We start from the raw sequence: 113,162 nt of genomic DNA on the forward strand, positions 1-113,162 counted from the left end.
AAATACCGGGGCCGTGGAAATCGGCATGCCCAGCCGTGCCAGCACATTGGCCAGTCCGCGCGCCTGTTCGAGCGCGGATTCAGGCTGGAAGACTGGTTCCGGTACGGCGTCTTCCGGGGTCTCCATGGCGGGCGGCGATACCGTGGTGGTATAGGCCACCGGGATGAAGCGGTACCCCTGGCGCGGTACGGTCACGATATGCCCGTCCAGGCTGACCGGACTCAGGGCCTTGCGCAGGCGGTACACCAGTTGCACCAGATAAAGCTCGTCGACCAGTGCGGCGCGTTTCCCCCAGACACCCTTTAAAAGATAATCCCGCGATTTAACCGCGGCCTTTCCCTCCACCAGCAGGCGCAGCAGTTTCTTTTGCTGTCCCGTTATCTTCGCTTCCACGCCGCCACGTAATACACGGTCCGTATCCCAATCAAAAAATACCGAGTCGCCATTCCGGATCATTTTGTCTCACCCCATGTCGTCATCGATGGACGTCAAGCGTATCGATACGCAGAAATAGCTCCCATGGAAGATATTTTCATCCGTATCTGACCCGCTCGGGTGACAGCGCATGACCGGGTGCGCCGTGAATATCGCGGATTCTCGAAACAATCGCCCGCCCGGGGTGCTCGTCATGTCTCGCGCAAATAGAAATGCCGCGCACTTTGGTCGATTGTCAGAACATCATGATTTGACGGAATTGAATACTGTCAGGCGCGGAAGGCCGTCGCATCATAACCCAATCGGGTAGTAAGCCGAATCTGACCAGACCGTCTTCACACACTGGTGGATTTGGCGCGATCCATAACCTTCCATATCGTCCATTCGCGCGGATGGATCGGCGCCATTCGATATTCGGGACCATATCGCATAAGGGAAAAACCCGACTGCCGCGATGTCCGGCCTGCCCCACCGGTGCACGCGGCGATGGACCAGATATCACCTGCGATATTCCATGACGCATCCATGTCATTGCAGCGGCGAAATCGGAAAGATGCATTCCGTTGCCGATGCGGCCATTCGCGCAAATGCGATGGCGCCGCGGCGACGCCAAATCAATCTGCAAGGACAGACGTCATGACAAAGAAAACCGGTAACAAAAGCGGGCAGCCGCTCGGCCAGGCCACCCAGGCCCGGGCGGGACTGACTTCGCGTGTCTTCCGTAGTGGCGACCCCGCCGACAACGCGCCGCCGCGCCCGGCGCGCAGCGTTTTCGCGGGCCGTCGCAAGCTGCTCCAGGCAGGACGCACCAACAGCAAGCTCGTCTATGACGGCGATCCGGGCGATCCGTCGATCCCGGCCTCGAAGGGCGCCTCGGACAAGACCTACCAGCAGAACAATTTCGACCCGGCTTCCGAGGCGGAGAAGTACTCGTACACCTCGACGCGCGTGGCCAAGCGGGTCTACAACAAGTACGGCTCCACGCAGAACAACACCGAGGTGTTCGGCTACTACACCGACTGGTCGCAGTACGACGGCCGCCTGGATGGCAATTTCGCCAATTCCGCGGCGGGCCGTGGCACGGACCTGATGCTGCTGGATGCGGCCGCGTATGACCGCCTGATCATCGGCTTCGCCGGCATCGTGGGTGACCAGGGCGAGAAGCGCTTCACGATCGACCAGGCCGCCGTGGACTTCGGCAAGAAGCTCAACGAGGGCACCTTCACCGATCCGTGGGGCGACGTGGCATCGTTCCGCAACGTGGGCTTCACGGGCTGGGTCAGCAACGACTACAAGGACCTGTTCGACCAGAAGAAGGCGCAGGGCGTTCTGGGCGGGCTGGCCAAGCTCAAGCAGCAGAACCCCAAGCTCAAGATGTCGTTCAGCCTGGGCGGCTGGACCATGAGCGGTGCCTTCCACGCCGTGGCCGCTGATGCCTCCAAGCGCCAGACGCTGATCGAGAGCCTGGCGTACATCTTCGACCGCTTCCCGATGTTCACCGAGGTGGACCTGGATTGGGAATATCCGGGCATGCCCGGCGCGGGCAACCCGCACGGCCCCGAGGATGCGTCGAACTTCCAGCTGCTGGTGCGCGGCATCAAGCAGCGCCTGCCCCATGTGCGCGTGAGCATCGCTACCGGCGCCGCCCATGCCACGCTGCTCGAGGCCGATATCCCCGGCATGCTGGCCGCCGGCGTGGAAGGCATCAACCTGATGACCTACGACTTCTTCGGCACGCCCTGGGCGCCGAAGCTGGCGCACCACACCAACCTGTATGACCTCGACATGTCGGACCCGGAAGGGTTCAGCATCGACCGCGCCGTGCAGTACCTGCTTGGCGTGGGCGTGCCGTCGAAGAACATCTTCGTGGGCTATGCCGCGTACAGCCGCAGCGCGCGCGGCGCCCTGGTCTCGTCGTGGTCGCCGCTGGCCGGCACCTACGACCGTGGCGCCGGCACCACCGTCGGCACCTATGAGTCCGGTGCCACCGAGTTCTACGACATCCTGTACAACTACCTCGACCTCGAGGCGAAATCCGGCATCAACGGCTTCAACGTCTACACCGACACGGTGGCCGACGCCGACTACCTCTACAACGCCGAAAGCGAAGTGTTCATGTCGATCGACACGCCGCGCTCGGTGCGCGAGAAGGGTCGGTACGTGCTGGAGAACAACCTCGGCGGGCTGTTCACGTGGACCATCGACATGGACAGCGGCGTGCTGCTGAACGCCGCCCGTGAAGGCCTGGGCGCCACGCCCACGCAGGAAGTGGTGGACATGGAGCCGTTCTACTTCGAAGGCATCAACGTCGAGGACGTCGACAAGCCGCCCGTTGCCGTGATCGAGGGACCGACCGAGGCGTTCATCGGCGATATGGTCAAGTTCTCGGCGCTGCGCTCGGTCGGCAGCGACCTGACGTACAAGTGGGGTGCCACGGGCCTGCAGTTCCTGGACGGCTGGACCGGCCCCGCCGCCGAGGGCGTCGCGCCGCCGCCGGAGCACACCTACACGGTCACGCTGACGGTGACGGACGGCCGCGGCCGCTCCGCCACGGCCAGCCAGACGTTCAAGGTGAAGACCAAGACCAACCAGCAGCCCACCTCGCGCATCACGGTGATGCTGGAGTCGGGCACGCCGTACGGCCTGTCGGGCGAGGCCTCGTTCGATCCGGACGGCCATGCGCTGACCTACCTGTGGGATGCCCCGGACCTGCCGTTCCACAACAGCACCGCCGAGCTGGTGGAAGGCACCGCGCCGACCGTCAGCACCGTGACCGACTACTGGGTCAAGCTGACCGTGAACGACGGCTCCGAGACCAACCAGAGCGCCATCTTCCTGACCGTCGTGCCGGGCGACGACGTGCCGGGCAACGTGGTGGCACGGATCACGGGCCGCACCCAGTACGAGGCCGGTGCGCCGATCCACCTCTCCGCCGTGGAATCGACCGGTCCCGCGCCGCTGCTGTTCGCGTGGACGGCGCCGGGCCTGTCGTTCGACGGCGCCGACGAGATCTCGGTCTCCGCCAGCGCCCCGATCGTCGACCGCGACACCACGATCCAGGTCACGCTGACCGCCACCGGCGATGCCGGCACCGGCGACAGCGATACCGCCACGGTGGAGATCCAGATCCTGGCCGGCGGCAGTTCCGGCGAGGAAGGCACGTGGCGCCCGCAATCCTACGACTCGGGCGCGGAAGTCACCAACAACTACCAGGGTCAGGGCCTGCACAGGTATCGGGCCAAGTGGTGGGTCGGTGCCGACCAGGAGCCCGGCGACCCGGCGTACACCTCGACGGTGGACGCTGGCGACTCGCGCCCGTGGCTGGACCTCGGCCCGGCCTGAACCGGTAGCGAGGATGGTTGGCCGGCGATGAGCCGGTAGCGGTTCCGGGGATGGCGACGCCAGGCAGGGCGGCGTCATCCCCGGTTTTTTCATTCCGGAACGCGCAGCGGAGGCGAGCGATGAAGATGGCTTGTTCGATGGCGGTGGCCGGCGCCGTGCTGACGGGCTGCACGGTCATCACGGTGGAAGGCAACAATAACCAGATCCGCGACGCGGGCGGCCACGGTGGCCTGGCGCTGCCCGATGTGCCGCCGGCGGGTGCGGGCCGGCATCCGGGGCGCGAGCGGCTGGAACGACTGGAACGACTGGAACATCGTCACCCGGGCAGGGCGCCGCCCGAGGCACCTGCCGGCGCGCGTTGAGAATCAGCTGTCGGCAGGCATGCGCAGGCGGCTCAGGCTGACCAGCGCCCCGGCCGTGGCGACGAGTGCGGCCACGTACAGGGCGATTCGTGCGGCGCCGGCGGCGTCGAGGCTGAACAGCAGCGCCACCACGGCGGTGCCCGTGGTCTGGCCCAGCAGCCGGGTGGTGGCCTGCGCCCCGCTGGCGCCGCCGCTGCGCGCGGGCGGCGTGGCCAGGATCATGGCGCGGTTGTTTGGTGACTGGAAGAACCCGAAGCCGATGCCGCACAGCGCAGTCCGCCAGGCGATGTCCAGGCTGGTCGCGCCCGGCCCGAGCACGGCCAGCCCGACGAGCCCCGCCGCCAGCATGGCCAGCCCCATCCCCGCCAGGATGCTGGCGGGGTAGCGGTCGGACAGCCGTCCGGCCACCGCAGCCATCACGGCCACCATCAGCGGCCACGGCGTGATCAGCAGGCCGGTCTCCTGCAGGCTGCGGCCGAGCTGGTATTCCAGATAGAAAGGCAGCGACACGAACGCGAGCATCTGGGTCATGAACGAGCAGAACGAGGTGCCCACGGCCAGCACGAATGCCCGGCTCTGGAACAGGTCAACCGGCACCAGAGGCGCCGGCCGCCCGCGCTGGCGGCGCACCAGCAGCCATCCGAGCAGCGTGGCCAGCACCAGGCTCGCCACGGCCGCCGGCTTCCACGCCGCATGTCCCAACCCGTCGAGGCCGAGGATGAACATGCCGAACACCACGGCCGACAGCACGGCGCTCGGGTAGTCGAACGGGTGGCGCTCGGCCGGCGTTTCCGGCAGCGCCCGCCTGGAAATGGCCAGCGCGAAGACCGCAACCGGCACGTTGACGGCGAACAGCCATGGCCAGCTGCCAACGGCCAGGATCAGCGCGCCGAGCGAAGGCCCGACCGCGATCGTGACGCCCACGATCAGCGCGTTCAGGCCGATACCCCGGCCGAGCTTCGTGGGCGGGTAGATGCAGCGCACCAGGGCCGTGTTGACGCTCATGATGCCCGCCCCGCCAATGCCCTGGATGACACGCGCCGCGACCAGCATCGGCAGGTTGACGGACAGCGCGCATAGCAGCGAACCGGCCAGGAATGTGGCAAGCCCGGCGCGGTAGACGCGCTTGTAGCCAAGGATATCGCCGAGCGATGAAAGCGGCAGCAGGAAAACCGTGACCGTCAGCTGGTAGGCATTGACAACCCAGATCGTCCGCGAGGGGTCGGACTGCAGTTCGCGCGAGATCGAGGGCAGCGCGATATTGGCGATCGAGCCGTCGAGCACGGCCATGATCAGGCCGCAGAATACCGTCAGGATGGCCCAGGTGCGCTGGGGCTGCGGAAGACCTTGGTAAGACGGCATGAGTCAGGCGGGCGGGGGCTGGCGAGGCGGTGGGACGACCAGCCTGCACCCGGTGACGGTTCCACGTTGCCGGGCACGGACGCTGGACGCGCGTGCGCGTCATTATCGTCCCGGAACCGTTGACTGTGCAATGATTGCCGCGGTCTTTACACCAGGGTGGCGGGGTCGGCGCCATTGCTTCTGGCCGGATTCATTGCCCCGGCGGGCGTCCCGCGTCCCGCCTCGCGGAACTGCCGGACGGCGTCCTGCATGACGAGGGCGGCGGCGTCCAGTTCGGGGGGCCAGTCGCCGGCGGTGTCATGCGCCAGCCGTTCCACCAGGCGGCACGCCCCGACGATGCCGTGCTCGGCCACCACCAGGAATGCGCCGGCGGAGCGATGCGCCCAATGCCGCAGCCCCGTCACGTCCTTCCGGACCATGATCGCGGCCAGTTCTGGCTCGTCGTGCTGCAGGTGATCGCGCAGGATGCCGCGGTAGCGCTCAAGCTCGGCCGGAGGGAAGGGCGATGCCTCGGGCGCCTCCTCCGCCGTGCCGGCGGCTTGTGCCGGAATACCGGCCAGCGCCGCACCGAGCGATGCCAGCGAAGCCGGTTTCGCCACATACCCCGTGAAGCCGCGCGCCTGCCAATCGCCAGCCTGCCCGCCGTCCGTCACCGCGCTGAACGCCAGCACCGGCAGATCGGGCCAACTGGACCGGATGGCTGCCAGCAAGGCATAGCCGTCCATGATGGGCATGTGGATGTCAGTGAGCACGGCATCGATGCGCCCCGGCTGCTGCCGCAGGACGTCCAGCGCCTGCCGTCCGTCGCCGGCCACCTGCGGACGCCAGCCCAGCGATTCCAGCTGCTCGGCAATCAGCATCTGGTTCAGCGGGTTGTCCTCGGCCACGAGGATGGTTTGCCCGGTGGGCGGGACGCCGTTCCGGGCCGTCTCGCCGCTTTCGGCCGGCTCTGGCTCCGCCGGCGCCATTGACCCGGCCCCGCCGATGTCCTCGTCATCGAGCGCGGCAATGGCCGATGCGAGCAGCGCCGTATGGGAGAACGCCGTGACTTCGTAGACGCCGTCCTGGCGCTTCACCGGGCGCTCGGGGCCCTTGAGCGTGATCCAGACCGCGTTGGCCGCGTGGATGCGGCGCAGCTCGGTCACGGTGGCCAGGTCGTATTCGCCGGTCACCATCAGGATATGCGGCCGGTTGTTGCGCAGCCACGCCTGGGCCGCCGCCGGCTGGTGGAACGTCTGCACCCGCCATCCGGCCCGTTCCAGCCACGCGCCGAGCATCGTGCCCGACTCCACCTCCTGGCACAGGATCATGGCCCGGCTGCCCTGTACCTCGGGCTCGTGGCGCGCGGGCTCGCCATCGATGGCCGGCAGCGGAATCGCGAAGCTGAACGCGGTACCCACGCCCTCCACGCTCTCCACGGCGATATGGCCGCCCATCATTTCGGTCAGCCTGGCACAGATCGACAGCCCAAGCCCGGTGCCGCCGTAGCGTGCCGAAGTGCTCGCCTCGCCCTGCACAAACGGCTGGAACACGCGCGCCACCAGCGCCGGCGGCATGCCGATGCCGGAATCGCGTACGCGGCAGACCAGCACGTTGCGGCCTTCGGTGTCCGTCGCCACCTCGGCGCTCAGCACGATCTTGCCGCATGAGGTGAACTTGACCGCATTGCTGAGCAGGTTGCTGACGATCTGCGCAATCCGGGTGCGGTCGCCCAGCAGGGCCATGTCGAGGGTGGGGGAGAGATGCACGTAGAAGCGCGTCGGACGGTCCGCCACCATTGGCGCATACGACATGGCCAGGTTTTCGAGATCGTCGATCGGCCGGAACGGCTCGTTGACGAGCTTCATCTCGCCCGCGTCGATCTTCGAGAAGTCGAGGATGTCGTTGACGATCCGCCGCAGGCCGTCGGACGCCACCTGCAGCGCGCGCAGGCGGGGCGCCTGAGCGGCCATGCCGTCGGCCCGCGCCAGCAGTTCGAGGTTGCCGAGCAGCGCGTTCAGCGGCGTGCGGATCTCGTGGCTCATCGACGCAAAGAAGTTCGAGCGGGCCCGCATCATCGCCTCGGCGGCCTCGCGCGCCTCGCGCAGCTGATGTTCGAGCTGGTGCTGCGCGGTGACGTCCTGCACGGCGCAAAACAGCACGTCCTCGTTGCGGTAGCGCACCGGGGCGTAGGTCATCGACAGGAAACGGGGCGGGTCGGCCGGCCCGGCGGGCACGGTGATCTGGGAGATCGAGCGCGGTGTCTGCATCGCCTCGGCGATATGGGCTGGCAGCGACGCGCCCTGGCTGCAGCCGAGCAGCGTGTCGGCCACCATGTTCGAGGTCAGGATCAGCCGGTCGCGTTGCCGCACGATACAGAGCCCGACCGGCGTTGCGCTGACGAGGATATGGTTGATCGTCTCGTTGTCGAGCGCGCGCGCCGCCTCGGCGTGGCTGCGGCGCAGCAGGTGGATGTCCCAGTACCGGGCTGCCAGCACGATGGCGACGATCAACAGGGCGGCAATCGCGCCGATCACCGCCAGTTCGGTCGTGATGGCGGCCAGCAGCGTGCGGTAGGAGAGGGCGTAGACCAGCGAGCCGAACTCGCCGAGCGGCTGGTTCAGGAGCATGCCGCGCGCCGTGGCATCGATCGACTCGACCGACATGCGGCGAATCTGCGCCAGGATGCGATCCGCCATGTCCGGAGCCATGGGGGGCGACACGTCGAGCGCGGTGCCATCGTGCCCGACCAGCAGCAGCGTGGCCGGGTCGCTGGGCCGTTTGAGCCCGGCCAGGAACGAAGCGACCGGCACGCTGGCCGCCATGATCGCCACCTGTCCGTCCGGTGCGGCGGCCGTGCCGGCCGTCACGATGGCGCGCTGGCCGGTGATCGGATCGGTGATCGGGCCGATCCACTGCGGCGCATCGGTGCCGCCCCGCGGACGCACGATGTCGCGCAGCCCCGCCAGCCGTTCGGCGCCAAGCAGAGCCAGCGCCGAGTCCGACAGCGGCGACGGCGACAGCACGATGGCGTAGGCCGCCTCGCTGTCGACCACGTAGGCGAGATGGTCGAGCCCGAACGCGGTCTGGGTCGTCAGCGTTGCTGTTGCGATCTGTTGCAGTTGCCAGAGACGCTCGGGCAGGTCGCGCCCCAGCGCATGGCGGGTGCTGGCCGGCATGAGGATCACGAAGCGCCGGTCGGCCGCGACCGCGACGCCGTCGCGTTGGAGATCGGCCAGCAGTACGGGGTCGGGTGAAGTTGGGGCCGAAGCCCCGAGAAAATAATGAAGCGTGAGCGCCGTGCGGCGCAGAAACGACGACTCGCCCTGCAGTTGCAGCGAAATGGCGCTGACGTATTGGGCCACATGCCCCCGCCGGACATCGAGGTGCCGCGCGGCGGCAAGCCCGGCCAGCAGCAGCGCCGACACCATGACGATTGCCACGAGCAGCGCGACCGTGACGTAGTAGAGCTTCTGCTGCCGCCGGGCATTCGCCGCCAATGTCTCGAAAGACTGTGACAGCGACTCCTGCGTCCGGTCGAGAATCTGCTGCATGGTGCCGGGTGGTCAGATCAGACCATTCTCGTACGCGTACCGGATCAGGTCCGTGTTGGTCTGCACGTTGAGCTTGCGCATGGCCACGGTTTTCTGGCTCGATATCGTGCTGACCGAGCGGCCGAGCTTGTTGGCGATCTCGTTGAGCTGGAAGCCCTGCGCGTAGAGCCGTACCACTTCCAGTTCGCGCAGCGTCAGTTCGGTGCTGGGCGCGGTCACGGTGGCCGCGTTGTCGAGCACGGAGCGGATCGACGGCGAGTAGAAATAGCCGCTGCTGACGGTAACGTGGATGCAGGCGCGCACGATCTCGTCGAGTTCGTCTTCCTTGCTGACAAAGGCCCGCGCGCCCAGCTTCATGGCCCGCGTCACGACGCCGGCGTTGTTCTGGGCGCTGACCACGACGATCCGGGTTTCCGGATACAGGCGCGTCAGCCGTCGCAGCAGATTGAAGCCGTCGAGCGAGGTATCGCCGTAGCCCATGCTGAAATCCGTCACGGCGACATCGACGGGATTCTGCGCCAGCGCGCCGACCAGCTCACTGCCATTGGTGCATTCGCAGGTCACCTGGAAGCCAGGCGTGCGTTGCAGGCAATCGCGCAGTGCGGTGACGACGAGAGGATGATCATCTGCCAGGGCGACACGGATGGTTTTTGCAGGCATGCCTCATTGTCCTTTTTTGCAGAAACGTTGCGGCGTCGTGTTCGGGAACGCTGCGTCGAAGGAGTCGTACTTTCGCAAACATAGGAAAAATACTCCACCATGGACCGAAAATCACAATTTGATGGAATATGGAATTGTGACCCGTCAGAGTTTGATGGAATTTTCCGGGAATTTCGCCGTGGCCTGATTGGCTGACGGTAAATTTAAAGAAAATACGATATGTCGAACGGCGGCGGTGGGTCAGGCAATCTTCGTGGCATGTCTCGGATGAGTAAACAATGTGCGTGTGATTCCGGTTACAGACGATTCAGTCCTGGTACCCGTAGATGATGTCGGTGACAAGCGCGTCATTTTGCTGACGGTCAACAGAATTTGAAATCGTAATTTCCTTGGATTTGGGGGATTTTGCCGGGGGGAAGTCCCTGCGGGGTGAAAGGCCGCCAAGCAGGGTCGGCGGGCCTTTCCGGGGGAGGAAGGGCAGCGCTACGCGGACGCGGGCTGCAGTACGTTCACCTGGCGCGACAGGGCGTCGGTCAGGCCGCGATACTGGGGCAGCAGCAGGCTGGCGCGCTCGATGAACGCCGCGCAGCGCTGCGACTGCACCGGCGGGCTGGTCTGCACGAGTACCGCGGCGGGATGTGCCAGGGCGGCGTGGTGCGACAACCATGGCGGCATTTCGGTCACACCGCGCAGCCGCAGCAGCATCAGCAGTTCGACCGGCATTGCCTGTTCCACCGGGTGGTCGAAATCGAACAGGGATTGATCCGTATCAAGCCTGCACTGGACCATGTGGCGCTCTGCCAACGCGTTGGCCAGCGGCAGGAACCGGGTGTCGTCGGCCTGCCACGCCTCGACGATGCTGGCGAGCAGTGCGTCGCTGCGCTGGAACGAGGTCACGGGCACACTGACGTCGAGCGCCTGGCCGGCAACGCCGACGATCATGCCCGTCATGCCGTTCAGAGGATTCTGATGGGCCAGCGCCTTCTCCACGCCAAACCACGATTGCAGCGCGAATGCCGCCAGCTCGTTCCAGCCGAGCGCGAGCAGCATGGCCACCTGCAGCGACATGTCGCGCTCGTAGGTGTGGCGGCGGCTGGGCCCGCTCCACTGGTCACGGTGCAGCGCCAGCGCATGCGTGCCGGCCAGCGATTCCACCACGCCCAGATGCAGCGATAACCAGCTGGTCTCGGGGGCACCCGTGCCGAGGTCGATGGCGCGCCACTGGCGCAGCCTGCCGAGCCAGAACATGGCACGGGCCGCGCGCGGGACCGGCACGGCGTTGGGGGCTTCCATGAAGGCGGCGAGCGTGTCGCGATACATGCCGTGCAGGGCATTGGCTTGCGCCTGGGCGGTATGGAGCAGCGTCTGACTTCGTTCGTCGGCGCCCCGCTCCTTCGAGAACTTATTGCGCATGGTCTGTCCTGTTGATAGTAGAGATGAGCTTCGACACTAAATGGATAAGCACACTTGGGCTATCGCCATGGACTTAAAAATGTGGATTTTCCGTAAATGTCGTATAGCATGCATCTTGATTGAACCCGTAAATAAAGTGCGAATGTTTTAAAGAATCTGCCAATTTAGTGGAATTACGATTTCTGCGTCGGTGCCGTTTGCTGCAGACTGGCGTTGCCTTTCAAATCGAGCCGAAATCCGTCTGGTCAAACAGAACCATCGAATGGGGGATGTCATGAAAAATAGGTCCGTGCGGACGCGCCTGTCCCTGGGCGCTGCCGCGGTGTTGGTTGGCGTGTGGGGAACGGCGATGGCCACCGGCATGGTGCCCGAGACGTCGGTCGTGCTCGTCAACGAGGCGGACGGCGAGTCGACGATGAACGTGAAGAACAGCGAAGCGTCGCCGCAACTGCTGTACACGTCGGTGAACCACATCGACGAGGACAAGGAGGAACTGGTGGTCGTCACGCCGCCGGTGGCCCGCGTCGAAGCCAACGAGACCCAGGTGGTGCGGTTCATCCTGCGCAACAAGACTCCGCTGAAGACGCAGCGGTTGGCGCGTGCGGTGTTCGAGGGCATTCCGCCGCGCACGGCACGGCCCGGCGACGCGCGCGTCACGATGACGGTGCGCCAGGACCTGCCGCTGGTGATCCACCCCAAGGGCCTGCCGATGGAGCGCGAGCCCTGGAAGAAGCTGCGCATCAGCCTGACCGGCACCGAGTTGCTGGTCGAGAATCCGAGCCCGTACGTGGTGCGGCTGTCGCAGTCGGTGCTGCTGCAGCCGGGCGGAGAGACCGCCGAGTTGCCGCGTCCCTACGTGCTGCCCGAAACGACGGTGCGCGTGCCGCTGAAGAGCGCGCCGTCCGCGCCGACCGCACTGCGGCTGGCGCCGGCCACGCTGTACGGCTTCGCGGTCGACTTCTACGACGCCCCCCTGTCGACCGCCCCGGCCACGCCGGGCAAGCCTGCCCCGTCCGCAGCCAAATGACCGGGTGGATGACGAATGCTCCGACAAGTTTGCAGGTCGCGTGCCGCGTCGGGCCCGCGTCCGGGTCCGTCGCGCGGCAGGCAGTGCTGCGGCTCACCCGCTCCATCGGAAAACCTGCCATTCCGGCGCTCCCGGCTGACCACGCTGGTGCTGGCTTCGCTGCTGGCAGGCAGCGGGGCGCTCGCCTGGGATCGCAGCCACGCTGCCACCGCGCCGGAGGGTGATGCCGAGGATGCCGGCGCGAGGCGGCTGACAGCCCCGGCGCCGCCGCCTTCCCAGTCGGATGCACCAGCGTCAACGGTGGCACCTGAATCGGTGGAGCCGGGCGCGACAGCCTCCGGCGGCAACGCTCCGGACACGCCGCCGGACCCTCCACCCGCCACGTCCGGCACCAATCCGCCAGCCGCTCCGCCTGCCGCCGCGCCCGGTGCCGGCGTGACCGACTTCGATCTCGACATGCTGAAGTCGCGCGGCATCGATCCGCGCGTGGCCGACTATTTCATGGAAGGGGCGCGGTTCTCGCCGGGGGTGACGCTGGTGTCGCTGAACGTGAACGGCAAGTCGAAGGGATCGGCCATGGTGCGTTTCGACGAGAAGGGCAAGCTGTGCTTCGACGCCCGCTTTCTCGAACGCGCGGGACTGCGCATGCCGGGCCGGAGTGTCGAGGCAAGGGCCGAGGGGACAGACGAGGCCGAGGCGGCCGACGCACTGAAGACCGACGTTTCCGCGCTGCACGCGACGCCTCCGCCGGTCGACGGATGCCTCGACTTCCGTGCGGCGTGGCCGGCCACGGTCGTGACGCTGAAGCCGAACTCCGCGACAGTGGACCTGCTGGTGCCGACCGACGCCCTGCAGATGGAGTCCGGCGCGCAGAGCGACTTCCACACCGGCGGCACGGCGGCGCTGCTCAACTACGACCTGCTCGCCACGCGCAGCCATACCGATGGGTCGACCACGCGCTATTTTTCGGCGGCCAACGAGTTCGGCTTCAATGCCGGCGACTGGATCATCCGCAACCGCAACATGTACAGCAACGACGGGAACACGTCGGATTTCTCGCATCTGTACGCGTATGCGCAGCGGACGTTCGCCCGGCAGGAAGCCGTGTTCCAGGCGGGCGAGATCAATGTCGGCAATTCGATCTTCCCGGGGCCGTCGATCGTCGGGGCGCAGTGGTTCCCGGAGATGGCGCTCAGGCGCGACACCGGCCCCGGGACCAGTATCGACGGCATTGCCCAGACGCAGGCCCGGATCGAGGTCCGGCAGGCGGGCACGGTCATCTACACGACAATGGTGCCGCCGGGGCCGTTCACGCTGACCAACGTGCCGCTGCTCAACGGCAGCAACGACGTGGAGGTGACGGTCATCGAGGCCACCGGCGATTCGCGCCGCTTCACGGTGCCGGCCGCCCAGCTCAATTCCGGATCGCTCGGGGTGACGCCGGGCTACGCGCTCGCCGTCGGCAAGCTGCGCGAACTGGGCGGCGATGCGCTGGTCAAGCCCTGGATGGCGACCGCCACGGGCACCTGGCGCGCCGCACGCAATATCGGGCTGACCGGCGGGCTGATGGTGGGCACGCAGTATCAGGGGGCGGGCTTCGGCGTCGATGCGCGGGTGTTCGCCAATACCACGAACCTGAGCCTGCGCACGCTGCTCTCGAACGCCACGCGCGAGAACCTGCGTGGCGGGCAACTGACGGCATCGGCGTCGTCGACGCTGGGCCCGATGTTCAGCATCAACGGCACCGTCACGCAGGAGACGCCCGGCTACCGCTCGCTGACGGACACGACGCTCGACACGACGGCGGACTGGATCTCGTCGCATTACCGGGGCCAGTACACGGCGGGCGTGTCGTTCAACCATCCCGCCCTGGGCGGGATGACGGTCAACTACAACCGCTCGGTGCTGTTCAGCCACGAAACCACGCAGCGCATCACGGCATCGTGGGGCAAGACGTTCAAGTACGCCACGGTGTCGCTGAGCCTGGAGAAGGGCATCGGCGGGGGCAGTTCGGATACCGGCAACTCGGTCTATTTCAGCGTCTCGATACCGCTGGGCAAGCGCAGCGTGCGCGCCTATGTCAACCGCATCAGCGGGGAGACGCGGCCGGGCGTGACCTACAACGACGCGGTCAGCGACATCTTCAACTACAGCCTCAACGCCGAGGGCCGTCCGTCGGACAACTCTGCCGCGGGCTCGGCCAATGCCTCGATCACGCCGTACTACACCCGCCTGAACCTCGGGGTGTCGCAGTATGGGTCAGACAGCACCTCGTACAACGCGTCGCTGACCGGCGGGCTGGTGGCACACCGGCACGGCGTCACATTTTCGCCATATCCGGTGGGCGATACCTTCGGCATCGCCTCGCTTGGCGACGTCTCGGGCATCAAGATCGCCACGCCGCAAGGACCGGTGTGGACCGACCCATGGGGCCAGGCGGTGATCTCGAATGCGCCGGCCTATGTGACCAGCAGCGTGGAGATCGCCACCCGGACGCTGCCGCGCAATATCGATGTGACCAACGCGTTTCGCCAGATCCGTCCGGGGCGCGGCTCGGTCAGCTTTGTCGACTTCGATGTGATCAAGGTGCGCCGGCTGTTGCTGCACACCGTGGACGACACCGGACAGCCGCTGCCGCGCAATGCCACCGTGGTGGACGCCGAAGGTACTTTCCTGACCACGGTGCTCAACGACGGCTCGATCTTCCTTTCGAATACCGCCGCGGCCGGGGGCATGCAGGTGATCCGGGCGGATGGCACCGCCTGCGCCCTCGATTTCAAGATGCCGATGACGCAGGACCTGAACGCCTATTTCGACGAGGTGAACGCTGTCTGCAAGCCCGTGGACAAGCCGGTCGCCGAACAGCCATTGAAGTGAAAACGAATCCAGATCAAAGCAAATGCCGCCGCAGCCTCCGGCCGGCCCTGGGCTGCGGCCTGTGGCTGCTGGCGCTCGGCGCCCACGGTCAGGTAACGATCGGCGCGCCGCCGCCTGCCGTGCCAGGCGAAACCTGCCAGCTGTCGCTCAGTGAACCCGATATCGACTACGGCGGCCTGACGCGCGGGCGGATGCAGGAGCACGGCGCCCAGGCCTATTCCCTCGGAAAGCGGAGGCTGATGCTGAATGTGAACTGCCGGACGCCGGTCCGGATCGGCATCCGGCTGCAGGCGCCGGCGGCCGGGCAGGACTACGCGTTCGGCTCGCTGGGCCGGGTGGGCGTACGGCTGGAACGGGCCCAACTCGACGGCCACAGCGTCATGGTGGGCACCGCCGATACGCCGGGCACGTTGCCGGCGGCCTACGGGCCGTCCGCGCCGCTGACGCCGGGCCGCGTCGTGGTACCGGTGCAGGGCGGCGGGCTCGTCACGGGATCGCGTTTTTCGGCAAATATCGAAGTCGACCCGTTCCTGCCACAGGATGCCGCACGGGTCCGGAACCGCACGCCGTTCGAAACCAACGGCACGTTCGAGGTGATCTGGGAGTAGCGGCCGGAGCAGCGCCGGCGCCGCAATAGTTGCGGTGCCGCCATGGTCTTTCGCACTGCGTCACGGTGTGGCGGAATTCGTGGCATGCTCGTGTCGCGTCGCCCTCTCGCCCGAGGGGGCGCGCCGTACAACCCCCGCATGGAGGTGTGCCATGGCAGCGCGACTTCTCCCCCAGTTTCCCGCTAACGAACAGCAGGACATCGAGGCCGTCTTCCGGCAGGTGGGTCTTGCTCCCCAGGAATTCGAGATTTCAGACGTGAACGGCACGTCGTCACGCAAGGTGACCGTGCGACGGCAGCGGACCGGCGCGGAAAGCGTCTATGACGCCGGGCCCGGCACGACCTGGGTCGAGGAGTTCGAGAGCGACCTCGAATGCGGGTTGTTCGGGCAGATTTCCGTGTGACGCGGCGGCGCGGCCGTCAGTGCCGCGCCCGCTCCGGACTCCGGCCGACGATGGCCGCCCCGGCAATCAGTTCCTTCATCAGCGCCAGCGAGGCCGCGCCCGGCATGCGGTAGGGGTCCAGTTCACCCTGCGCCGAGTACTTGAGCAGCATCGCCGCGTTGATCTTGCTGGCGTTGACGCGCCCCATCGACCACCCCGCGAATGCCCGTTCGCTGATTTCCTCGTAGTGCAGCAGCACCACGTCGTGGTGCCGCTTGTCGCGGCCGATGTTGAGGTACAGGCGCGAGACCGCTTCGCGGCTGCCTTCCAGCGCCTGCAGAAACACGTCGTTGCTGTGGCACAGCACGCCCGTGATGCCGTGGCGCGGATTCTCCGCGAGGCTGGTGTCGAGGATGGCGTCGAGCACGTCGGCCTGGAGCGGCTCGCGCGCGCGGCTGGCGTAAAGCAGGCGAACTAGCATCGGGTCCCCCGTTCAGCGGCGATTCAGGTTCAGCAAGGTGAGGAATTCGCGGCGCAGCTTGTCGTCCTTGAGGAACGAGCCGCGCATGACGCTGTTGGTCATGCGGGCGTCGGTGTCGCGCACGCCGCGCCAGTGCATGCAGAAATGCTCGGCCTCCATGACGATGGCCAGGCCGTCCGGATTCATCTTTTCCTGCAGCAGGTCTGCCACCTGGGCCACGGCTTCCTCCTGGATCTGCGGCCGGCACATGATCCACTCGGCCAGCCGCGCGTACTTGGACAGCCCGATCAGGTTCGAGTGGCGGTTGGGCATCACGCCTACCCAGAGGCTGCCGATGATCGGGCAGAGGTGGTGCGAGCAGGCACTGCGCACGCGCATGGGCCCCACGATCATCAGTTCGTTGAGCTGCTCGACGTTCGGGAATTCGGTGACCTCGGGCGGCTTGGCATAGCGGCCGGCGAAGATCTCCTTGAGGTACATCTTGGCGACGCGGCGGGCCGTCTCGCGCGTGTTGTGGTCCTGGTCGACGTCGATCACCAGCGTGCGCAGCACCTCTTCCATGCGCGCTTCGACCTCGGCCTGCAGGGCGTCCAGTTCGCCATGCTCGATATGGCGCGCGATATTGTCGTTGGCGTGGAACCGGTCGCCGGAAGCGGCGATGCGTGCCCGGATGCGGTCGGAGACCGGGGTGGGCGCGGCGTGCTTGCTGGCGTCGGGGTGGTCCTTGTGTGACATGTCTGGGCGCTGGCGGTCAGGTGGTGGAAGGCGCGGTGCGCGGTGCTTCACTATATGGCAGTTGGCGTAGGGCGACAACTTGCCCGCCCCGGCCCCTGCCTCAACGCAGTACGGCCAGCGCCGGCAGCAGCGCCAGCGGCATCACGATGGCGCCCGTCTTCAGGAACGTGCCGGCGCCGATGTTGTGCCCCTCGCGCCGCAGCGCGGTCAGCCACAGCAGCGTGGCGAGCGAGCCCGTGACAGACAGGTTCGGCCCCAGGTCCACCCCGATCAGCACGGCGGCCGTGACGGTGTCCGAAGCGTGGCCGGCGGCCAGCGCCGACGCGGCAAACAGCCCGGCCGGCAGGTTGTTGACCACGTTGGAGACGAGTCCCACCAGCACACCGGCGACTCCGGCGCCGGCCACCGCGGCTGCACCGTCGCGCGTGGACAGCTCGCGCACCCAGTACGCGAGCTGGTCGGTCAGGCCGGTCTGCGACAGGCCAGCCACCAGCACGAACAGGCCCGCCACCATCGGCAGCACGCCCCACGAGACTTCCGTGACGGCCGGGCGCAGCAGGCGGGGCTGCGTGGCGCAGACCACGGCCAGCGTGGCGGCACCGCCCAGGAACGTGGGCCAGCCCAGGTCCTTGCCGTGCAGCGACGCGGTCAGCAGCGCGGCGCCGGTCAGCACGATGCCGGCCGTGGTCAGCCAGGCCTGCAGCGAGAGCGGCGGGGTCTCCACGTCCTCGGCGATGCGCTCGGCCAGCGCCTCGCGCTGGGTCCAGTACAGCGCCAGGAAGGTCATGACGATGGCGACGATCGAGGGCAGCGTGAAACGCGCGAGCCAGCCCAGCAGCGGGGGCATGCGCTCGCCGAACAGCACCAGGTTGGCGGGGTTCGAGATCGGCAGCACGAAGCTGGCGGCGTTGGCGATGAACGCACAGGCGTAGAGGTAAGGCAGCGGATGCCGGACCCGGGCGGCGCGCGTGGCGGCCAGCACGGCCGGCGTCAGCACCACGGCCGTGGCGTCGTTCGACATGAACGCGGTGACCGCGATGCCGAAGCCATAGACCAGCACGAACAGCCGCCGCGCCGAGCCCCGGGCGCTGCGCACGGCCAGTGCGGCCACGTGGTCGAACAGGCCCGTCTTGCGCGCGAGTTCCGAGATCAGCATCATGCCGGCCAGGAACAGGTAGACGTCGTTGCCGCGCGCCACGGCGGACAGCGCGTCGCGCCACGGCAGCAGCCCGGCCACGCACAGCAGCAGCGCGCCGCCCATCGCCCAGAACGGTTCGGGCAGGCGGAACGGGCGGAACAGCACGCCGGCCGTGGCCAGCGCGGCAACGGCCCAGATCAGCGGCGTGGCATAGGCGGACATCTGCGCGGCGGCGAGCATCAGAGCGGAGCGTTGGGAGAGGGCGCGGCGGGGGTTGCGGTCGTCCCGGGCGCGCCGAGCGAGGCCGGCGTGGGCCCGGCTGCGGTGGGTACCGGACTGGCGGTATCGGGCGTCAGCGCCGGCACCGCAGGCGGAGGCGGGAAGCCGAGCGCGGCGATGCCATGCACGCCATCGGCGTTCTCGGCATAGGCCCAGTCATTGTTCAGCCGCGCCAGTTGCGGCGGGGCGGGGAAGCTGGCGTCGGGCACCCCGGCCAGGCGCCCTTCCATATAGGCGGCCCAGATCGGCAGCGCGGTAGTGGCGCCGAACTCGTGGCGGCCCAGGCTGCGGTTGTCGTCGAAGCCCATCCACGCCACGGTCACCAGTTGTCCGGCGTAGCCGGCGAACCAGCCGTCGACGGCATCGTTGGTGGTGCCGGTCTTGCCGGCCACATCGTCGCGGCGCAGGTAGCGCTTCACGCCGTTGGCGGTGCCTTCGTCCACCACGCTCTGCAGCAGGCTGTTCATCACGAACGCATTGCGCGCCGAGATCACGCGCGGCGGTTCGGCGTCATCGGCAGCGTCGGCGGAGAACAGCACGTTGCCGTCGCCATCGGTGATCTTCTCGATCAGGTACGGCTCCACCCGGTGGCCCTGATTGGCGAAAACGCCATAGGCGGCCGCCAGCCGCAGCGGCGACGTGGTGCCGGTGCCGAGCGCCATGGGCAGGTAGGGCGGCAGCCGTTTGGCCGAGAAGCCGAACTTGCCGGCAAAGTCGATCGCATAGGGAATGCCGATGGCCTGCAGCGTGCGGATGGCCGGCAGGTTGCGCGATTCGGCCAGCGCCTGGCGTACCGTGATGGGCCCCACGAAGCGGTGGTCGTCGTTCGACGGGCTCCAGCGCGGCGAATTTTCGAGCGGCGCGTCGTTGATCAGCGTGCCGGGCGAGAGGCCGCGTTCGAGCGCCGCCGAGTAGATGAACGGCTTGAAGGTGGAGCCCGGCTGGCGTTGGGCCTGCGTGGCGTGGTTGAAGCGGCTGGCGGCAAAATCAGCGCCTCCGACCATTGCCTCGATCGCGCCGGTCTGGGCGTCCAGCGAGACCAGCGCCGCCTGCGGCAGGGCGGGCGCGGCGGCCTTGCCGGCGCCGTGCCGCTTGCCGTAGCGCTCCAGCCCGGCCTGCACGGCATCGTAGGCCAGCGTCTGGTGCACCGAGGTGATCGTGGTGTAGACGTTCAGGCCGCGCGTGTAGGCATCGTCGCCAAAGCGGTCGTGCGCCAGTTGGCGCGCCAGTTCGGCCACGTACTCGGCGTGGCCTTCGAACTGGCCGTTGGCGTCGCGCACCACGTCGAGCGCAGCCGTGCGGGCCGTGCGGTACTGGTCCTGCGAGATCATGCCCAGCGCCAGCATCCGGCCCAGCACATATTCCTGGCGGCGCTTGGCGCGCGGCAGGTTGACCACCGGGTTCATCGTGGAAGGGGCCTTGGGCAGCCCGGCCAGCATGGCGGTCTCGGCCAGCGAGAGCTGCGCCAGCGGCTTGCCGAAGTAGGTCTGCGCGGCGCTGCCGAAGCCGTATGCGTGCTCGCCCAGGTAGACCTGGTTCATGTAGAGCTCGAGGATGCGGTCCTTGGGCAGCGAGCGGTCGATCTGCCAGGCCAGCAGGATCTCGTACCACTTGCGCGAGAGCGTCTTCTCGCGCGAGAGGTAGAAGTTGCGCGCCACCTGCATCGTGATGGTCGAGGCGCCCTGGGCGTAACCCTCGCCGATATTGGCCAGGGCGGCCCGCACCAGGCCGGGGATGTCCACGCCCACGTGGTGGTAGAACTGGTCGTCCTCGGCCGCCAGCAGCGCGTCGGCCATGGGCTTGGGCATCTGCTCGATCGGGATGAACTCGCGATGCTCGGTGCCGAACTCGCCGATCTGAACGTTATCGCGGGTGTAGATGCGCAGCGGCACCTGGGGGCGATAGTCGCGCAAGGCGTCGACCGGGGGCAGTTGCCGCAGGCTGACCACGGCGGCAAATCCGGCAACCAGCACGCCGGCGGCGCCCAGCGCCGCCGTCAGGCCAACCGCCCTGACTACGATTTTTTTCATGGCGCGCATTCTACCGTGCGGCAGCCAGCGGCAACGGCTCTCCAGCCTCGGTTACGTCGTCGGGCGGCACCCCGTGCACGCGTAGAAGTGGTTGATGCGGCACCTGCCGGGCAAATTCGCAGAGCGCGAGCCACGTTTCCGGCCGTTCCACGATCGTATGGTGGTCGGTGCCCGGGATGGTTTGTACTGCCACCGGGCCGGGCCAGGCGGCCATCAGCCGCTCGGAGCACTCGTGCGGTACCACGTCGTCGGTCTCGGCCAGCAGCACCTTGGTGCTCTGCACCACCTTCTTGCAGTGCGCGATCGAGTCGAAATGGTGGCGCATCAGTTGGCGCAGCGGCACCAGCGGAAACCGCTTGCGCACGATTTCGAGCAGGGAATCATAGGGCGTGATCAGCTGCAGGCTCTCGAAATCCTGCAGGTCGGCCAGTTGGATCGCCACGCCGGTACCCAACGAGCGGCCTACCACGTGCACCCGCACGCCCGGGAAGGCGCGCCGGATGTGCAGCACGAACTGGCTGGCATCGGCCACGGCGGCGGCCTCGGACGGCATGCCATCGGAGTGGCCCAGGCCCCGGTAATCAAACGTGGCAAAGCCCATGCCGGGCGGCAGCCACTTCATGAAGTGCAGGGTCTCCAGGACATCTTCCCCGCGGCCCGGCAGGTAGAACAGCAGGTCGCGCACGCCCTCGTGGTCGGCATGGTAGGTGTAGCCGCGGAACAGGCCGCCCGGCACGGGGTGCGAATAAGCCTCGATGCCTTCCGGCAGGTCGCCGGGCGGGCGGCGGCGCGCATCGAACAGCAGGCGCTCCTGGTTCAGGGCAAGGTAGGTCCAGTAACTGACAAAGCCGGCCGCCGTGACGAGCGTGGCGGCCAGGGTCCTGCGAAGAATCGACGATGACATGGGGCGAGAGTAGATCACTGGGCTGGCCTGCCCAGACTATCCGAAAATCCGGCGATGCGGCGTTGGACACCACAGGGCGGCCGCGAGTTCTTGTACGATATGCCGCATATCGGGAGGACCGTTGCATGAACGACGAACAGAAACGCGCCGAGGAGGCGCAGACCATGGAGCGCGTGGTCGCCGCCACGCGCCAGGTGCAGGTGGCTTTCACCGCGCTGCAGAGCCAGTACCCGCCCGAGGGCAGCGGCAAGCCCTCGAAGATCGCGCTGCAGACGTTCGACGCCGCCTTGCAGGCGCTCGAAGATGCGCAGGCGGCGTTCGACGAGGTGTTGAACGACTTGCTGGACGGGAACCGGTAGGCGCCGGCCCCCGTGCCAGTGCCTTATTCCAGCCGGAATCCCGCCTCCTTCACTGCCGCCGAATCGAATCCCACCTGCACGTTGAAGTCGCCCGGCTCGGCCACGTACTCCAGCTTCGCGTTGTAGAACTTCAGCATCGCCTCGTCGATCGGGAAGTCGATCGTGCGGGATTCGCCCGGCGCGAGCATGACCTTGCGGAAATCCTTGAGCTCCTTGAGCGGCCGGATCGTCGAGGCCACCACGTCCTGCAGGTAGAGCTGCACCACGGTCTCGCCGGCGCGGTCGCCGGTGTTCTTCACCGTGACGCTGGCGGTCAGCCGGCCGCCACGGGACAGCTTGTTGCCGGAGAGCCGCACGTCCGACATGCTGAATGTCGTGTAGCTCAGGCCGTAGCCGAACGGGTAGAGCGGGCCGTAGTCTTCCTCGAAATACTGCGAGGTGTAGTTCGGCGCCTTGCCGGGCGTGAACGGTCGGCCGATGCGCGGAGCGTTGTAGTACGAAGGCAGCTGGCCCAGCGAGCGCGGGAAGGTCAGCGGCAGCTTGCCGGACGGGTTTTCGTCGCCGAACAGCACGTCGGCGATGGCGTGGCCGCCTTCGGTGCCGGCGTACCAGGTTTCCAGGATCGCGTCGGCGTTTTCCTTCTCCCAGTTGATCGTCAGCGGGCGCCCGTTCATCAGCACCACCACCAGCGGCTTGCCGGTGGTCTTCAGCGCGCGCAGCAGCAGTTGCTGGCTGCCGGGCAGGCCCAGGCTGGACCGGCTCGACGCCTCGTGCGACATGCCGCGTGTCTCGCCCACGGCCACCACGATGGTGTCGGCGCCGCGCGCCACGCGCACCGCTTCCTCGATCATGTCGCCGGCCGAGCGCTTGTCCTGCACCACTTCGGGGTTGTCCCAGTTCAGGAAGTTCAGGTAGCCCACCACGCGCGGGTCGTCGGTGATATTGGCGCCGCGTGCGGTCACCACGGTGCCCTTGCCGGCCAGCGCGTCGCGCATGCCCTGCAGCAGCGTGACCGACTGCTTCGGCTTGCCGCCGGCGGACCAGCTACCCATCATGTCGATCGGGGCGTCGGCCAGCGGGCCGATCACGGCCACGGTGCCGGCCTTCTTCAGCGGCAGCGTGCGGTTGTGGTTTTCCAGCAGCACCAGCGACTTGCGGGCGATCTGGCGCGCTTCGGCGCGGTGCAGGCGGCTTTCGGCGTCCACATCGGCCGGATCGTCCGCGGCCTTGCCAATGCGGCGGAACGGGTCGGCAAACAGGCCCATGTCGTACTTGGCGCCGAGCACCTCGCGTACCGCCTCGTCCAGGATGCTCGCGGGCACCTCGCCCGATTTCACGAGCGACGGCAACTGTTCGAGATAGCGTGAGTCAGCCATGCTCATGTCCACGCCGGCCTCGATGGCCAGCTTCGCGGCCTCGCGTCCGTTGCGCGCCACGCCGTGGCGCAGCAGTTCGTCGATGGCGCCGTGGTCGCTGACGGTCACGCCCTTGAAACCCCACTCCTTGCGCAGCAGGTCGCGCAGCAGCCATTTGTTCGAGGTGGCCGGCTGGCCGTTGACCGAATTGAGCGCGATCATCACGCCGCCGGCGCCGGCTTCGAGCCCCGCGCGGTACGGCGGCAGGTAGTCCTGGTACATGCGCTGCAGGCTCATGTCCACGGTGTTGTAGTCGCGCCCGCCTTCCACGGCGCCATACAGCGCGAAATGCTTGACGAAGGCCATCACGCTGTCAGGGTTGGCCGGCGACGACCCCTGGAAGCCCCTGACGCTGGCGCGCGCGCATTGCGAGACGAGGTGCGGATCTTCGCCAAAGCCCTCCGAGGTGCGGCCCCAGCGCGGATCGCGCGAGATATCGACCATCGGCGCGAAGGTGGCATCGACGCTGTCGGCCGAGGCCTCGATGGCCGAGACACGCGCGGCCTTCTCCACCACGGCCATGTCCCAGCTCGACGCCAGCCCCAGGCTGATCGGGAACACGGTGCGGTGGCCGTGCACCACGTCGTAGGCGAAGAACATCGGGATCTTCAGGCGGCTGCGCATGGCGGCCTCCTGCAGCGGACGGTTCTCGGCGCGGTTCACCGAGTTGAAGGTGCCGCCTACGCGGCCGGCGGCCAGCTCCTGCATCAGCTGCTTCGCCGGCATTTCCGGACCGATGCTGATCAGCCGGAGCTGGCCGATCTTCTCCTCGGTCGTCATGCGCGCGACGAGGTCGTTGATGAACGCCTGCTTGTCGGCCTGCGGCGCGCCGGCAGGGGCGGGCAGGGCGGCAGTTGCGGTGGCGGCAGGAGCGGCGCCGGCAAACATGGGCGCACAGGCAAGGCTGGCGGCCAGCGCCAGCGAGGAAAGCATTCGCATTGTTCGTAGTCTCTGATGGGCAGACTGCCGATGGCTCCGGACGGATTTCCGGATGGTGGCCCGCCATGGTGCGGCAGGCGCGGTTCCCCGGCTGTCGCCGCGCGTCTGACAGGCGCGTCGGGCGAAATCGGTTATTTTTCTGAACTGCGCCGCAAGTTTACAGCCTTACGGTGCCCAGGCCGCGCCTGAAATGGCCGTCTGTTGGCTTTTTTCCCGTTTTTGCCTCGCCGAACCAAGGAGATAGATTGGTGCTTGCCGTCTTTGTCGCCCGCCGCGCCGCGTCGTTTCGTAACAGGTTGCAAATTGCCTTGCCGGGCGTCGCCCTGGCTGGCTGCCTGTTCGGCGTCGCCCCCGCCCATGCGTTTTCACTCGATGACGTGACTGCGCGCGCAAAGAAGCTGGCCGGGCAGCCGTATGCGGCGCCCGTCAGCAACCTGCCGCCGGTCTTTGCCAGGATGCAGTTTGCGGACTACATCAAGATCCAGCCGAAGATGGACCAGGTGGAATGGAAGGGCGATGCCACGCCGTTCAAGCTTGGTTTCTACCACCAGGGCATGCATTTCAGCACCCCGGTGCGCATCAGCGAGGTGGTGGACAACCGTGTGCAGGAAATCCGCTACGAGCCGGGCCGCTTCGATTTCGGCGATCTCAAGCTGGACCGCGCGGCCACCAACAAGCTCGGCTACGCGGGCTTCCGCGTGATGTACCCGGTCAACCGCGCCGACAAGCTCGACGAAGTCATGAGCGTGCTCGGCGCCAGCTACTTCCGCGTGATCGGCAAGGGGCAGGTCTACGGGCTGTCGGCCCGGGGGCTGGCGATCAATACGGGGCTGTCGGAGCCCGAGGAATTCCCGGCCTTCCGCGAGTTCTGGATCGAGCGCCCGAAGCCGCAGGACAAGCACCTGGTGTTCTACGCGCTGCTCGATTCGCAGAGCGCCACCGGCGCCTACCGCTTCGAGCTGCGTCCGGACAACAACGCCGTGCTCAAGGTGCAGGCGCGCGTGTTCATGCGCAACCCGGTCAAGAAGCTCGGCATCGCGCCGCTGACCAGCATGTTCCTGTTCGGCCCGAACCAGATGCGCGACGCCAACAACTTCCGCCCGGCGCTGCACGATTCCAACGGCCTGTCGATCCACACCGGCGACAACGAGTGGATCTGGCGGCCGCTGAACAATCCGAAGTACGTGGCGCTCAGCATGTTCCAGGTGAACAACCCGCGCGGCTTCGGCCTGATGCAGCGCGGCCGCGAGTTTGCCGCGTACGAGGACCTCAAGGACCGCTACGACCTGCGTCCGAGCGCCTGGATCGAGCCGCAGGGCGACTGGGGCCGCGGCAAGGTGGAGCTGGTGGAGATTCCCACGCCCGACGAGACCAACGACAACATCGTGTCGTTCTGGACCCCCGACCAGCTGCCGCCCAAGGGCACGCCGATCAAGGCCGACTACACCATTCACTGGACCATGGATGAGCGCGGCGCGGTCACGAAGGACCTGGCGTGGGTGAAGCAGACGCTGCGCACGGCCGGTGAGATCACGCAGGCCAACCTGATCCGGCATCTGGACGGCAGCCTCGGCTTCCTGGTGGATTTCGAAGGCGGCCCGCTGGCTGACCTGCCGCCCAACGCGCCGGTCCAGGCGTCGTTCAGCGTGGGCGACAACGCCGAGGTGATCGAGAACGTGCTGCAGCCGAACCCGGTGACCAAGGGCTACCGTGCAACGCTGCGCATCAAGGTCAAGGACCCCAATAAGGTGGTGGAAATGCGCGAGGCGCTGGTGCTCGACGGCAAGCAGGTCTCGGAGACCTGGAGCTACCAGATTCCGCCGGGCACCGCGCTGTCCACGCCGTCGCAGGCGGTCAAGTAAGGCGGCGCGCTCAGCCGCGCCGCTGCGCCCGCACCTGTGCGCGCAGCGGCGCGAGCAGGTGCGACAGGCCGTTGTGGTCCAGCTCGTGCATCAGCGCGAGCAGCCGGCCGATTTCGCCGGGCGGAAATCCCTCCCGTGCGAACCAGTTCAGGTAGTTGCCGGGCAGGTCGGCGATCAGCGTGCCCTGATGCTTGCCGAACGGCATTTCACGGGTCACGAGCAGCAGCAGGGCGTCGCCGTCGGGCAGCATGGCGGACATCTCAGGGACGGTGGAGCGCGCATTGTAGCGCCCCACCGCGCGGCATCCGTGGCGGCCCCTAGTTGCAGGCCGTGCCCGGCACCGGCTTGCCGGAGTTGGTGATGCCCTGGCAGGCGTCGCCGGCCACCAGCGGCGCGTCGCCCGACTGCGGCGGCGGCAGCCTGAGCCGGCCGGCCACGGTGCAGCACGAGCGCGGCGCGGCCTGCGGGGCCAGGTGCGTGGCCGTGGTCATCGTGGGCGGCGCCATGGCGGCCGCCGCGCGTGACGAGCCGTTCGACGATGCCGGCGTGGACGGCGCCCTGGCCGATGTGGCGCCTTCGGTGCCGCTGCCGGCGCCGGCGGCGGACGCGGCGGCGTCGGCATCGGGCGCCATGCACATGCCCATGTGGCAGATGCGCTCGCCCTTGCACTGCATGTCGAACTGGCATCCCTGGGCGGCTGCGGGCGCCGCCCACGCCAGGCCTATCGCTGCGATCAGCATTGCACTACGCCGGAACATATCGCCTCCCACACGTTGTCCGAGCGGCGTTCCGGCCCTCTGGCCATCGCGCAGACGGTACGCGGGCGCCGCATGCCTTCAGCATAGGGCGGGCGCATTTTGGGCGTTCCGGGCTCTGTGTCCTGGCCCACACGGGTGCCCTGGCGCCCGCATGGCGCCGTGGCCGACCTCGGCAGCGTTCGGCGTTTTGCTTCACAATAGCGCCTTTGCCGTACCCCTTTACGCCGTACCGAGACACGCTGGAGCCCCCGAGGCCGGACGCAAGATCCGCCCGTCAGCGCGCGGCGCAAAGTCTTGTTCGATGTCTCGCGCCCTCTCTACATGTCAGCACCCTCCGGAAATTTCGACGCTCTCCCCGACCTTGCGCTCTCCCCCGGCGACACCCCGCGCGACCGTGCCGCCGACCGCCGCGCGCTGCTGGCGCTGGGCGTCGGCAGCTTCGGCATCGGCACCGGCGAGTTCGTCATCATGGGCCTGCTGCCCGACGCCGCACGTGACCTGGCGATCACCATCCCCGAAGCGGGCCACCTGATCAGCGCCTACGCGCTGGGCGTGGTGGTCGGGGCGCCGCTGCTGGCCGTGCTTGGCGCCCGCTGGCCGCGCCGCAACCTGCTGATCGCGCTGATGGCGTTCTTCGCGCTCGGCAACTTCGCCAGCGCGCTGGCGCCCGATTACCTGTCGATGGCGGCCGTGCGGCTGCTGACCGGCTTTCCGCACGGCACGTACTTTGGCGTGGCCGCGCTGGTGGCCGCCAGCCTCGTGGCGCGCGAGCGCCGCGCGCAGGCGGTGGGGCTGGTGATGCTCGGGCTGACCACGGCCACGCTGGTCGGGGTGCCGATTGCCGCCGGTATCGGCACATGGCTCGGCTGGCGCTGGGCATTCGTGATCGTCGGGGCCATCGGCGCGCTGACCGTGCTGCTGGTGTGGCGCTGGGTGCCGTTCGTGCCGGCCGACCGCCACGCCAGCCCGCTGCGCGAGCTGTCGGCGCTGGCGCGCAAGCAGGTGTGGTTCACGCTCGGCATCGGCGCCATCGGCTTTGGCGGCATGTTCGCCGTGTTCAGCTACGTCAAGCCGACCATGCTCGAAGTGGCGCACATGCCCGCCAGCGGTATCCCGATCGTGCTGGCGCTGTTCGGCGTGGGCATGGTGGCCGGCAACCTCGTCGGGGCAAAGCTGGCCGACCGGGCGCTGATGCCCACGGTGGGCGGCGTGCTGGTGTGGTCGGCGCTGGTGCTGGGCGCGTTCGTGTTCACGGCGCCCTACCCGTGGCTGGCGTCGCTCAATGTGATGCTGGTGGGTACGGCCGTCGCGCTGGGGCCGCCGCTGCAGATCCGCCTGATGGACGTGGCCGGCGATGCGCAGACGCTTGCAGCGGCACTGAACCACTCGGCGTTCAACCTGGCCAATGCGCTCGGCGCGTGGCTGGGCGGCGTGACCATCGCGGCCGGCATGGGCTTCACGTCCACGGGCTGGGTCGGGGTGCTGCTGGCGCTGGGCGGCCTGGCGGTCTTTGCCTGGTCGCTGACGAGTTCGCGGCGCTGCGACCTTACGGTGCCGGCCTGACAGCCTGGCCGTCTCCGCCCGCGGGAGCGCCATGCTCCCGCGCGGCCGCATCGATCACGCGATGCACGAATTCGAGCTTGGCCACCACCGTGGGCGAGAGCGCGAACGGGTAGCCATCGGGCACGCCCAGGCTGCGGTTCAGGCTGTTCAGCACATAGGTCAGCGGGAACCAGCGGTTCATCAGGCTGCGGAAGGTGGCGTCCTCGACCGGTGTCTGGTCGGTCAGCGTGGGTTCGTCGGGGCTGTCCGGCTTCAGGACCAGTCCACATGACACGGCGGTGTCGAGCGTATCGACCATATGGAGGTAGTGGGCCCAGGTCTCGGCCCAGTCTTCCCACGGGTGCATCGTGGCGTAGCCGCTGATATACGACTCCTGCCAGTTGGCCGGCGGCCCCTCGGCGTAGTGGCGCTGCAGGGCCGCCGCATAGTCCGCCCGCTCGTCGCCGAACAGCTTGCGGAACGGCTCCAGGCGCCGGGTGCCGGCGATCAGGCGGCTGAAGTAGTAGTGGCCCACCTCGTGCCTGAAATGCCCCAGCAACGTCCGGTACGCCTCGCCCAGCTGGGTGCGGGTCTGCTCGCGACGGGCGTCGTCGGCTTCGGCCAGGTTGATCGTGATGCGGCCGCTGTCGTGGCCGGTCATGATGGCCTGGTGCGGGCCCGTGGCGGCCAGGAAGTCGAACTGGAGGCCCGAGTCGGGGTCGTCGTCGCGCGAGACCACGGGTAGTTGCAGCGACAGCAGCGTATGGAGCAGCCGCCGCTTGGCGGTTTCCAGCCGGTACCAGAGCAGCCGGTTGTCGGGGACGTCGAGGTTGGGGATGGTGTGCGTGAGCTGGCACGCCTCGCAGAGCGGGCCGCTGTCTTCGGCCGGGACCATCCAGTTGCAGACGGCCTCCACCCGGTAGTTATGGCAGCGGCGGAACATGGCGCCGCTGGCCTCGGGATGGAGGCTGCGCCATCCTGTCTCGTCATCGCCCTCGAACGCGGCGATCTGCGACAGCGCCGGGATGAAGCCCAGCGTCGCCTGGCACCGCTCGCAGACGGTGTTCTCGAAGAACACCACGTTGCCGCAGCGGTTGCAGTGGAACGTCTTCATGGCGCCGGCTCCGACGGGTTCCCGAATGCCAGAGATGGTGCCCCGCCGCCGCCGCCGCCGCAACCGGGCGCCGTCCTACAGGGGTCGGCGCCCGTCCGGATCAGAAGAACGAGTCGTCGTTCTGGGTGCCGTCGTCGACGTAGTCGTCGAGGCCGTTGTCCAGGTTGCCGTTGTCGAGGTTGCCGTTATCGGCCAGCAGGTTGTTGTTGCCGTTGCTGCCCGTGCCGTCGTCGCCGTAGAAGTTGTTGACGACCGTCTCGCCCGGCGCCGATTGCCCGCCGCCGAACAGGCCACCCCCGCCGCTGCCGTGATGGAACAGCCCTTCGATACCCTGGAACAGCATCGCGCCGCCGGCCACGCCCGCAGCGGTGGTGGCGATCGACCCCAGCGTGCCGCCGAGCCCGCCGCCGCCCAGGAAGCCGCCGCGCGCAGGCTGGGCTGGCGCGGCCTGGTACTGGGGCTGCTGGGGTGGCTGATATTGGGGCTGCTGCGGGTACTGCGGGGGCTGGTACTGCGGCGCGGCCTGCTGCGGATAGCCGCCCGCCGTGCGGCCGGCGCTGGCGCCCCAGGCCGAGTCGCTGTCGGCAAAACCGCGCGATCCGCCAGCCTGGGCAGACCGGGCCGCCTGTAGCTGGCCCTGCAGCGCCTGGATCTGCGCCTGCGCGTTGTCCAGCGCGCGGTCCTGCATGATGGCGCGTACCACCAGCAGGTAGGCGGTGTCGGGCTGGCGCGCGGCGGCGTCGGCAATCAGCGCGGCGGCCTGCGGGTCCTTGGCTTCGGCGCGCGCCTGCGTAAGCTGGCTCAGGAAGGCTTCCAGTGCTTGAGCGTCTTGGGGGGTCATGGCGTCACCTTTATCGGTTCGGTTGCGGTACGGCTCCAATCTAGGGCCGCAAACTTAAACGAGGCTTAAGGCCGGAGATCGAGGCCAAGGGTAAGGCAGCGCGCCGTGCCGGGTTTGCCGCGCTACACTTTGTTTTTCATTTCACCGCCGCCACCATGACCGGACGCCGCTCGCTCTATCCCGCCATCGAACCCTACGAGACCGGCACGCTGGACGTGGGCGACGGCCATGTCCTGTACTACGAGCGCGTGGGCACGCGCGGCGCCAAGCCGGCCGTGTTCCTGCACGGCGGTCCGGGCGGCGGCATCTCGCCTGACCATCGGCGGCTGTTCGACCCGGCGCGCTACGACCTGCTGCTGTTCGACCAGCGCGGCTGCGGGCAATCCACGCCGCATGCCTCGCTGGAGGCCAATACCACCTGGCACCTCGTGGACGATATCGAGAAGCTGCGGGCGTTGGCCGGCGTGGAGCGCTGGCTGGTGTTCGGCGGCTCGTGGGGCTCCACGCTGGCGCTGGCCTATGCCGAGACGCATCCGCAGCGCGTCAGCGAACTGGTGCTGCGCGGCATCTACACGGTGTCGCAGGCGGAACTGGACTGGTACTACCAGTCCGGCGTGTCGGAGATGTTTCCGGAGAAATTCGCGCGCTTCCAGGCGCCCGTGCCCGAGGCCGAGCGCGGCAACATGATGGCGGCCTACCGCAAGCTGCTGACCGGGGCGGACGAAGCCAGGCAGATCGAGGCGGCCCGCGCGTGGAGCCTCTGGGAAGGGGAGACCATCACGCTGCTGCCGAACCCCGACAACAGCGCCAAGCACGACGAAGGCCACTTCGCGCTGGCCTTCGCGCGGATCGAGAACCACTACTTCACGCATCTGGGCTGGCTGGAGGACGGGCAGTTGCTGCGCGATGCCCACAAGCTGGCCGGCATTCCCGGCGTGATCGTCCATGGCCGCTACGACATGCCGTGCCCGGTGCGCTACGCCCACGCCCTGCATCAGGCCTGGCCCGACGCCGATTTCCACCTGATCGAGGGCGCCGGCCATGCGTGGACCGAGCCCGGCATCATGGACCAGCTGCTGGCCGCCACCGACCGCTTTGCCGCCAATCCGAGGAAATAGTCTATTGGCCAGAAGGAGGCCGGGCAGGTCATGGCAACCGAACGGTCGTGCGCCTATACTGGGTTTTTGCTGCGCCGCAACAATGTCTGCAACGTCTGGAGACATGCACACATCGATGTGGCGCGGAGTGAACTCAGCGTTTGGAGAGCACGATGGTTCCTTGCGAACTCTGCAAGAACCTGCTGGGCCGACCCGGTTACGTTCCACCTCACCCGAAACTGTTACGTTCCGATAACGGCGCGCCGCGGGCCGAGCGCGCCGGCCAGCAGGTCTTTGTCTATACATGCCAGCACTGCCGGCAGGTGATTGCCCTGTCCACGCACGACGACGGGGCCGACTACTGGACCCGGCCCGAGCGCGCCGCGCGCTAGCGCCGCCCGCCTACATGCCCAGCGCCGCCATGTTTTCCACGCGCAGCGTCTGCGGTTCCGACAGCGAGATGTTGGCCGCGCGCAGCCGCTTGAGAATCTCGAACAGCAGGTCGCTCTTGGTGCCGGCCGCGATGCGCGGGCTGCTCACGTAGCCGGTCACGCTCAGCGTGATGCCGTTCGGCGCCAGTTGGCTGAACGTCACCGACGGCGCGGGAATGTCGAGGATCGTCTCGTGCTGGCGGTAGACGTCCAGCAGCAGGTCGCGCACGGCCTCGGGGTCGGTGTTGAGCGGGAAGGTCAGCTGCAGCGTGGCCACGCCCTGGGTGCTGTTGCTCATCGTGACGTTGCGCACGTTCTGCGAGATCAGCTGCGAATTGGGCACGATCACCGTGGAGCGGTCGCCCAGCTGGATCTCGGTGGCGCGCACGTTGATGCGGCGGATGTCGCCTTCCACGCCGGCCAGGCTGACCATGTCGCCCACCTTGACCGGGCGCTCGGTCAGCAGGATCAGTCCCGAGACAAAGTTCTTGACGATCTCCTGCAGGCCGAAGCCGATACCCACCGACAGCGCGCTGACGATCCACGCCAGGTTTTCCCATTTCACGCCGAGCAGCGACAGCGTCAGCAGCACCAGCAGCACGTAGCCCACGTTGCTGAACAGCGTGATCAGCGATGCGCGCAGACCGGGCTCCTTGCAGAGCTTGGGCAGCAGTTCGGCATCGAGCCAGCGCCGCACCGAGCGCAGCAGCCAGATGCCCACCACGAGCGCGATCACCGCGTTCAGGATGCGGTCCGGCATGATGTTCATGCTGCGCAGCTTCTCGCCCCCGAGCACGGTCAGCAGCGTGTTGAGCAGGTCCGCCGGCGTGGTGCCGAAGCCGCCGGTCAGCAGCGCCAGCACCGCCACGAGCAGCAGCAGGCTGGCGCCGATGCCGGACAGCACGGTCGAGACCTGCTCCAGGTGGCTGTCATCCACGCCGAACAGCTGCTTGATGATGCGCCCGCTGCGATGCTGGGCCGAGAACAGCGCCTCGCAGACGTCGCGCGTCAGTTGCGTCAGCAGGTACAGGCTGCACAGCACGATATCGAACCAGACCAGTTCGTAGGTCAGGAAGCGCGCGAAACTGATATAGCCCACCAGCAGCGCGCCGAACCCCACGATCACGATCAGCGTCACCGCCGCGTGGATCAGCCCGGCCAGCGTGGCGCGCTCCTCGGGCCGCTCGCCGGCGGCCACCAGTTCGCTGCGCACGCGGTTGGCGCGCAGCAGCGCCGCGCCGATCACGAGCACCACCACCAGCGATACCAGACCCCGGCCCAGCAGCGTGACCTGCACGCTGGTATCGGCCATGCGGTTGAACTGTTCGAGCGTGCCGGCCAGCAGCAACAGGCCGGCCAGCAGCGTGGGAAACGGCTTCATGGCCAGCGCCACCGGGTCCGCCAGCGCCGGCAGCCGCCATGACGGATGCTGCGTGCAGAGCAGGGCGCGCCCCAGCCCCGCGATCAGCGCACTGGTCATCGTCAGCTTGGCGATCTCGGCCATCAGGTCCTGCAGGCCGGCCGGCAGTTCCTCGCCGCCGGTGAACGCGGCATAGGCGATGCGCACCGCCAGCGCCGTGGTGACCACGGTGGTCAGCGCCGTGGCCAGCGCCAGCGCGCTGCGGCGCAGGCGGGTCTCGGGCAACTGGTGCAGGCAGAACCATGCCAGTCCGCGCTCCAGCAGCCGCCGGCCGAGCGACCACACGGCCAGCGCCAGACACAGCAGCAGGAGGGTCTTGCCGCGCTGGCCGGGCTCCCAGGCTACGCGCAGCACCGGCTTGATCTCGTCGGTGAAATTGCCCAGCCGCGTGCGGTCTTCCTCGCCAAGCCTGAACAGCGGCATCCAGAACGACGGGTTCAGGATGCTGTCCGAGCGCAGCGCGAGCTGGTCCTTGAGCCGGCTGCGCTGCAGCTTGGCCAACTGATCCTGCAGGTGGGCGATGTTGTCCTTGCTGTCGGCGGCCTGCTTCAGTTCGTCGTCGAGCTGCGCCTTGCGGGCATTGAGTTCGGCGCGCTGGCGCACCACGGCGGGCGCCTCGCGGGCCGTGGCGGCATCGGGCGGCGGGCCGAGCAGGTCGACCTGGGCCTGCAACTGCGCGCGCTGCGGCGTGAGCGAGGCGGTGAGCTTGTCGACATCCTCGTCGAGCTGGCGCAGCGTCTCGTTGAGATCGCCGAGGCGCAGGTCGCCCGAAGCGTTCGAAGCCAGTTGCTTGACGCGATCCTGCTCGGACTGCAGCCGCTTCAGCTCGGCCACGGCTTCGGCGTGGGTGAGGACGGGAATCTGCTGCGCTGCGGCCTCGGAGGCGGGCCGGGCCGCCGTTTCGGCAGCACCGGCAAAAGGCACTTGCAGCAGCGTAACAAGGACAAGGCTCATGACGAGCCAGGAGATACGACGCATGAGGGGGGCGCGGTGGTTGACCGGCCGGGAATTATAAGCAGCGGGGTGGGGTGGTTTCGGCCTCAGGCTGCACAGGCTCACATGCTGTTACATAATTGGGGCCGCATCAAACTCCAACCCACGCTTCATGAAGCAAGTTCTTTTGTCTTCGGCCATCAACCGCTTGTCCCCTCGCCCAACGCCTCTGCCGCAAGCGGGAGAGGGGAGCAAAATTGCGGTGCTGCTGGCGCTTGTCGCGCTTGCTCTCCCCACCCACGCCGCCGACCTCGCGGCCGGCCGCGACATCTTCGCCACCCGCTGCGCCTCGTGCCATCAGGTCGGCCCCTCGGCGCGTGCCGCATTCGGCCCGCAACTGAACGCGCTGAACGGACGGAGGGCCGGCGACACCGCCGGCTACCGCTATTCCGACGCCATGAAGACCTCGAAAGTGGTCTGGAACGACGACACGCTGCGCGCCTTCCTGCAATCCCCCGGCAAGGTCGTGCCCGGCACCAGGATGCGCTTCTGGGGCATGAGCAACGCGCGGCAGATCGACGATCTGCTGGCCTACCTGCGCACGTTCCAGTAGGTCAGGCCACGTGCGCTTCGAGGATCTCGACCATGCGCTGGGCCAGCGGCGACAGGTAGGCGCCGGCCCGTGACATGACGCCCACGCGGCGGCCCAGGTCCAGCGCGTCGGCGCGCAGCGCAATCGGCCGCAGGCTGGCGCGCTGGCTGTTGCCGGTGGCGCCGGCGATGCAGAGCATTTCGGTGCCGCGCACCAGATCGAACAGCGCCGTGCTGCTGAAATCGGTCTCCACGCGCAGGATCGGCTGTGGCAGGCCGAGGTCGGCGAAAGCGGCTTCGAGCTGCCGGCGCACCGGCACATGGGCGCCGGGGAGCAGCCAGTGCTGGCCCACCAGGTCGGCCAGGCCCAGGTTCTGGCGCCGGTGCAGCGGGTGGTTGTCGTCGGCCACCACGGCCAGCCGGTCCGTGAACAGTTCGCGGGAATCCAGCCTGCTGTTGGGCTGGCGCGGCAGGGGCGCCACGGCCAGGTCGATGTCGCCGGCCTGCACCAGATCCATCAGTTCGCCCGCCACGCGCATGGTCAGCCGCAGGCGTGCCACGGGCCGCTCGCGGATCAGCTGCTGGCAGGCGCCCAGCACCAGCCCGGTTGGCATCGACGGCGAGTAGCCCAGCCGCAGCAGGCCCTGCTCGCCGGTCTGGATGCCGCGCAGCTCCTTGTACGCATCCTCGAACTCAAGCTGGATGCGCCGCGCGCGTTCCAGAAACACCGTGCCGGCCTGCGTGACGCGCATGCCGAGTGGCGTGCGCTCGAACAACGGCAGTTCCAGTTGCGCTTCCACACGCTGGATCGCCTTGGTCAGGGCCGGCTGCGACATGCCGAGCGCCTCGGCCGCGCGGCCGATGCCGCCGTGTTTGCCCACCGCCAGCACATAGTCGAGATCGCGACTCTCCATCAGACATTCCTGTTGGTTATGCCTTCATTCCGAAGGCGGCATTGTGGTGATGCCAAGCATCTTACAGACTTGGCCCATACCAGAACCAGAATGCAAGGAGACATCGATGACGTTCGCCTATTTCCTGCGGCGCGCGGCGCGCTACTGGGGCGACAACCCCGCCGTGCTGTACCGCGACCGCGTGCTGACCTTCCGCCAACTTGACGAGCGTTCGACCCGGCTGGCCAACGCGCTGCTGTCGCTGGGGCTGCGCCAGGGCGACCGGGTGGCGATTCAGGCACGCAACTGCCCGGAGGTGGTCGAGATCGAGTGCGCGCTCTACAAGGCGGGACTGGTGAAAGCCGCGCTGAACCCGCGCTTCACGGCGGCCGAAGCCTCGGACGTGGCCGAAAACTGCACCCCGCGCGTGCTGATCGCCGGGCCGGGCTACACCGGCTATTCGGCGGCGACGCCGGGCTTCGGCAGCGTCGAGCATTTCATCGCCATTGCCGGCGAGGCAGCCGGCTACAGCGCCTACGAAAGCCTGGTCGAGCAGGGCGCCGACACGCCCATCAACTACGTGCCGCAGCCCGACGACCTCGCCGTGCTCCATTTCTCGTCCGGTTCCACGGGCAAGATCAAGGCCGCGATGCAGAGTTATGGCAACCGGCTGGCGTCGATGCGCAAGCTGATCCTGACGATGGATCAGCCCGCGCGTCCCGGCGACCGCCTGGCGCTGATCGGCCCGATCACGCACGCCTCGGGCATGCTGATGCAGCCCTACCTGTTCCTCGGCGCCACGCTGGTGCTGTTCGAGAAGTTCGACACCGCCCGCTTCCTGGCCGATGTGGCACGGCTGCGCCTGACGCACGTCTTCATGGTGCCCGCGATGATCAACATGCTGCTGGCCGAGCCCGCGCTGGCCACGGCTGACCTGAGCAGCCTCAGGACGCTGGCCTACGGCGCCGCCCCGATGGCGCCGGCACGCATCCGCGAGGCGTGGCAGCGCATCGGTCCGATCCTGTCGCAAGGCTACGGAGCGAGCGAATCCACCTCGGGCGTGACGCGGCTTTCCACCGCCGACCACGCGAAGGCGCTGGCCGAGCGGCCCGAGCGGCTGGCGTCGTGCGGCCGCTCGATGGGCGAGACCGAGGTGCGCGTGGTCAACGAGCGCGGCGAGGAAGTCAGCGGCGACGAGATCGGCGAACTGGTGATCCGGGGCGCGGACGTGTTCCAGGGCTACTGGGGCGAGCCGGAGCTGACGCGCGAGGTGCTGGTCGACGGCTGGCTGCATACCGGCGACCTGGCCCGCGTGGACGCCGAGGGCTACATCTACCTGGTGGACCGCAAGAAGGACATGATCATCTCGGGCGGCTTCAACGTGTACCCGACCGAGGTGGAGGCCACGCTGTACCAGCACCCGGACGTGATGGAGGCGTGCGTGATCAGCGTGCCCGACGAAACCTGGGGCGAGACGGTCAAGGCCGTGGTGGCGCTGTGGCCGGGCCGGCAGGCCAGCGCGGCGGACCTGATCGGCCATTGCCGGGCGCGCATTGCCGACTACAAGTCGCCGCGCTCGGTGGATTTCGTGGCCGAACTGCCCAAGAACGCCAGCGGCAAGCTGGCCCGCAAGCTCGTGCGCGAGCAGTACTGGGTCGGCGAGAGCCGCCGCGTGAATTAAGGAAATTACGATGTTCGACCATCTGACCAACCCGGTACTGATCGAAACCCGGGCCGCCGTGCAGCGCTACATCGACGAGGAGCTGCGCCCGCTGGAACGCGAACTGGGCCTTGGCACCGAGGACGCGTGGCCACGCGAGGTGCTGCGCGGCGTCTGGGCCCGCTCCAGCGAACTGGGCCTCTACGCGGCCTGCCTGCCCGTGGAACTGGGCGGGCGCGGCCTCAATATCGCCGAGCAGTGCGCGCTCAAGGCCGATCTGGCCGCCAGCGGCGCCGCGCTGGCGCCCCATGTGCTCGGCGATCTGGGCGGCCCGCCGCGCGTGGGCAACATGCTCAAGTACGCCACGCCGGACCAGGTGGCGCGCTATTTCGAGCCGGTGATCCGGGGCCAGAAATCCACGTGCTTCGCGCTGACCGAGCCGCACTCGGGATCGGACGCGCAGAGCATTCGCACCAGCGCGGCGGTGGACGGTGACGAACTTGTCATCAACGGCACCAAGCACTACATCAGCGGCGCGCCGTTCGCGGATTTCGCCATCGTGATGTGCGTGACCGACGCCTCGACCACGCCGCCGGCTATCACGGCCGTACTGGTCGATCTGGACCTGCCGGGCGTGACGGTCAGCACCGAGTATGTGCCGATGTCGGGCCAGCATATCGACGCCGACATCCATTTCGAGAACGTGCGCGTGCCGCGCGCCAACATCTTCGGCGGCGAGGGCCGGGGCTTCAAGCTGGGCATGTCGCGTATCAACGTGAACCGGCTGCTGCATTGCCCGTCGATGCTGGGGCTGGCGATGCGCGCCTACGAGGCGTCGGTCGAGTACGCGGGCCAGCGCCGCCAGTTCGGCGGGTCGATTGCGCGCTTCCAGGCGATCCAGCATATGCTGGCCGACATGGCGGCGGCGCTCTGGGCCTGCGAGAGCATGATCGCGCAGACCGCCATGCTGGCCGACGCCGGCGCGGACCTGCGCATGAAGGCCGCCGCGTGCAAGCTGTTCGTCTCGGAGCGCTGCTTCGAGGTGGCCGACAAGGCCGTGCAGATCCACGGCAACCTCGGCGTCACGCGCGGGCATCCCGTGGAGCAGACCTGGCGCAAGCTGCGCATGTTCCGCATCTTCACTGGCACCAGCGAAATCCAGCGCAATACCATCGCCAAGGCGATCCTGGAGCCCGCCTCCGCCTGAGATTCACCCCCGGGCGACGCGGCAGCAGACCGCGCGCCAGCCTGAACAGGAGACCACACATGAACCGACGTCAGTGGCTTGCCACGACCGGCGCCGCCGCACTGGGCGCGCTCGTATCCCGCAGCGGCTTCGCTGCCGCCACCGCAGCCAACTACCCCTCGCGCCCGATCCGGCTGATCGTGCCGTTCATCGCCGGCACCGCGCCGGACACCGCCGCGCGCAGCCTGGCCGCCGAACTGGGGCCGATGCTGGGGCAGGCGGTGGTGGTGGAGAACATCGGCGGCGCGGGCGGCATCATCGGCGCCCGCGCGCTCAAGCGCGCCGAGCCCGATGGCTACACGCTGGGCATGCTGGCCAACCAGCACGTGATCAACGTCCACCTCTACCGCGACCCGCCGTACGACGCGGTGAAGGACTTCACGGCGATTTCCACCGTCTCGGGCGGCCCGGTGGTGCTGGCCGTGCCGGCCTCGTCGCCGTACAAGACCGCCCGCGACCTGATCGACGCGATGAAGAAGAAGCCCGGCGCGCTGAACTACGGCTCGGGCGGCAAGGGCTCGGTGGCCCATCTGGCCGTGGAAAGCCTGCTGCACCAGACCCAGACCGATGCCGTGCACATCCCCTACAAGGGCGCCAGCGAGATCGTGACCGCCATGATCAGCGGCCAGACCCAGTTCGGCATGCCGGTGCTGTCGACAGCCGCGCCGTTCCTGCGCAACGGGCAGTTGCGGCCGCTGGCGGTGTCGTCGGCGGCGCGTTCGATCTATTTCCCGGAGGTGCCGACGCTGGCCGAGGCGCTGCCGCCGGGCTTTGTGCTCGACAACTGGAGCGGCCTGTTCGCCCCGGCGGGTTTGCCAGCCGGGCTGACCAGGCGGCTGTTCGAGGCGGTCTCGACGCTACAGGCCAGCGGCAAGCTCGATGCGTCGGTCAAGGCCAATGCGGGGGAATTGCGGAAGAGTGAATCGCCGGCGCAGTTTTCTCAGATGGTGGCGGCTGAGAATGCGCGGTACGGGAAGCTGATCGGGGAGATCGGGATGCGGGGGGAGGCGGGGTAACGATTGGGCGGCTGGAAAGAAAAAACCCCCTAGGGAAAGGCTAGGGGGTTTTTTTACGACTGGGTGGTTACTGCTTAGCTGTTGCCCGTGCCCGGGGTGTCCGTGCCCGGGGTGCCCGTGCCCGGGGTGCTCGGAGCCGTTGCAATCGGGCAAGAAGCCGGTGCGTACGAATCCTTCCAGCCCGTCGAACCCGACGGCTTGGTCGTCACGCAGGTCCAGGTCCCCGAGTTGGCACGCGACCACGTGATCTTGGCGCCCACCACGGCAGGGCTGGCCGACTTGCCAGTACCGCCAATCGTGGACTCCCACTTGAACGCACCTGACGTCATGTCTTGGGCGGTCGGCAGCGTCGGGTCGTCATAGAGATTCGACTTGACGTAACCGAGGTCGGCGATAGCGGTGGGCTGCTGACCGCTATTGATGCGGTCTTCGAAAGCGGTCTTGTACGCGCCGAGTTCGCCCACTGCACGAGCCATCTGGGCGCGCGCGGTGTAATCCTGATATTGCGGAATCGCAATAGCAGCCAGGATACCGATGATCGCGACCACGATCATCAGTTCGATCAGCGTGAAACCCTTCTGGACCCGTTGGTGGATTCCCATCCGTGCTTTTTTCATGGAATTGACCCCTGTAATTTGTTGAGAACAGCGTGTTGCTGTCGGGGAGCTATAGAGCAACAGGTGTGCCAGCCCCCGAAACCGCCGGAAACCCGTCACCAAGGACTGAAATGTGAGATTTCTTGTCAGGTGTAACTCGATGTAACTGCCGGAATTTGTCACCCCACGTCCGGAGGGTAGGGCGCATGGTGCACAAATTGACGGTTTTTGTCAGCGAGAAGTGACCGGTAAATCGCCTTTATATCTGATGTTACCGAGGCTGAAAGACAATCACGGCCATGCCAGCGATGGCGATTGTGACACCTGTCACATCCCAGACCGAAGGGCGCACGCCATCGACCAGCCAGAGCCAGGCGATGGCCACCGCTATATAGATACCGCCGTAGGCGGCATAGACGCGACCCGAGGCGTCGGGATGCAGCGTCAGCAGCCACGCGAATACGGCCAGCGAGACGGCGCCCGGCAGCAGCAGCCACGGGCTGCCGTTCTGGCGCAGCCAGAGGTAGGGCAGGTAGCAGCCGAGGATTTCGGCCAGGGCGGTGAGGAAGTAGAGGGAGATGGTTTTCATTGATGCTGATGTCTGATGTTTTCGCGTCGGTTTTCTCCCCTCTCCCACTATGCGGAAGAGGGGGGCAAAACCCCCCGCAACGCCGCCACCATCCCCGCCACCATCTCATTCACCTCGGCCTCGCGCCGCCACATCACGCCCACCGACGGCAGATCCCAGCTCAGCGAGAACGGCAGCGTCGCCGCATCGCCAAGGTCGGCCAGTTCGGCGGCCACGGCGCGCGGGACGATCGTGATGGTGTCGGGCTGGCTGCGCAGCAGCGTGGCCATCGGCTTGATCGAATAGGTTTCGACGATCGGCAGCGGCGGGGCCACGCCGGCCACGGCGAACATCGTGTTGATGGTGCGGCGGACCGGGGTGTGGGGCGGGGGCAGGATCCAGTCGAGTTCGGCCAGCCGTTTCCAGTCGAGTCCGCCGCGCGCCAGCCGCGCCTGCGCCCGCGACGGTACCACGAGCACCGGTTCCTCGCGGTATAGCGGCTGCTGCACGATGTCCTCGCCGGCCTCGTAGAACGAGCGCGCGATCACGCAATCGAGTTCGTGGAGCCGCAGCGCGTTGACCAGTTCGTCGGTCGTGCCTTCCCGCACCAGCACGGCGATGCGGGGCGACTGGCCCAGCCCGTAGGCCAGCGCGGCGTCGAGCACGGCGCGGGCCGTGTACGGAATCACGCCGATGCGCAGCCGTCCGCGCCGGCCCGCCTCGATTACGCTCAGTTGCCGTCCCAGCGCATCGGCGTCGGCCAGCGTGGTGCGCGCATGGGCCAGCACGGCCACACCGGTGGCGGTGGGTTCCAGCCCGTTGCGGGTGCGCGTGAACAGCGGCGTCATGAAGATGTCCTCGATCTCGCGCAGCGCCTTGGTCACCGCCGGCTGGGACAGGTTCAGCTCGGCGGCCACGCGCGAGATCGAGCGCTGGCGTTCCAACGCCAGCAGCAGCGGCAAATGCCGCAGGCGCAAGCGCGACACGATTTGATGCAGCAGCTTGTCAGTGGCAATGGGCATGGCAGTGGGGAGGGGGCGAAGTCGTATAACCGAATGGTAATGCAACGATAAGTTTTTCGATCTCCGCAGTTATTCCGGCTGCCTATACTCGAATCACCATCAAATGCCTGCAAGAGGAGTCATTTACCCATGTTCACGACACGCCCGGAGATCGTCGGTACGTTTGGCGTTGCCGCCTCCACGCACTGGCTGGCCACGCAGACCGCGATGGGCGTGCTCGAACGGGGCGGCAACGCTTTCGACGCCGCCGTGGCGGCCGGTTTCGTGCTGCAGGTGGTGGAACCGCACCTGAACGGCCCCGGCGGCGAGGTGCCGATCCTGCTCTGGAGCGAGCGGGACCGCGCCATGCGTTCCGTCTGCGGACAGGGTCCCGCCCCGGCGCTGGCCGATCCCGAAGCCCTGCGCGCGCAGGGCCTGGAAATGATGCCCGGCATCGGCCTGATGCCGGCCACGGTGCCCGGCGCGTTCGGCGCGTGGATGACGATGCTGCGCGACCACGGCACATGGTCGGTGGCCGATGTGCTGGCGCCGGCCATCGGCTACGCGCGCGACGGCTTTCCGCTGGTGCCGCGCATCTCGCAGGCCATCCTGGCCGTGCAGGCGCTGTTCCGCGACGAGTGGCACAGCTCCGCGCGCACCTGGCTGCCCGATGGCAAGGTGCCGCGCCCCGGCGCCATGCACACGCTGCCGGTGCTGGCCGATACCTACACGCGCATCGTCGAGACGGCCCAGGCGCAGAGCGACACCCGTACCGGCCAGATCGATGCCGCGCTGGACTGCTGGTATCGCGGCTTCGTGGCCGAAGCCATCGACGCCTATTGCACCGACACCCCCGTGCGCGACACCACGGGCGACAAGCACACGGGCCTGCTGCGCTACGACGACCTGGCCGGCTGGCAGCCCACCGTGGAAGCGCCCGTAACGCTCGATTTTGGCCGATATACGATGGCCAAGTGCGACATCTGGAGCCAGGGGCCGGTATTCCTGCAGCAGCTTGGCATGCTTCGCCACGCGGGGATCGACGCCCACGCGCCCACCTCGCCCGAGTTCGTCCACAAGATCGCCGAGGCCGCCAAGCTGGCCATGGCCGACCGCGCCGCCTGGTACGGCGATCCGCGGTTCGAGGCCAGCCGCCTGGGCGCGCTGCTGAACCCGCACTACCTGGCCGCGCGCGCCGCGCTGATCGGCGAGCGCGCGTCGGCGGTGCTGCAACCGGGCACGCTCGACGGCCGCGCGCCCCGCATGCCTGACCTCGCCGTGGCCGAGCGCACGCTGGCCGTGGCCGATACGCGCTTCGGCATTGGCGAGCCCACGTTCGCCGCGCTGCCGCCGGTGGCCGAGTGGGCCGAGCGCGAGATCTTCGTGGGCGATACCTGCCACATCGACGTGATCGACCGCCACGGCAACATGGTGGCGGCCACGCCGTCGGGCGGCTGGCTGTCGTCGAGCCCGACGATCCCGGCGCTGGGTTTCGCGCTGAACACCCGCCTGCAGATGACGTGGCTCGAACCGGGCCTGCCCAATTCGCTGGCACCGGGCAAGCGCCCGTGCACCACGCTGTCGCCGTCGCTGTGCCTGCGCGACGGCGAGCCGTACATGGCGTTCGGCACGCCCGGCGGCGACCAGCAGGACCAGTGGCAGCTGGCGTTCTTCATGCGCCACGCGGTGCACGGCATGAACCTGCAGGAGGCCATCGACGCGCCGGCCTGGCACGTGGACCACTTCCCGCAATCGTTCTGGCCGCGCCAGACCACGCTGAACCGGCTGACCGTGGAGGGCCGCATGCCGGCCCGCACGCTCGACGCGCTGCGCGCGCGCGGGCACGAAGTTCGCGTGGGAGAAGACTGGTCCGAGGGCCGCATGTCGGCCTGCACGCGCGAGCGCGACGCCCGCGGCCGGCTGGTGCTGCGCGCCGGCGCCAACGCGCGGGGCATGCAGGGCTACGCCGTCGGACGCTGAGCGGCGCGGAAATCACATACTACAAACGCTGAAGACAGAAGGGGAGTTGCATCATGAGGTCCGTATTGAAGGCTCTGTTGTGCGGTGCCGCCGCACTGACCACGTCGTTCGCCAGCCTCGCCGGGGCAGCCGACGCCTATCCCGCCAAGCCCATCACGCTGATCGTGTCGTGGGCCGCCGGCGGCTCCACCGACATCCTCGCGCGCGTGCTGTCCGAGCACCTGACCAGATCGCTGGGCCAGCCGGTCATCGTGGACAACAAGCCGGGCGCCTCGGGCAACATCGGCTCGGCCATGGTGGCCCGCGCGCAGCCGGACGGCTACACGCTGCTGGTGGGCTCGATGAGCACGCACGCGATGAACCCGGCGCTGATGGCCAACATGCCGTTCAAGGGCGTGGACGACTTCACGCCGCTGGGCCTGCTGGCCTACGTGACCAACACGATGGTCGTGAACCCGTCGGTGCCGGCCAACAACGTCAAGGAACTGATCGCCTACGCCAAGGCCAACCCCGGCAAGCTGGCCTACGCCAGCGCCGGCCCGGGCTCCACCAACCATCTGAGCGCCGTGCTGTTCGAGAAGATGGCCGGCGTGCAGATGCTGCACGTGCCCTACAAGGGCGGCGCCCCGGCCGTGGTGGACACCGTGGCGGGCCAGACGCAACTGCTGTTCTCGGCCGGCACGCAGACGCTGCCGCACGTGAAGGCCGGCAAGCTCAAGCTGCTGGCGGTCACCGAGGCCAGGCGCTCGCCGCTGCTCAAGGACGTGCCGACCGTGGGCGAGACGATTCCCGGCTATGAACTGGCGGTCTGGTACGGCGCCTTCGGCCCGAAGAACATGCCGGCGCCGCTGGTGGCCAAGCTCAACACCGAGATCAACCGCGTGATGACGCTGCCCGAGGTCAAGGCCAAGATGGACGCCATCGGCGTGGAAACGGCCACCTCGACGCCGCAGGAGTTCGGAAAGATCCTGCGCCGCGACAGCGAGCGCTACGGCAAGCTGATCAAGGAACTGGGCATCCAGGGCGAATGATGGCGAGCGTCGACACGCTGGGCCACTGGCAGAACCACCTCAACGCGCTGTTCGACCGCCTGCGCGACGCAGCCACCCCGCGTGCCGTGATGGACGCGGTGGGGCAGGCCACGCTCGACCTTGCCGGGCCGGGGCTGCTGACGATCAACGCCTGGCACGCCCGCAGCGGCGAGATCGAGCGGCTCTGGTCGTCGGACCCGGCCGCGTATCCGGTGGGCGGCAAGAAGCTCAAGGGCGACACGGCGTGGACGCGCCAGTTGCTGGTGCGCGGCGAGGTGTTCGTTGGCGAGGGAGACGAGGCGCTGGCCGCCGTTTTCGACGACATCGCCGTCATCCGCGGGCTGGGGCTGAACGGCGTGGTCAACGTGCCGCTGTGCCACGGCGGACGCGTGATCGGCACGTTCAACTACCTCGCGGCCGTGGATACCTGGACGGCGGAGGAAATCACGGTGCTGCGGGTGCTGGGGCAGATGGTGGCGGGGGCGGTGGCTGAACGCATAGCACGTGGCGTCGCCCTCAATCCGACGTACTCGCACTCCAGAACGCCTGGCTGACCACACTCGTTCCACCCAAGCGCGCCACGATCTTGTCGAGCACGTCCCCGTCCACCGACGTCGCGGCCAGCACGGCTTCGATTTCCACGTCCTGCTCGCCGAACGCGCGTACTTCCAGATCCCCGGTCGGATACTGCGCCGCCTCCAGCGCTTCCTCCAGCAGCCGCATCGCCGTTTTCTGATAATCGCGCGACGTGATCACATGCACGGTGTGCGTGACCTCGACGGCCGTTGTGTCCAGCGGCTGGCGGTTGATGCGGTCCACCACGGGGCGCAGCAGCGTATTGGCGGCCAGCACGAACAGCGCGCCGATGGCCGCCTCGGCGATCAGGTCCGACCCGGCGCAGGCGCCCACGGCGGCCGATCCCCACAGCGTGGCGGCCGTGTTGAGCCCGCGCACATTGCCTTCCTCGCGCATGATCACGCCGGCACCCAGGAAGCCGATGCCGGAAACCACGTAGGCCACCACGCGCACCGCACCCTCGGCGCCGGCCAGGTGGTTGGCCATGTCGACGAAGATCGCCGCGCCCACGGCCACCAGCACGTTGGTGCGCAACCCGGCGGTGCGCTGGCGGTACTGGCGCTCGAAGCCGATGATGCCGCCGAGAATGAACGCGGCGGCCAGGCTGATCGCGGTGTCGAGCAGCGACATCGGGTCGATGTGCTGCAGGGCTTGGAGGGACATGGGCGGTATCCGGTCGGGCCAGAAAATGGCGCGATTGTGGCACAGCCGCATGTCATCTGGACAGCCCGCCCTGCTCAGCCCCAGCTGCCCGTGGCCAGCGCCTGCGGCGACGCCCCGCCGGGGATGAAATCCCAGCGCAGCGGCAGCGCGCGGTCGCGCCGCACGATGGTTTCGGGCATGAAGCGCCACAGTAGCTGAGCGCGCTCGAACCGGGCGATTTCTGGCGAATCGGTGATGACCTCGGTGCGGCCCGTCATCTGCAGCAGGTCTCCGGTGGGGTAGTTCACGAACACGAGTCCGGCCACGGGGTTGACCATCAGGTTGCCGAGCGTGTTGTAGAACGTGTTGCCCGGAAAATCGGGAATCGTCAGCCCGCCGTCCGCATCCACGCGCACGAAGCCCGGCTTGCCGCCCCGGTGCGAGACGTCCACCTGCCGCTCGCCGCTCGCCAGATCCGCGTACGACGCCACGAAGAACGAGTCCGAAGCGCCGATCAGCTTGCGGGCACGCTCGTCGAGCACGCTCATGACCTGCGGCGCCACGTCGGTGGGGGTGGCTGGGTCGCGTACCAGCGCGAAGTCGCGCTTCTGGATGTACTGCGGGCAGTTGCCGAAGCTCTGCCCCACGGCCACGCGGAAGCGGGCGGCGCCGGTACGCGCGACCGTGCCATTCATGCGGTTGCGCCGGCGCGTGGCCGGCTCGATGCCGAGCAGGCCGATGGCGTTGCCGTCTTCGAGCCCGGCCTCGGCCGGATCGGCGGGGTCGCGGATCACGGCGAGGTCGAGCGCACGCGGATCGGGCGAATCCATGAAGCCGGGCGCGCCGGCGCGCACCGTGGCCCACGGGCGGCCATCGGGCGCCACGGCGCCGATCACGATCGACGGCAGTTGTTTGAAGAAATCACGATGCTGCTCGGGCATGAAATCGCGCACCACGCGCGGGCCCACTTCGGCCAGGCGCGCCTCCATGCCCGCATGGGCCTGCAACAGGCGTTCACCGGCGTGCCACGGCGTGCCGGGCTGGCGTTCCACTTGCGACGACTGGACGGGGGACATGGCGCTCTCCTGGGCGGACGGGGCGGATGGGAATCAGGCGGCGAGGCCGACCGGGGTCTGCTGGAACGGCACGAAGCCGGGCAGCGCCTCCACGCGGGCCAGCCACTGGCGCACGTTGGCGAATGGGGCCAGGTCGACGTAGCCTTCGGGCGCACGCGCGGTGTAGCTGTAGAGCGCCACGTCGGCAATGGTCGGGTGATCGGCGGCGATCCACGGGCTGGCGGCCAGTGCGTCGTCCATGCGCTGCAGTACCACCTGGGCGCGGGCGATGGCGGCGTCGGCATCGACCGGCGCCTTGAAGACCGTCTTGAGCCGCGCCGTGGCCGGGCCGAAGGCGATGTCGCCCGCCGCCACCGACAGCCAGCGCTGCACTGCCGCCGCTCCGGCCGGGGTTTCGGGCAGCCAGTCGGTCCGGCCCAGCTTCCGGGCCAGATAGACGAGGATGGCATTCGAATCGCTGACGATCTGGTTGCCGTCGACCAGCACCGGCACCTGTCCGAACGGATTGAGCTTCAGGAATTCGGGAGCCTTGTGGGCGCGGGCCGCCAGATCGACATCGATGATGTCGGCGGGCTGGCCCAGCAGGCCCAGGAACAGGCGGGCGCGGTGGGCGTGTCCGGAGAGGGGGTGGCCGTAGAGCTGCATGGTCGGGGCGTCCTGTCGATTGTTGCGGCTTCCGGGTTGGATGCCGCGTTCGGAACGACTATAGACGCGCCGCCGGGCGGGAAAAATGGCCGGGACGACAAGGGATTCTTCCTGGATTCGGGAGAATCGGCGAAACCCGGAGGTTCAGGCGGAAGGGTTCAGCGCGGCATTGGCCCGCAGGGTATCGACGGCGAGGTCGATGAAGGCCCGCACCCTGTGCATCGCATGGCGGCCTTCGCGGTGGATCACGTGGATCGGCAGCGGTGGCTGTTCGAAATCTTCGAGCACTACCTGCAGCCGGCCGTCGCGCAGTTCGTCGGCCACCTGGTACGACAGCACGCCCGCCAGGCCCAAGCCGGCCACGGCGGCGGCAATCGCCGAATCGTTGGTCGTGGTGGTCATCCGTGGATGCAGCCGTACGGCAAACGGGTCGCCGTTGTGCTGAAAGCGCCACTCGGGGACCGTCGACGCGCCGGTCGCCTGGATCACCGTATGGTCGGCCAGCCGCTCGGGCGCGGCAGGCGCGCCGTGGCGCGCCAGATAGGACGGCGCCGCGCAGACCACGCGCCGTACCTGCCCGACCTGAATCGCCTGCAGCGACGAATTCGGCAACGGCCCGATCCGCACGCCCACGTCGATCCCCTCGTCGATGAAATTGACCACGCGGTCGATGAGCAGGCAATCGACGTCGACCTCGGGGTAGCGCAGCAGGTATTCCACCACCAGCGGCGTCACGTAGCGGCGCCCGAACAGCACCGAAGCCGTGATCGAGAGCCGTCCGCGTGGCGCCTCGTGGGCGCCGGCCGCCGCCAGCTCGGCATCGTCGATGTCGCCCAGGATGCGGCGGCAGTTCTCGTAATAGGCCACGCCGGTGGCGGTGGGCCGCACCACGCGCGTGGTGCGCGTGAGCAGCCGCACGCCCAGGTGCGCTTCGAGTTCGGTCACGACCCGGCTGACCACGCTCAGCGACATGTCAAGCTGGCGCGCGGCCGGCGTGAAGCCGCCGCTGTCCACGACAGCCACGAAGGTCTTCATTGCCTGGAGCCGGTCCATGGTGCGCCGTCAGGGGGTGGGGCGCGCCGGGTCGTCGGCACCGTTCAGGTCCCAGCAGGCGATGAACAGCGCCGCCACCAGCGGCCCGATCACGAACCCGTTGAGCCCGAACAGCGCCATGCCGCCCAGCGTGGAGATCAGCACCACGTAGTCGGGCATCTGGGTGTCCTTGCCAACCAGGATCGGGCGCAGCACGTTGTCGACCATGCCGATCACCAGCACGCCGAAGCCGATCAGCACGCAACCCTTGAGCACCTCGCCCACCAGCAGGAAATAGACCGCCACCGGCAGCCAGATCAGCCCCGCGCCCACGGCCGGCAGCAGCGACAGGAACCCCATCACCACGGCCCACAGCAGCGCGCCCTGGATGCCGAGCACGGCAAAGATGCCGCCGCCCAGCGCGCCCTGCACCACCGCCACCACGATGTTGCCCTTGACCGTGGCGCGTACCACGGTGGTGAACTTCTGGAACAGGTGGATCTTGTGCGCGGGGCTCAGCGGCACGGCCTGCCGCATGCGCCGGGCCAACTGGGTGCCGTCGCGCAGCAGGAAGAACAGCAGGTAGAGCATGATGCCGAAGCTGATCATGAACTGAGCGGTGTTCTGGCCGATGCTGAGCGCCCGCGTGGCCACCATCTGGCTGGTCTGCAGCGCGCTGGCGCTGAGCTTGTCCTTGACATCGGAGAGGCTGGCCAGGTCGGCGCGGGCCAGGATGTCGCGCACCACCGGGGGCAGCGCGTCGGCGGCCGACTGGAAGTAGTGGCCGAAGTTGATCTGCCCGGACCGGATGCTGTCGTAGAGGTTTACGCCCTCCTGGATCAGCGACATCGTGATGAAGGTCATCGGCAGGATCACCAGTACCAGCACCAGCAGCAGGGTCAGCAGCGCCGCCAGGTTGCTCCGGCCGCGCAGCCGGTTCACCAGCCGCCGCTGCAGCGGCGCGAAGATGATGGCCAGCACCGCGCCCCAGAAGACCGCCCCGTAGAACGGCAGCAGGATCCAGATGAACGCCACGGTGACCAGCGCCAGCAACAGCAGGAAGAACTTGTGATGCAGACCGGGAGTATCGGTCATGGGGATCCTTGGTGGGTCGAGCCAGGCGCCATTCTACGATGGCGGGTCAGGCGCTTCTGTCTGGCGCCCGCCTACATGACGCAGACATATGCGCAGACCGTGCCTGTCTGGACATCCGGGGCGTTTGCGCGCTCAACGACGTAGTCGTTTGCCTAGGGCAAGCAGTTTCGTCGCACCGGGGCAACAGTTCGTTTCGGTCCGTGAAAATTGTCGGCGCGCGGCGGCTTTCGTGGCCCATCCGGGAACAATTATCATTTACATTCATGGCCTTTCATGTCGTAAAAGTTACAAGGGAAGAGACCATGGATTCGAGCCGCCGCGGCCAGCAGCCTGCCGTACCCCAAACCACGTTGTGCGCCACGGCCGTTGCCGTGGCGGTCCTGTGCATGGCGCCGCCGGGCGCACTTGCCCAGACCGACGCCGCCGGGGAGGGCACCACCGAGAAGATGCTCGAAACGGTCTCGGTCACCGGCAACTGGCTCGGTACCGGCCTGCAGAACAGCGTCAAGACGTTCGCGGGCGCGCGGACCATCGTGGACGAGAAGCAGATCGAGCAGAGCGGCGCCACCAACATCGGCGACGTGATGCGCCGCATCCCGGGCGTGCAGTCCACCGACAACTCCGGCACGGCCGGCAGTTCGATCTCGCTGAACATCGGCGTGCGCGGCCTGACCGGGCGCTACACGCCGCGCTCGACGGTGCTGCTCGACGGCATTCCGCTGGCGGTGGCGCCCTACGGCCAGCCCCAGCTCTCGTTTGCGCCGGTCAGCCTTGGCAACATCGAGACGATCGACGTGGTGCGCAGCGGCGGCGCCGTGCGCTACGGCCCGCAGAACGTGGGCGGCATCATCAACTTCACGACCAAGCCGATCCCGGCCGGCCCCGGCATCACCGGCGACGCCTCGGTGCGCGAGAACATCTATACCGAGGGCGGCGGCAAGAACACCCAGTACGACGCCTTCGTGGGCACCACGCTGGAAAGCGGCCTGGGCCTGGCGCTGCTGTACTCGGGCATGACCGGCCGCGACTGGCGCAAGGGCAGCGACGACGACGTGCACGACCTGGCCGTGAAGTTCGCCTACGACATCACGCCGACGCAGCAGGTCTACGGCAAGCTGTCGTACTTCGACGTCAAGTCGAAGACGCCGGGCGGCCTGACCGTGGCCCAGTACAACGCCGATCCGTTCCAGAACACGCGTCCGAACGACTACTGGAGCGGCAACCGCTACGGCTTCGACCTCGGCTACATCAACACGATCTCGGCCAACCAGGAGTTCGAGATCCGCACGTTCTTCAACGACAGCTACCGCCAGAGCACGCTGCAGCAGACCGCCACGACGGCGATCTTCCAGCCGCGCAACTACACCACGTTCGGCATCGAGCCGCGCTTCACGCAGCGCGTGGCGCTGGGGCCGACCACGCACGACATCACGGTGGGCTACCGCTACATCCGCGAGCGCGGCGACGACAATTCGATCAATATCAATACGGTGACCGGCGTGCGCGGCGCGCCGTCGAGCTTCGACAACGCCACCGACGCCCACGCCGTCTACATCGACGACCGCATCGCCTACGGCAAGTGGCGCATCGTGCCCGGGGTACGTTTCGAGCACATCAGCACCACGCGCCAGCAGGTCAATTCGCCGACCCAGTGGGACAGCGTAAACAACAAGGCGCTGCCGTCGCTCAATGTCTCCTACCTGGTCAACAGCGCCTGGACCGTCTTCGCGGACTACAGCACGTCGTTCGGCCCGGTGCAGAACATCCAGCTGAACTCGCAGACGCCCGGCAACCCGCTGCAGCCCGAAGTGGCCAAGACGTTCGAAGTGGGCACGCGCTGGACCGACAGCCGCATCAAGGCCGAGCTGACCGCGTTCAAGATCAAGTTCGACAACCAGATCCTGCAGGTGCCGGGCCTGGTGCCGGCCACGTTCCGGAACATCGGCGCCACCGACCACGACGGCGTGGAATCGGCCATCGACTACACGTTCGACCGCGCCAGCCTGCTGGGCGGCCTGAACCTGTACGCCAACTACACGTACACGCGCGCCATCCAGAAATCGGGCACCACGGCCGGATTAGACGTTCCCTTCTATTCGCGCAACACCGACACGCTGGGCGCCCGCTACGACTGGCGCAACTGGACGTTCAACGTGTCAACCACGCACCAGAGCTCGCAGTATTCGGACACCGCCAACACGGTCGCCGAGTCGGCCAGCGCCAACGTGGGCAAGATCCCGGGGTTCCGCACCTGGAACCTGCAGGCGATGTTCAAGGTGCCGCAATGGAAGCGCACCGACATCACGATCGGCCTGAACAACGTGTTCGACAAGCGCTACTACACCCGCAACGTCGATGGCAATGCAGGCCGCATGGTCGGTGCGCCGCGCATGGTGTACATCCAGGCACGCGCTGGCTTCTGACGGCGTCGGGGGGGCGGGCCTTCACTCGTCGGTGGGGGCCTGGTTCCGGCTGCGCGCGTGGGAATCCTCGATGATGGTGTCCCACATGGCCAGCAGCCTGACGGCGCAGGGGTAGAGGCGGATCGCGGCGGGCGTGGGCAGCATCTGATTGGATTCGCGGATGAACAGGACCACGCCGAGGCGCTCCTCTATGCGGCGCGTGGCGTAGAGGATGCAGGCCGCGCGGATGCCGCTGTGGCGCTCCGCCGCAATGGCGGAGCGGAACTGCATCAACAGGATGAAGCGGCGCAGATGCCCCGTGTTCACGTGGCGGATCGGCGGGTTGTGATGCTGGAAGTCTTCAGGGGGGCGGACTGGAAGGGCGACGGTGTAGCGCTCGCGTTCCGGTGCTGGGGTGCTGCCCGGCGGGTCCGGCTTGCGAGGCGGGTGAGTGGACCACATAAGACTCGGAAGTAAGGCTTGGGAAGCGCGCATTGTCGGACTATTCACCCAATGGGCGTTTGCGCTCGCGCAAGGCGGTACCAAGCACGCTTATGCGAGTTTTCGAGGTCACGCGAAGATTTCGTCACTTGCCGCGTGCTGCGGCGAGGTTCGCGGCGATGCGCGCGGCGGTCTGAGAATCGGCTGGCAGCAGCCGTTGCAGATGCTCCCAGTGGGCCACCGCTTCGGCGGTATCGCCGCGCTGCGCGGCGGCGCTGGCCGCCAGCGCCAGGCCCTTGGGATCATCGGGGTCCGCGGCCAGCGCGGCCCGGATCTGCGTCAGCGCCTGGCCCTGCAGCGAGCCGTCGTTGACGCTGGCGAGCACGTCGGCATAGTCCGAGCGTAGCGACGCGACGCCCGGGGCCAGCGCCACGGCCTTGCCATACGCGGCGGCCGCATCGTCGAACCGTTCCATCACCGCGTAGGACCGCGCCAGCATGGCCCAGCCCTGCGCATCGTCCGGATTTGCCTGAAGCCGCCGCGCCAGCCCGTCCACCATCGATTCGATCTGACCGATTGTCGGAGTATGGGCATCGCCGGACAGGCTGTGCGCGTCGTCGCCCTGTATCACCGCGGCCGGGTTGCCGAGATGGAGGTAGAGCAGGGCGGCGGCAGGGGGCAGGACGACGGAGAGGGTAGCGGTGGTCCAGCGGGAGCCGGTTTGCTGCCCTCTCCCGCATGCGGGAGAGGGGTTGGGGGAGCGAACCGTGGGTGCGGCAAGCGGAAGCGGCGAGCGAACCGAACGCCGCCCTCTTGCCCACCGCCGCCACAACCACGCCACCACCCCCGCCAGCAATCCGAACGGTCCCAGCCACAGCAGCCATGTCGACGCCTGGAAAGGCGGGTCGTACAGCACGAACTCGCCGTAGCGCTGCACCATGAAGTCCTTGATCGTCTGGTCGCTGGCGCCCTGGGTCAGCTGCGCGCGGATCTGGGCGCGCAGGTCGATGGCCAGTTCGGCGTTGGAATCGGCCAGTGTCTGGTTCTGGCAGACCACGCAGCGCAGTTGCTGCGCCAGCGCGTGCACGCGCGCGTCGAGATCGGCGTCGGACGGGGCGGCGTGGGCCGCGTGGGCCGATACCGCCACGGCCAGCCCCAGCGCGGCAAGCAGGCTACGCATGGCTGCCCTCCTGCTCCAGCTGGCGCAGCAGCGGCTTGATCTGCCGTTCGAGGGACTCGGGCGTGACCGGGCCCACCTGGCGGAAGCGCACCACGCCCTGCCGGTCGATGATGTAGGTCTCGGGCACGCCGTAGACGCCGAAATCGATGCCCACGCGGCCGTCGGCATCCACCAGCGAGTGCACGTAGGGATCGCCCATCTGCCGCAGCCAGCCACGGGCGGCCGGTTCGGTGTCCTTGTAGTTCAGGCCGTAGAGCGGCACCGTGGACTGCCCGGCGAATTCCACCAGCAGCGGATGCTCGCTGCGGCACGCGGCGCACCACGACGCCCAGACGTTCAGGATCCACACCTTGCCGCGCAGGTCGGCGGCGCTGACCATGGGCGGCGCCGAGGGCGGGGCGTCGAGCACCGGCAGCGCGAACTGCGGTGCCGGGCGCCCGACCAGTGCCGAGGGCAACTGGCGCGGATCGTGGCGCAGGCCGGCGCCGAGCGCCAGCACGATGGCGACAAAGACAGCGAGTGGCAGCAGGAAGCGGGTCATGGGCGCCCATCCTCGCGGCGCGGCAACGCCAGCGGCGGCACCGATGCCACGGCAACCGGGTCCGGCTGGCGCACCCGGTACTGGCGGTAGCGGCGATCGCACGCGGCCATCAGCCCGCCCAGGGCCATCAGGCCGCAGCCGGCCCAGATCCACTTCACGAACGGCTTCACATAGATGCGCACCGCCCAGACCCGCTCGCCGGCGGCCTCGCCGATGGCCACGTAGAGATCCCGCGCGAAGCCGGTGTCGATGGCGGCCTCGGTGGTCGGCATGTCCTGGCTGCGGTAGATGCGCCGCTCGGTGCCGAGCGTGGTGACCGGCTGGCCGTGGCGCGTGACCGAAATCACCCCGCGCAGCGCCTCGTAGTTGGGGCCCGTGACCGGCACCACGCCGTCGAAGCGGAACACGTAGCCCTCCACCGTGACCGAGTCGCCGGGACGCATCGCCAGTTCGCGCATGGTTTCCTGGCTGTTGACCATCGTCACGCCGACGATGAACACGCCCACGCCCGCGTGGGCCAGCAGCATGCCGCCGTAGCTGGCCGGCAGCTGGCGCAGCGCGGCGCGCCAGCCATCGCGGTGCTTCAGCTTGCCGGCCAGGCTGACCGCCGCGCTGAGCAGGACCCACGCGGCCAGCGTCAGGCCAATGCCGGTCAGTGCCGAGGGGTGGCGCAGCACCAGCAGCAGCCCCAGCCCCACGGCCACGCTGGCCACGGCGGCCCAGCGCAGGCGCCGCGCCATCGGCGGGAACTCGCCCCGGCGCCAGCGCGCCAGCGGCGCGGCGCCCATCAGCAGCACGGCCGGGGCCATCAGTGGCGCGAACACCTGCTCGAAATACGCCGGCCCCACCGAGACCTTGCCAAGCCCCAGCACGTCGAGCAGCAGCGGGTAGAGCGTGCCCAGCAGCACGGCGGCGGCGGCCACGGCCAGCAGCACGTTGTTGGCCAGCAGGAAGGTCTCGCGCGAGGCCAGCGTGAAATCGGCGCGGCGCGTCAGTTGCGGGGCGCGCCACGCGAAGATCGCCAGCGCCAGCCCCGTGACCAGCGCCAGCAGCGTCAGGATGAACACGCCGCGCTTCGGGTCCACGGCGAACGCGTGTACCGAGGTCAGGACGCCCGAACGAACCAGGAACGTGCCGAGCAGGCTCAGCGAGAACGTGAAGATGGCCAGCAGCGCCGTCCAGGCGCGGAACGCGCCGCGTTTCTCGGTCACGGCCAGCGAGTGGATCAGCGCCGTGCCAGCCAGCCAGGGCATGAACGACGCATTCTCGACGGGGTCCCAGAACCACCAGCCGCCCCAGCCCAGCTCGTAGTAGGCCCACATGCTGCCCAGCGCGATGCCCACGGTCAGGAACAGCCACGCCAGCAGCGTCCACGGCCGCGACCAGCGCGCCCAGGCCGCGTCGAGCCGGCCTTCGAGCAGCGCGGCCAGCGCGAACGCGAACGCCACGGCAAAGCCCACGTAGCCCATGTAGAGGAAGGGCGGGTGGAACACCATGCCGGGGTCCTGCAGCAGCGGATTGAGGTCGCGCCCCTCCATGGCACGGGGCAGCAGGCGGAGGAACGGGTTCGATGACAGCAGCAGGAACAGCAGCAGCCCGCTGGAAATCGCGCCCATCACGCCGAGCACGCGCGCCACGAACGGCAGCGGCAGCGGGCGGCTGAACAGCGCTACCGCGCACGACCAGCCGGCCAGCATCAGTGTCCAGAGCAGCATCGAGCCCTCGTGCCCGCCCCAGACCGCCGCGACGCGGTAGGCCAGCGGCAGCGCGCTGTTCGAGTTGCCGGCCACGTAGCGCACGCTGAAATCGTTGCCGACGAAGGCCAGGGTCAGCGCCAGGTAGGCGGCCAGCACCAGCAGCCATTGCAGCACGGCGGTGCGCCGCGCCAGCGCCATCCACGGCACGAAGCCGCGCGCCGCGCCGGCCAGCGGCAACGCGGCCTGCACCAGCGAGGCCAGCAGCGCGCAGATCAGGGCGAAATGGCCGAGTTCGACGATCATCGCCGCACCCCGGCGCTTCCGGCGCTTCCGGCGCCGTCGTTGGCCGCGCGCTTGAGCGCCTCGGCCGCCTCGGGCGGCATGTAGTTCTCGTCGTGCTTGGCCAGCACCTCGCTGGCCACGAACGTGCCGCCGGCGTCCAGGGCGCCGCGCGCCACCACGCCCTTGCCTTCGCGGAACAGGTCGGGCAGCAGGCCGCGATAGACCACGGGCACCGTGTGTCGGGTATCGGTCACCACGAAATGGATCGTCAGCGATTCGCCCTCGCGCCGGATCGAGCCGGGCTCGACCAGCCCCCCTAGCCGGAACGCGCGGGCCACCGGCGCCTCGCGCGCGGCAATCTGGCTCGGGCTGAAGAAGAACACCAGGTTCGACCGGAACGCGTTGAGCACCAAAGCCAGCGCCACGCCGCCGCAGGCCAGTGCGGCAAGCAGCAGCGAGAGCCGGCGCTGGCGCGGCGTCATTGCGGATCGTCCGGCAGGGCGCGCCGGCGCCGGCGCGCCAGCAACGCGAGTTCGAGCACGATCGCCAGGCAGGCCATGCCGAAGGCGCCGGCGAGGTAGGCCGCGTGCCCGCTCATGGCATGGCCTCCCGCGCGGGCGCGCCAATCTCTCCCCGCTCGCGCAGCAGGCAGCGCACGCGCACCAGCGCCACGGCGATCGTGTACATCCAGCAGGCCAGCGCCATGGCCAGCATGCCGGCCAGCATCGTGGCGGCCATGGTGGGGGCGGCGGTCAGGCTGACCGATGCGCCCTGGTGCAGCGTGTTCCACCACTGCACCGAGAAATAGATGATCGGGATGTTGGCCACGCCCACCAGCGCCAGCACGGCGCAGGCGCGCTCGGCGCGGCGCGGCTCTTCGATGGCGGAGGCCAGCGCGATATAGCCCAGGTAGAGGAACAGCAGGATCAGCTCGGACGTAAGCCGCGCGTCCCAGACCCAATACGTGCCCCAGGTGGGTTTGCCCCAGAGCGCACCGGTCCACAGTGCCAGGAACGTGAACATGGCGCCGGTCGGGGCCAGTGCCTGGGCCATCAGCGAGGACACCCGCGTGCGCAGCACCAGCGCCAGCGCGCTGTAGCCGGCCATCAGCACGTAGATGAACATCGACATCCAGGCGGCGGGCACGTGGATGAAGATGATGCGGTAGACCTCGCCCTGCTGGGCGTCGGTGGGCGCCACCGCGAAGCCGAGCCACAGGCCGATGGCGAGCCACGCCAGCGCCAGCGCAAAGAACCACGGCGCCAGCCGGCCTGCCAGCGGGTAGAAGGCGGCGGGGGAGGCCAGCCGGGTCCAGCGCAGGCGCGGCGCGGGCCGGTTGCGGGAGGGCGCGTCAGGCAGCGGGAGGTTGCGGTGCATCGCCATGTTTTGTCGGGCTATTGGCTATTCCATCGAAATGCGCAGACCCGCCGCCGTGGCCAGCGGGCAGACGCACAGCGAGAGCGCCAGGCACGCGCCCAGCAGCGAGAAATGCGGCGCCACGTCGAGCCCGGCGTCGGCGGCGGCGCCGGCACCGGCACCGAAGACCAGCACGGGGATCGACAGCGGCAGCACCAGCACGCACAGCAGCACGGCGCCGCCGCGTACGCCCAGCGTCAGTGCCGCGCCGACCGCGCCGATCAGGCTCAGCGCCGGGGTGCCGACCAGCAGCGAGGCGGTCAGCAGCAGCGTGGCGCTGCCCGGCAGGCTGTACTGCTGCGCCAGCAGCGGCGTCAGCACCAGCAGTGGCAGGCCGCTGGCCAGCCAGTGCGCGCAGATCTTGCCAAGTGCCAGCAGCGCGAGCGGGTGGGGCGAGAGCAGCAATTGGTCGAGGCTGCCATCGGCGTGTTCCTGCGCGAACAGCCGCGAGAGTGCCAGCATGGACGCCAGCAGCGCGGCCACCCAGAGGATGCCGGGCGCCAGCAGGCGCAACTGCTGCGGATCGGGACCGATCGCCAGCGGGAACAGGCTCGACACGATCACGAAGAACACCACGCTCGCCAGCAGGCTGCTGCGCCGCCGCCAGGCGATCGACAGGTCGTGGGCGATGACCGAAGCCAGTACGGCGATCATGGCACTGCGCCTCGCGGTGCCCGGAGCGCCAGCACCTGCCCCGGCGCCTGCAGCGGCTGGTGCGTGGCGATGACGGCCATGCCACCCTCGGCGAGATGGCGCGCCAGCAGCGTGTGGAAGCCGTCCGACGCCTCGGCATCGAGCGAGGTCAGCGGTTCGTCGAGCAGCCACAGCGCACGCGGCGCCAGGGCCAGGCGCGCCAGCGAGACCCGGCGGCGCTGGCCCTGCGACAGCGTGCGCACCGGCACGGCGGCCGCGGCGCCCAGCCCGAGTTGCGCCAGCGCGTGGCGCAGCGCGGCGGCATCGGGCACGGGCAGGCCGGCCATGCGGGCGGCGAAGCGGAGGTTCCCGGTGGCGTCGAGGTCGGCGTCGACGCCGTTGGTGTGGCCGACATAGGCCAGGCTGGCCAGATACCCGGCATCGCCGGCGCGCACTTCGCGCCCGCGCCAGCACAGCCGTCCCTGCGCGGGTGGCACCAGGCTCGCCAGCACGCGCAGCAGGCTGGTCTTGCCCGCGCCGTTCGGACCGGTCACCTGCACGAGGCCGCCCGGCGCCAGCGCGAGGTCGAGGTCGCGGAAGACCGTGCGGCCCATGCGGCGGACCGTCAGCTGGCTGGCCTCCAGGGCCACGGTGGCCATGGTGCTACTTCTCCGGCGCGGCAGCGACGTCTGGCAGGCGGTGCGCGATGCCCTTGTGGCAGTCGATGCAGGTCTTTTCCTTGTTGGCGAGGTAGGTGGAGTGCATGGCCTGCGCGCGCGGGCTTTGCCGCGTGAAATCCATCGACTGGTAGTCGTGGCAGTTGCGGCATTCGAGCGAATCGTTGGCCTTGAAGCGCGCCCACTCGTGCTGGGCCAGCGTGAGCCGGTGGGCCTGGAATTTCTCGCGCGTGTTGACGGTGCCGAAGATCTTGGCCCAGACCTCCTTCGATGCCTGCATCTTGCGGGCCATCTTGTCGGTCCAGTTGTGCGGCACGTGGCAGTCCGAGCACTTGGCGCGCACGCCGCTGCGGTTGGTAAAGTGGATCGTGCCCTGCAGCTCCTGGTAGACGTTGTCGCGCATCTCGTGGCAGCCGGTGCAGAACTTCTCGGTGTTGGTCACTTCGAGCGCGGTGTTGAACGCGCCCCAGAACAGCACCCCGGCGATAAAGCCGCCCAGCGTCAGGAAGCCCAGGCTGAAATACGCGCTCGGGCGGTTGATGGTGCGCCAGTAGCGCTTGAGGAGGTCCCAGAGTCTGCCTTTCATCGCTCGCCCCGTGCGATCCCGTTATTTGGTGCTGGTCGTGCCGCCAGCCTTGCTGCTTTTGGCGCCGTCCTTCGAACCCTTCTCGCCACCGGCCCGCTTGAGCATCGTCTCCACGTCGACGAAGGTGTTGCCCACCAGCGGCTTGGTATCGGCCTGCGGCACGTGGCACTGGGTGCAGAAGTAGCGGCGCGGCGAGACCTCGGCCAGCACGTTGTTGTCGCGGTCCATGTAGTGCGTGATGCTGACCGGGATCGAGCCGGTTTCCTCCGATTTCGTGCGCGCATGGCAGAACATGCAGCGGTTGAAATCGCGGTCCAGCTGGTAGCCGTCGATCTTGTGGGGGATCGTCGGCGGCTGCATCGTGTAGTTGCGCGTGCGGCGGATGTCCTTGTTCTCGGTGGGATACAGCAGCGGCGGCTTGGTCTCGCTGCCCACGGGCGTGGGGCCGCGCATGGCGTCGATGAGCCCCTGGGCGCCGGCGGGCGTTGCCAGGAGCGTGAACGCGGCCAGCGCCAGCCAGGCGCAGAAGGCGAGCAGGGCAGGCCAGGATCGGGTCGGCATCATGGCATCTCCTAGACCTTGACGATCTTGACCGCGCACTTCTTGAAATCGGTCTGCAGCGAGATCGGGCAGGTGGCATCGAGCGTCACCTTGTTGATCAGCTGGCTGGCGTCGAACCAGGGCACGAAGACCAGCCCCTTGGGCGGCGTGTCGCGGCCGCGCGTCTCGATGCGGGTGCGCATGCGGCCGCGCCGCGAGACGATTTCCACTTCCACGCCACGCCGCAGCCCCAGCGCGCGGGCGTCCTCGGGATGCATGAAGCAGACCGCGTTCGGGAAGGCCCGGTACAGTTCGGGCACGCGGCGCGTCATCGAGCCCGAGTGCCAGTGTTCGAGCACGCGGCCGGTGGCCAGCCAGAACGGGTACTCCTTGTCCGGCGACTCGGCCGCCGGCTCGTACGGCAGCGCGAAGATCACGGCCTTGCCGTCCGGGTTGCCGTAGAACTGGAACCCCGTGCCGGCCTTGACGTAGGGGTCGCTGCCCTCGCGGTAGCGCCAGCGCGTCTCCTTGCCGTTGACCACGGGCCAGCGCAGCCCGCGCGCCTCGTGGTAGGCGTCGAACGGCGCCAGGTCGTGGCCATGGCCCCGGCCGAAACTCGCGTACTCCTCGAACAGGCCCTTCTGCACATAGAAGCCGTAGGCCTTGTTCTCGGCATTGTGGTACTCGGCGTTGGCCTCCTTGACCGGGTACTTGTCGACGTTGCCGTTGCGGTACAGCACGTCGAACAGCGTCTTGCCGCGCAGCTCCGGCTTCTTGGCGATCAGGTCCGCCGGCCAGACTTCCTCCACCTTGAAGCGCTTGGAGAACTCCATGAGCTGCCACAGGTCCGAGCGTGCCTCGCCCGGGGCATCCACGAGCTGGTGCCAGAACTGGGTGCGCCGTTCGGCGTTGCCGTAGGCGCCTTCCTTCTCCACCCACATCGCGCTGGGCAGGATCAGGTCGGCCGAGAGCGCGGTCACGGTGGGGTAGACGTCCGAGACCACGATGAAGTTGTCGGGGTTCCGGTAGCCGGGCAGCCCCTCCTGCATCATGTTGGCGGCCGCCTGCATGTTGTTGTTGACCTGCACCCAGTAGGCGTTGAGCTTGCCGTCCTTGAGCATGCGGTTCTGCAGCACGGCGTGGTAGCCCACCTTGTCGGGGATCGTGCCAGCGGGCAGCTTCCAGATGCGCTCGGCCTCCTCGCGGTGCTTGGGGTTGGTGACCACCATGTCGGCGGGCAGCCGGTGCGAGAACGTGCCCACCTCGCGCGCCGTGCCGCAGGCCGAAGGCTGGCCGGTCAGCGAGAACGGACTGTTGCCCGGCGTGGCGATCTTGCCGGTCAGCAGGTGCACGTTGTAGACCATGTTGTTGACCCACGTGCCGCGCGTGTGCTGGTTGAAGCCCATGGTCCAGAGCGACATCACCTTGACGTTGGGGTCGGCGTACAGCTCGGCCAGTTGCTGGAGCTTGTCCCTGGGCACGCCGGACAGCTTGCTCACGTAGTTGGCGTCGTACTTCGAGACGAACTTCGCGAACTCGTCGAACGTGATCGGCTTCGCGTCGGTGGGGTTGCCGGCGTTCTTCGCGGCCTTCTGCAGCGGGTTGTCGGGCCGCAGGCCGTAGCCGATGTCGGCCACGCCTTCCTTGAACACCGTGTGCTTGTTGACGAAATCCTTGTTGACGCGGTTGGTGCTGATGATGTGGTGGGCGATGTAGTTCAGCATCGCCAGGTCGGTCTGCGGCGTGAAGATGATCGGCAGGTCGGCCAGGTCGAACGAGCGGTGCGTGAACGTGGACAGCACAGCCACGCGGGTCTTGGGGTGGCTCAGGCGGCGGTCCGTGATGCGGGTCCACAGGATCGGGTGCATCTCGGCCATGTTCGAGCCCCACAGCACGAAGGCGTCGGCGTTCTCGAAGTCGTCGTAGCAGCCCATCGGCTCGTCCATGCCGAAGGTGCGCATGAAGCCGGTCACGGCCGACGCCATGCAGTGGCGCGCGTTGGGGTCGATGTTGTTGGTGCGGAAGCCCGCCTTCATGAGCTTGGACGCCGCGTAGCCCTCCCAGATCGTCCACTGGCCCGAGCCGAACATGCCCACGGCGGTGGGGCCCTTTTCCTTGAGCACGCGCTTGAACTGGGCTTCCATCTCGTCGAACGCGCGCTCCCAGCTGACCGGGGCGAATTCGCCGTTCTTGTCGTACTTGCCGTTCTTCATGCGCAGCTGCGGCTTGAGCAGCCGGTCCTGGCCGTACATGATCTTCGACAGGAAGTAGCCCTTGACGCAGTTCAGGCCCTTGTTGACCTCGCACTGCGGGTCGCCCTGCGTGGCCACCACCTTGTTGTCGCGCACGGCCACCGTCACGCCGCAGCCGGTGCCGCAGAAGCGGCAGGGCGCCTTGGACCACTTCAGCTTGGTGACTTCGCTGTCCGTGACGAAATTGGCGGATTCGGCGGCGCCCGGAATGCCGGCTACCGAGGCGGTGGCGGCAATGGCGGTCTGCTTGATGAATTCACGACGCGTGACTGACATCGCCAATCTCCTCGTACATGGCTGCGGCGTCTTCGTTGTGCTGGTAGACCAGCGTGGCCGAGATCACGCCCTCGAGCTGGTGCAGGCAGGTGAGCTGCGCCACGATGGCCTGCGAGGTGGGGGCCTCGACGGTGACCACGAGCTTGCCCGTCTCGGTGGCGGCATGGATCTCGGTGCCGGTCATCGCCGCAATGGCGATGCGCACCCGCTCCAGCGCGGCGGGGTGGGCATAGACCATGATGCCGGCGATATGCCACTCGTCGTCCGAGGCGACGGGCTGTATGGGGATGGAACGTCTTGCAGGCATGTGTTACCCCGAAACAAGACTGCGGTTGGCTTGTTCCTGCTTTCTTCTTGTGGAAATGCGCGCTGGCTAGTGCGTGGGCGGTCCGCTGATCAGTTGGCTCATCCAGACGATGAAGCCGTAGCCGGCCACGACGATGACGGAAAGTACCGGCACCATCACGGCGGTGAGAAACAGGAAGCTGCGCAGTTCTTCCTTCCTGCGCTGTGGGTCTTGTGGGTTCCGTGGTTCCTGAACGCTACCCGAATCCATATTTCCCTCGGCTCATGAACAGGCGTACCGGACGTCGCGCCGGCTATGCGTAACCCATTAAAGGAATCGTGCAATGGAGTGTCAAGACGTGCACCCGCAGCCCGGCGCGGGCGGTGCAGGGCCGGGCAGGCCGGCATCGGCGCCGAACCTTGGCGGGACGCGGCGCGCGGCCCGGCGGCGCTTGCATCAGCCCGTGATGTGAAGATCTTCTGCGCCGATATCAATAAATTCGACAGCTGTGCCGGGGCTGGCATTTGTATCGCGCCGTGCACTTCGGATACCCGGTGGCTCATCCGGTGGCGATGCGCTGCGCCGCGGCAACGAAGCGCAGCACGTGGCGGTCGTCGGTGCCCTGGCGGGTGGCCAGCGCGATACCGATGGCGGCGGCGGGCCGGGGGCTGGACAGCGGCAGGAAGCGGACGCGCCGGTTGGTGTAGCGCGCCGCCACCCCCGGCACCAGCGCCACGCCCAGGCCGCTCTCCACCAGGCTGACGATGGTCTGCACCTGGACCGCCTCCTGCGCGATGCGCGGCACGAAGCCGGCTTGCTGACAAAGCAGCATCGCCACCGCGCGCAGGTTCGGCACGTCGGCGCCGGGGTGCATGATGAACGGTTCGTCGGCCAGCGCCTTCAGCGCAATGCGCTCCTGTGCCGCAAAGCGGCTCTCGGCCGGCACTGCCGCGACGAAGGTGTCCGACTCCAGCGGCATCAGCGCGAACGGACCGCTGCTCAGGATTGGAAAGCGCACCAGCCCGGCATCGAGCTGGCCCTGCCCGATGCGTTCGAGGATCGACGCCGAGGTGGACTCGTGCAGGATCAGTTCGATGCCCGGATGCGCATCGCGGAACGCCGGAATCAGGCGCGGCAGCAGCGCATAGGTGGCCGAGCCCACGAAGCCGATGCGCAGCGCGCCGCGCTCGCCATGGGCGGCCGACAGCGCGGCGGCACGCGCCTGCGCCACATGGAACAGCGCCCGCCGTGCGTCGTCGAGCGCCGCCTCGCCGGCCTGGGTCAGGCGCACGCCGCGCGTGGTGCGGACGAACAGGGCGGTGCCGAGCGACGCTTCGAGCTTGCGGATCGAAATCGAGAGCGGCGGCTGGGCCATGTGCAGCCGCTCGGCGGCACGGTGGAAGTTGCCGGTCTCGGCGAGGGCGACAAACTGCTGGAGCTGGCGGAGATCCATGGTGATATTCGATGGATATCAGTTCTTAAGAAACTAATATTAGACGCAATCTGGACACAGGCATACGCTACGGGGTCATACCGCAAGCCAAAGCAAGAGAAGGAGACCCAGATGCTGCCCCTGGCCGGAATCCGTGTAGTGGACCTGTCGACCGTGGTGATGGGGCCGTATGCCAGCCAGTGGCTGGCCGACCTCGGCGCCGAAGTGATCAAGGTGGAGACTCCCGAAGGCGATTCCACCCGCCGCACCGGCCCGGCCACCGAGGACGGCATGTCGGCGATCTTCCTCGGCGTGAACCGCAGCAAGAAGAGTGTGGTGCTGAACCTGAAGCAGCCCGCCGCGCAGGCCGCGCTGCACCGGCTGCTGGCCACCGCCGATGTCTTCCTGCACAGCATGCGCCCGCAGAAGCTCGGCAAGCTCGACCTCGATCCGGCCAGCGTGATGGCGCGCCATCCGCGCCTGGTCTATGTGAGCCTGCTCGGCTTTGCCGAGGATGGTCCCTACGGCGGCCGTCCCGCCTATGACGACATCATCCAGGGGCTGTGCGGCAACGCGGCGCTGATGGCGGCGCAGACCGGCACCGTGCGCTATTTCCCGACGATCTCGGCCGACAAGACCAGCGGGCTGGTGGCGGCGCTGTCGATCAGCGCGGCGCTGGCCGGGCGCGAGCGCAATGGCGGCAAGGGCGGCATGGTGGAGGTGCCGATGTTCGAGTCGATGGTGGCGTTCAACCTCGTCGAGCACCTGTACGGCCAGCACTTCGAGCCGCCCCGCGCGCAGGCCGGCTATCCGCGCGTGCTGGCGCCGCTGCGCCGCCCGTACCAGACGGCGGACGGCTACGTCTGCATGATGCCGTACACCGATGCCCACTGGCGCGACTTCTTCCAGGCCGCCGGCCGCGACGACCTGGCCGCCGACGCCCGCTTTACCGACATCGCCGCCCGCACGCGCCATATCGAAACGCTCTACGAGATTACCGGGGAGCTGGTGCGCGAGCGCGGCACCGCCGACTGGATCGAGATCTGCGAGGGGCTGCAGATCCCGGTGGCGCGCGTCAACGATCTCGACGAACTGGTGAACGATCCGCACCTGCGCGCCACGGACTTCTTCGACAAGGTGGAAGACCCCGGCATGGGCACGCTGCGCTTTCCGGGCGCCCCGGTGCGCTTCGACGGCGAACGCGCCCGCGCCGGAGTGCCGCCCCGGCTGGGCGAACACACGCGCGAGGTGCTCGGCGGCGTGGGGCTGACCGACGACGAGATTGCCGCGCTGGGCCGCTGAACCGGCCCGCCAACCCGACAGACCACACCAAGGAGACGTTCATGAGCAACGCACAGCCGCAACGCCTGGGGCAGGGCTTCTACTGGCAGGACATCGAGCAAGGACAGGTCTTCGAGACCTTCCGCCGCACCGTGACCGAGACCGACCTGGTCAACTTCATCTCGGTGACCGGCATGCTGGAGGCGATCTTCATCGAGGAGGGCTACGAGGCCGGGGCCATCAAGGGGCGTCCGGTGCCGGCCGCGCTGACCTACTCGCTGATCGAGGGCTTCATCCTGCAGACGATGATCCAGGGCACCGGGCTGGCGATGCTCGAACTGACCCAGAAGATCCTTGGCCCGGTGCTGGTGGGCGACACGATCCACGCGCGCATTACCGTGACCGGTATCCGTCCTACCTCGAAGAGCGGCCGCGCCGTGGTCGATTCGTCGATCGAGGTGTTCAACCAGCGCCAGGAGCTGGTCATGACCTATACGGCCCGCCGCCTGCTGGCCGGACGCTAGCGCCACCACCCGCCATCGTTTCACCCGGAGGAGACAACCATGCCAATACAGAGCAGGAATGCCAGGCATCACCAACGTTCCCGCGCCGCCGCGCGCCGCCGATGGCTGCAGGCGCTGGCGGCGTGCGGCCTTGCCGTCGCCGCGCTGCCGGGCGCGGCGCTGGCCGCGGAGTATCCGGACCGGCCGATCCGGCTCGTCGTGCCGTTCCCGCCGGGCGGCCCCACCGACCTGGTGTCGCGCGTGATTGCCAGGCGCATGTCCGAAGACCTGGGCCAGACCGTGCTCGTGGACAACCGTCCCGGCGCCAACGGCAATATCGGCAACGAGATCGTCGCCAAGGCCGCGCCGGACGGCTACACGGTGCTCTACAACACTTCGTCGATCGCGCTGAGCCCGGCGCTGTACCGCAAGCTGCCCTATGACGTGAAGCGCGACCTGCTGCCCGTGGCGCTCACGGCCAACGTGCCGCTGGTGCTCGAAGTCAACGCCCAGGTGCCGGCGAACACGGTGCCCGAGTTCGTCGCGTGGCTCAAGGCCAACCCGGGCAAGATGACCTACGGCTCGGCCGGCAACGGTAACGTGACCCACCTGACCGCCTTCCTGTTCCTGCAGGCCAAGGGCCTCGATGCCGCGCACGCGCCATACAAGGGCAGTGCCCCGGCGCTGACCGACCTTGCCAGCGGGCAGGTGCAGTTCATGACCGACACGATCAACTCATCCCTGCCGTTCATCCGCGACAAGCGCATGAAGGCGCTGGCCGTGACCAGCAGCACGCGCAGCGCCCAGTTGCCCGATGTGCCGACGCTGGCCGAGTCCGGACTGCCGGGGTTCGAGGCAGGCGCGTGGCAGGGCATGATGGTGCCCGCGAAGACGCCGCCCGACATCGTGCGCCGGCTGAACGGTGCGGCGGTCAAGGCGCTGGCCGCGCCGGAGGTGCGCGCGAGCCTGGCCGCGCAGGGCGCCGAGCCGCGCGGATCCTCGCCGGAGGCTTACGGCACGTTTCTTTCCCACGAGATCGAGCGGTGGCGCAAGGTGGTCAAGGACACCGGCGTCACGCTGGACTGACCGCGCGCCGCGCCTGAAGAAGGAGTCCGAGATTGCGATCCCTGTTCGGTACGTTTGCCCTGACCGCGTTGCCGCCGCAGGCGGCGGCGTTTCGCGCCGAGGTCAAGGTGTTTCTGCGTGAGCACCTGCCTGCCCTGCCGCCGGATCGCCGTGCGCGCTCGTGGATGGGTTTCGACGCGGATTTCAGCCGGGCGCTGGCGCGGCGCGGCTGGGTCGGCATCACGCTGCCGGCGCAGTACGGCGGTGCGGGCCTCGACGCATTCTCGCGCTTCGTGCTCGTGGAGGAGCTGCTGGCCTGCGGCGCGCCGGTCAGCGCGCACTGGATTGCAGACCGGCAGAGCGGCCCGCTGATCCTGCGCTACGGCACCGACGCGCAGCGCGCGTTCTACCTGCCGCGCATCTGCCGGGGCGAGGCGTTCTTCTGCATCGGCATGAGCGAGCCGAACGCGGGCTCCGACCTTGCCAGCGTCACCACACGCGCCACGCCGTGCGATGGTGGCTGGCGGCTCAACGGGCGCAAGATCTGGACGACCAATGCCGACCGCTGCCAGTTCATGCTGGCGCTGGTGCGTACCTCGGGGCAGCCCGGAGACCGCCAGAAGGGGTTGTCGCAGGTCATCGTCGACCTGTCCGCGCCGGGCGTGACGGTGCGGCCGATCCACGACCTGGCCGGCGACGCGCATTTCTCGGAAGTGGCGTTCGAGGACGTGCTGCTGCCCGCCGACGCGCTGGTGGGGCAGGAGGGCGCCGGCTGGGAGCAGGTCAATGCGGAACTGGCCTTCGAACGCAGCGGCCCCGAGCGGCTCTATTCGAGCGTGGTGCTGCTCGATGCGTGGATGGCGGCGCTGCGGACGCTGCCGGCCCTGCGGCGCGATCCGGACACGATCGGCAAGCTGGTCGGCCGGCTGGCCGTGCTGCGTGCGATGTCGCTGGCGGTAACGGCCCGGCTGGCGGCGGGCGAGAGCCCGCTGATCGAGGCGGCGGTGGTCAAGGATCTCGGCACCGAACTCGAACAGGCCGTGGGCACGCTGGCCGAGGCGGCGCTCGGCGACGATCCGGCGCTGGCTGCCGACGCCGATCTGTACCGCACCTGTGCCTATGTCAGCCAGATCGCGCCGACCTATTCGCTGCGTGGCGGCACGCGCGAAATCCTGCGCGGCATGATCGCGCGCGGGCTGGGCCTGCGCTGACCGGGAGAATCAACATGGAAAACGTCTACTCGGACGCGCTGGAAGCGGTGCTGCGCGATCTGTGCACGCCGGCCGATGTACGGGCCATCGAGGCGGGCGCATCGCCGGCGCCGCTGTGGGACGCGCTGCAGCAGAGCGGCTTCGCCGACAGCCTGCTGCCCGATGCCGGGCTCGCGCTGGCCGACGCGCTGCCGATGCTGGTGACGATGGGGCAGTACGCCTTGCCCGTGCCGCTGGCGCAGACGATGTTCGCGCGCGCGGTGCTGCAGGCGGCCGGCGTTCCGCTGCCGGACGGCCCGATCGCCCTGGCCTCGCGCGAAGGTGCCGCGCGCGCCCATGTGGCCGATGGCGCCACGGCCGCGTGGTTCCTCGTGCAGCAGGACGGGGCCGCATCGCTGGTGGCCCGCGACGCGGCGGCGGTACAGGCCACTGGCGTGCACGGCGACCTGACGGTCAGCATCGGCGAATGCGGGGGCCAGGCGTTTGCGCTGGCACCCGGCACGCTGCGCACGATGGGTGCCGCGTTGCACAGCGCGCTGCTGGCTGGCGCGATGGCCCGCACGTTCGACCTTACGCTGCAGTACGCCAACGACCGCGCGCAGTTCGGGCGCAATATCGGCAAGTTCCAGGCGATCCAGCACCAGATCAGTGTGATGGCCGAGCAGGTGGCGGCGGTGCGGATGGCCGCGCAGATTGCCTGCGCGGCGGATGGCTGGCAGCCGGAGCGCATGCGCGCTGCCATCGGCAAGTGCAATGCCAGCGAGGCCGTGGCAGCGGTCAGCGCCATCGCCCATGCCGTGCATGGGGCGCTCGGCATCACCGCCGAGTACGACCTGCAACTGTTCACGCGGCGGCTCCATGCCTGGCGGCTGGCCGATGGGTCAGAGCGCTACTGGGCGCGCGAGATCGGGGCGGCGGTTTGCGACGCGCAGGGCGGCACCGTCGACCAGATCCGGCAGTGGGCCGGCGAGGCGGCCTAGCTCTGCTGCAGGTCCACGCGGCAACTGGTTTCGGGCTTGCCCGGCACCACCAGTTGCGCGTCGGGCCCCTTGTCCCAGAACAGGGCGTCGCCATCCTTGAGCGACGCGGCGTAGCGCGCGCCCGAGGCGGCCGGGGTCTGCGGCAGCACCAGTTGCTGGTCGAGCCAGCGCAGGTAGGCGTAGCCCGGATCGGTCTGCACGAAGGTGCCGGCGATGACGGCGTCCACCCCGGCACAGCGGATGTTGAACGGGCCCCGGCTGATGCCCTTGTCGTCCTGCCGGCGCGCGCCCGCGTAGCCGTGGCGTAGCGCGAAGATCCGTTCCAGGTAGGTCGAGACCGTGCAGTCGCGCGCATCGTCGGCCTTCGCGCAGTCGTTGCGGCCCCTGATCCAGCCGCGCTGTCCGGCAATCAACTGTTTCTTCTGTGCCTTGGGCAGCGAGCGCGCATCGAGCGCCAGCCCGTAGAGCCGGGTGGTCTCGCGATCGAGCCGGGCCAGCGTGGTGTCCTTGCAAACCATCTGCTCGATCTCCGCCTCGGCCTTGCGGCAGTCGAAACTCGGGGTGGCGGTATTGGCCGGGGCGGCCTGCGGCGAGGGAGCCAGCCCGAACAACGCGGCGGCAAGCGAGACGGCGGACAACCGTGGCATGGCAGTCTCCAGCGGGCTACCCCGCGTTGCGATCGATCACGACAAAATGCTTGCGCACCGGCTCGATGACCTCGAACACACCTTCGAAACCGGCCGGTATGACGCAGGCATCACCTGGGCCGAACTCGCGTGCTTCACCGGCGTGGCTGGTGATGCGCAGCCGCCCGCTGATCACGTGGAAGAACTCTTCCTTCCCCGCCGGAAACGCGATGCGCCACGCCCCCGGTTCGCAGGCCCAGAAGCCGCAATCGAAGTCGCCCTGCGGCGCGCTGTAGTGCGTCCACGTGGTGCGGTCCGGGTTGCCCTGCACCAGGCGGTCCGGGCGCGGGTTGTCATGCACGGGCGCCGGGTCGGCACGGAAGTCGGAAAGAAACGGGGCGGAGGCGGCAGGCGCAGAAGCAGACACGGTTGATATCGAAAAGTCACTATATAGATCAGCAGTGTAGCGGCCCGCGCTGGTTCCGCCTCCATCAAATGGTGCATCCCGTGCATCGGATATCCCCATGGATTGGAGGACATTTCCGGTCACTGTTGCGGCCCGCACACGGTTTGTTACCGCGCATTACAAAACCATTACAAACAGGAAGCGCGCTTATCAAATCCGATTGCCGGGAGTTACCGAGTAAACCCTCTATAAGTGCTTTTTCTTGCCCGTGGCCCGGCATCAAATACATCTCTGCATCCAATGCGGATAGGAATGATTCGTATTTGTATTTTATTGACGCATCCCTACAATCGCGGCCCGAGGAAATCAGCGTTCAGCGTCCTCCAATGTCTGCATGACGAAATATGCCGACAACAACACAAAGCAATCCACGGGGAAGAAAGAGAAATGAGCAAGTATTCGGAGGTGTTCCGGCCCAACGTGCTGGTGACGGCGCTCGCCGGTCCGATGGCCGCGATGGCGATGCAGGGCGCCGCAGCCCAGGAAGCCACGCCGGCCACCACGGTGGCCGCCGCAGCCAGTCCGGTCCAGCAACTGCAGGGCGTGACCGTCAAGGCCGCGCGCGAGGACGGCTACAAGGTCGACCGGGCCGAATCTCCGAAATTCACCGCGCCGCTGCTCGACACGCCGAAATCCGTGACGGTGGTGCCGGCCGAAGTGATCCAGCAATCGGGCTCGAACTCGCTGCAGGACGCGCTGCGTACCACGCCGGGCATCACGTTCGGCGCCGGTGAGGGCGGCAACCCGATCGGCGACCGCCCGTTCATCCGTGGCTTCGACTCGGGCAGCAGCATCTTCGTGGATGGCGTGCGCGATGCCGGCTCGCAGACGCGCGACACCTTCAACATCGAGAACATCGAGATCATCAAGGGGCCCAGCTCGGCCTACGGCGGCAAGGGCTCGGTCGGCGGCCTGATCAACATCGTCACCAAGCTGCCGACTAAGGAAAACTTCGTGCAGGGTTCGGTCGGCGTGGGCACCGACGCCTACAAGCGCGCCACGCTCGACGGCAACTACGTGCTCAACGACAACACCGGCCTGCGCCTGAACGCGATGGCCCAGGACGCCAACACGCCGGGCCGTGAAGCCGTGGGCGGCCACTCGTGGGGCTTCGCGCCGTCGGTCACGTTCGGCCTGAACAGCCCCACCAAGGTCACGCTGTCGTACTACCATCTGCAGGGCCAGAACATGCCGGACTACAGCATCCCGTATGCGCGCCCGGCTGCCCAGTCGTCGAAGGCCAACCCGGCCGGTCCCGCCAACGTGGACCGCCACAACTTCTACGGCCTGGTCAACCGCGACTTCCAGCACACGCAGACCGATATCGGCACCGCCATCGTCGAGCACGCCTTCAGCGACAAGCTGACGTTGCGCAACACCACGCGCTGGGGCCGCAGCTCGAACGACTACATCGTCACCAACCCTGACGACAGCCGTGGCAACGTGGCGCGCGGGCTGGTGTACCGCAGCAGCAAGAACCGCGATTCGGCCACCGACTCGCTGATCAACCAGACCGACTTCATCGCCAGGTTCGACACGGGCCGCCTCAAGCACTCGGTACTGTTCGGCTTCGAGTTCAGCCGCGACGATACCGACAACACCCCGTACAACGTGGTGCCGGGCGGCGGCGCGGGCAATACCTGCAACGCCTCGCTGCTGGCCAGCGGCGATTGCACCAGCCTCTACAACCCGAACCCGGGCGACATCTGGACCGGCCGCGTCGGCAAGATGGGCTATACGCAGAAGACCAAGACCGACACGCGCTCGGTGTACCTGTTCGATACGGTCGAGATCACGAAGCAGTGGCTGGTCAACGGCGGCATTCGCTACGACAACTACCGCACCAGCTCCTTCACGCCGGCCTACACGAACCCGAACACCGGTGCGTCGGTGGCGGCCGTGAACCTGGCCAACAACGCCAACTTCTTCAACTATCAGGCCGGCATCGTCTACAAGCCGGTGGACTTCGGCAGCATCTACGTGTCGTACGGCACGGCGTCCACGCCGCCGGGCACGTCGAACGGCGATGGCTCGGACAACCTCTCGGCGCAGATCCAGAACCTCGACGCCGAGCGCAGCAAGGCGTGGGAACTGGGCACCAAGTGGGACCTGCTGGGCCGCCGCCTGTCGGTGACCGGCGCGATCTTCCAGATCGAGAAGGACAACGCCCGCGTGGCGGTGGACGCCAACACGACGCAGAACGTCGGCAAGCAGCAGGTGCGCGGCTTCGAACTGGGCTTTGCCGGCGGCATTACCGACAAGTGGAACGTGTTCGGCGGCTACACCTACCTCGACAGCGAGCTGAAGGACAACGGCCCGGTGGCCACCAACGCGGTGAACAACGGCAACCAGTTCCCGAACACGCCGAAGAACAGCTTCAGCCTGTGGTCGACCTACCAGGTGCTGCCGGCGCTGACCGTGGGCGGTGGTGCGTACTACGTGAGCCAGGTCTACGGCAACGCGGCCAACTCGCTGTACGTGCCCTCGTACTGGCGCTTCGATGCCATGGCGGCCTACCGCGTCAACAAGAACCTGACGCTGCAGCTGAACGTCCAGAACCTGCTGAACAAGACGTACTACACCAAGGCGTTCGCGGCGCACTACGCGGCGCTCGGCGCGGGCCGCTTTGGTATGCTGACCGCCAACTTCCGCTTCTGAGCCGGAACACCCCGGGGGCGACCCCGGGGTCCGGTGCCCCCCATCATGATGCTGCATATTCCGGACGTGCTGTCCAAAGCCCAGGTTGCCGACTGCCGCGCGCTGATGGACGCCGCCGAGTGGTCAGACGGCAACCAGACCTCGGGCTACCAGTCCGCGCTGGCCAAGCGCAACCTGCAACTGCCCGAGGGCTCGCCCGTGGCGCGCCAGGTCGGCAACCTGATCCAGGACGCGCTGGCCAACAGCGCGCTGTTCTTCTCGGCCGCGCTGCCGCTCAAGGTCTTCCCGCCGCTGTTCAACCGGTACGAGGGCGGCCAGACCTTCGGCCACCACGTCGACAACGCCATCCGTTACCTCGGCGGCACCGATTTCCGCATCCGCAGCGACCTTTCCGCCACCCTGTTCCTGACCGGGCCGGAAGACTACGACGGCGGTGAACTGGTCATCGAGGACACCTACGGCCAGCAGCGCGTGAAGCTGCCGGCCGGGCACATGGTGCTGTATCCGGCCACCAGCGTGCACCACGTGACCCCGGTCACGCGCGGCGCGCGGGTATCGTCATTCTTCTGGATTCAGAGCATGGTGCGCGACGACGGCCAGCGCGCGCTGCTGTTCGAGCTCGACAACCGCCTGCGGCAAGTGGCCGGTTCCCTCGGCCAGGACAACGAGGCCGTGATCGGGCTGACCGGCGTGTATCACAACCTGCTACGGCGCTGGGCGGATGCGTAGGGAGGGTGCGGTCATGACCGCTGGTGCGAGCCGGCGTACCAGCGACTTGCAAAGTTGATGCAGGCGCGGCGGGCTCTGCGGACCGGTAAACGGATTCAGCGTCCAGACACCGGTATGGGAAAAAGCAGGAACATGGACGTCTCCCCTCACTGGATTCGGGCGAAGTCGCTGCCGTCGTCGGATTCGTCCTTCGGAATCGACGCAAGGAACGCTGCGAACGAGGTTTTCCGTGGATGGCCCGGTGCGGTGGCGTCTTTCCCGCCATCGGATGGGTCTGCCATACCGGACGTCATGTCCTGGCTTTTGCCGGAAGGCGGGTTGTCGTGCTTGCGCATGGTTGGCTCCTTCAAACGAATGAACAGGGCGCCATCGTGCATCACTTGAGGCCGGAAAAACGTGTCCGAATGTGACGGGTGAAGCGTGTTTGATCCGCCGCAAGAGGGTGCGTTTTTGCGACGTTGTCTCAAAGACAAACGGCCCAAAAAGAAATACCCCGACGCGCGGGATCGTCGGGGCAGTAAGAGTTGCCAAGTCGTTTCGGGTCGTGTCGAATGACCCTGCGGCAAGTGTGACGTTGCCAGCGCCGGGCGCCAATAACTCACATGAGGTATTGGCGTCTGTTCGGCAGCGCGCATAGCGCGTACTCACTCCTGCATCGATTCCGAACAAGAGAACCGGGTTCCGACCGGCGTAGCCCGTCCTTCGGCAAACACGGGGTTCGCGGGGAATCGCAACGCGGGACGGCGGCTCAGTCGGCGGTCTCTGGCCGGCCCGCCTGGCTTTCGCTGGCCGGGTGCGCGGGATAGCAGGCCAGTAGCGCGCTGACCACACCGTTGGTCCAGCCGAAGCCGTCCTGGAGCGGATATTCGCCGCCGCTGCCGCCTTCGGCGCTGCCCGGATGCCGCCGCACGAGCCGGTATTTCTCCACGAGCTTGTATTCGCGCGCATAGAGATTCGAGACGGTGCAGAGCCACCGGTGGGCGATGTCGTCGGCCAGGGCGGTGGCGCCGTAGCGGCGCAGGCCCGCGATGCCTACCCACTGCAGCGGGGCCCAGCCGTTGGGGCGGTCCCATTGCTCGGCCGAGCGGATCTCGGTGGTGGCCAGGCCGCCTTCCTCCAGCAGCCGGGATGCCACCGTGGCGGCCACGGCGTCGGCCTGCCCGGCGGTGGCCATGCCCACGAAGAGCGGCATCAGCGTGGCCGCGCTCAGGTTCGGGCGCCGGGTGCCACGGCACCAGTCGACATCGAGGAACGCCCCGGCGCCGGCGTCCCACATCAGCGCGCCTGTTGCCTGCTGGCGCCGCGCGGCGGCCTCCCGGTAGTGCGCGGCGTCGTCCGGTGCGCCCGCCGTATCGCATAGCGCCGCCAGATGGCATTCCGCATGCCAGAGCAGCGCATTCAGGTCGACCGGGAGGATCGACGTGGTGTGGATCGTCGACAGGTCCGGCGTGGCCGTGCCGTCGGCGGGCACCGGATCGCACCAGCGCGAACTGAAATCCCAGCCCGATTCCGCCGCGGCGCGCAGGTCGCGGAACACCAGGTGAGCCGGACGATGGCTGCGGCGCGCGGTCTCCACGTCTTCGAGATAGGCTTCCTCGCGCGGATAGGCGCGGTCATCCCAGTAGCGGTTGAGCAGCGTGCCGTCCGGCAGGCGTACCACGCGACGGTGCGCGCAACCGGGCTTCAGGTGGGCGCTGCCATCCATCCAGAAAGCGTGCTCGCGCTTGAGCTGGGGCAGATAGCGCAGGGCCGTGGCGGTGTCGCGCTGGCCGTCGCCCCCGTCTTCCAGCAGCTCGATCATCAGCGAGAAGACCGGCGGCTGCGAGCGGCTCAGGTAGTACGAGCGCGTGCCGTTGGGCACGTGGCCGTAGGTGTCCAGCAGGTAGGCGAAGTTGTCGACCATCGGCTGCAGCAGGTCGCGCCGCCCGCTGGCCGACAGGCCCAGCATCGTGAAGTACGAATCCCAGTAGTACAGCTCCCGGAAACGTCCGCCCGGCACCACATAGGGCGCGGGCAGCGGCAGCAGCGAACACATCGGCGGGTGCTCGGCGGGCTCGCGTGTCAGGACCGGCCAGAGGCCGTCGATATGTTCGCGCAGGGAATCGTCGGGGCGTGATTGGTAATGCGATGCGGGCTCGGTCTCCCGGTCGAAATGGGCCGCCACGAAGTCTTCCAGCGAGAAGCCCGGGGCGTGGCGTTCGGCGCGGTACCGGGCGAGGATGGCTTCGGGGGCGTCCAGCGGTACGCAGTCGGGAAAGGTCTTGCTGTCGGCGAACAGCCCGCCGGCCTGCACGGCGACGAACAGTTCTTCATAGCGTTCGGCCGGGGACAGCACATCCGCGGCCGCGCAGCCGGGGAGCGTGCACGGTTCGGGGCAGGGGAGATGGGTGATCCGCGGGGCGTGGGCGTGGCAGTGCCCGGGCCTGCCGGAGTGGTTCGCGGCCGGTTGCTGCAATGCCGCATCGGGTTGCGCGGGGGCGGTGCGCGTGCTGGCGTGCGGCACGGAGTTGGCTCGCATGGTGTCCCTTTTTTCAGGTCTCATGGACGGTCTGAGCCGGCGGGATGGGCCAAAGTTCCGGTCGGCGCTACCCCAGCCCCAGTTGCACCAGCACGCTGGCCGCAGCCTGGGCCACGCTGCCGCTGTGGGCGGGCATGATGACGTGGGCGGTCTGGCGATACAGCGGGTCGCGCTCGTTGAACAGCGCCTCCAGCCGGGCGCGGGGATTCTCCACCTGCAGCAACGGACGGTTGCGGTTGCGCCGCGTGCGGCGCCACAGGTCCTGCACCGTGGCATCGAGATAGACCACGTGGCCGCGCGTGCGCAGCATGTCGCGGTTCTCGGGGCGCAGCACGGCGCCGCCGCCGGTGGCCAGCACGATGCCGCTGCGCCGGGTCAGGTCGTCGAGCACCCGCGTTTCGCGGCGCCGGAAGCCATCCTCGCCTTCCAGCTCGAAAATGGTCGTGATACGCACGCCGCAGCGGGCCTCGATCTCATGGTCGGTGTCGAAGAACGGCCGGCCGAGCAGGTGCGCGACCGTGCGGCCGATCGTCGTCTTGCCGGCGCCCATGAAGCCGATCAGGAAGAGGTTGCCAGAGGCGTTGTGCTGGTCCATGTCGGTGTGCCGCAGCGAGCCATGCCTGTCCTGCGCAACGTTAGCACGTTGTCCGCGCGCCCGGCGCGGCGTTTCACTGGCGGCCTGCCCCCCGGCGGCGGGGCATCAGGCGGCCTGGCGTGCGGCGATGGCGCGGATCGTGTCGACGAAGGCCTCGGCCACCGGGCCGGGCGTGCGGTCGCTCCGGCGCAGCAGGCCGATGGGCTCCTCGGTGCCGGGCGTGGCAACCGGCAGCAGCACCATCTCGCCGGCGGCCACCGCACGCCGCGTGGCGGAGAGCGGGGCGGCCCAGACGCTGTCGCTGCCCAGCGTGACCAACTGGCTCAGGTAGGCATCGGCGGTTTCCAGGCAGCCCTCGGGCAGGGCCAGTCCGTGCCGGGCCAGCAGGCTCTCGGTACTGTGGCGCGGGATCGAGCCCACGGCCAGCACCACCATCGGCCAGCCCAGCGCGTCGCGTACCGTGGGCCGGACATGGGTGGCCAGCGGATGGCCGGCGCGCACGGCCAGCACCAGCGGCTCGGCGGCCAGCGATTCGAACCACAGCCCCTCCATGGCGGCGGGGTCGTCCATGCGGCCGATCACGATGTCGAGGACATCAGCCTTGAGCAGATCGATCAGCGTGCGGTTCATGCCGGTCTGCACGGCCAGCGCCACGTCGGCGTGGGTGGCCCGGAAGCGGTTCACGGCATCGAGCAGCAGCGCCGGCACGATGCTCGGCAGCGCGCCCACGCGAATACGCTCGTGGCGTGCCCCATCGGCGCCGGCCAGGCTGCCGGCCGCAGCGTCCAGGTCATCGAGGATGCGCAGCGCATGGCGCAGAAAGCGCATGCCGGCCGCGGTCAGGTCGGTGCCGGCGCGCTGGCGCACCAGCAGGCGGGTGCCGACGAGTTCCTCCAGTTCGGTCAGCGTCTTGGACACGGCCGGCTGCGTCAGCCCGAGCTGCTCCCCGGCGCGCCCCAGGTGCCGGGCCTGCGCCACTGCGACAAAGCAGTGCAGGTGCCGCAGGCGGATGCGGCTGCGGAAGGCATCGGGCAGGGCAAGGGCTTGCATAACCAAAATTCATCGTAATTTCGCCAAAACTCAATTTACATGAATTCCAGCGGTGCTTACAGTCGTCGGATTCCCCAACATCACGGCAGACAGCGATGCCCCCACGCTCCGACCGCCCCGCCATGCCGGCCCAATACCGGCGCCCGTACTGGGACACCCAGCCCGAATATCTGTACCCGCCCTATGCCTCCACGCAGTTGCGCGCGCCGGCCGAGCCGCTGATTGCGCTGCCGCAATCGTTGTCGGAGGTCACCGGCCCGACGTTCGGCCCGGAATTCGTCCGCGAAGGCGACAACGACCTGACTGTCGGCAACGGCGGCACACCGCAGGGCGAGCGCATGCTCGTGACCGGCCGCGTGCTCGACGAGAACGGCCGTCCCGTGCCGCACGCACTGATCGAGATCTGGCAGGCCAACGCCGCTGGTCGCTATACCCATCCGCGCGACCAGCACGACGCGCCGCTCGACCCCCATTTCTCGGGCGAAGGCCGCACCATTACCGACGCGCACGGCAACTACCAGTTCAGGACGGTCAAGCCCGGCGCCTACCCCTGGCGCAACCACCACAACGCCTGGCGGCCCCAGCACATCCATTTCTCGCTGTTCGGCAACGCGTATGCCACGCGGCTGGTCACGCAGATGTACTTTCCGGGCGATCCGCTGCTGGCATTCGACCCCATCTTCCAGTGCGTGCCCGACGAGAAGGCGCGCAACCGGCTGGTGGCCACGTTCGATTGGGAGACCACCGCGCCCGAGTACGCCCTGGGCTACCGTTTCGATATCGTGCTGCGTGGCCGCGATGCCACGCCGATGGAGTAAGCCATGCTGTACGCCACCGCATCCCAGACCGTGGGTCCGTATCTCCATATCGGCCTGACCGGGCTGAACTGCGCGGACCTGACCGCCGGCTCGCCCGAACTGGCCGGCCAGCGCATCGTCATCGAAGGCCGCGTCACCGATGGCCGGGGCGAGCCCGTGCCCGATGGCATGCTGGAGATCTGGCAGGCCAATCCGGCCGGCCGGTACCGCCATGCCGACGATAGCCGCGAACTGCCGCTCACCGCCGGCTTTACCGGGTTTGGCCGCGTGCCAACCGGGCCCGATGGCGGATTCCGCTTCGTGACCGTGAAGCCCGGCGCCGTGCCCGGCATCGACGGACGGCCCCAGGCGCCGCATGTCATGGTCTCGGTCTTCACGCGCGGGCTGGTCAAGCACGTGGCTACGCGGCTGTACTTCGGTGATGAAGCCAGGGCCAATGGCGCCGATACCGTGCTGGCCCTGGTGCCCGCAGCGCGGCGCGCCACGCTGGTGGCCGAGCCCGATGGCGTGGGACGCTACCGCTGGAACGTGGTCCTGCAAGGGCCGGGCGAGACGGTCTTCTTCGATATCTGAACCATGCCCACGAACTCCCGCCTGACCGATCCGATGTTTGGCAGTCCCGCCGTGCTGGCTGCGTTTTCCGATGCCGGCACCGTGCGCGCGATGCTCGACGCCGAGGCTGCCTTGGCCCGCGCCGAGGCGCATTGCGGCGTGATACCCCCGCAGGCCGCGCAGGTGATCGGCGAGGTCTGCGCCGACTGTGCGCTCGATCCGGACGCGCTGGCCCACGACGCCGTGGCCGCCGGCAACCTGGCCATCCCGTTCGTGAAGCAACTGACGGCAGCCGTGGCCAGCCGCGATGCCGGGGCGGCGCGCTTTGTGCATTGGGGCGCCACGAGCCAGGACATTCTCGATACGGCGCTGGTACTGCAACTGGCGCAGGCGCTGCAGGCCATCGACGCCGATCTGGCCCGGCTGGGCGACGCCTGCGCGGCGCTGGCCGGTACGCATCGGGCCACGCCGATGGTGGGCCGCACGTGGCTGCAGCACGCGTTGCCCACGACCTTCGGCGCGAAGGTGGCCGGCTGGCTCGACGCGTTGCAGCGCGCGCAGGCGCGGGTCAATGCGGCGCGCGACCAGGCGCGTGTGCTGCAGTTCGGCGGCGCGGCGGGCACGCTGGCCAGCCTCGGCGACGACGCGCCGGCCGTGGCCATCGCGTTCGCCCGGGCGCTGCAGCTTGAGCTGCCCGCGCTGCCGTGGCATGCGCACCGGGACCGGCTGGCCGACGTGGCTGCCGCGCTTGGCATGCTGACCGGCACGCTGGGCAAGATGGCGCGCGACCTCTCCCTGATGATGCAGACCGAGGTGGCGGAGGTGGCCGAACCGGCCGCGCCGGGGCGCGGGGGATCGAGCACCATGCCGCACAAGCGCAATCCGGTGGGCTGCGCGGCGGTGCTGGCCGCCGCCACGCGCGTGCCGCCGCTGGTGGCAACGATGCTGGCCGGCATGACGCAGGAGCACGAGCGCGCGCTGGGTGGCTGGCAGGCCGAATGGGACACGCTGCCGCAGATCGTGTCGCTGGCGGCTGGCGCCGCGCGCCAGATGGGCGAGGTGGTGGCCGGGCTGGATGTGGACGCGGCCCGCATGCGCGCCAACCTCGACCTCACGCGCGGCCTGATCCTGGGCGAGGCCGCCATGCTCGAACTGGGCCGCCATATCGGCCGCCTCGATGCGCACCACGTGGTGGAGCAGGCGTCGCGCCGCGCGGTGGCAGACGGTTGCACGCTGCGCGAGGCGCTGGCCCGTACGCTTGCCGAAGACCCGGGACATGCCAGCTTGCTCGACGATGCCACGCTCGACCGGCTGGCCGATCCCGCGCGCTACGCGGGCCAGGCGACGCCGTTCGCCGATGCCGCCGTGGCGGCCTGGCGCGCGCGCCACGGCGACCCCGTGGCGCCGGAGCCGGCGGCCGCGACGACAACCCAAGGCATGCCGGCACAGCCCGCCCCGGCCGCCCGCGCGGCCGCAAGCGACCGCGAGCGCTACGAAGCCGGCCTGGCGGTGCGCCGCGCCGTGCTCGGCAGCGCCCACGTGGACCGCTCGCTGCAGCGCCTGACGCCGTTCAACGCGCCGTTCCAGAACCTGATCACACGCTACGCCTGGGGCGAGATCTGGACGCGCGACGGCCTGCCGCGCCATACGCGCAGCCTGATCACGATCGCGATGATGGTGGCGCTGAACCGGTCCGAGGAACTGAAGCTCCATCTGCGCGCGGCCGCCAACAACGGCGTGACGCGCGACCAGATCCAGGAGGTGCTGCTGCAGACCGCGATCTACTGCGGCGTGCCGGCCGCGAACTCGGCGTTCCACATGGCCGGCGAGATCCTTGCCGGCGACGACGCCGGCCAGTAACCAGAATACGCGTGACACGGCCGCCAACGCAGCGGCCGGCACGCAGACAACGAGGAGACAAAAACTTGGCCCCCAACGGCATTCCGCGCGCATCCACACGTGTTGCCATCGTCGGCGCCGGTCCCGCCGGCCTGCTGCTCGGCCAGTTGCTGACCGTGGCCGGCATCGACAACGTGATCATCGAGCAGCGCAGTCCCGCATACGTGCTCGGCCGCATCCGGGCAGGCATCCTCGAATGTGGCACGGTCGAGGCACTGGCGCGCGCCGGCGTGGCCGCGCGGCTGCACGAAGAGGGGCTGGTCCACCATGGCATCGAGCTGTCGTTCGATGGCGCGCGGCATCGCATCGACTTCCACGCGCTGATCGGCCGCGACGTGACCGTCTACGGCCAGACCGAGGTCACGCGCGACCTGATGGCGGCGCGTGCGGCGTCCGGCATGCCCAGCGTCTACGAGGCCGCTGGTGTCTCGCTGCACGATTTCGACGGTGCCCGGCCCCAGGTGCGGTATCGCAAGGATGGCGCGTGGCACGTGCTGGACTGCGATGTCATCGCCGGCTGCGACGGCTTTCATGGCGTCAGCCGCGCCAGCGTGCCCGGCGCCGCCAGACGGATTTTCGAGCGCGAATATCCGTTCGGCTGGCTGGGCGTGCTGTCCGAGACGCCGCCGGTGGCCGACGAACTGGTCTACGCCAGCCATCCGCAGGGCTTCGCGCTGTGCAGCATGCGCTCGAAGACGCGGAGCCGCTACTACGTGCAGGTGCCGTCGACCGAGCAGGCCGCGAACTGGTCCGACGCGCGGTTCTGGGACACGCTGCGCAGCCGGCTCGACCCCGCCACGGCGCAGGCCCTGGTGACCGGTCCCAGCATCGAGAAAAGCATTGCGCCGCTGCGCAGCTTTGTCTGCGAGCCGATGCGCTTCGGCCGGCTGTTCCTGGCCGGCGATGCCGCCCACATCGTGCCGCCGACCGGGGCCAAGGGGCTGAACCTGGCCGCCAGCGACGTGGTGACGCTGGCTGACGCCTTGATTGCCCGCTATGCGCACGGCGACGCCCATGAACTCGATCTCTACTCGGAGCGCTGCCTGCGGCGGGTGTGGAAGGCCGAGCGGTTCTCGTGGTGGATGACGTCGTTGCTGCACAGCTTCCCCGGTGCCGACGACTTCGCGCGCCGCATCCAGCGCGCCGAACTCGACTATCTGGTCTCCTCCAAAGCGGCGTGCCGGTCACTGGCCGAAAACTACGTGGGGCTGCCGCACTGATCCATATGTCCAACATATGAGTTACGCGACTGACATATATTTTACGTAGCCCGGCAGCGGTGCTACCGTTTCCTCCAGCCTGTCGGCACAAGTACCGATGGCACGGAGGAGACGAGACATGACAACCGGATCGAACGACCGGCGGCAGCCCTGGCTGCTGGCCGTGGCATGCGCTGCCGCACTGCTGGCGGGCGCCTGTGGCGGGGGCGATGACGCGCCCGCCGGCACCAGCCCCGGCGCGGGCAACCCCGGCGGCGGCGCGGGCGGGACACCCGCCACGCCTGAGCCGCCCGCGCTCAGTGCGCTGGACGCATGCAATGCGCTCAAGGGCGCCAGCATCCCGGCGTCGGCACTGGCGCTGGCCTCGGGCGGCGCGACGGTCAATGCGGCCACGCTGGTCGCCGCCGACGCCAGCGGCAACACGCTTGGCGAGTACTGCCAGGTGCGCGGCGCCATCGCGCCCGTGGACGCGGCCTCGCCCAACATCAATTTCGCGGTCAACCTGCCGACGCAGTGGAACGGCAAGGGTATCCAGTTCGGCGGCGGCGGCTTCGACGGCACGCTGATCGACGGCACCGAGACCGTGCGCTTTGCCTTGCCCGACGATCCCGCGCCGCTGGCGCGCGGCTACGCCACGTGGGGCGACGATTCGGGCCACCAGAGCAGCAGCATCACCGATGGCCGGTTCGCCACCAATGACGAGGCGCTGGTCAACTACGGCGGCGACACGCTCAAGAAAACCCATGACGTGGCCATCGCGCTGATCGCGCAGCGCTATGGCAAGGCGCTCACGCGCGCCTACTTCCTCGGCACCTCCACGGGCGGCCGCGATGCGCTGACCTACATCCAGCGCTGGCCGGCTGACTACGACGGCGTGGTTGCCAACGAGCCGGCGCTCAACTACACCGGCACGCGGCTCTCGAACGTGGCGCTGGGGCGTGCGCTGTACCTGAACGGCGGGGCGGGCTGGCTCAACATCAACAAGACGCTGCTGGTGCAGAAGGCGGCCATGGATGCGTGCGACACGCTCGACGGCGTGGCCGACCGCGTGATCAGCAACGTGGAAGGCTGCCGCGTGGGTGCGCTTCAGGTGCTGGCAAGCCTGCGCTGCGCGGGCGGCGCCGATACGGGCGACACCTGCCTGTCGGACGCGCAGATCGCCACGGTCAAGGTCATCGAGCAGCCGCTGCAGCTTGGCTATCCGCTGGCAAATGGCGTGACCGAGGCGGGCGGCTACAACATCCTCGAAGGCGCGCTGGTGGCGGGGCCGTTCACATCGCGCGACCTCGGCACGCGGCCGGTGCCGGGCAACCCGGCCACGACCGCCGATGCCAACATGTACCTGACCGGCGACCAGTGGACGAAGTATTTCGTCACGCGCAACGCCGCGTTCGATACGCTGACCTTCGACCCGGCCAGCCCCGGCAGCTGGACGTCGCGCGTGCAGGCAGTGTCGGCGCTGACCGATGCGACGAATCCCGACCTGTCGGCGTTCCTGGGCAAGGGCGGCCGGCTGATCCTGCTGCACGGCCTGGCCGACGAGGTCATCAGCCCCAACTCGACGATTGCCTGGTACAAGGCCGTGACCGGGCGCGTGGGGCAGGCGGCTGTGGACCAGGGCATCCGTTTCTACACGGTGCCCGGCATGGGCCACGGCACGGGCAGCTTCCTGCCGGCGTGGAACTCGCTGACGGCGCTGGAGAACTGGGTCGAACTCGGCGCCGCACCGGCCACCCGCACGGTGATGGACACCAATGCCGGCACCTACGGGCGTACCCGGCCGCTGTGCCTGTATCCGTCGTGGCCGAAGTACAAGGGCACGGGCAGCGCCGATGCCGCCATCAACTACACGTGCGAGGGCGCCTCCGGCATCGTGCAGTCGTGCCTGAACATGCCATCGGTGGCAACCACCTGGAAGGGCGGCAATACCGATGGCGAGGAGCTGTCGGTGCGCATCGACCCCGCTACGCTGCAGTACACGGTGACGATCGATGCCAGCCTGCAGCGCGCCGCCGGTACGGTGATCCCGGGCCAGCTCGTCTCGCAGGGTGGCTGCACCTACGGCAGCAACGAGAACGGCGCGCAGTTCACGCTGGGCGGTGGCGGGCTGCTCTCGGGCGGCGTGCGGGCGGCGTCGGGTGGCAGCTTCCGGCCGCTGCTGGCGTTCCAGAACGTCTCGGCCGACTACACCGCCGTGGCCGATATCTACAACGTCAACGGCATCCAGACCGCGGTGGCCGATGGCTCGGTCTCTACCGTCAACGGCTCGGCGCGGCTGCGCTCTTCGGCGGCCACATGGCAGACCTGCGCGGCCAGCGCGAGCGGTGGCTACGTGGTGTACGACGCCAACTGCGCCAATACCACCAAGGGCTATATCGCGTGGAACCCGGCGCGCCAGGCGTTCGACTACTTCGTGGGCGGCACGATCGCGGCGGGTAACGGTGTCCTGAGCGGTTCGCTGATCAGCGGCATCGTCAACGGCACGCCGGTACCGATGATCCTGACGCGGTCGGCCACGGCCTACGGCATGAACCTCTACGCGAAGCAGGCGGCGGCGGGCCTGGCGGCCGGCGCGGCGGATGGCGCGTACCGCGTGCAGGCTACCGATGGCGCGCAGGTGGCGGCTGACCTGGCAGGCACCACGATCGTCCGCAACGGGGTGTCCGGCACACTGACGTACAACACGCCGGTGCCGGGGGTGATCGGTGCCACCGGTGGCGTGATTGCCTCGTATCTTTATGGCGGGGGGCTGCTGGTGGGGACGTCGGCGGGCAAGCTGGAACTGGGCGTGTTGCACTGAGCGGCGCGGGCGGGGATGCCGGTTCGTCCCCGCCCGGCGTCCGGTTCTCAGAGGTCTTCCGGCTCCGGCTTCTTGCGATGGCGGGTGGCGATGCGGTGGGTGAGCGCCACGAGCGCGGCCAGCGCCGCATCGTCCTGGCTGGCGCGGTAGCCGAGCGTCAGCGGCGCGCGCAGCCGGTCGGCCTCGACCATGCGGCAGTACGCCACGCCATGCCGGTTCAGCCCGGCCATCGAGGCAGGCACCACGCTGACGCCGGCGCCGGCCGCTACCAGGTTCAGGTTGGTCAGCATGCGGCCGACCTCGGCCCCGATGCGCGGCGTGAAGCCGAGCGCCTCGCACTCGCGCAGCAGGTCGCCATACATGCCGGGCGCGCCCGGGCGGCGCACCAGGATGAACGGGTCCGCCGACAGCTCGCTGAGCGAGACCGGATCGCCGGCACCCTGGCCGCGCAACGCACGCCGGCGCAGCAGCGGATGATCGAGCGGCAGCGCGATGACCATTTGCTCCTCCAGCAGCAGGTCGAAGCGCACGCCGTCAGGGTGCGAGACCGGCGCCCGCAGCAGCGCGGCGTCGAGCGAGCCGTCGGCCAGCCGTTCGATCGCCTCGGCGGCGTTGCATTCGGTCAGCGTCAGCGTGACGCGCGGAAACTGGCGGCGGCAGGCGCGCAGCACTTCGGGCGTGAGCTTGTGGGCGGCGGCGGAACTCGTGAAGCCTACCGCCAGCGCGCCTTCGTCGCCGCGTGCCATGCGCTGCATGCGGGCGCGCATCTGCTCGATGCGGGCGAACAGGTCGGTCGTGTCGGCGTGGAGCGCCACGCCGGCCGGTGTCAGCGCCACGCCACGCGGCTGGCGCTCGAACAGTGTCACGCCGAGTTCGCTTTCGAGCGCCTTCAGCTGCTGCGACAGCGGCGGTTGCTGGATGCCGAGCTGCCCGGCGGCGCGCGTGACGGAACCGGTCTCGGCCACGGCAAGGAAATAGCGCAGGTGCCTCAGTTCCATGACGGCATATCGGACGAATATGGGAGTGGCTTCATGCATATATTTTACGAGCGGGTCGCGCCGGCCTATATTGGCGTTTTGCCCGATGGCGGGGTCGTCCCTGGCCCTGCGTACACCCTGCTCTCAAGAACATAACGGAGACACCATGACTTTCACCGTCCGCCCCCGGCTGGCCGTCCCCCTCGTGGCGGCGGCCGCCGCCATCGCCGCCATCACCGTCATGTCGGGCTGTGCCAGCGGGCCGGGGCCAACGGCCGCCCCGGCTGCGCAGGCGCCCGCGCAATCGTGGCAGCGCGTGCACCTTGGCAGCGGTGCCGGCTACGACTTTCCCGTCTACGCGAACCACCGCCTCGATGGCGATCTGAGCCGGATCCGCGAGGTGGTGCTGGTGCAGCACGGCCTGCAGCGCAATGGCGACGACTATTACGCCGCTGGCGCGGAACTGCTGAAGGCCAGCGGGCGCAACGCGGCGGAGGTGCTGCTGATCGCGCCCAACTTCCCCGGTACGCCGGATGGCGCCAAGCACTTCGACAACATGCCGGTCTGGACCGTGCAGGGCTGGATCGGCGGCGAGGATGCCGTGTCGGGCCCCGGCAAGGGCACGAGCTCGCTGCAGGTGCTCGACGACCTGCTGGCGTTCGTGACCGACCCGAAACGCGTGCCACTGGTGCGCAAGGTCACGGTGGCCGGCCACTCCGGCGGCGCGCAGATCGTGCATCGCTACGCGGTGCTCAACAACGTGGACGAGAAGGTGCGCGGCGCCGGCATCGCACTGCGCTACGTGGTGGCCAACCCGTCCTCATACCTGTACTTCACGCCTGACCGTCCCGTGGCGCCCGATTACCGGCGGTTTGCCCCGTACAGCACGGCGGCCTGCGCGGATTACGACAAGTACCGCTACGGCATGCGCGACATGGTGGCCTACGCGAAGGGTGCCGACGGCATGACGCTGTACCGGCGCTACATGCAGCGGCAGGTGACGTATCTGGCCGGCACCGAGGACAACGATCCGAACCATCGCGTGCTCGACAAGGCGTGCGGCGCGCAAGCCGAAGGGCCGACCCGGCTGCAGCGGGCGCGCGGCTACTGGCGCTACGAACGGATGCTGGCCGGCGCCGCGCCAACGCCGGCGCACAAGACCTTCGAAGTGGTGGGCGTGGGGCATGACCAGGCGCGCATGTTCGGCTCGCAGTGCGGCGCGCAGGCGGTCTTCGACCTGGACCCGGCCGCCAACCGGAGCGGCGCGGCCTGCCAGGCGCCCCAGCCGTAGCGCCGTAGAGCGGTAGCCGGGAGCGGGTGGGTTTGTCCGGGCGGCGGGCGCGGGCCGCTGGTGCTAGCATGCGGCCAGCCTTCCGATCCGCGTTCTCCGCCTCATGCCTGTGCTTTCCCGCCGGCGCGTGACCGCAGCGTTGCTGTCGCTGCCGCTCGCACGCCCCTGGCTTCCGAGTTTCGCCGCCGAACCGGTGCATCTGCTGGTCGGCTATGCCCCCGGCGGCGGCGCCGACCATATCGCGCGGATCGTCGCGGATGGCCTTACCGGGGACGGCGCGCCCACCATCGTCGATAACCGTCCCGGCGCCGCCGGGCAGATCGCGCTGCACGAGGCGGCCCGCGCCGGCGCCCAACGCGAAACGCTGCTGCTCGGCACGGTTGGGTCGGTCAGCATCGCGCCCCAGCTGCCTGGCGCACCGGATGCGCTGGTGGCGTCGTTGCAGCCGCTGGCGATCGTCGCCAGTACGCCTCATGTGCTGCTGGTGGCCGGCGACGGCACGCCGGGGCGTGCCGACAGCGCCCGCGACGCACTGGCCCGGCTCCTTGCCGAAGCCCGCCGGCGCCCCGGCGACATCGCCTACGCCTCGCTCGGCATCCATTCCAGCGCCCACCTCGTGGCCGAGCAGATGTGCCGCGATGCCGGCATCACGATGGCGCACGTGCCGTATCCCGGCAGCGCCCGGGCACTGGTTGACCTGCAAGGCGGACACGTGGCGCTGCTGTTCAGCACGCTGCAGGCGGCGCTGCCGCTGATGCGCCAGGGGCGTGTCCACGCGCTGGCAGTCACCGGCCGCACCCGCAGCGCGCTGGCGCCCGCCGTGCCCACTTTCGCGGAGTCCGGCCTGACCGGCATGCGGCAGGATGCGTGGTACGGCGTACTGGCCGCGCCCACGGTGGTGCCGGCCCGCCGCGCCGTGCTGGAGGCGCGCCTCGCGCGTCTGCTGAAATCCCCGGCGCTCCGGCAACGGCTGGCACAGGACGGCGCCGAGCCGCTGGGCCTCACCGGCCCCGACGCCGTGGGCTACCTCACGCAACAGCGCGAGGTATGGCGCAGGACCATCGAGGGCGTAGCGGGGCGGTTGGGGTGAGGCAGGCGGCGGCGTGGCGAACGCACTTCCGGCACGAGTTCAGCGGGCTACCCCATCCTTGTTGAATGGAGCAAAAAAGAGACAACGTCGGGGAAGAAACTGAAATCAGATTTGTCTCAAAGAACGGACACATTCCCACATCACGCCGCGCCGGCGCTGGCTCTCCCGATCTTTGCTTGCCGCCCATAGTGCACAACCGGGGTTTTCGAAGTGCGGCAGACCGCTCGGTCTGTTGTCTGGCCGGAAATGCATTGCTAGCATCCGTTCATCCCGCCCTTGGCAGTAAGCGTATTCCCCTGTGATCCTGGAAGCGCCGAGCCCCTGGGCGTTCCTGTTTCTGGAGTTGGTATTAGGTTGGGGGCGCGTATGCCAACTGGCATCCTGATCGATGGTGCTTTTTTCATCAAGCGATATCGAGACATTTATCCGAGTCAGGCCTATGACGCCGCCCATGCAGCCAACTGCGCGTACAGATGGGCATTGGCCCATCTGGAAGAGCCGTGGGAGGGGGCAATCGTTTCGCGCGACCTCTACCGGATTTTCTTCTACGATTGTCCGCCACTGGAGAAGAAGCTCCACAATCCGATTTCCAAGCGCGCCATTGCGTTCGGGGTCTCGGAGGAAGCAGTCTTCCGACGTGCCCTGCATGCAGAACTCCGGTGCAAGCGGAAAGTCGCCGTGCGACTGGGGCATTTGTCCAGTGATACGAGCTGGACTATTCAGCCAGCACGGATACAGGAGTTGCTCAAGCGCAGGATTGGCGTTGATGACCTCAGAGAGAGCGACGTCCGCGTGGTGACGAGACAGAAAGGCGTGGATATGCGAATCGGGCTGGATGTCTCATCACTCGCGTTCAAACGGCAGGTGCGACAAATCGTGCTAATCGCCGGTGACGCAGATTTCATTCCGGCGGCCAAACTAGCCCGGCGAGAAGGGGTGGATTTTATCGTGGACACGATGTGGCAGGGCTTGCCCAAAGGTTTGGAAGAGCACGTCGACGGCGTACGTAGCACCTGTCCGGAACCGCCCCGCAAGAAGTGCGGTAGCGCCGGTGTTCACAGTTGGCTGTCGCCTGCAGCCTGGCCCTGGCCCATTTCCCCCACGTCGCTCACGCGGTAACTCGCCGTCCAAAACCAAGACGCCGGGCCTTCCTTTCGGAAGGCCCGGCGCGGGGCCTCGTTCAATGATCCTGCCTTGACCTCAGGCGGGGTGTGACAACCGTGGAGATGTCACGTGGAGGCCCGGAAGGGAGCGGGATGCCCGATTACTGCTGGCGATTCTTGTCCTGCTGGCCTTGTTGGCCTTGCTGGCCTTGTTGACCCTGCTGGCCTTGCTGCTTGCCCATATCCTGCTGGGGCTGGCCTGAGCGCTGGTCCTGGTTGCCCATCTGGCCGCCGCCCTGCTGGCCGCCTTGCTGGCCACCCTGTTCGCTGCCGCGTTGGCCGGATTGCTGTTGTTCCTGCTGCTTTTGGCCTTGTTGTCCCGACTGCTGTCCTTGCTGTCCCGACTGGCTACCTTGCTGCTGTCCCATTGCTGTCTCCGGAAGTTCGCGGCGAAGGCTGCCGCACCCTTGATTCAGCAATCGGCGTGCCATCCGACAAAGTGGACCAGCTGCCATCTGTCGGACATACAGGTAACCGATGCGTTACCTGCCCGTACCCCGTTTTACAACCCATGCATGGTTTTCACACAACGCACGCGGCGGTGTCCGCGCACAGGCCCGGGTGCGCTACGCCGCACTGGGCGCGATCCCTTCTGCGGCAAGGGTTGCGACGGCAACCGGCGGTTTCCGCAGCCGGACTGGAACGGGACTTGCGAAACAGTGGGGCAGGAGGTCAGTTGCGACATCCGGCCTGGCGCCTCATACAGTACTGCGGGCGGGCAACACGGGCACGGTGGCTGACCTTGATTCATTGCGATTCAAACGCTAACAAGGAGATATCACCATGAGCAAGGCACCGACCATTCGTATCGCTTCGATCCTGCTGGCCACGGCTGCGACGATGGCTGCCGGCGGCGCACATGCGCTCGATAACGGCGGCTTCATGAAGGTGGCCGACAACACCGGCAACACCACGATGCAGACGCCGGGTACTTCGCCGGCCACGCCGGGCCGTATCGACGGCGACCGCGAGAAGATGCCCGCCGCCACCACGGGCGCCAAGGTGGAAGCCAGCGCCGACAACGCCAAGCAGGCCGTGACCGACGGGGCGCTGACCACCAAGATCAAGTCGAAGCTGCTGGCGACGAAGGATCTGAAGTCGACGGGCATCCACGTCAAGACCAAGGATCGCGTCGTGAACCTGACCGGCTCGGTGCCGACCAAGGCCGAGCACGACCTGGCGCTGGACGCCGTGCGCTCGGTCGAGGGTGTGGACTCGGTGAAGGACAACCTGAAGGTTTCGTCGCGCTGATCCGGCGGCAGGAACGCAGGACAGGAGGTGAAGATGTGGGCGGGCGCCAGCCGGTGCCGTCCGCCGCGAGAAACGTGAAACCGGTTTGATGATGCGCTGCCGGCTTCGGCCGCCCTGCGCCGAGCCGCGGCCATCCCACGTGCCGCGGCTCTTTTTCTGCCTGAAACGGGATCAGGCCGCTTTTCTGGCAGGCGCGGGCTGGCTGGCTTTCTTTGCTACCGCCTTCTTTGCTACCGCCTTCTTCGCTGCCGCCTTCCTGGCGGCGGGCTTCTTCGTGGCGCTTGTCTTCGCAGGGCTTTTCTTCGTGGTGGGCTTCTTCGCTGCGGACGCTTTTTTTGTAGCGTCCTTCTTCCCGGGAGCCTTCCCACCTGTTGCCTTGCCCGCTTTACCTGCCTTGCCCGCCTTGCCCGCCTTCGTGGGCGCCCGGCGCGCCGACTTCCTCGGCATGTCCCCGGTATCTTCCTCCGCCTCGTCGTCGGCGGCAGCGCGCCTCGGCTCCGCGCCCTTGCCACGCTTGCCGATGCTCTGCTTGAGCAGCGTCATCATGTCGATGACCTTGGCGCCGCGCGAAGGCGTGGCGGGTTCGTCGCTGGCCGGCGTCAGCAGGTGGGTCTTGCCCGCCTTGATCTTGGCATGGATCACCTTGAGCAGGTCTTCGCGATAGGTGTCGTGGAACTGTTCGGGCGCCCATTCCTCGGTCATGTCCTCGACGAGTTTGGTCGCCATTTCCACTTCGCGGGCGCTGGCCGCGTGCTTCTTGCCGCCCGGCAGGCTCAGGTCTTCCACGGGAAGCACTTCGTCGGCAAAGCGCATCGTGTTCAGCACGAGCGCCTTGCCCAGCGGCAGCAGCGCGGCCAGGTGCTGGCGATTGCGCAACACCACCAGCGCCACGGCGGCGCGGCCGGTCTTGCGCATCGTCTCGTGCAGCAGCGCGTAGCCACGCTCGCCGCGCTTGTCGGGCTCCAGGTAGTAGGGCGTCTCGAAGTAGTAGGGCGGAATCGATCCGGCGTCGACAAACGAGACGATATCCACGGTCTGCGTCGCCTCGACGTTGGCCTGCCGGAAATCCTCGTCGCTGAGCACCACGTACTCGTCTTTTTCGTAGGCATAGCCCTTGACGATGTGCGCGTTGTCGATGGTCTTGCCAGTGTGCTTGTTGATCCGCTGGTAGCCGATCGGCGCCATGTCGCGCTTGTCGAGCATGTCGAGATCGAGCGTATTGGAGCGCGAGGCGGTTTTCAGCGAGACGGGAATGTTGACCAGACCGAAGCTGATCGCACCTTTCCAGATGGCGCGGGACATGGTGCGCTCCGGGTCAGGCGCGCTGCGGCGGGGGCGGCGGCAGGTCGCCCGGGGGCGGATCGTTGATTGGCTCCGGCGTCGTGTCGGGCGGCTCGGGCGGCGGGGTTTCGGGTTGCGGCGGAACGATCTCGGGTTCGGGTGTGATGTGCATGGGGTTCCTTGTGCGGGGCGTGGCCGGTCAGGCGTCGATTCAGGCGTCGATTCAGGCGTCGAGTTCGTCCAGCAGGCGCGTCAGCGCGTTGAGGTCGGCCGGCTTGACCAGGTGCATGTCGAAGCCGGCATCGCGGGTGCGCCGGCGGTCGTCGGGCTGGCCGAAACCGGTCAGCGCCACCAGCCGCGCATGCCGCAGTTCCGGAATCTCGCGCAGCCGTCGCGCGGTCTCGAAGCCATCCATGGTCGGCATGCCCAGGTCCAGCAGTACCACGTCGGGCCGCACGCTGGCCGCGCGGTCGATGGCGCTCTGGCCGTCGGGTGCGGTCACCACGGTGTGGCCCAGCGTCTCCAGCGTCATCGTCATGGCTTCGAGCGCGTCGACGTTGTCGTCCACCAGCATGATCGTGTGCGCCGAGCCGGCTGCCGGGCGGGCCTTGCTGGTGGTCGGGTGCCAGTTCTGCCACGGCTCCACCGGCAGCTCCACCGTGAACGTGCTGCCCTTGCCGGCACCGGGGCTTTCGGCGGTGATCCGGCCGCCATGCAGCGTCACCAGTTTCTGGACCAGTGTCAGGCCGATGCCGGCACCTTCGCGCGCCGCGAAGTTGTCGGGGTCGCCATCGCCGGCTGCGCTCAGGTCGGGGCGGTCGTCATGCTCGCCGGCCTGGGTAGCGGGAACGTCCTGCTCGCCACCCACGGCGGCGGCCAGCGGGTCGAACAGGTGGCGCTGCATGGCGGGCGAGAGCCCGTTGCCGTTGTCGCGCACGCGCACGAACACGGTGCCTTGGGCGCCGAGCGTGGCTTCCACGGACAACTGGCCGCCTTCGGCGGTGTACTTGGCGGCGTTGTGCAGCAGGTTGGCGAAGATCTGGGTCAGCCGGACCATGTCGCCGCGAATCGGCAGCGGCTGCTCGGGCAGCGACAGGCGCAGCATGTGGCGCCGTGCCTCCAGCAGCGGGCGGACCGTCTCCACGGCGGTGTTCAGCGCTCCGCGCAGTTCCACGAGGTCGCGCCGCAGCGTGATCTTGCCCTGGTTGAAGCGCGAGATATCGAGCAGTTCATCGACCAGCCGCGTCAGGTGATGCAACTGCCGGCCGATGATGTCCCGCGCGCGGAACATGTCCTCGCGCGACGGCGAGAACTGCTGCAGCAGGTCTACCGCGCTGCGCATCGGCGCCAGCGGGTTGCGCAGTTCGTGGGCCAGCATGGCGAGGAATTCGTCCTTGCGGCGTTCCTCGTTGTGCAGCGCGCGCTCGGCGCGCTTGTGGCGCGTGACGTCCTGGCAGATGCCGGCCACCCGCAGGCAACGGCCATCGGCGCCGCGTACCGGGAAGGCGCGCATATGCACTTCGCGGATCTCGCCGTTGGGGCGTTCGAGCTGGAATTCGGTGTCTAGCCGTCCGTCGCGCAGCATGCTGCGCCATTCGGCCTGCATGCGGGGCTGGTCGTCCGGCGCCACCCATTGCAGCCACTGCGTGGCGTCCTGCTTCACGGCGTCGGCCGGGCGCCCCCACAGCGATTCGAACGACGGGCTGACGAACAGCAGCCGCTGCGTGGTGGGATCGAGAATCCAGACCACGTCGGCCATGGCTTCGGCCAACTGGCGGAACAGGTCCTCGTTCTCGTGCAGCGCCTGCGACGTGCGCTGGTAGGCGTCTTCCGCGCCGCGCATGCGCAGCAGCGCATTGATGTTGGAGACCAGTTCCTCGGGCTCCAGCGGCTCCACCAGCAGGCTGTCGGCGCCGCCATTGAGCGCCTGCACCCGCCGGTGCGAATCGGTGACGCCCGGGGCGGTCAGCAGCACCATGGTCCGGGCGGTGGCGGGGTCGCCCTTGATCAGCCGGCAGACGTCGAGCCCGTCGATGTCGGGCAACTGGCCGGAAAGCAGCACGAGATCGGGCGCGTGCTGGCGCACCAGTGCCAGGGCTGACTGGCCGTTGGACGCTTCGAGCACCGAGAACTCGGCCCGGTTCAGGATGCGGCTCTTGACGTAGCGCGGGCCCTCGCGTCCCTCGACATTGAGGATCAGCGGGCGGCGCGTCGGATGGGCTTGCGGCGTGGCGTTCATGGCTGGCAAGCGGCAAGGCATGCCGCGATCTTGACGTCGATATTCAACCCCTTCAGGCCATGGGCGGCCGGGCCGGCCAGCGCAATGGCCGCCGTACGTGCCGTCTTCCTAACCTGAATTGTATTTTTTACCTTGATGCAAACCATATGCTTTGTATTTTTGACTCGCGGAATGTCGTGTGGCGAACAGTGCACGTCACCGGCCGTAACTGGCGGCTACGGCCGGCGCGGCGCCAGCATCGAACGGTGAAGCCAGCAGGTAGGCCAGCGCCAGCGTCAGGATGCAAAGAATCGCGCGCTGCCAGAATTCACTCGAAAACCACGGATCGGGATCTTGTCTCATCGATTTTTGCCTGACTGCAGGTGCCCGAAGGCCACGTTTTGGGACCACAGTGGCAAGAACCGTGCCGCGCCGTCAAAGCGCGGCTGACAGACGGACGCCGACAAGGGCGGCGCGTGGGTCGCCAGCCCCGGACAGGTCGGGCGGGAGGGAGAAACGTCAGCGCGCGTTGGAGCCGGCGGGCGGGATCACTCGCCGTCCAGCAGCTTGCGGGCGCGCGTGAGCGTCTGGCGGCACTTGGCGAAGCCGTCCCACGGATCATGGCGTGCCAGTTCATCGAGCCGATCCTCGACGTTGGCGATGGTCCAGTGGGCCGCGCCGGTCAGTTCCGGCAGTTCGTCCCAACTGACCGGGATCGAGACGCCAAGGCCGGGCCGGGCGCGCGCCGAGAACGCCGCCGCCGTGGTAGCACCGACACCGTTGCGCAGGTAATCGATGAAAATCTTGCCAACGCGGTTGCGTGGCCCGCTCTTGGAGACGAAGCGCTCGGGAATCGTCCTGGCCATATGGATGACCACGTCCTGCGCGAAGTCGCGCACGGTGTCCCACTCGGCGCGCGCCGCGAGCGGCACCACCACGTGCAGGCCCTTGCCACCGCTGGTCTTCAGGAACGAATCCAGCTCCAGCGCGTCGAGCAGCGCCTTGACCAGCCCGGCCGCCTCCTGGATCTGCGGCCAGGTCACGCCTTCGCCCGGGTCGATGTCGAAAATGACCTGGTTGGGCTTGTCGATGGCGCGCGAGGTGGCATTCCAGGTGTGGAATTCGATCACGTTCATCTGCGCGGCCGCCACGATCGACGCCTCGCTGGTGACCTCGATCAGCGCCGGATGGCCGGGCCAGAGCTTCGGGTCGAGCGCCTTCATGCCCTCGATATGGAGCGTGTCGCCGTGGCGCTGGAAGAACTGCTCGCCGTCGATGCCGGACGGCGCCCGCACCAGCGCCAGCGGCCGGCTCTTCAGGTAGGGCAGCATCAGGGCCGCGGCGCGGGCGTAGTAGGCCACCAGGTCGCCCTTGGTCAGCCCGGTGGATTTGTCGATCACGCGTTCGGCATGGCTGACCGCCACGTTGCCGACCAGCGTCTTGCCGCGTGGCGCGGTGGCGGACGCGGCCTTGCGGGCGGGTGTCTTCTTGCCCGAAGGTTCTGCGGGCGTCTTCTTGACCGCCCCCTTCCTTGCCGGCGCCGCCGGCTTCTCCACGGTGATCGCCCCGGCCGCCTTGTCTGTGCGAAGGCCATGGAACACCGAATGCCGCACGCGGCCCTCGCGGGTCCAGGCGCCGAACGACACTTCGGCAACGAGCTTCGGCTTGACCCAATGGCCTTTGACGCCGCGCGGCAGCGGATCGAACGGCGGTTTGTCGGACACCAGCGCGTCCAGTTGCTTGCGTAGCTTGTCGAGCGTGGCCGTGTCGAAGCCGGTGCCAACATTGCCGGCGTAGCGCAGCTTGCCCTGTGCGTCGTGCACGCCAAGCAGCAGCGACCCCAGCCCGCTGCGGCTGCCCTTGGGATCGGTGAAGCCGCCGATCACGAATTCCTGCCGGTTGGTGCACTTGAGCTTGATCCACGAGTTGGCGCGCGAGCTGACGTATGGCGCATCCACCCGCTTGCCAATCACGCCTTCGAGCTTCATGCGGCAGGCGGCATGCAGCATTTCGCCGGGGTCGGCCTCGAAGCTGTCGCTGTAGCGCACGCGCTGCGAGCTGCGGTCCGCCATCAGCCGCGCCAGCAGCGCGCGCCGGTCGGCCAGCGGCACGGCACGCAGGTCGTGGCCGGCGTAGTAGGGCAGGTCGAACGCGTAATACTGGATCTGCTCGACGTGCGCGGTCTCGAAGGCGTTCTGCAGCGCCTGGAAGTCGGTGATGCCGTTCTCGTCGACCACCACGATCTCGCCGTCGAGCCAGCCATCGGGAATGCCAAGGGTGCGGATCTCGGCGGCCAGGCTGCGCAGCTTTGCCGTCCAGTCGTGCCCCTGGCGCGTGAAGAGCCGCACGTCGTCGCCATCCACGCGCGCCATGATCCGGTAGCCGTCGAACTTGATCTCGTATTGCCAGTTGGCGCTGTCCGCCGGGGCCTGTTCGACCAGCGTGGCAAGCTGGGGCGAGAGCGCCAGCGGCAGTGCGGCCTTCCTGGCGCCGGCGGGCAGGGGGACGGCCATCGCTGCGGGCGCTTTCCTTGCGGGCGACTTCGTCGCGGGTGCCTTTGCCGATGCCTTTGCCGATGCCTTGGCGGACGCCTTGGCGGGTTGGGCCGAGGTGCCGGCCAGCACGCTGTCCGGCATGGCTTCCACCACGTCGAATTCGGCTGACGGCCGGGCGAACTCGTCGCGCTCCTTGATCAGCAGCCAGGCGTTGTCGTCCCTGGCCCGCTTGCCGCCCATGCGCACCAGTGTCCAGTGGCCCTGCAGCTTCTCGCCGCGCAGTTCGAACTTGAGCTTGCCGGTTTCGTAGGCGCGGGCGGGATCGTCGTCCGGAATCCACTGGCCCCGGTCCCACACGATCACGGTGCCGGCGCCATAGTGGCCGGGCGGGATCACGCCCTCGAAGCCGGCGTAGTCGAGCGGATGGTCTTCCACGTGCACCGCCATGCGCTTGTCGGCGGGGTCATAGCTCGGTCCCTTGGGCACCGCCCAGCTCTTGAGCGTGCCGTCCAGTTCGAGCCGGAAGTCGTAGTGCAGGCGCCGCGCGGCATGTTTCTGGATCACGAACGACAGCGCGGGCGCCTTGCGCTTGCCCTTGCGGGCACCGGTGGCCTGCCCGCTCGGTTCCGGCGTGGCGCCGAAATCGCGCTTGCGCTGGTATTTGCCAAGCGGCGCTTCGGCGGTGTCGGCAGCGGTGGCAGCGGCGGCGGTCTTTGCCATGGGAGGGGGTCCGTCAGGTCGGGATTCGTTCCAGCTTATGCAGTGCACGCCGCGTGCGAAAGCGGGGGCCGTCCTACATGGCTGGCCGTCCTTACCCGCCGTTGTAAAAGCGGCCGCGCCGATGCTGCGGTGCAACCCGGCGCGGCGCGGGCGGCGACGCGTCCTTCGGCCGGGAACGGCTCTTGCGGTGGCAGTAAGGATCAACGCGTCGCGCCGGCTTCACCCCGGTCACCGGTGCGCGGGATGCGACAGGACCGGAACACTGGACGAGAGGCAAGATGAAACCCCTGAAGAAGATCGGCTCGCAGGTCATCGTGCTGACCGGCGCCACCAGCGGCGTGGGACTGGTCACGGCGCGCATGGCCGCCGCCAAGGGTGCGAAGCTGGTACTGGTCGCCCGCAGCGAGGAGGCACTGCACAAGCTGGCCGAGGAGCTGCGCGAGCATGGCACCGAGGTCATCACGGTCACCGCCGACGTAGGCAAGCACCAGGACGTGACCCACGTGGCGCAATCGGCCATCGAACGGTTCGGCGGCTTCGACACGTGGATCAACAACGCGGGGGTGACGATCTTCGGGCGTCATGGCGACGTGCCGCTGGAGGACCAGCGGCGCCTGTTCGAGACCAACTACTGGGGCGCCGTGCATGGGTCGCTGGTGGCTGCCAGCCATCTGCGCGACCCGCAGCACGAGTCGCGGCGCGAATTCGGCGGCGCCATCATCAACATGGGCAGCGAAGCCTGCGACGGGCCGCTGCCGCTGCAGAGCGCTTACGCGGCGTCGCAGCACGCCATCAAGGGGTTCACGGACACCCTGCGGCTGGAACTGGAGCAGGAGAAGGCGTCGATCTCGGTCACGCTGATCAAGCCGGCCGGCATGGATACGCCGCTCGTGACCCACGCCAAGAACTTCCTGCACGTGGAACCGCGCCAGGCGCCGCCGCTCTACGATCCGTCGCTGGCGGCCGAGGCCATCCTGTTCGCGGCCGAGCATCCGCGCCGCGACATGTTCGTGGGCGCCTCGGCCAAGGCGTTCTCGGCGGCTGCCTACCACGCGCCGCATGCGTTCGACCGCTTCATGAGCCGCTTCATCAGCCGTGCGCAGCAGACCCGCGAGCCGGCCGGGCCGATCGAGAACAACGCGCTGCACGAGGCCGGCAACACGCTGATGGAGCGCGCTGGCAACCGGCGTGGGATGCAGCGCTGTGCCTATACCACCACGGCGCGCCACCCGTTGCTGACCACGGCGCTGGTGGTGGGAGCGTCGGCGGCGATCACGGCACTGGTCCGGCACCGCCGCAGCTAGCGCGGAGGATGGTGCCCGGCCTCCGCGCCAATGAAAAAGGGGCTGCCCCAAGGCAGCCCCTTCCTCGCCAGCTTGCCCGCAGGCTTACTGGAACAGCTTCAGCGCCTGGGTGATCGTGTTCGACACGCCCCACACCAGCGGTATCAGCACGTAGAGCCAGAAGGCGCCCAGCAGGGCCTTGTTGGTCGGTGCGGTGTTCAGGTTCTGGTTTTCCATGTTCGACTCCTGGCGATCAGTGGGCGGCACCGGTGCCGGCGCCAAGGCGGGCCACGTCTGCATCGCTCATGTGGTGCTTGTCATTGACGCGCGACACCAGCAGGTTGCAGATGAAGCCGACCACCAGCAGCGCGGCCATGATGTGCAGCGTCATGGTGTAGGCCGCGGCGCCGGTCACGCCGTGCGCCACCTGGTATTCGCGGATGTAGTTGACCAGCACCGGGCCGGCGATACCGGCAGCGGCCCAGGCGGTCAGCAGGCGGCCGTGGATGCCACCGACGAACGCGGTACCGAACATGTCGGCCAGGTAGGCGGGGATGGTGGAGAAGCCGCCACCGTACATCGACATGATCACGCAGTAGGCCAGCACGAACATGGCGATGTTGCCAGCCGCGCCCAGTTGCGGCACGAGCCAGTACAGCACGGCACCCAGCGCGAAGAAGATGAAGTACGTGTTCTTGCGGCCGATCCAGTCCGACGACGAGGCCCAGAAGAAGCGGCCGCCCATGTTGAACAGCGACAGCAGGCCGACGAAGCCGGCCGCCGTGGCGGCGGTGACGCTGCCCTTGAAGCTTTCCTGGATCATCAGCGACGCCTGGCCGAGCACGCCGATGCCGGCGGTCACGTTCAGGAACAGCACGAACCACAGCAGGTAGAACTGCGGCGTCTTCAGCGCTTCATCGATATGCACGTGGTTGCGCGTGATCATCTTGTTCTCGACCACGGGCGGGGTCCAGCCTTCCGGCTTCCAGCCGGGCGGCGGCACGCGGATGGCCAGCGAACCGATCGACATCGAAATGAAGTAGCCCACGCCCATGACCAGGAAGGTCTGGGCCACGCCGACCGAGGTGGCGCTCTTGAAGTAGTTCATCAGGGCCACGGACAGCGGGGCGGCGATCATCGCGCCGCCACCGAAGCCCATGATTGCCATGCCGGTGGCCATGCCGCGGCGGTCCGGGAACCAGCGGATCAGCGTGGACACGGGCGAGACATAACCGAGGCCCAGCCCGATGCCGCCCAGCACACCGTAGCCCAGGTACAGCAGCACGATCTGGTGGGTGTAGACGCCCAGCGCCGAAATCAGGAAGCCGCCGCCGAAGCAGCAGGCCGCCGTGAACATCGTGCGGCGCGGACCCACGCGCTCCAGCCACTTGCCCGCGAATGCGGCCGAAATGCCCAGGAAGAAAATCGCCAGCGAGAAAATCCAGCCCAGCGTGGTCAGCTTCCAGTCATCGGCGACCGATTCGGTAATACCGATGACTTTCGACAGCGGCGCGTTGAACACCGAAAAGGCATAGGCCTGGCCGATACAAAGGTGCACCGCCAGTGCCGCGGGCGGCACCATCCAGCGGGAAAATCCCGGCTTGGCGTAGGTCGCCTCCTTTGAAAAGAACGGCGCTTTCCCGTTGGACGGGCTGCTGCCACCATTTGTCACACTGCTCATTGAAGTTCTCCAGACGTGGATCCTGGGTAATCCATCCATGCTGGCCTGGCGACGCCCGCGGGTCTGGCTGGCCCGGCGGTTGACCCCGTCATTCCTTGGATGGATTACCCCCAGAGGGGTGTCGCCGTTCCGGGATGTAAAAGGCTTTATGGCCCCGGCGCAGCGACGGTTGCTACGAAGCTGCTACGAAACGGTTTCGGGTACGGACGAGGGGAAGGGCGCACGGGGGGCGTGCGCAGGCGGACCCCGCCAGGGGTCGGGTGAGGGCGGCTGGAGACGCTGAGCGTCCCGGAATGGTATTGCGCATGGTTATTTCCGATCGGGGCGAGCAATATATGTTTTTCATCACATATATTGCCGTGGAAAATATTATGCGCTGAACCATAGCCGGGCCGATTGATCACTTCAATAGGCTAAAGATGACATATTCCGGAAACGCACGAAAACCTTGGCTTCATGTGCGGATCTGTCGAATGACAGGTTTGTAACGTTTGATTTTCACCACAGTCGGCAGGTTCGGAGCCGGCGGAAACCGGCATCGACGGCGGACAGATATCGGCATTTCATCTGCTCCATTGTCACGACAATTCGTCACGAAACCGTCACGAGACCGCCTTAGGATGCGACGCGTGGCGGATCACTCCGCTGCTCGGACAAGCCGGTCAGACCTGCATCTGGGCTACAAACGGGCGACATAGTGGGTGTCGCGCGGACCGGCGCATTGACGACGCCGCGACCATACATGGGTCGCGGCGTTTTTTTTGTCCGCGTCTCGGCACTGGCGGAAACAGTCTGGCGCGCCCACAGCCAATCGTTGCGGGTTCAACTTGCTGTCACATTGGGTTCATACGATGCCACCCGGCTTGACCGCTGTGCGGTTGCCTCCACAAGAGCTGACCGGGTTGCCATGTTTCGCATGGGCAGGGCGGTCTGATGAAAACACCAGATTGACGGGAAGTATCCAGAAATGTCCGAAAAACTTGACGCAACGCGCCGCAAGGCACTGAAATTCCTGGCCGGCGCTCCGATGCTGCCGCTGGGCCTGGCCTCGACCTCGCTGCTGGCCGGTTGCGGCGGCGGCGACGATGCCCCCGCCACGACCACCCCGACCAGCCCGGGCGGCGGCACGACGACCCCGCCGGCCACGACGGTGGCATTCAAGGACGCCTCGTTCACGAGCATGCCCGCCCCGTCCCTGGCGAACCCGGCCGAAATGGCCACCACGACCGTGGGTTCGAGCATGAAGGTGAACTTCGTCGACGGCAGCAGCCAGACCTACAAGCTGTCGTACCAGCCGTTCTTCATGACCGGCGACATGGTGTCGGACGGCAAGGGCGGCCAGATCCTGGCCGGCGGCTACTTCGACATCAACAACCAGCCGATCATGGATGCGTCCACCGGCACCCCGGCCCAGTTTTATTCGGATTCGCCGGACGGCACGTCGCTGCTGAAGATCGACGGCGCCAAGGTTGACGGCGTGAAGGGCAACACGGTCTTCGCCGTGGTGCAATTCGAATACACCACCACCGACCAGGCCAAGCTGGTCAGCATGTACGGCAAGCTGCCGTCGCCGATCGCCATCCTGACGCTGGACCAGGACCCGGCCACCGGCAAGCTGAAGCTGGTGAAGTACCACAACGTCGACACCTCGTCGGCCAACGGCCTGTGGATCACCTGCGGCGCGAGCCTGTCGCCGTGGAACACCCACCTGTCGAGCGAAGAGTACGAGCCGGACGCCGCGAACCCGGGCACCGCGCAGAACCTGGCCTTTGCCAAGAACCTGTACGGCACGGCTTCGATCCCGTTCAACCCGTACCTGTACGGCCACCTGCCGGAAGTCACGGTCAACGCCGACGGCACGGGCTCGATCAGGAAGCACTACTGCCTGGGCCGCATCTCGCACGAACTCGTGCAGGTGATGCCGGACAACCGCACCGTGCTGATGGGCGACGACGCCACCAACAGCGGCCTGTTCATGTTCGTGGCCGACAAGGAGAAGGATCTCTCCGCCGGCACGCTGTACGTGGCCAAGGTGGGTACGGGCTTCTCGGTCAATCCGGCCGATCCGGGCGCCGACCTGACCTGGGTGAAGCTGGGCCACGCCACGAGCGCACAGGTCGAAGGCTGGGCCAAGTCGCACACGTTCGCCGACATCATGGAACTGAGCGCGACCGATCCGGCCCTGAACGCCACGCCCGATACCACGTTCACGAAGATCAACTACAGCGGCGCCACGCAGTGGATCAAGATCAAACCGGGCAAGGAGCTGGTGGCTGCGTTCCTCGAAACCCACCGCTATGCCTTCGTGGCCGGCGGCAGCATGGGCTTCACCAAGATGGAAGGCACCACGGTCAACATCCGCGACAAGGTTGCCTACTCTGCGCTGCAGAATATCGTCGACTCGATGGTGCTGAACAACACCGCCAAGGGCTGGAACGCGCAGAGCAACATCAACGTGCCGGCGGCCATCAACGCCGGCGGCGTGATGCAGCACAAGCTCGGCGGCGGCCAGAAGGATACGTCGGGCGCGGCGATCAACAGCGAATGGGTGCCGATCCACACCCAGGCACTGATCGTCGGCAAGGACATCGCCGCCGATGCGCTGGGCAACACGGCCGATCCGTCGACCATCGGCAACCCGGACAACCTCAAGTTCTCCGAGAAGCTGCGCACGCTGTTCATCGGCGAGGACAGCAGCAACCACACCAACAACTTCCTGTGGGCGTACAACGTCGACACGAAGCAGCTGTCGCGCCTGATGTCGGTGCCGGCCGGTGGGGAATCGACGGGCCTGCATGCCGTGGATGAACTGAACGGCTGGACCTACATCATGAGCAACTTCCAGCACGCCGGCGATGGCATCAAGGCGGCCGTGAAGACGCAGGTGGAGCCGCTGGTGTTCGCCAACTACAGGAATGGCCTGGGCGCCTCGGTCGGTTACCTGACCGCCGACGCCACGAGCATCAAGATCACGAAGTAAGCCGGCGGAAGTTTCGCCACGAAACGCCGCGAGCCGAAAGGTTCGCGGCGTTTTTTTTTCTTGCTGCGGGTACTGCTGGCTACAGCACCAGCGGCACCTCCACGCCCACGGGCGCCACGTACTCCGTCATGCGGCGGCGCGACAGGTCCATGTGCAGGCGGACGATATCCCCGGCAGCTCCGGCGTCGCGGCGGGCAATGGCGTCGATGATCTCGTCGTGCTGGTCGGCGGCCTTGCCGAGGTCAAGCTCCATGTCGACCGTGGTGGGATGGCGGTAGAAGATTTTCCCGAGCCGCGCATGGTCGATCAGGATGCGGCGCAGGCTCGGCATCAGGTACGGGTTGTGCGCCATCTTGCCGATCTGCAGGTGGAACTGGTCGTTGTTGAGCACCCGGTTCTCGACGTCGTTCTGTTCGATCGCTGCCCGGAAGCGCTGCTGGATCGCGCGCAGTTCGTCCACCTCGCGCGCCGTGGCGTTAGTAGCGGCCAATTGCGTGGTGGCGATGTAGATCATCGGCGCTGCCAGGAAGAAGTTGCGCAGCGACTGGTGGTTCATCGACGACACCCGCGCCGCACGGTTGGCTTCCAGCTCGATATAGCCCTCGGCGGCCATCTGCCGCATCAGTTCCCGCACCGGCGGCCGCGACAGGCCGAACTCCTCGCTCAGTGCCAGTTCGTCAACCACCGCGCCGGGCGCCAGTTCCATGCTGACGATGCGGCGCCGCAGCGCGTCAGCGAGCAGCGCCTTGCGATCCAGCGAAGCGTCCGGTGCCGCCGTTTCTTCGGCGCCAGCCTTGGTTCTTGCCATGTGAGACCCCTTGTCTATCAATCGTAGACATTCTATGGCAATCGCCGCGTGCCATACGGCAGTTCGCGTCCTAGTGCGCCTTTCGCCACACCTTTGACGGGCGAACCGATCCGCGCGTAAACCCTCATGGCGTCATGTCTATCGTAGAAATATTCTTTGTCTACAAATGATAGACACAAGCAGCGGTGCACTTTGGAGCCAAGTGGCGACGGGGTGGCCCAGGAGTGAGGCGAGATGACCAAAGTAACTGCGACACCGGCGGACGACGCCAGCTGCGGCTGGTTCCACCTGAGCCGGCCCCGCCAGCCCAGGCCGGCGCATACCGGCAAGACCAGCGCGCGCTGGGTGATCATCGGCGCCGGCTTTACCGGCCTGGCCGCCGCGCGGGAGCTGGCGCACCAGTTTCCCGACGACACCGTGGTGCTGGTGGATGCCCAGGAGGTGGGGTATGGGTCGTCGGGGCGCAACGCCGGGTTCGCGATCGACCTGCCGCATGACATTGGCGCCGACGACTACATTGGCGACATCGCCACGGCCCGGCACTGCATGAACCTGAACCTGACCGGCCAGCGCATCCTGAAAGGGCTGGTCGAGCAGTACCGCATCGACTGCCAGTTCCGCGCGTCGGGCAAGTACCAGGCGGCCGTCGAGGATCGCGGCATTGCCGTGCTCGACGCCTACCGGCGCGGCCTCGACAAGCTGGGCCAGCCGTACGAAATGATCGACGGCGCCGATCTGCCCGGCCACATCGGCACCGGCTTCTACCGCAAGGCGCTGTTCACGCCCGGCACGGCGCTGATCCAGCCGGCGGCGCTGGTGAAGGGGCTGGCTGACAGCCTGCCGCCCAACGTGGAGCTTTACGAGCACACCGCCATCACCGACGTCGAGTACGACGACAAGGTGGTACTGACGCACCGCCACGGCCGCATCGTGGCCGATACGCTGATCCTGACGAACAACGCGTTCGGCCAGCGCTTCGGCTTCCTGCAGGGGACGATGCTGCCGGTGTTCACCTACGCCAGCCTGACCCGGCCGCTGACGCCGGCCGAGCAGGCGCAACTGGGCGGCAAGGATTTCTGGGGCCTGATCCCGGCCGATCCCTACGGCACCACGCTGCGCCGCACGCACGACAACCGCATCCTGGTGCGCAACAGCTTCAGCTACAACCGCGACGGCCGCAGCAATCCGCGCTATCTGGACCGTTTCGTCCGCACCCACCGCGATTCCTTCGAGCGCCGCTTCCCGATGCTGCCCGGCGTGGACTTCGAATACACCTGGGGTGGCTCGCTGGCGCTCTCGCGCAACCACATGGGCCACTTCGGCAAGCTCGCCCCCAACGTCTACGGCGCGCTCTGCTGCAATGGGCTCGGCATCACGCGCGGCACCGTGACCGGCCATCTGCTGGCCGAACACCTGGCCGGCGAGCGCAACGAACTGATCGACTTCCTGCTGGCATCGCCCGGCCCGAACCGCAACCCGCCGGAGCCGTTCCTGTCGATGGGCGTCAACGCCAACCTCTGGCTCGGCCAGCGGCGCGCCGGCGCGGAAGTCTGAACACGCCAGCCTCAAGCAAGCGCTAACGCACCCCCTAACGCAAGCCGGACCCAACGCAGGTCCCGGCACGAGATCGGTCAACCAGGAGACAACGGTGACGAACAATGTGTCAATCGAGGATGTTCCTCTCAATCGCTTTCATCAACTGCTATGCATCCGCTCCGGCGGAGGCTGGGTGCTCGACGGCTATGTGCTGAGCATCATCGGGGTGGCCATGGTGCCGCTGGCCGCCACGCTGGGGCTGAGCGGCTTCTGGCAGGGCATGGTGGCGGCTTCCGCGCTGCTGGGCATCTTCTGCGGCGGCTTCCTCGGCGGCCTGCTGACCGGGCGGCTGGGCCGCAAGAAGCTCTATTTCGTGGGGCCGGCCATCTTCGTGGTGTGTTCACTGGCGCAGTACTGGGCCACCTCGGGCGAGGCGCTGTTCTTCATGCGCTTCCTGATCGGCATCGGCGTGGGGTTCGAGTACCCGGTGGCCGGCGCGCTGCTGGTGGAATTCCTGCCCAGGAAGTACCGCGGCCCCCGGCTGGCAATGCTGACCATCCTGTGGTTCGCCGGTGCGGCGCTGGCCTATGTGGCCGGCAATGCGATGCTCGAATCGGGTCGCCCCGATGCCTGGCGGCTGGTGCTGGCCAGCCCGGCGGTGATCGGCGTGGTGCTGCTGGCCATTCGGCTGGGCACGCCGGAATCGCCGCGCTGGCTGCTGAGCAAGGGACGCACGGCGGAAGCCGAAGCCATCATCCGCGACGTCTATGGCGCCACGTTCTCGCTGCGCAACCTGCCCGAGCAGGCCGCCGAGGCCAAGGTCTCGCTGCTGTGCCTGCTGCACTCGGGCTATGGCAAGCGCATGCTGTTCGTGTCGGTGTTCTGGAGCTGCTCCGTGATCCCGGTGTTCGCGGTCTATGCGTTCGCCCCCACGGTGCTGCAGGCGCTGAACCTGCATGGCGACTGGGCCTCGTATGGCTCGGTGGCGATCACGCTGCTGTTCGTGGTGGGCTGCATCGTGGCCACGCGGCTGATCAACGTGATCGGACGCCGCAGCATGCTGATCCACAGCTTTCTCTGGTCCGGACTGGCGCTGCTGGCGCTGGGCGCCTGCTCGGACAGCAGCCCGATGATGGTCCTGCTGCTGTTCGGCGCCTACGCGCTGTTCATCGGCGGCGCGCAGGTGCTGCAACTGGTCTATCCCAACGAGCTGTTCCCGACCGAGATCCGCTCGGCGGCGGTGGGGCTGGGCGCGTCGCTGTCGCGGATCGGCGCGGCCATCGGCACCTGGCTCGTACCGATCTCGCTGCAGACGCTCGGCATCGCCCAGACCATGTATGCGGCAGCCGGCGTGACGCTGGTGGGCCTGCTCGTGGCACTGATCCTGGCGCCGGAAACCCGTTCGCTGAGCCTGCAGGAAGCCGCTTCGCTGAGCCGCTGACGGCTCCCATCCCCATCCGAATCCAACTGAACTAAACCGAATCCACGGAGAGCAACATGAAGTTCGAAGGCATCTACACCCCGGCCATCACGCCGCTGACGCCCGAAGGCCAGATCGACAACGCCGCGTTCGGCGACGTGCTGGAGTCCCTGATCGAGGCCGGCGTGCACGGCATCATCATCGGCGGCTCCACGGGCGAGTACTACGCCCACACCATGGCCGAGCGCCTGGCGCTGGCCGCGCTGGCCAGGGAAGTGATCGGCACCCGCGTGCCGCTGATCGTCGGCACCGGTGCCGTGCGCACCGAGGAATCGGTCGAGTACGCCAAGGGCGCCCGCGCCATCAAGGCCGACGCCATCCTGGTGGGCTCGCCGCCCTACGCACTGCCGACCGAGGCCGAGAACGCCGCCCACGCGCTGGCCATCGACCGCGCTGCCGGCCTGCCGATCATGCTCTACAACTATCCGGGCCGCATGGGGGTGTCGATGGGCCGCGAGTTCTTCCGCACCGTCACGTCTGCCTCGCAGAACTTCGTCGCCATCAAGGAAAGCTCGGGCCAGGCCGCCCAGCTGCACATGCTGGCCACCGAGTTCCACGACATCGACATCTCGTGCGGCTGGGACGACCAGGCGCTCGAATTCTTCGCCTGGGGCGCGCGCAGCTGGGTCTGCGCCGGTTCGAACTTCATTGCGCGCGAGCACATCGCGCTCTATGAAGCCTGCGTGGTCGAGAAGAACTTCGACAAGGGCCGCCGCATCATGTCGGCAATGATGCCGCTGATGGATTTCCTCGAAGGCGGCAAGTTCGTGCAGTCGATCAAGTACGGCTGCACCGTGGCCGGCCTGCGTGCCGGCGGGGTACGCGCACCGCTGCAGGAACTGGAGGCGGCCGACAAGCGCCGCCTGGAGACCATCATCGCCGAGCTCAGGCGCACCGTTGCCACCATCACCGGGGAGCAAGCGTGATGACCAGGTTGCTGACCGCCTCCGAATACGCCGCGATCGCGGACAAGCTCACGCTGCCGACACAGGCCTTTGTCGACGGCCGCTACGTGCGCGCCGTGTCGGGCAAGACGTTCCAGACCACCAATCCGGCCACCGGACAGGTACTGACCGAAATTGCCGCCTGCGATGCGCGCGACGTCGATCTCGCCGTGGCCAATGGCAGGGCCGCCTTCGAGGACGGCCGCTGGCAGCGCCAGTCGCCGGGCCAGCGCAAGGCCGTGCTGCTGAAGTTCGCCGACCTGCTCGAAGCGCACGCGCACGAGCTTGCCGTCATGGAAAGCCTCGACAGCGGCAAGCCGATCCGCGAATGCCAGAACACCGACGTGCCGGAGACGATCCACACCATCCGCTGGCACGCCGAGCTGATCGACAAGATCTACGACAGTACGGCGCCGGTGGGCGGCAACGCGCTGTCGCTGGTGGTGCGCGAGCCGATTGGCGTGGTGGGGCTGGTGCTGCCGTGGAATTTCCCGCTGCTGATGCTGGCATGGAAGATCGGCCCGTCGCTGGCCGCCGGATGCTCGATCGTGGTCAAGCCGGCCAAGGAAACCACGCTGACGGCGCTGCGCGTGGCCGAACTGGCGCACCAGGCCGGCGTGCCGGCGGGTGTGTTCAACGTGCTGCCGGGCGGTGGAAAAGAAGTGGGCGAGCCGCTGGGCCTGCACATGGATGTGTCGATGGTCAGCTTCACGGGCTCCACGGCCACGGGGCGGCTGTTCCTGAAGTACGCGGCGGAGTCGAACCTGAAGCGCATCGTGCTGGAATGCGGCGGCAAGAATCCGGCCGTGGTCATGCCGGACGTCGACGATCTCGACGCGGTAGCCCAGCACGTGGTCAATGGCGCCTTCTGGAACATGGGCGAGAACTGCTCGGCGTCGTCGCGGCTGATCGTCCACGCCGACGTCAAGGATGCGCTGCTCGAACGCATCGGCCACCATCTGCGCGAGTGGCGGATGGGCGACCCGCTGGACCCCGAACACCGGCTCGGCTCGCTGGTCAGCGAGGCGCATTTCCAGAAAGTGCGCGCGTATCTGGAGAAGGCCGGCGCCGAGAACCTGCGCGTGGTAGCCGGCGGCGGCACGCGGGGCGAATCGTACGTGGAACCCACCGTGGTCGACGGCGTGACACCCGACAGCCGGCTGTTCCGCGAGGAGATCTTCGGCCCGATCCTGTCGGTGACCACGTTCACCGGGACGGACGAGGCCATCGCGCTCGCCAATGACTCGGTGTACGGGCTGGCGGCATCGGTCTACACGAGCAGCCTGAACCATGCGATCCGGCTGTCACGCGAGATCCGCGCGGGCGTGGTCACCGTGAACTGTTTCGGTGAAGGCGACATCACCACGCCGTTCGGCGGCTACAAGGAGTCGGGCTTCGGCGGCCGCGACAAGTCGGTCTGGGCGCACGACCAGTACACCGAGATCAAGACGATCTGGATCGACGTGCCGACGCCCGCCCGGTAAACTGCGCCCCCTCGCTCCCCTTCGATGTCCACATTTCCCATGGCAGTCATGCAAACCAAACAGGCCACGCTGATCGGGCTGGTCGCCGTCCTCCTCTGGAGTTCGATCGTCGGCCTGATCCGTGGCGTCAGCGAGAGCTTCGGCGCCACGGGTGGGGCCGCCCTGATGTATTCGGTGGCCTCCGTGCTGCTGTGGGTTTCGGTGGGACCGGTGCGGCTCAGGGCGCTGCCCCGGCCCTACCTGGTCTGGGGCAGCCTGCTCTTCGTGGCGTACGAACTGTGCCTGTCGCTGTCGATCGGCTACGCCAACACGGGCCGGCAGGCCATCGAAGTGGGCATGGTCAACTACCTGTGGCCCACCTTCACGATGCTGGCCGCGATCCTGTTCAACCGGCAACGGGCCAACTGGCTGATCGTGCCCGGCTTCGTGGTGGCCATCTTCGGCATCACGTGGGTGCTGGGCGGCGACCAGGGGCTGGATCCGGCGAGCATGGCGGCCAACGTGCGCGACAATCCGCTCAGCTACGGCCTGGCGTTCTCGGGCGCGGTGATCTGGGCGGGCTACTGCACGGTCACGGCGCGCATCGCGCAGGGAAAGAACGGCGTGACGCTGTTCTTCATCCTGACCGCGTTGGCGCTGTGGGCCAAATACCTGTTCATCGGCGGCGCACCGATGAGCTTCAGCGTGGGCGGCGCGATCTATCTGGTGCTGGCGGCGTGCGCGATGGGCTTCGGCTATGCGGCGTGGAATGTCGGCATCCTGCACGGCAACGTCACGGTGCTGGCCGGCGCGTCGTACTTCATCCCGGTGCTGTCTGCCGCGCTGGCGGCGGTACTGCTACACGCGCCGCTGTCGCTCGCGTTCTGGAAGGGCGCGGCGATGGTGGTGGCGGGCTCCATCCTCTGCTGGCTGGCCACGCGAGGGCAGGGCGAGCGGCCTTCACCCTCCGGATCGTCGGGTTCGAGCCAGACGACCTAGCAATCTCCCCGGGGCAACGTACCCCAAGGAACATCGACATGAAAGCGGAGAGAGACAACCGCGCACCGTGGCTGTGTATCGCAGCCCTGTGCGGGGCGGCGGCGCCTGCCTGGGCGCAGGGCAGCGTGACGCTGTATGGCGTGCTCGACGAGGGCGTCAACTACACCACCAACGTGGGCGGCCACAGCCAGGTGGCGATGGCCAGCGGGTTCCCGCACGGCAGCCGCTGGGGCCTGAAGGGCAACGAGGACCTGGGCGGCGGCACAGCGGCCATGTTCCAGTTGGAGAACGGCTTCGACGTGGACAACGGCCGCGCCTTCCAGGGCGGTGCGCTGTTCGGCCGGCAGGCTTACCTGGGCATCACCGACAAGGGCTGGGGCGCGGTGACGGTGGGGCGCCAGTATGACTCGGTGGTCGACTACCTCGCGCAGACCTCGGCGGGCGGCACCTGGGGCGGCTACATGTTTGCCCACCCCTACGACAACGACAACCTGATCAACACCTTTCGGGTCAACAACACGGTCAAGTACACCAGCCCGGTGCTCGGCGGCGTCAAGTTCGGCGGGATGTACGGGTTCAGCGACGACCCGAAGTTCTCGAACAACCGCGTCTTCAGCGCCGGCGGACAGTACGCGCGGGGTGGGCTAGTGCTGGCCGGGGCCTGGCTGCAGGCCGACAACCCTTCCGCCACGGCCTACGGCGCGCTGAACAACGGCGGTGACCAGAACCTGCCGGGCAGCCGGCTGCGCATCTGGGGCGCGGGCGGCACGTACGAAACCGGCAAATTCCAGTTCGGCGTCTCGTACGCGAAGACCGAGGTCACCGATCCGCGCAGCTCGGCCTACGTGGGAGACATCGTGCCGCCTTCGGGCACGCTCGGCGCGCTGCGCTTCCAGAACATCGAGGCCAACATCAAGTACCAGCCAACCCGCTCGTACTGGTTCGGGGCGATGTATGCCTATACCCGCGCCACGTTCGATGCCAGTTCGGGCAAGCGGCACCCGGAGTACCATTCGGCCGGCCTGATGGCCGACTACCTGTTCTCGAAGCGCACCGATGTCTACGTGCAGACTGTCTTCCAGCACGTGGCCGGCGACAAGACCGGCAGCGTGCTCGATGCCGCCTATGTGGCTGGCGCGGCGAACGTCTCGTCGAACCAGAACCAGCTGGTGTTCAGGTTGGGCGTGCGGCACTTCTTCTAGGCGGTTCAGCGGGCCTTCTTGAGCGCCTGCGGCTTGTGGATGGCCTTTTTGCCGGTGCGTGCACTTTTGACTTCGTACTGCGGCGCGGCGGCCGAAGCCTTGGCGACATGGCCGCCAGCCCTGGCCTTGCCGGTCACCTTGCGCGTCACGGTGCCCTCGGTCTTACCCTGCGAGGTCTCCCACTGGACCTTGTCTCCCTTGCGTAGCGACGGCATGGCGGTCTCCTGAAGTTGGCTGTCCCGTGCTGGCAAGCAACACCCGTGCCGCGCGGGGCAGGGCGGCGGCTTTGCGTCATCGATGTGACACATTGCGCGCTTACATTTTCGTTCGAACATACAGAGTGATCGAATGAGCCTGACGCCGCGCCAGCGCGAAATCTTCGGATGGTTGAACGACACCGGCTACCTCAGCACCGAGCAGCTGGCCAGCCGCTTTGGCGTGACTAGCCAGACCATCCGCCGCGACATCAACGAACTGAGCGTGCAGGGCCTGGCCCGGCGCATGCACGGCGGGCTGACGCTGCCCGCCAGCCAGCACAACATCAGCTACCTGCAGCGCAGCACGGCCCAGGTGGAACGCAAGCGGCGCATTGCCCATGCCGCCATCGCGCTGCTGGAGGCTGACAGCACGATATTTCTCGGCTATGGCACCACCGTGGCGGAGTTCGCCCGGGCGCTGCCGGCCGACCTGCCGCTGCGCGTGGTGACCAACAATCTGGGCGCGGTGCACGCGCTGGCCGACAAGCCGGCCATCGAGACCTG

Annotated in this window: 101 protein-coding genes and 1 pseudogene (2 of these 102 cut by a window edge); 45 read left to right on the top strand and 57 right to left on the bottom strand. The window is 67.9% G+C overall.

Annotated elements, in window-relative coordinates; translation table 11 throughout:
* Positions 1-456, bottom strand: the 5' portion of a protein-coding gene (locus EV147_RS17945; RefSeq protein WP_130392590.1) for a winged helix-turn-helix domain-containing protein. Its footprint begins 330 nt before the window's first position; only the first 456 of its 786 coding nucleotides appear in the window; its start codon is at positions 454-456; its stop codon lies off the left edge, out of view.
* Between the two features lie 615 nt (positions 457-1,071).
* Between EV147_RS17945 and EV147_RS17950 the strand changes: the two genes are divergently transcribed.
* Positions 1,072-3,777, top strand: a complete 2,706-nt coding sequence (locus EV147_RS17950) for a glycoside hydrolase family 18 protein (RefSeq protein WP_130392591.1) — start codon at positions 1,072-1,074, stop codon at positions 3,775-3,777.
* Positions 3,778-3,896: 119 nt separating this feature from the next.
* The gene (locus tag EV147_RS17955) at positions 3,897-4,139 is read left to right on the top strand and encodes a hypothetical protein (RefSeq protein WP_130392592.1); all 243 of its coding nucleotides are present in this window, start codon (positions 3,897-3,899) and stop codon (positions 4,137-4,139) included.
* 3 nt (positions 4,140-4,142) lie between these two features.
* On the opposite strand, the gene EV147_RS17960 is transcribed toward EV147_RS17955, so the two are convergent.
* The 4 genes from EV147_RS17960 to EV147_RS17975 form a co-directional block, all read right to left on the bottom strand.
* A complete protein-coding gene (locus tag EV147_RS17960) occupies positions 4,143-5,501 on the bottom strand; it encodes an MFS transporter (protein ID WP_130392593.1) in 1,359 nt (452 codons plus the stop codon).
* Between the two features lie 146 nt (positions 5,502-5,647).
* On the bottom strand, positions 5,648-9,034 hold the full coding sequence (locus EV147_RS17965; protein WP_130392594.1) for an ATP-binding protein: 3,387 nt from the start codon (positions 9,032-9,034) through the stop codon (positions 5,648-5,650).
* 12 nt (positions 9,035-9,046) lie between these two features.
* Complete coding sequence (locus EV147_RS17970; protein ID WP_130392595.1) at positions 9,047-9,694, bottom strand: response regulator transcription factor; 648 nt, start codon at positions 9,692-9,694, stop codon at positions 9,047-9,049.
* Positions 9,695-10,177: 483 nt separating this feature from the next.
* Positions 10,178-11,107, bottom strand: a complete 930-nt coding sequence (locus EV147_RS17975) for a hypothetical protein (RefSeq protein ID WP_235844807.1) — start codon at positions 11,105-11,107, stop codon at positions 10,178-10,180.
* A 274-nt stretch (positions 11,108-11,381) separates the two neighbouring features.
* Here EV147_RS17975 and EV147_RS17980 point away from each other — a divergent pair, with 274 nt between their 5' ends.
* The 4 genes from EV147_RS17980 to EV147_RS17995 all read left to right on the top strand — a co-directional run bounded on the left by EV147_RS17980 (position 11,382) and on the right by EV147_RS17995 (position 16,022).
* On the top strand, positions 11,382-12,134 hold the full coding sequence (locus EV147_RS17980; RefSeq protein WP_130392596.1) for a fimbria/pilus chaperone family protein: 753 nt from the start codon (positions 11,382-11,384) through the stop codon (positions 12,132-12,134).
* 15 nt (positions 12,135-12,149) lie between these two features.
* On the top strand, positions 12,150-15,011 hold the full coding sequence (locus EV147_RS17985) for a fimbria/pilus outer membrane usher protein (protein WP_130392597.1): 2,862 nt from the start codon (positions 12,150-12,152) through the stop codon (positions 15,009-15,011).
* Positions 15,008-15,619 carry a DUF1120 domain-containing protein gene (locus tag EV147_RS17990; protein WP_130392598.1) on the top strand — a complete coding sequence of 204 codons (612 nt, stop codon included), beginning with the start codon at positions 15,008-15,010 and terminating at the stop codon, positions 15,617-15,619. The genes EV147_RS17985 and EV147_RS17990 overlap by 4 nt, the downstream gene beginning before the upstream one ends.
* Positions 15,620-15,770: 151 nt before the next feature.
* A complete protein-coding gene (locus tag EV147_RS17995) occupies positions 15,771-16,022 on the top strand; it encodes a hypothetical protein (RefSeq protein ID WP_130392599.1) in 252 nt (83 codons plus the stop codon).
* A 16-nt stretch (positions 16,023-16,038) separates the two neighbouring features.
* Here EV147_RS17995 and EV147_RS18000 read toward each other — a convergent pair whose 3' ends face one another.
* From EV147_RS18000 to EV147_RS18020, 5 genes are all read right to left on the bottom strand, one after another.
* The gene (locus tag EV147_RS18000; protein ID WP_130392600.1) at positions 16,039-16,482 is read right to left on the bottom strand and encodes a BLUF domain-containing protein; all 444 of its coding nucleotides are present in this window, start codon (positions 16,480-16,482) and stop codon (positions 16,039-16,041) included.
* Between the two features lie 12 nt (positions 16,483-16,494).
* Positions 16,495-17,217, bottom strand: a complete 723-nt coding sequence (gene folE, locus EV147_RS18005; RefSeq protein WP_130392601.1) for a GTP cyclohydrolase I — start codon at positions 17,215-17,217, stop codon at positions 16,495-16,497.
* 100 nt (positions 17,218-17,317) lie between these two features.
* On the bottom strand, positions 17,318-18,577 hold the full coding sequence (locus EV147_RS18010) for an arsenic transporter (protein WP_130392783.1): 1,260 nt from the start codon (positions 18,575-18,577) through the stop codon (positions 17,318-17,320).
* A 17-nt stretch (positions 18,578-18,594) separates the two neighbouring features.
* Positions 18,595-20,664: a PBP1A family penicillin-binding protein gene (locus EV147_RS18015; protein ID WP_198680289.1), complete on the bottom strand. Its 2,070-nt coding sequence runs from the start codon at positions 20,662-20,664 to the stop codon at positions 18,595-18,597.
* Positions 20,665-20,674: 10 nt separating this feature from the next.
* The gene (locus EV147_RS18020) at positions 20,675-21,568 is read right to left on the bottom strand and encodes an alpha/beta hydrolase (protein WP_130392603.1); all 894 of its coding nucleotides are present in this window, start codon (positions 21,566-21,568) and stop codon (positions 20,675-20,677) included.
* A 125-nt stretch (positions 21,569-21,693) separates the two neighbouring features.
* On the opposite strand from EV147_RS18020, the gene EV147_RS18025 reads away from it, so the two are divergent.
* Complete coding sequence (locus EV147_RS18025; RefSeq protein WP_130392604.1) at positions 21,694-21,927, top strand: hypothetical protein; 234 nt, start codon at positions 21,694-21,696, stop codon at positions 21,925-21,927.
* Between the two features lie 23 nt (positions 21,928-21,950).
* Here the strand turns inward: EV147_RS18025 and bglX are convergent, their stop codons facing one another.
* Positions 21,951-24,275 (bottom strand): beta-glucosidase BglX, encoded by a 2,325-nt coding sequence (gene bglX / locus EV147_RS18030; RefSeq protein ID WP_198680293.1) that lies wholly within the window; start codon positions 24,273-24,275, stop codon positions 21,951-21,953.
* A gap of 314 nt (positions 24,276-24,589) precedes the next feature.
* Here bglX and EV147_RS18035 point away from each other — a divergent pair, with 314 nt between their 5' ends.
* Positions 24,590-26,143 (top strand): glucan biosynthesis protein G, encoded by a 1,554-nt coding sequence (locus EV147_RS18035; RefSeq protein WP_130392606.1) that lies wholly within the window; start codon positions 24,590-24,592, stop codon positions 26,141-26,143.
* Positions 26,144-26,153: 10 nt separating this feature from the next.
* Here EV147_RS18035 and EV147_RS18040 read toward each other — a convergent pair whose 3' ends face one another.
* Positions 26,154-26,393, bottom strand: a complete 240-nt coding sequence (locus tag EV147_RS18040; RefSeq protein WP_130392784.1) for a DUF3820 family protein — start codon at positions 26,391-26,393, stop codon at positions 26,154-26,156.
* 67 nt (positions 26,394-26,460) lie between these two features.
* Positions 26,461-26,883 (bottom strand): hypothetical protein, encoded by a 423-nt coding sequence (locus EV147_RS18045; RefSeq protein WP_235844808.1) that lies wholly within the window; start codon positions 26,881-26,883, stop codon positions 26,461-26,463.
* Between the two features lie 339 nt (positions 26,884-27,222).
* On the opposite strand from EV147_RS18045, the gene EV147_RS18050 reads away from it, so the two are divergent.
* Positions 27,223-28,464, top strand: coding sequence for an MFS transporter (locus tag EV147_RS18050; protein ID WP_130392608.1), 1,242 nt, complete (start codon positions 27,223-27,225; stop codon positions 28,462-28,464).
* On the opposite strand, the gene EV147_RS18055 is transcribed toward EV147_RS18050, so the two are convergent.
* Positions 28,448-29,557 (bottom strand): zinc-binding metallopeptidase family protein, encoded by a 1,110-nt coding sequence (locus tag EV147_RS18055; protein ID WP_130392609.1) that lies wholly within the window; start codon positions 29,555-29,557, stop codon positions 28,448-28,450. The two genes, EV147_RS18050 and EV147_RS18055, sit on opposite strands and share 17 nt — an antisense overlap.
* A gap of 100 nt (positions 29,558-29,657) precedes the next feature.
* Positions 29,658-30,398, bottom strand: a complete 741-nt coding sequence (locus tag EV147_RS18060; RefSeq protein ID WP_130392610.1) for a DUF2076 domain-containing protein — start codon at positions 30,396-30,398, stop codon at positions 29,658-29,660.
* A gap of 155 nt (positions 30,399-30,553) precedes the next feature.
* Here EV147_RS18060 and pip point away from each other — a divergent pair, with 155 nt between their 5' ends.
* Positions 30,554-31,516 (top strand): prolyl aminopeptidase, encoded by a 963-nt coding sequence (gene pip / locus EV147_RS18065; protein WP_130392611.1) that lies wholly within the window; start codon positions 30,554-30,556, stop codon positions 31,514-31,516.
* A 152-nt stretch (positions 31,517-31,668) separates the two neighbouring features.
* Positions 31,669-31,887 (top strand): hypothetical protein, encoded by a 219-nt coding sequence (locus tag EV147_RS18070; RefSeq protein WP_130392612.1) that lies wholly within the window; start codon positions 31,669-31,671, stop codon positions 31,885-31,887.
* A 10-nt stretch (positions 31,888-31,897) separates the two neighbouring features.
* On the opposite strand, the gene EV147_RS18075 is transcribed toward EV147_RS18070, so the two are convergent.
* Positions 31,898-34,324, bottom strand: a complete 2,427-nt coding sequence (locus EV147_RS18075) for a DUF3772 domain-containing protein (RefSeq protein WP_130392613.1) — start codon at positions 34,322-34,324, stop codon at positions 31,898-31,900.
* 217 nt (positions 34,325-34,541) lie between these two features.
* On the opposite strand from EV147_RS18075, the gene EV147_RS18080 reads away from it, so the two are divergent.
* The gene (locus tag EV147_RS18080; protein ID WP_235844809.1) at positions 34,542-34,892 is read left to right on the top strand and encodes a c-type cytochrome; all 351 of its coding nucleotides are present in this window, start codon (positions 34,542-34,544) and stop codon (positions 34,890-34,892) included.
* 1 nt (position 34,893) lies between these two features.
* Here the strand turns inward: EV147_RS18080 and EV147_RS18085 are convergent, their stop codons facing one another.
* A complete protein-coding gene (locus tag EV147_RS18085; RefSeq protein ID WP_130392615.1) occupies positions 34,894-35,784 on the bottom strand; it encodes a LysR family transcriptional regulator in 891 nt (296 codons plus the stop codon).
* Positions 35,785-35,890: 106 nt separating this feature from the next.
* Between EV147_RS18085 and EV147_RS18090 the strand changes: the two genes are divergently transcribed.
* From EV147_RS18090 to EV147_RS18100, 3 genes are read left to right on the top strand one after another with little or no spacing between them, the layout of a single operon-like run.
* Complete coding sequence (locus tag EV147_RS18090) at positions 35,891-37,444, top strand: acyl-CoA synthetase (RefSeq protein ID WP_130392616.1); 1,554 nt, start codon at positions 35,891-35,893, stop codon at positions 37,442-37,444.
* A gap of 10 nt (positions 37,445-37,454) precedes the next feature.
* Positions 37,455-38,630, top strand: coding sequence for an acyl-CoA dehydrogenase family protein (locus tag EV147_RS18095; protein WP_130392617.1), 1,176 nt, complete (start codon positions 37,455-37,457; stop codon positions 38,628-38,630).
* A 59-nt stretch (positions 38,631-38,689) separates the two neighbouring features.
* Positions 38,690-39,685, top strand: coding sequence for a tripartite tricarboxylate transporter substrate-binding protein (locus EV147_RS18100; protein ID WP_130392618.1), 996 nt, complete (start codon positions 38,690-38,692; stop codon positions 39,683-39,685).
* 74 nt (positions 39,686-39,759) lie between these two features.
* Here EV147_RS18100 and EV147_RS18105 read toward each other — a convergent pair whose 3' ends face one another.
* The 3 genes from EV147_RS18105 to EV147_RS18115 all read right to left on the bottom strand — a co-directional run bounded on the left by EV147_RS18105 (position 39,760) and on the right by EV147_RS18115 (position 41,871).
* Positions 39,760-40,287, bottom strand: a complete 528-nt coding sequence (locus tag EV147_RS18105; RefSeq protein ID WP_130392619.1) for a pilin — start codon at positions 40,285-40,287, stop codon at positions 39,760-39,762.
* Positions 40,288-40,552: 265 nt separating this feature from the next.
* Positions 40,553-40,870 carry a YnfA family protein gene (locus tag EV147_RS18110; RefSeq protein ID WP_130392620.1) on the bottom strand — a complete coding sequence of 106 codons (318 nt, stop codon included), beginning with the start codon at positions 40,868-40,870 and terminating at the stop codon, positions 40,553-40,555.
* 47 nt (positions 40,871-40,917) lie between these two features.
* Entirely contained in the window at positions 40,918-41,871 is a 954-nt protein-coding gene (locus tag EV147_RS18115; protein ID WP_130392621.1) for a LysR family transcriptional regulator, read from the bottom strand.
* A 129-nt stretch (positions 41,872-42,000) separates the two neighbouring features.
* Between EV147_RS18115 and EV147_RS18120 the strand changes: the two genes are divergently transcribed.
* From EV147_RS18120 to EV147_RS18130, 3 genes are read left to right on the top strand one after another with little or no spacing between them, the layout of a single operon-like run.
* On the top strand, positions 42,001-43,830 hold the full coding sequence (locus EV147_RS18120; RefSeq protein ID WP_130392622.1) for a gamma-glutamyltransferase family protein: 1,830 nt from the start codon (positions 42,001-42,003) through the stop codon (positions 43,828-43,830).
* A gap of 53 nt (positions 43,831-43,883) precedes the next feature.
* A complete protein-coding gene (locus tag EV147_RS18125; protein ID WP_130392623.1) occupies positions 43,884-44,861 on the top strand; it encodes a Bug family tripartite tricarboxylate transporter substrate binding protein in 978 nt (325 codons plus the stop codon).
* Positions 44,858-45,415: a GAF domain-containing protein gene (locus EV147_RS18130; protein ID WP_130392624.1), complete on the top strand. Its 558-nt coding sequence runs from the start codon at positions 44,858-44,860 to the stop codon at positions 45,413-45,415. Before EV147_RS18125 ends, EV147_RS18130 begins: the two co-directional genes overlap by 4 nt.
* Here the strand turns inward: EV147_RS18130 and EV147_RS18135 are convergent.
* The 5 genes from EV147_RS18135 to EV147_RS18155 all read right to left on the bottom strand — a co-directional run bounded on the left by EV147_RS18135 (position 45,378) and on the right by EV147_RS18155 (position 49,927).
* Positions 45,378-46,100: an MgtC/SapB family protein gene (locus EV147_RS18135; protein ID WP_130392625.1), complete on the bottom strand. Its 723-nt coding sequence runs from the start codon at positions 46,098-46,100 to the stop codon at positions 45,378-45,380. The two genes, EV147_RS18130 and EV147_RS18135, sit on opposite strands and share 38 nt — an antisense overlap.
* 74 nt (positions 46,101-46,174) lie before the next feature.
* Positions 46,175-47,155 carry a pyridoxamine 5'-phosphate oxidase family protein gene (locus EV147_RS18140; protein WP_130392626.1) on the bottom strand — a complete coding sequence of 327 codons (981 nt, stop codon included), beginning with the start codon at positions 47,153-47,155 and terminating at the stop codon, positions 46,175-46,177.
* 33 nt (positions 47,156-47,188) lie between these two features.
* The gene (locus EV147_RS18145; protein WP_130392627.1) at positions 47,189-47,800 is read right to left on the bottom strand and encodes a glutathione S-transferase family protein; all 612 of its coding nucleotides are present in this window, start codon (positions 47,798-47,800) and stop codon (positions 47,189-47,191) included.
* 144 nt (positions 47,801-47,944) lie between these two features.
* Positions 47,945-48,853 (bottom strand): LysR family transcriptional regulator, encoded by a 909-nt coding sequence (locus EV147_RS18150; RefSeq protein WP_130392628.1) that lies wholly within the window; start codon positions 48,851-48,853, stop codon positions 47,945-47,947.
* A 9-nt stretch (positions 48,854-48,862) separates the two neighbouring features.
* Positions 48,863-49,927, bottom strand: a complete 1,065-nt coding sequence (locus EV147_RS18155) for an AI-2E family transporter (protein WP_130392629.1) — start codon at positions 49,925-49,927, stop codon at positions 48,863-48,865.
* Between the two features lie 302 nt (positions 49,928-50,229).
* Between EV147_RS18155 and EV147_RS18160 the strand changes: the two genes are divergently transcribed.
* Positions 50,230-52,350 (top strand): TonB-dependent receptor family protein, encoded by a 2,121-nt coding sequence (locus EV147_RS18160; RefSeq protein ID WP_130392630.1) that lies wholly within the window; start codon positions 50,230-50,232, stop codon positions 52,348-52,350.
* A gap of 21 nt (positions 52,351-52,371) precedes the next feature.
* Here the strand turns inward: EV147_RS18160 and EV147_RS18165 are convergent, their stop codons facing one another.
* The 15 genes from EV147_RS18165 to EV147_RS18235 all read right to left on the bottom strand — a co-directional run bounded on the left by EV147_RS18165 (position 52,372) and on the right by EV147_RS18235 (position 64,589).
* On the bottom strand, positions 52,372-52,791 hold the full coding sequence (locus tag EV147_RS18165; RefSeq protein ID WP_130392631.1) for a LysR family transcriptional regulator: 420 nt from the start codon (positions 52,789-52,791) through the stop codon (positions 52,372-52,374).
* Between the two features lie 124 nt (positions 52,792-52,915).
* Entirely contained in the window at positions 52,916-53,950 is a 1,035-nt protein-coding gene (locus EV147_RS18170; RefSeq protein WP_130392632.1) for a cytochrome c-type biogenesis protein CcmH, read from the bottom strand.
* Positions 53,943-54,491 carry a DsbE family thiol:disulfide interchange protein gene (locus EV147_RS18175; RefSeq protein ID WP_130392633.1) on the bottom strand — a complete coding sequence of 183 codons (549 nt, stop codon included), beginning with the start codon at positions 54,489-54,491 and terminating at the stop codon, positions 53,943-53,945. The genes EV147_RS18170 and EV147_RS18175 overlap by 8 nt, the downstream gene beginning before the upstream one ends.
* Complete coding sequence (locus EV147_RS18180) at positions 54,488-56,491, bottom strand: heme lyase CcmF/NrfE family subunit (protein WP_130392634.1); 2,004 nt, start codon at positions 56,489-56,491, stop codon at positions 54,488-54,490. Before EV147_RS18180 ends, EV147_RS18175 begins: the two co-directional genes overlap by 4 nt.
* Positions 56,488-56,952: a cytochrome c maturation protein CcmE gene (ccmE, locus tag EV147_RS18185; protein ID WP_130392635.1), complete on the bottom strand. Its 465-nt coding sequence runs from the start codon at positions 56,950-56,952 to the stop codon at positions 56,488-56,490. The genes EV147_RS18180 and ccmE overlap by 4 nt, the downstream gene beginning before the upstream one ends.
* Positions 56,949-57,068, bottom strand: a complete 120-nt coding sequence (ccmD, locus tag EV147_RS18190) for a heme exporter protein CcmD (RefSeq protein ID WP_130392636.1) — start codon at positions 57,066-57,068, stop codon at positions 56,949-56,951. The genes ccmE and ccmD overlap by 4 nt, the downstream gene beginning before the upstream one ends.
* Positions 57,065-57,847, bottom strand: coding sequence for a heme ABC transporter permease (locus tag EV147_RS18195; RefSeq protein WP_130392637.1), 783 nt, complete (start codon positions 57,845-57,847; stop codon positions 57,065-57,067). The genes ccmD and EV147_RS18195 overlap by 4 nt, the downstream gene beginning before the upstream one ends.
* A 24-nt stretch (positions 57,848-57,871) precedes the next feature.
* The gene (gene ccmB / locus EV147_RS18200) at positions 57,872-58,540 is read right to left on the bottom strand and encodes a heme exporter protein CcmB (protein ID WP_130392638.1); all 669 of its coding nucleotides are present in this window, start codon (positions 58,538-58,540) and stop codon (positions 57,872-57,874) included.
* Positions 58,537-59,178 carry a cytochrome c biogenesis heme-transporting ATPase CcmA gene (ccmA, locus tag EV147_RS18205; protein WP_130392639.1) on the bottom strand — a complete coding sequence of 214 codons (642 nt, stop codon included), beginning with the start codon at positions 59,176-59,178 and terminating at the stop codon, positions 58,537-58,539. Before ccmA ends, ccmB begins: the two co-directional genes overlap by 4 nt.
* 4 nt (positions 59,179-59,182) lie before the next feature.
* On the bottom strand, positions 59,183-59,782 hold the full coding sequence (locus tag EV147_RS18210) for a NapC/NirT family cytochrome c (protein ID WP_130392640.1): 600 nt from the start codon (positions 59,780-59,782) through the stop codon (positions 59,183-59,185).
* Between the two features lie 21 nt (positions 59,783-59,803).
* On the bottom strand, positions 59,804-60,346 hold the full coding sequence (locus tag EV147_RS18215; protein WP_130392641.1) for a nitrate reductase cytochrome c-type subunit: 543 nt from the start codon (positions 60,344-60,346) through the stop codon (positions 59,804-59,806).
* An 8-nt stretch (positions 60,347-60,354) separates the two neighbouring features.
* Complete coding sequence (napA, locus tag EV147_RS18220) at positions 60,355-62,850, bottom strand: periplasmic nitrate reductase subunit alpha (RefSeq protein WP_130392642.1); 2,496 nt, start codon at positions 62,848-62,850, stop codon at positions 60,355-60,357.
* On the bottom strand, positions 62,831-63,157 hold the full coding sequence (locus EV147_RS18225) for a chaperone NapD (protein WP_130392643.1): 327 nt from the start codon (positions 63,155-63,157) through the stop codon (positions 62,831-62,833). The genes napA and EV147_RS18225 overlap by 20 nt, the downstream gene beginning before the upstream one ends.
* 66 nt (positions 63,158-63,223) lie before the next feature.
* Positions 63,224-63,406 (bottom strand): periplasmic nitrate reductase, NapE protein, encoded by a 183-nt coding sequence (napE, locus tag EV147_RS18230; protein WP_130392644.1) that lies wholly within the window; start codon positions 63,404-63,406, stop codon positions 63,224-63,226.
* Positions 63,407-63,695: 289 nt separating this feature from the next.
* On the bottom strand, positions 63,696-64,589 hold the full coding sequence (locus EV147_RS18235; RefSeq protein ID WP_130392645.1) for a LysR family transcriptional regulator: 894 nt from the start codon (positions 64,587-64,589) through the stop codon (positions 63,696-63,698).
* A 111-nt stretch (positions 64,590-64,700) separates the two neighbouring features.
* Here EV147_RS18235 and EV147_RS18240 point away from each other — a divergent pair, with 111 nt between their 5' ends.
* The 5 genes from EV147_RS18240 to EV147_RS18260 are packed head-to-tail and all read left to right on the top strand — an operon-like array spanning position 64,701 to position 69,608.
* Positions 64,701-65,870, top strand: coding sequence for a CaiB/BaiF CoA transferase family protein (locus tag EV147_RS18240; RefSeq protein WP_130392646.1), 1,170 nt, complete (start codon positions 64,701-64,703; stop codon positions 65,868-65,870).
* A gap of 41 nt (positions 65,871-65,911) precedes the next feature.
* Positions 65,912-66,373: a MaoC family dehydratase gene (locus EV147_RS18245; RefSeq protein WP_130392647.1), complete on the top strand. Its 462-nt coding sequence runs from the start codon at positions 65,912-65,914 to the stop codon at positions 66,371-66,373.
* Positions 66,374-66,412: 39 nt separating this feature from the next.
* Complete coding sequence (locus EV147_RS18250; protein ID WP_130392648.1) at positions 66,413-67,438, top strand: tripartite tricarboxylate transporter substrate binding protein; 1,026 nt, start codon at positions 66,413-66,415, stop codon at positions 67,436-67,438.
* A 32-nt stretch (positions 67,439-67,470) separates the two neighbouring features.
* Complete coding sequence (locus EV147_RS18255; RefSeq protein ID WP_130392649.1) at positions 67,471-68,628, top strand: acyl-CoA dehydrogenase family protein; 1,158 nt, start codon at positions 67,471-67,473, stop codon at positions 68,626-68,628.
* Between the two features lie 14 nt (positions 68,629-68,642).
* Positions 68,643-69,608, top strand: coding sequence for an acyl-CoA dehydrogenase family protein (locus EV147_RS18260; RefSeq protein ID WP_130392650.1), 966 nt, complete (start codon positions 68,643-68,645; stop codon positions 69,606-69,608).
* Here EV147_RS18260 and EV147_RS18265 read toward each other — a convergent pair.
* Together EV147_RS18265 and EV147_RS18270 are read right to left on the bottom strand one after the other, a co-directional pair.
* Positions 69,605-70,255 (bottom strand): MliC family protein, encoded by a 651-nt coding sequence (locus EV147_RS18265; protein WP_130392651.1) that lies wholly within the window; start codon positions 70,253-70,255, stop codon positions 69,605-69,607. The genes EV147_RS18260 and EV147_RS18265 overlap by 4 nt on opposite strands.
* Before the next feature lie 16 nt (positions 70,256-70,271).
* Complete coding sequence (locus EV147_RS18270; RefSeq protein ID WP_130392652.1) at positions 70,272-70,661, bottom strand: cupin domain-containing protein; 390 nt, start codon at positions 70,659-70,661, stop codon at positions 70,272-70,274.
* A 486-nt stretch (positions 70,662-71,147) separates the two neighbouring features.
* On the opposite strand from EV147_RS18270, the gene EV147_RS18275 reads away from it, so the two are divergent.
* Both EV147_RS18275 and EV147_RS18280 read left to right on the top strand, forming a co-directional pair.
* Positions 71,148-73,358 carry a TonB-dependent receptor gene (locus EV147_RS18275; protein ID WP_407923261.1) on the top strand — a complete coding sequence of 737 codons (2,211 nt, stop codon included), beginning with the start codon at positions 71,148-71,150 and terminating at the stop codon, positions 73,356-73,358.
* A 45-nt stretch (positions 73,359-73,403) separates the two neighbouring features.
* Positions 73,404-74,087 (top strand): Fe2+-dependent dioxygenase, encoded by a 684-nt coding sequence (locus tag EV147_RS18280; RefSeq protein ID WP_130392654.1) that lies wholly within the window; start codon positions 73,404-73,406, stop codon positions 74,085-74,087.
* Positions 74,088-74,233: 146 nt separating this feature from the next.
* On the opposite strand, the gene EV147_RS18285 is transcribed toward EV147_RS18280, so the two are convergent.
* The 4 genes from EV147_RS18285 to EV147_RS18300 form a co-directional block, all read right to left on the bottom strand.
* The gene (locus tag EV147_RS18285) at positions 74,234-74,422 is read right to left on the bottom strand and encodes a hypothetical protein (RefSeq protein ID WP_130392655.1); all 189 of its coding nucleotides are present in this window, start codon (positions 74,420-74,422) and stop codon (positions 74,234-74,236) included.
* 413 nt (positions 74,423-74,835) lie between these two features.
* A complete protein-coding gene (gene treF, locus EV147_RS18290) occupies positions 74,836-76,605 on the bottom strand; it encodes an alpha,alpha-trehalase TreF (protein WP_235844810.1) in 1,770 nt (589 codons plus the stop codon).
* A gap of 67 nt (positions 76,606-76,672) precedes the next feature.
* Complete coding sequence (locus tag EV147_RS18295; RefSeq protein ID WP_130392657.1) at positions 76,673-77,200, bottom strand: shikimate kinase; 528 nt, start codon at positions 77,198-77,200, stop codon at positions 76,673-76,675.
* A gap of 105 nt (positions 77,201-77,305) precedes the next feature.
* Complete coding sequence (locus EV147_RS18300; RefSeq protein ID WP_130392658.1) at positions 77,306-78,250, bottom strand: LysR substrate-binding domain-containing protein; 945 nt, start codon at positions 78,248-78,250, stop codon at positions 77,306-77,308.
* Between the two features lie 95 nt (positions 78,251-78,345).
* Between EV147_RS18300 and pcaH the strand changes: the two genes are divergently transcribed.
* The 6 genes and pseudogenes from pcaH (at position 78,346) to EV147_RS18325 (ending at position 85,539) form a co-directional block, all read left to right on the top strand.
* The gene (gene pcaH / locus EV147_RS18305) at positions 78,346-79,068 is read left to right on the top strand and encodes a protocatechuate 3,4-dioxygenase subunit beta (RefSeq protein ID WP_130392659.1); all 723 of its coding nucleotides are present in this window, start codon (positions 78,346-78,348) and stop codon (positions 79,066-79,068) included.
* Between the two features lie 3 nt (positions 79,069-79,071).
* Positions 79,072-79,641, top strand: coding sequence for a protocatechuate 3,4-dioxygenase subunit alpha (gene pcaG, locus EV147_RS18310; protein ID WP_130392660.1), 570 nt, complete (start codon positions 79,072-79,074; stop codon positions 79,639-79,641).
* Between the two features lie 3 nt (positions 79,642-79,644).
* Positions 79,645-81,003: pseudogene (locus EV147_RS18315) on the top strand (3-carboxy-cis,cis-muconate cycloisomerase); the annotation flags it as partial.
* Between the two features lie 54 nt (positions 81,004-81,057).
* Positions 81,058-81,480 (top strand): 4-carboxymuconolactone decarboxylase, encoded by a 423-nt coding sequence (gene pcaC / locus EV147_RS26305; RefSeq protein ID WP_235844821.1) that lies wholly within the window; start codon positions 81,058-81,060, stop codon positions 81,478-81,480.
* A gap of 65 nt (positions 81,481-81,545) precedes the next feature.
* The gene (gene pobA / locus EV147_RS18320; RefSeq protein ID WP_130392662.1) at positions 81,546-82,739 is read left to right on the top strand and encodes a 4-hydroxybenzoate 3-monooxygenase; all 1,194 of its coding nucleotides are present in this window, start codon (positions 81,546-81,548) and stop codon (positions 82,737-82,739) included.
* Positions 82,740-82,857: 118 nt separating this feature from the next.
* On the top strand, positions 82,858-85,539 hold the full coding sequence (locus tag EV147_RS18325; protein ID WP_130392663.1) for a tannase/feruloyl esterase family alpha/beta hydrolase: 2,682 nt from the start codon (positions 82,858-82,860) through the stop codon (positions 85,537-85,539).
* Between the two features lie 47 nt (positions 85,540-85,586).
* On the opposite strand, the gene EV147_RS18330 is transcribed toward EV147_RS18325, so the two are convergent.
* Positions 85,587-86,537 (bottom strand): LysR family transcriptional regulator, encoded by a 951-nt coding sequence (locus EV147_RS18330; RefSeq protein ID WP_130392664.1) that lies wholly within the window; start codon positions 86,535-86,537, stop codon positions 85,587-85,589.
* A gap of 145 nt (positions 86,538-86,682) precedes the next feature.
* Between EV147_RS18330 and EV147_RS18335 the strand changes: the two genes are divergently transcribed.
* The 3 genes from EV147_RS18335 to EV147_RS18345 all read left to right on the top strand — a co-directional run bounded on the left by EV147_RS18335 (position 86,683) and on the right by EV147_RS18345 (position 90,016).
* On the top strand, positions 86,683-87,807 hold the full coding sequence (locus EV147_RS18335; RefSeq protein ID WP_130392665.1) for an alpha/beta fold hydrolase: 1,125 nt from the start codon (positions 86,683-86,685) through the stop codon (positions 87,805-87,807).
* Positions 87,808-87,910: 103 nt separating this feature from the next.
* Entirely contained in the window at positions 87,911-88,897 is a 987-nt protein-coding gene (locus EV147_RS18340; RefSeq protein WP_130392666.1) for a Bug family tripartite tricarboxylate transporter substrate binding protein, read from the top strand.
* Positions 88,898-89,263: 366 nt separating this feature from the next.
* Positions 89,264-90,016 (top strand): NYN domain-containing protein, encoded by a 753-nt coding sequence (locus tag EV147_RS18345; RefSeq protein WP_130392667.1) that lies wholly within the window; start codon positions 89,264-89,266, stop codon positions 90,014-90,016.
* Between the two features lie 145 nt (positions 90,017-90,161).
* Here the strand turns inward: EV147_RS18345 and EV147_RS25990 are convergent, their stop codons facing one another.
* Positions 90,162-90,428 carry a hypothetical protein gene (locus EV147_RS25990; RefSeq protein WP_157994703.1) on the bottom strand — a complete coding sequence of 89 codons (267 nt, stop codon included), beginning with the start codon at positions 90,426-90,428 and terminating at the stop codon, positions 90,162-90,164.
* Between the two features lie 415 nt (positions 90,429-90,843).
* Between EV147_RS25990 and EV147_RS18355 the strand changes: the two genes are divergently transcribed.
* Positions 90,844-91,311, top strand: coding sequence for a BON domain-containing protein (locus EV147_RS18355; RefSeq protein ID WP_130392668.1), 468 nt, complete (start codon positions 90,844-90,846; stop codon positions 91,309-91,311).
* Positions 91,312-91,482: 171 nt separating this feature from the next.
* Here EV147_RS18355 and ku read toward each other — a convergent pair whose 3' ends face one another.
* The 5 genes from ku to ligD all read right to left on the bottom strand — a co-directional run bounded on the left by ku (position 91,483) and on the right by ligD (position 98,025).
* Positions 91,483-92,613, bottom strand: a complete 1,131-nt coding sequence (ku, locus tag EV147_RS18360; RefSeq protein ID WP_130392669.1) for a non-homologous end joining protein Ku — start codon at positions 92,611-92,613, stop codon at positions 91,483-91,485.
* A gap of 13 nt (positions 92,614-92,626) precedes the next feature.
* Positions 92,627-92,764 (bottom strand): hypothetical protein, encoded by a 138-nt coding sequence (locus tag EV147_RS25995; RefSeq protein WP_157994704.1) that lies wholly within the window; start codon positions 92,762-92,764, stop codon positions 92,627-92,629.
* 51 nt (positions 92,765-92,815) lie between these two features.
* On the bottom strand, positions 92,816-94,831 hold the full coding sequence (locus EV147_RS18365) for a response regulator (protein WP_130392670.1): 2,016 nt from the start codon (positions 94,829-94,831) through the stop codon (positions 92,816-92,818).
* A 195-nt stretch (positions 94,832-95,026) separates the two neighbouring features.
* Entirely contained in the window at positions 95,027-95,173 is a 147-nt protein-coding gene (locus EV147_RS26000; RefSeq protein WP_157994705.1) for a hypothetical protein, read from the bottom strand.
* Positions 95,174-95,358: 185 nt separating this feature from the next.
* Positions 95,359-98,025, bottom strand: a complete 2,667-nt coding sequence (gene ligD / locus EV147_RS18370) for a DNA ligase D (protein ID WP_130392671.1) — start codon at positions 98,023-98,025, stop codon at positions 95,359-95,361.
* A gap of 278 nt (positions 98,026-98,303) precedes the next feature.
* On the opposite strand from ligD, the gene EV147_RS18375 reads away from it, so the two are divergent.
* The gene (locus tag EV147_RS18375; RefSeq protein WP_130392672.1) at positions 98,304-99,329 is read left to right on the top strand and encodes an SDR family oxidoreductase; all 1,026 of its coding nucleotides are present in this window, start codon (positions 98,304-98,306) and stop codon (positions 99,327-99,329) included.
* Positions 99,330-99,413: 84 nt separating this feature from the next.
* On the opposite strand, the gene EV147_RS18380 is transcribed toward EV147_RS18375, so the two are convergent.
* Both EV147_RS18380 and EV147_RS18385 read right to left on the bottom strand, forming a co-directional pair.
* On the bottom strand, positions 99,414-99,545 hold the full coding sequence (locus tag EV147_RS18380; RefSeq protein ID WP_130392673.1) for an MFS transporter small subunit: 132 nt from the start codon (positions 99,543-99,545) through the stop codon (positions 99,414-99,416).
* Between the two features lie 16 nt (positions 99,546-99,561).
* Positions 99,562-100,989 carry an L-lactate MFS transporter gene (locus EV147_RS18385; protein WP_130392674.1) on the bottom strand — a complete coding sequence of 476 codons (1,428 nt, stop codon included), beginning with the start codon at positions 100,987-100,989 and terminating at the stop codon, positions 99,562-99,564.
* Positions 100,990-101,956: 967 nt separating this feature from the next.
* Between EV147_RS18385 and EV147_RS18390 the strand changes: the two genes are divergently transcribed.
* Entirely contained in the window at positions 101,957-103,969 is a 2,013-nt protein-coding gene (locus tag EV147_RS18390) for a PhoX family protein (RefSeq protein ID WP_130392675.1), read from the top strand.
* Between the two features lie 79 nt (positions 103,970-104,048).
* Here EV147_RS18390 and EV147_RS18395 read toward each other — a convergent pair whose 3' ends face one another.
* Positions 104,049-104,777, bottom strand: coding sequence for a GntR family transcriptional regulator (locus EV147_RS18395; RefSeq protein WP_130392676.1), 729 nt, complete (start codon positions 104,775-104,777; stop codon positions 104,049-104,051).
* 234 nt (positions 104,778-105,011) lie between these two features.
* On the opposite strand from EV147_RS18395, the gene EV147_RS18400 reads away from it, so the two are divergent.
* The 6 genes from EV147_RS18400 to EV147_RS18425 all read left to right on the top strand — a co-directional run bounded on the left by EV147_RS18400 (position 105,012) and on the right by EV147_RS18425 (position 112,401).
* Positions 105,012-106,331, top strand: coding sequence for an NAD(P)/FAD-dependent oxidoreductase (locus tag EV147_RS18400; RefSeq protein WP_130392677.1), 1,320 nt, complete (start codon positions 105,012-105,014; stop codon positions 106,329-106,331).
* Between the two features lie 94 nt (positions 106,332-106,425).
* A complete protein-coding gene (locus EV147_RS18405) occupies positions 106,426-107,754 on the top strand; it encodes an MFS transporter (RefSeq protein WP_130392678.1) in 1,329 nt (442 codons plus the stop codon).
* A gap of 56 nt (positions 107,755-107,810) precedes the next feature.
* Positions 107,811-108,719 (top strand): dihydrodipicolinate synthase family protein, encoded by a 909-nt coding sequence (locus EV147_RS18410; protein ID WP_130392679.1) that lies wholly within the window; start codon positions 107,811-107,813, stop codon positions 108,717-108,719.
* Complete coding sequence (locus tag EV147_RS18415) at positions 108,719-110,221, top strand: aldehyde dehydrogenase (RefSeq protein WP_130392680.1); 1,503 nt, start codon at positions 108,719-108,721, stop codon at positions 110,219-110,221. Before EV147_RS18410 ends, EV147_RS18415 begins: the two co-directional genes overlap by 1 nt.
* Before the next feature lie 48 nt (positions 110,222-110,269).
* On the top strand, positions 110,270-111,199 hold the full coding sequence (yddG, locus tag EV147_RS18420; protein ID WP_130392681.1) for an aromatic amino acid DMT transporter YddG: 930 nt from the start codon (positions 110,270-110,272) through the stop codon (positions 111,197-111,199).
* Positions 111,200-111,237: 38 nt separating this feature from the next.
* Positions 111,238-112,401, top strand: a complete 1,164-nt coding sequence (locus EV147_RS18425; protein ID WP_130392682.1) for a porin — start codon at positions 111,238-111,240, stop codon at positions 112,399-112,401.
* A 5-nt stretch (positions 112,402-112,406) separates the two neighbouring features.
* On the opposite strand, the gene EV147_RS18430 is transcribed toward EV147_RS18425, so the two are convergent.
* Positions 112,407-112,616, bottom strand: a complete 210-nt coding sequence (locus tag EV147_RS18430; RefSeq protein ID WP_130392683.1) for a hypervirulence associated TUDOR domain-containing protein — start codon at positions 112,614-112,616, stop codon at positions 112,407-112,409.
* Positions 112,617-112,749: 133 nt separating this feature from the next.
* Here EV147_RS18430 and EV147_RS18435 point away from each other — a divergent pair, with 133 nt between their 5' ends.
* Positions 112,750-113,162, top strand: partial view of a DeoR/GlpR family DNA-binding transcription regulator gene (locus tag EV147_RS18435; protein WP_130392684.1) — the 5' portion only. Its footprint extends 355 nt past the window's final position; only the first 413 of its 768 coding nucleotides appear in the window; it begins with the start codon at positions 112,750-112,752; the stop codon falls past the right edge of the window.

The organism is Cupriavidus agavae (assembly GCF_004217045.1).
Classification (GTDB): domain Bacteria; phylum Pseudomonadota; class Gammaproteobacteria; order Burkholderiales; family Burkholderiaceae; genus Cupriavidus; species Cupriavidus agavae.

Bases quoted from the DNA above. Each gene is read 5' to 3' on its own strand.
- EV147_RS18100 (WP_130392618.1), top strand. From the start codon at position 38,690: ATGAACCGACGTCAGTGGCTTGCCACGACCGGCGCCGCCGCACTGGGC.
- treF (WP_235844810.1), bottom strand. From the start codon at position 76,605: ATGCGAGCCAACTCCGTGCCGCACGCCAGCACGCGCACCGCCCCCGCG.
- EV147_RS18260 (WP_130392650.1), top strand. From the start codon at position 68,643: ATGGAAAACGTCTACTCGGACGCGCTGGAAGCGGTGCTGCGCGATCTG.
- EV147_RS18215 (WP_130392641.1), bottom strand. From the start codon at position 60,346: ATGATGCCGACCCGATCCTGGCCTGCCCTGCTCGCCTTCTGCGCCTGG.
- EV147_RS18130 (WP_130392624.1), top strand. From the start codon at position 44,858: ATGATGGCGAGCGTCGACACGCTGGGCCACTGGCAGAACCACCTCAAC.
- EV147_RS18110 (WP_130392620.1), bottom strand. From the start codon at position 40,870: ATGAAAACCATCTCCCTCTACTTCCTCACCGCCCTGGCCGAAATCCTC.
- EV147_RS18040 (WP_130392784.1), bottom strand. From the start codon at position 26,393: ATGCTGCCCGACGGCGACGCCCTGCTGCTGCTCGTGACCCGTGAAATG.
- yddG (WP_130392681.1), top strand. From the start codon at position 110,270: ATGCAAACCAAACAGGCCACGCTGATCGGGCTGGTCGCCGTCCTCCTC.
- ccmE (WP_130392635.1), bottom strand. From the start codon at position 56,952: ATGACGCCGCGCCAGCGCCGGCTCTCGCTGCTGCTTGCCGCACTGGCC.
- EV147_RS18170 (WP_130392632.1), bottom strand. From the start codon at position 53,950: ATGCGTAGCCTGCTTGCCGCGCTGGGGCTGGCCGTGGCGGTATCGGCC.
- EV147_RS18125 (WP_130392623.1), top strand. From the start codon at position 43,884: ATGAGGTCCGTATTGAAGGCTCTGTTGTGCGGTGCCGCCGCACTGACC.
- EV147_RS18395 (WP_130392676.1), bottom strand. From the start codon at position 104,777: ATGGCAAGAACCAAGGCTGGCGCCGAAGAAACGGCGGCACCGGACGCT.
- EV147_RS18415 (WP_130392680.1), top strand. From the start codon at position 108,719: ATGACCAGGTTGCTGACCGCCTCCGAATACGCCGCGATCGCGGACAAG.
- EV147_RS18430 (WP_130392683.1), bottom strand. From the start codon at position 112,616: ATGCCGTCGCTACGCAAGGGAGACAAGGTCCAGTGGGAGACCTCGCAG.
- EV147_RS17965 (WP_130392594.1), bottom strand. From the start codon at position 9,034: ATGCAGCAGATTCTCGACCGGACGCAGGAGTCGCTGTCACAGTCTTTC.
- EV147_RS18280 (WP_130392654.1), top strand. From the start codon at position 73,404: ATGATGCTGCATATTCCGGACGTGCTGTCCAAAGCCCAGGTTGCCGAC.
- EV147_RS18390 (WP_130392675.1), top strand. From the start codon at position 101,957: ATGTCCGAAAAACTTGACGCAACGCGCCGCAAGGCACTGAAATTCCTG.
- napA (WP_130392642.1), bottom strand. From the start codon at position 62,850: ATGTCAGTCACGCGTCGTGAATTCATCAAGCAGACCGCCATTGCCGCC.
- EV147_RS18385 (WP_130392674.1), bottom strand. From the start codon at position 100,989: ATGAGCAGTGTGACAAATGGTGGCAGCAGCCCGTCCAACGGGAAAGCG.
- EV147_RS18145 (WP_130392627.1), bottom strand. From the start codon at position 47,800: ATGCAGCTCTACGGCCACCCCCTCTCCGGACACGCCCACCGCGCCCGC.
- EV147_RS18155 (WP_130392629.1), bottom strand. From the start codon at position 49,927: ATGACCGATACTCCCGGTCTGCATCACAAGTTCTTCCTGCTGTTGCTG.
- EV147_RS18375 (WP_130392672.1), top strand. From the start codon at position 98,304: ATGAAACCCCTGAAGAAGATCGGCTCGCAGGTCATCGTGCTGACCGGC.
- EV147_RS18250 (WP_130392648.1), top strand. From the start codon at position 66,413: ATGCCAATACAGAGCAGGAATGCCAGGCATCACCAACGTTCCCGCGCC.
- EV147_RS18140 (WP_130392626.1), bottom strand. From the start codon at position 47,155: ATGTCCCCCGTCCAGTCGTCGCAAGTGGAACGCCAGCCCGGCACGCCG.
- EV147_RS18380 (WP_130392673.1), bottom strand. From the start codon at position 99,545: ATGGAAAACCAGAACCTGAACACCGCACCGACCAACAAGGCCCTGCTG.
- EV147_RS18095 (WP_130392617.1), top strand. From the start codon at position 37,455: ATGTTCGACCATCTGACCAACCCGGTACTGATCGAAACCCGGGCCGCC.
- EV147_RS18085 (WP_130392615.1), bottom strand. From the start codon at position 35,784: ATGGAGAGTCGCGATCTCGACTATGTGCTGGCGGTGGGCAAACACGGC.
- EV147_RS18165 (WP_130392631.1), bottom strand. From the start codon at position 52,791: ATGTGGTCCACTCACCCGCCTCGCAAGCCGGACCCGCCGGGCAGCACC.
- EV147_RS18025 (WP_130392604.1), top strand. From the start codon at position 21,694: ATGAACGACGAACAGAAACGCGCCGAGGAGGCGCAGACCATGGAGCGC.
- EV147_RS18020 (WP_130392603.1), bottom strand. From the start codon at position 21,568: ATGTCATCGTCGATTCTTCGCAGGACCCTGGCCGCCACGCTCGTCACG.
- ccmB (WP_130392638.1), bottom strand. From the start codon at position 58,540: ATGATCGCCGTACTGGCTTCGGTCATCGCCCACGACCTGTCGATCGCC.
- EV147_RS18050 (WP_130392608.1), top strand. From the start codon at position 27,223: ATGTCAGCACCCTCCGGAAATTTCGACGCTCTCCCCGACCTTGCGCTC.
- EV147_RS18135 (WP_130392625.1), bottom strand. From the start codon at position 46,100: ATGTCCCTCCAAGCCCTGCAGCACATCGACCCGATGTCGCTGCTCGAC.
- EV147_RS18240 (WP_130392646.1), top strand. From the start codon at position 64,701: ATGCTGCCCCTGGCCGGAATCCGTGTAGTGGACCTGTCGACCGTGGTG.
- EV147_RS17955 (WP_130392592.1), top strand. From the start codon at position 3,897: ATGAAGATGGCTTGTTCGATGGCGGTGGCCGGCGCCGTGCTGACGGGC.
- pcaG (WP_130392660.1), top strand. From the start codon at position 79,072: ATGCTGTACGCCACCGCATCCCAGACCGTGGGTCCGTATCTCCATATC.
- EV147_RS17995 (WP_130392599.1), top strand. From the start codon at position 15,771: ATGGCAGCGCGACTTCTCCCCCAGTTTCCCGCTAACGAACAGCAGGAC.
- pip (WP_130392611.1), top strand. From the start codon at position 30,554: ATGACCGGACGCCGCTCGCTCTATCCCGCCATCGAACCCTACGAGACC.
- EV147_RS18285 (WP_130392655.1), bottom strand. From the start codon at position 74,422: ATGCGCAAGCACGACAACCCGCCTTCCGGCAAAAGCCAGGACATGACG.
- EV147_RS17960 (WP_130392593.1), bottom strand. From the start codon at position 5,501: ATGCCGTCTTACCAAGGTCTTCCGCAGCCCCAGCGCACCTGGGCCATC.
- bglX (WP_198680293.1), bottom strand. From the start codon at position 24,275: ATGCTTTCCTCGCTGGCGCTGGCCGCCAGCCTTGCCTGTGCGCCCATG.
- EV147_RS18055 (WP_130392609.1), bottom strand. From the start codon at position 29,557: ATGAAGACGTTCCACTGCAACCGCTGCGGCAACGTGGTGTTCTTCGAG.
- EV147_RS18245 (WP_130392647.1), top strand. From the start codon at position 65,912: ATGAGCAACGCACAGCCGCAACGCCTGGGGCAGGGCTTCTACTGGCAG.
- EV147_RS17970 (WP_130392595.1), bottom strand. From the start codon at position 9,694: ATGCCTGCAAAAACCATCCGTGTCGCCCTGGCAGATGATCATCCTCTC.
- ku (WP_130392669.1), bottom strand. From the start codon at position 92,613: ATGTCCCGCGCCATCTGGAAAGGTGCGATCAGCTTCGGTCTGGTCAAC.
- EV147_RS18045 (WP_235844808.1), bottom strand. From the start codon at position 26,883: ATGCTGATCGCAGCGATAGGCCTGGCGTGGGCGGCGCCCGCAGCCGCC.
- EV147_RS18105 (WP_130392619.1), bottom strand. From the start codon at position 40,287: ATGGGAATCCACCAACGGGTCCAGAAGGGTTTCACGCTGATCGAACTG.
- EV147_RS18340 (WP_130392666.1), top strand. From the start codon at position 87,911: ATGCCTGTGCTTTCCCGCCGGCGCGTGACCGCAGCGTTGCTGTCGCTG.
- EV147_RS25990 (WP_157994703.1), bottom strand. From the start codon at position 90,428: ATGGGACAGCAGCAAGGTAGCCAGTCGGGACAGCAAGGACAGCAGTCG.
- ccmA (WP_130392639.1), bottom strand. From the start codon at position 59,178: ATGGCCACCGTGGCCCTGGAGGCCAGCCAGCTGACGGTCCGCCGCATG.
- EV147_RS18075 (WP_130392613.1), bottom strand. From the start codon at position 34,324: ATGCGTCGTATCTCCTGGCTCGTCATGAGCCTTGTCCTTGTTACGCTG.
- EV147_RS25995 (WP_157994704.1), bottom strand. From the start codon at position 92,764: ATGCACATCACACCCGAACCCGAGATCGTTCCGCCGCAACCCGAAACC.
- EV147_RS18265 (WP_130392651.1), bottom strand. From the start codon at position 70,255: ATGCCACGGTTGTCCGCCGTCTCGCTTGCCGCCGCGTTGTTCGGGCTG.
- EV147_RS17975 (WP_235844807.1), bottom strand. From the start codon at position 11,107: ATGCGCAATAAGTTCTCGAAGGAGCGGGGCGCCGACGAACGAAGTCAG.
- EV147_RS18365 (WP_130392670.1), bottom strand. From the start codon at position 94,831: ATGAACGCCACGCCGCAAGCCCATCCGACGCGCCGCCCGCTGATCCTC.
- EV147_RS18175 (WP_130392633.1), bottom strand. From the start codon at position 54,491: ATGACCCGCTTCCTGCTGCCACTCGCTGTCTTTGTCGCCATCGTGCTG.
- EV147_RS18330 (WP_130392664.1), bottom strand. From the start codon at position 86,537: ATGGAACTGAGGCACCTGCGCTATTTCCTTGCCGTGGCCGAGACCGGT.
- EV147_RS18195 (WP_130392637.1), bottom strand. From the start codon at position 57,847: ATGCACCGCAACCTCCCGCTGCCTGACGCGCCCTCCCGCAACCGGCCC.
- EV147_RS18115 (WP_130392621.1), bottom strand. From the start codon at position 41,871: ATGCCCATTGCCACTGACAAGCTGCTGCATCAAATCGTGTCGCGCTTG.
- EV147_RS18275 (WP_407923261.1), top strand. From the start codon at position 71,148: ATGGCCGCGATGGCGATGCAGGGCGCCGCAGCCCAGGAAGCCACGCCG.
- EV147_RS17980 (WP_130392596.1), top strand. From the start codon at position 11,382: ATGAAAAATAGGTCCGTGCGGACGCGCCTGTCCCTGGGCGCTGCCGCG.
- pcaH (WP_130392659.1), top strand. From the start codon at position 78,346: ATGCCCCCACGCTCCGACCGCCCCGCCATGCCGGCCCAATACCGGCGC.
- EV147_RS18210 (WP_130392640.1), bottom strand. From the start codon at position 59,782: ATGAAAGGCAGACTCTGGGACCTCCTCAAGCGCTACTGGCGCACCATC.
- EV147_RS18000 (WP_130392600.1), bottom strand. From the start codon at position 16,482: ATGCTAGTTCGCCTGCTTTACGCCAGCCGCGCGCGCGAGCCGCTCCAG.
- EV147_RS18160 (WP_130392630.1), top strand. From the start codon at position 50,230: ATGGATTCGAGCCGCCGCGGCCAGCAGCCTGCCGTACCCCAAACCACG.
- EV147_RS18060 (WP_130392610.1), bottom strand. From the start codon at position 30,398: ATGACCCCCCAAGACGCTCAAGCACTGGAAGCCTTCCTGAGCCAGCTT.
- EV147_RS18015 (WP_198680289.1), bottom strand. From the start codon at position 20,664: ATGAAAAAAATCGTAGTCAGGGCGGTTGGCCTGACGGCGGCGCTGGGC.
- EV147_RS18300 (WP_130392658.1), bottom strand. From the start codon at position 78,250: ATGCAAGCCCTTGCCCTGCCCGATGCCTTCCGCAGCCGCATCCGCCTG.
- EV147_RS18070 (WP_130392612.1), top strand. From the start codon at position 31,669: ATGGTTCCTTGCGAACTCTGCAAGAACCTGCTGGGCCGACCCGGTTAC.
- EV147_RS18090 (WP_130392616.1), top strand. From the start codon at position 35,891: ATGACGTTCGCCTATTTCCTGCGGCGCGCGGCGCGCTACTGGGGCGAC.
- EV147_RS18120 (WP_130392622.1), top strand. From the start codon at position 42,001: ATGTTCACGACACGCCCGGAGATCGTCGGTACGTTTGGCGTTGCCGCC.
- EV147_RS18150 (WP_130392628.1), bottom strand. From the start codon at position 48,853: ATGGACCGGCTCCAGGCAATGAAGACCTTCGTGGCTGTCGTGGACAGC.
- folE (WP_130392601.1), bottom strand. From the start codon at position 17,217: ATGTCACACAAGGACCACCCCGACGCCAGCAAGCACGCCGCGCCCACC.
- ccmD (WP_130392636.1), bottom strand. From the start codon at position 57,068: ATGAGCGGGCACGCGGCCTACCTCGCCGGCGCCTTCGGCATGGCCTGC.
- pcaC (WP_235844821.1), top strand. From the start codon at position 81,058: ATGCCGGCACAGCCCGCCCCGGCCGCCCGCGCGGCCGCAAGCGACCGC.
- EV147_RS18400 (WP_130392677.1), top strand. From the start codon at position 105,012: ATGACCAAAGTAACTGCGACACCGGCGGACGACGCCAGCTGCGGCTGG.
- EV147_RS18295 (WP_130392657.1), bottom strand. From the start codon at position 77,200: ATGGACCAGCACAACGCCTCTGGCAACCTCTTCCTGATCGGCTTCATG.
- EV147_RS18010 (WP_130392783.1), bottom strand. From the start codon at position 18,577: ATGTCCGCCTATGCCACGCCGCTGATCTGGGCCGTTGCCGCGCTGGCC.
- EV147_RS17950 (WP_130392591.1), top strand. From the start codon at position 1,072: ATGACAAAGAAAACCGGTAACAAAAGCGGGCAGCCGCTCGGCCAGGCC.
- EV147_RS18225 (WP_130392643.1), bottom strand. From the start codon at position 63,157: ATGCCTGCAAGACGTTCCATCCCCATACAGCCCGTCGCCTCGGACGAC.
- EV147_RS18180 (WP_130392634.1), bottom strand. From the start codon at position 56,491: ATGATCGTCGAACTCGGCCATTTCGCCCTGATCTGCGCGCTGCTGGCC.
- EV147_RS18410 (WP_130392679.1), top strand. From the start codon at position 107,811: ATGAAGTTCGAAGGCATCTACACCCCGGCCATCACGCCGCTGACGCCC.
- ligD (WP_130392671.1), bottom strand. From the start codon at position 98,025: ATGGCAAAGACCGCCGCCGCTGCCACCGCTGCCGACACCGCCGAAGCG.
- EV147_RS18425 (WP_130392682.1), top strand. From the start codon at position 111,238: ATGAAAGCGGAGAGAGACAACCGCGCACCGTGGCTGTGTATCGCAGCC.
- EV147_RS18235 (WP_130392645.1), bottom strand. From the start codon at position 64,589: ATGGATCTCCGCCAGCTCCAGCAGTTTGTCGCCCTCGCCGAGACCGGC.
- napE (WP_130392644.1), bottom strand. From the start codon at position 63,406: ATGGATTCGGGTAGCGTTCAGGAACCACGGAACCCACAAGACCCACAG.
- EV147_RS17985 (WP_130392597.1), top strand. From the start codon at position 12,150: ATGCTCCGACAAGTTTGCAGGTCGCGTGCCGCGTCGGGCCCGCGTCCG.
- EV147_RS26000 (WP_157994705.1), bottom strand. From the start codon at position 95,173: ATGAGACAAGATCCCGATCCGTGGTTTTCGAGTGAATTCTGGCAGCGC.
- EV147_RS18325 (WP_130392663.1), top strand. From the start codon at position 82,858: ATGACAACCGGATCGAACGACCGGCGGCAGCCCTGGCTGCTGGCCGTG.
- EV147_RS18335 (WP_130392665.1), top strand. From the start codon at position 86,683: ATGACTTTCACCGTCCGCCCCCGGCTGGCCGTCCCCCTCGTGGCGGCG.
- EV147_RS18345 (WP_130392667.1), top strand. From the start codon at position 89,264: ATGCCAACTGGCATCCTGATCGATGGTGCTTTTTTCATCAAGCGATAT.
- EV147_RS18355 (WP_130392668.1), top strand. From the start codon at position 90,844: ATGAGCAAGGCACCGACCATTCGTATCGCTTCGATCCTGCTGGCCACG.